The sequence below is a fragment of the Gayadomonas joobiniege G7 genome, from assembly GCF_000300815.1.
GTDB classification, from domain to species: Bacteria; Pseudomonadota; Gammaproteobacteria; order Enterobacterales; family Alteromonadaceae; genus Catenovulum; species Catenovulum joobiniege.
This window is the reverse complement of record NZ_AMRX01000007.1, coordinates 1-115343: the sequence shown is the minus strand read 5'-3', so window position 1 is coordinate 115343 and position 115343 is coordinate 1. Positions and strand designations below refer to the sequence as shown.

Here is a 115343-nt window from a genome sequence, read left to right as displayed (position 1 = left end):
ACGTTGAGCCTGAGTAAAGTAAATCAAATTGCGTTGGGTATTTATACTATGCCTATCTTATGGGGGGCTGCGGTTTATTGGTTGTGTGCAGAAAATAAATTGTGGCGTCCAGTTTGTATATTGTCTGTGCTCAGCGGATTGAGCTATTTGTTTATTTATAGTGTGTAGCATGAGTTTTTCTATTTCTCCAAGCGTTAATAAAAGTGCATTAAAAAGCCATGCCTGGATAGGTTTAGCGGTGAGTGTGCTTATGTATTGGGTGTGTTTTTCTGGCACGCTGTCGGTGTTTTCTCAGGAGCTTTTACGCTGGGAACAACCGCATATTATGGATGACTTAAGTTATACCCCCAGCAGTATTCAAACAGCTTATGAGCGTTTTTTCGCCATGAAAGATGGCACTACAGAGGGCAATATTGTACTGCGTTTACCGACCCAAGATTTACCGCGGGCGCGTATCAGTGCCGATGGTGAAGCCTGGAACATATCGCCAACTGGCGAACTGAGTGAGCCATCCAATGCGCCCATCACTGATCTCATCGTTGACTTGCATACAGCCCTTCATTTGCCGGAAGATATAGGCATGATCTTGGTCAGTATGTTGGGTGCAATCCTAAGTGCGTTGATTATTTCTGGCCTTATTGCCCATCGGCGAATTTTTAAAGATGCATTTCGGTTAAGAACAGGTAATAACGAACAACTTACGCAAGGCGATTTACATAATCGTATGAGTGTCTGGGGGTTGCCATTTCATTTAATGATAGCCTTAACGGGTGTGTATTTCGGGCTAGCCTCGTTTTTAACGTCTGTTTACGCCGATGCAATTTATGATGGTAAAAAGCTAGATTTATTTGCTGATATTTACGGCTCATCTATACAAGTTGAACATCAACCTAAAGTCGCTAATATGGCGCGTGCCTTATCTGAAATTAGGCGAATGGAGCCCAACACTCAGCCTGTGTTTATTACACTTGAAAATGCGACTAAAGATAATCAATATATTCTGCTTGGCTCGCAGCACCTTGATAAATTAATCTATTCAGAGCAATACCGCTTTGACTCTCACGGAAATTATATCGATAAAGTTGGTTATTCTGATGGTGAAGCAGGGCAGCAAGCTATTTTTTCTGTCTATCGAATTCATTTCGGTCATTTTGGTCCCGAAGCGATGAAAATATTTTTCGGCCTGATGGGGTTTGCATTAACCATTATCTCAGTAACGGGCATTAATTTATGGCTGGCGAAAAGACAAAAACAAGATGCACTTAATCAACTTTGGGTGGGCTTTGTGTGGGGAACGCCGATCGCTTTTATTTGTGCTGCTTTGTTCCAATTTATCTTAGCGATACCAACAAAAGCTGTTTTTTGGTTAGCTTTATTGGTTATATTAAGCGGCGTTTTGAGTCAAAAAAACTTGCTCAAAACCCATTTGTTTTTGCTTAATCTGTTAGCTGTGCTATTGATAGCATTACCAACAACCCATTTTGTCGTACATTATCCGGACGCTTTGGTACCGAATTCAATAGCTATTAATACCGCGTTTATCGTATTTGCGTTGTGTGTTTGGCGATATCGATATTCGCGGGTGCGTAAAGGGTGGGATAGACAGTAAACAATGCCTCAGATCAGCAACCTTATAAACTGCCCTCAGCATTTGCCACAACTTGCCCGTTGGCATCATGCAGAGTGGGGATATTTAAACCCAGAGCGAACATTCGCGCAGCGGATCGCAGAAATGCAAGCCGATCTTCAGCAAGCGTTTGTGCCTAGTACCTGGGTTTGTTTATTAAATGAGTTTCCAATAGGGTCGGCTTCTCTTATCGTCAATGACATGGATTCGCACCCAGAGTTATCACCTTGGTTGGCGAGCGTGTATGTACACCCTCAATATCGTAATCAAGGGATAGGATCAACGCTGGTTAAACACCTTATGGTGCAAGCAAAACGCAGGGGGTTAACAGACTTGTATTTGTTTACACCGGATGCCGAAGCTTTTTATTTAAAACTTGATTGGGTATTGCTTAGCCGCGAGTTGTACCGGGACGAACCTGTCAGTTTGATGAAAACGAGCTTATAGCTCGCTTGCATCTGTAGAGATTAATGGTTACGCAAAAGCAATGACAGTCTCTACCGCCTTTTGCCAGTATTTATATAAGTCTTCAGCCTCTTGCGCACCAAACTCTGGTGTAAATTGGTGCTCCGTTGGGTTTAATTGCGCTATTTCAGATAAATCTTTGTAGAGACCGCTTTCTAAACCTGCAAACATGGCTGCCCCTAACGCAGTTGATTCGATATTTTTGGGCCGCTCGACCGGCACTTGAATAATGCTGCTTAAAAACTGCATTGTCCAATCATTGTTTGACAAGCCACCATCAACCCTAAGCTTGTTTAAAGTTAAACCATCATTGGCGATGGCTGTGGTTAAATCCCGTGTTTGATAGCCTATGGATTGTAAGGCGGCGGCCATGATATCCGATTTATCCGTTTTGCGGCTCATGCCAAATAAAGCTGCACTGGTTTCAGGTTGCCAATAAGGAGCACCGAGGCCGGTAAAGGCAGGTACCATTAAAAGTTTTTTTAAATGCGGTTTGCCAGCCAATAAAATGTTCATGTCATCGACAGAAGCGATAAGACCTAAATTGTCTTTCAGCCATTTTACAATGGCACCGGCCATAAATAAGCTGCCTTCAATTGCATAACAGGTCTTAGTTGCAGTTTGATAAGCTATGGTTGTCAATAACCTATGACTTGACTGGACGACCTGTTGACCGGTATTTAACATTAAAAAACCACCCGTGCCAAAGGTGCATTTAGCGTCACCGGGTGTAAAACAACCTTGGCCAACCAAAGCGGCTTGTTGATCCCCTAAAATAGCGTGAACTGGGATCTTATACGGTAGAACATTAGCGCCAGTCAGACCATAATTGGCAGAGGACGGTTTAACTTCTGGCAGCATGTTCGCTGGGATATTAAACAAGTGTAGTAATTCGTCATCCCAGGCTAGATCAGATAAATTAAATAGTGCGGTACGTGATGCATTGGTCACATCAGTGGCATGAACGCCTTTTGTTAGGTGCCATAATAAATAACTGTCTATGGTGCCAAACAAAAGCTCGCCATTTTCTGCACGTTTTCGCGCGCCTACTACATTATCTAAAATCCAAACAATTTTACTGGCCGAAAAATAAGGATCTAAAATTAAACCACTTTTTTTGTGAAGCTCTTTTTCATATCCTTGCGTTTTAAGCTGTTCGCAGTGGGCTGCTGTGCGTCTGTCTTGCCAGACGATGGCATTGTATATAGGTTTGCCGCTTTTTTTATCCCATACGACTGTGGTTTCTCGTTGGTTAGTGATACCTATAGCAGTTACTTTATATGCAAAATCCTTTAGCACCTGTGTACAGGTTTTAATTACGCTAGATAAAATTTCTTCTGGGTCATGTTCAACCCAGCCATGGTCAGGAAACGTTTGCTTAAATTCGACCTGACTACTGGCTTCAATGCGCCCATGTTGATTAAAAATTATTGCACGAGTGCTTGTAGTGCCTTGGTCGATTGAGAGTAGGTATTCAGTCATATCGTTAACCATATTTAGCTTGTGTTGATAAAATATAACAAAAAACTTTAGAAAGTGACTGTACCTGTGCGGTGATAGATTTTTGGGGCCTAAGAATTTCCGTTAATTCAGCCTTGCAGAAATGATTATTAGGTTTCATAGTAAATCAGGGCTGATGTTTACATGTGAATAAACTGAGTTTTTATGAACATTGATGAGCAATTGTGGGACTTGATTGTAATAGGTGGCGGTATTAATGGTGCTGGCATAGCGGCAGATGCGGCCAGTCGAGGGTTAAAAGTTCTGCTGTGTGAAAAAAATGACTTGGCATCAGCCACATCATCAAACAGCAGCAAGTTGATCCATGGTGGTTTACGCTATCTTGAACATTATGAGTTCAAATTAGTCCGCAAAGCACTAAAAGAGCGTGAAGTACTGCTTGAAAATGCCCCTCATATTATGTGGCCATTGAGATTTTATTTGCCGCATCGACCCCACTTAAGACCGGCATGGATGATCCGAATTGGTTTATTTTTATACGACCATCTAAGCCAGCGTAAACGATTGGCTGGATCTAAATTTGTTCATTTTGGCGCTGATTCGCCACTAAAACCTTTTTTTAAAAAAGGTTTTGAATATTCAGATGGCTGGGTCGATGATTCTCGATTAGTGGTATTAAACGCACAGCAGGCGCATATTCATGGCGCAGAAATCCTGCCAAGGCATAAATGCATTAAAGCGCGTCATGATGGTCAACATTGGTTTGTAGAGCTAGAAAACCAGATAAAGCAAAGTCTGCGATGCGTAAAAAGTAAGGTGGTTGTCAATGCGGCCGGACCTTGGGTTGAAGATTTGTTTATAGAATCATTTGATAAAAAGCCGCCTCGTAAGATCCGTCTGGTTAAAGGCAGCCACATTGTAGTGCCTAAACTGCATGATCAAAGCCAAGCTTACATTTTACAAAACCAAGATAAACGTATTGTTTTTGTCCTGCCGTTTGAAGATGACTTTTCGTTGATAGGAACGACAGATGTTGATTATCAGGGTGATCCAGGAGATGTTGAAATTGAGCAGAGCGAAATTGATTATTTGATAAAAATAAGCAACGAGCATTTTATACATCAAATCAGCGAACAGGATATAGTGCATTGTTTTTCTGGTGTACGCCCGCTAATGGACGATGAGTCGGATGATGCCCAGAGTGTCACCCGGGACTATACCTTACACTTAGAAGACAGTGTAAATATGCCGCCGTTATTGTCTGTTTTTGGCGGTAAGATAACTACTTACCGTAAATTAGCGGAAGCTGCAGTTGACAAAATTGCTGGTTTTTTTGGTCAAATAAAACCCTGTCAAACTAGAGCATTACCATTACCTGGTGGTAACTTTTCTGATCCCAAAACATTATTAGAAACATTGCAAAGTGAGTACCCCTGGTTGCCAGCGGTGATCTTAAAACGTTATGTCCGCAGTTATGGTCAATTAAGTCGACAGATTTTGGCGGGTTGCCAATCGATAGATGACATGGGCATTGCGTTTAACCCTGTACTTTATCAGGTTGAAGTCGATTATTTAATTGAGCATGAGTGGGTTAGCTGTGCCGAGGATCTACTTTGGCGTCGTACTAAAACAGGCTTGTTATTAAATGCTGGAGAAGTGGTGTACTTACGAGGTTATGTTTTACAAAAATTAATAAACAAACAGTATTATTGATTAAATTTTTTGTGGCTATTTAACAAAGTTATTGCTCAATAATGTCCTCTAGTAAGCGAAACTAAAAGCGCCTGACTAAAGGCGCTTTTTTATTGTCAGTAAGATGACAAAAGACACTATGCCTGCACGGGCTTTTCACCGTTAAACGCTGATTTTGAATCGCTGCTGTGTGCCGTTTTTGTTTTGCCAACTGCGTCAACAGCGGCTCTCAGAGCGGCGACCCGACTTTCAAATAAAGTGATTTGTGACTGTTTGGCGTTGATACTGTTTAATACCTGTTGCACCGCTTGATTAGCACCACAAATATATACCTGACGGCCTGCACTCACAGCATCTGTTGTCACTGTTTCAACGGCCATGGCTGCTGACACGTCCATTGCTGGCACTCGTGAAAAGTCTAAAATGAGTATTTGCGAACCAGGTTTAACTCGCTCACGCACGTGGTGACCAACATCGGCCGCTGCACCAAAACTCAGGGGGCCAGCAAAGCTAAATAAATTGATATGTCCTTTACCTTGATTGAGCAAAGTGTTTTCTTCGTCATTTTCAAGTTGTTCCGGTAAGTTATTCAACTCAGCTAATTGAATTTGGGCAATTTGACGGACATAAGCAAGTGCAGCTAACACAACGCCAACGCCAACCGCGGTAATCAAATCAACAAATACGGTTAAACCGAGCACGGTTAACATTAAAGCAAAGTCCCATCTTGGGCCTGTATGTGCGCGTTTTAAATAGCTCCAATCAACAATATCTAAGCCGACTTTAACAAGGATCCCTGCCAATACAGCATGTGGGATTTGACTCGCTAATGGGCTTAAACCTAAAATGACCGCTAATAAAACCAAAGCATGGACCATACCTGAAAGGCGCTCTTTGCCGCCGCTACGAATATTTACAACGGTTCGCATGGTCGCACCTGCGCCAGCAATACCGCCAATAAAACCGGCGACCGTATTGCCGATACCTTGGCCGATTAACTCTTTATTACTGTTGTGACGCGTCCGGGTCATATTGTCAGCCACTAAAGACGTTAATAAGCTGTCTATTGCACCTAATATCGCTAAAATAACGGCCGCTTCAACCACGAGTAAAAAGTTTGCTGAATCATAAACAGGTAACTGTAAACTTGGCAGTCCGGTCGGAATATCACCTAAAATTGGGACGGCAAAAAACAAACTGATCAGGGTACCAATAATTAGCGCAGCAAGGGCACCTGGTACATATTTACCCAATTTGGCGGGCCATTTGTAAGCAATGATTAGCGTGCCTAAACCAAGCGCTAGGGTAGCAAAATTAATATCCGCTAAAGCGGTTGGAATGTAGGAAAGCGCACCTATAGTGCCACCTGGCGGCTCATGGCCTAATAAGCGACCTATTTGTAAAATGATAATAATAGCACCTATGCCTGTCATAAAGCCTGAAATAACAGGGTAGGGCACTAATCGAATGTATTGACCTATGCCTAAAAAGCCGAACGCGATCTGCAATAAACCGGCTAATATCACTGCAGTAAATATTAATTCTGCGTTGCCCGATAAACTGGCGAACAGACCGGCTAACACAACAACCATAGGACCAGTTGGACCCGATATCTGTGATGGGGTGCCACCAAAAAGGGCAGCAAAAAAACCTACTGCCATTGCACCATAAAGACCTGCCATAGGCCCTAAGCCAGAGGCTACACCTAGTGCCAATGCTAATGGCAGTGCTACGACACCGGCTGTAATGCCACCAGTAATATCGCCCCGAACGTTTGAAAATATGTTTTTCATGCCTCTGTCCTTACGTTTAACTTTAAGCTGTTAGCGTGTCCGCATAAGAATCTTCAACCGGTACGAATTGTCCACTCGTTTCATCGTATACGGTCACTTCCGCTGTTTCTATATTATAAAACCAGCCATGCAGTTTGACTTGGCCCGTGGCGAGCTTAGCTGCTACGGCTGGATGCGTTTTGATGTGCTGCAGCTGTTGAACAACATTTTCTTCGGTGACTAGATGAAGGTGATCCTCTTTGTTCAATTCACTGCAACCTGATTTTTCTTTAACAACTTCAGTGGCGACTCGGCTATGGCCTAACCATTCTTTAACATGTGGCAGGCTGGTTAATCCTTCTGGGCTAATTGCCCCCTTCATTGCACCACAGTCTGAATGGCCACAAATAATAATATGGCTGATGCCTAAACCTGCCACAGCAAATTCAATAGACGCTGTCATACCACCCGTTTGGTTGCTATGTGGTGGCACTATATTTCCTGCATTCCGGCAAATAAAAAGTTCACCTGGTTCTGTTTGGGTAACCAAGTTAGGATCGATGCGAGAATCGGCGCAGGTAATAAAAAGAACTTCCGGGTTTTGACCATTAGCAAGCTTTTGAAAGGCTTCTTTTTTAGCTGGGTATACTTCTTTTTGAAATTTAGCAACACCCGAAATAACGTGATCCATAAAAACTCCTAAGAATAAATTAATTTTAAATAACCGGATTTCATTTTTGCCTGATAAATTTATAGAAAAGTAGCCGTGTTCGTGATAGTTTTTTGCTATCAATTTGCTTTTGAGAACCATCCTAATGCCACAATATTCACCGCGTTCACCTTCGATTGCGCAATTAAAGTATTTTGTCAGTTTGGCTAAATCCTTAAGTTTCCGTCGTACTGCACAAAGCTTGCAAATTAGTCAACCAACGTTAAGTAATCAGATAGTAGCGTTGGAAAAATTACTTAATTTACAACTGTTTGAGCGCTCCCGCAGTGGCACCTTATTAACTCCTCAAGGACGCACTTTATTGCCTCAGGCCGAAACTGTATTACAAGCCAGCTTAAAACTAGACGAATTAGCTCGAGATTTAAGTGACGGTTCGCAAACAACTTATCGCTTGGGCGTGCCGCCTACCTTAGGGCCCTATCTGTTGCCACATATATTGCCTGATCTTCATAAAAAATATGCACAGCTCAAATTTTACGTGAGAGAAGATACCCCGGATGGCTTAATCCAAGGTTTGTATCAAGGCGAATACGATTTAGTTTTATCGCCGCGTGTTCAAGAATCTAGCCAACTTATTGTCGTGCCTTTGTTTGTTGAACCGCTAAAGTTGGTGATTCCAAGTGATCATAAATTGGCTGAACAAACTGAGATCTCGCCAAATGATGTGAAAGGTGAAGTGGTTTTAACGTTAGAAGGTTCGCATCATTTTCATGATCAAGTACAACAGGTTTGTCAGTCACTGGGCGCTGAGTTGCACAGAGACTATGAAGGCACTAGTTTAGATACTTTACGGCATATGGTGGTGATGGGGATGGGGGTTGCGTTTTTGCCGGCCCTTTATATCCATTCTGAATTACATCGGCCGGATGAGCTCAAAGTATGTCAATTGAACAATATGCCAATTAGCCGCACCCATCATTTAATTTGGCGAAATACCGCACCAGGTCGAGTGTTTTTTCGCGATTTAAGCCTTCACATTCAGGATATTTTAAAAAATAAATTGCTGAATGTGGTTAATTTTGAGCCCTAAAATGGGCGTTTAAATCGACTCGATAAAACAAAACTTTAGCGTTTTTTTTGCTAAAAAAAATAAATATTTTTCTAAAGACTCGTGACGCCTCTCCGATAACTAAATTGTCAGCGGATGACACCTATAAAAATCGGGAAATATATGAGTTTTAAATAAAAATTGCTGTAACTAATAGGAGAGAGTCACTATGTCTATGTTCGTAAATACTAATGTTTCATCGTTAACGGCACAACGTAATTTAATGAATTCTGGCAACTCACTGGATACCGCGTTTGAGCGTTTATCATCGGGTTTTAGAATCAATAGCGCGGCAGATGACGCCGCCGGTTTGCAAATTACTGACCGTATGACAACACAAATCGAAGGTTTAAACCAAGCTGTTCGCAACGCCAATGATGCTATTTCATTAACGCAAACGGCTGAAGGCGCAATGCAAGAAATCACTTCTTCATTACAGCGCATCCGTCAATTGGCGATTCAATCACAAAATGGTATTAACACCTCATCAGATCGTGCAGCACTACAAAAAGAAGTGTCCGCGTTAAAAACAGAAATAAGCCGAATCGGTACGACGACAGAATTTGCAGGTAGAAAGCTGCTAGACGGAGCCTTTTCATCGAACTTTTTAGTGGGTGCAAACGGTGGTGATGGGCAAACAATCAATGTTTCACTTCAAAATAGCGGTGGTTATGGTGCTTCTGGTTTGAATATAGGTTCAATATCGGTTGCAAGTGAAACCAATGCGGCCGATGCTTTGAGCGCTATTGATAGTGCGATTTCATCCATAGGTGCGGCGCGAGCAGATTTAGGTGCCCTCCAGAACCGTTTCCAGTCTACTATCCGAAACCTGAGCAATGTTTCTGAAAACCTTTCAGCGGCCCGTTCTCAGATTAAAGATACTGACTTTGCGACTGAGACAGCTGAATTAACGCGAAATCAGATTTTACAGCAAGCCAGTTCAACAATTTTGAGCCAGGCTAATCAGCGTCCGCAAGCCGCTCTATCGTTATTAGGTTAATTAAATAAAAATTAATTTTACGCAGTTAGTATCATGCTGACTGCTGCTTCATCGCTCACTCTCTCCTAATAAGGTGCTGCGATTTTTGACAGAGGCGATAGGCCTCTGTTTTTTTATCTGCGCCTCTTTCTGACAAGCATATTTATTTTTTAAATAATTCTAAAGTTGCCGATTTATTATCCGATACAGAGTTTAGAGAATGGGTTTGCCTGTTTTCGACAAGCTTTAAGTAGCCCCTTAAATTCAGAATACAATCGTTAATTAGGAGTAGATATCATGGGTATGTTCGTAAATACAAATGTGTCTTCATTAAATGCGCAGCGTCAATTATTTAACTCTGGCACAGCGTTAGATACCTCGTTTGAACGCCTTTCATCAGGTTTTAGAATTAATAGTGCGGCTGATGATGCGGCTGGTTTGCAAATATCAGATCGTATGACCTCGCAAATTGAAGGTTTAAACCAAGCGGTTCGAAATGCAAATGATGCCATTTCATTAACCCAAACGGCTGAAGGTGCAATGCAGGAAATCACTTCATCATTGCAACGTATCCGTCAGTTAGCCGTGCAGTCACAAAATGGTATCAACACTTCATCGGACCGTACTGCGCTGCAAAAAGAAGTCTCTGCGTTAAAAACAGAAATCAGTCGAATTGGTGCAACTACTCAATTTGCCGATGTTAACTTATTAGACGGTACTTTTTCATCTAACTTTTTAGTGGGTGCAAACGGTGGAGACGGACAAACCATTGCCGTGGCATTAAAAAACAGCGGCGGTTACGGTGCGTCAGGTTTGAATATTGGTTCATTATCGGTAGCAACTGAAACAGCTGCAGCTTCTGCCTTGGATGCCATTGATAATGCTATTTCATCAATTGGTGCGGCGCGTGCTGATTTAGGTGCCCTGCAAAACCGCTTCCAGTCAACCATTCGTAACTTAAGTAATATATCTGAAAACGTTTCAGCCGCTCGCTCGCAGATTAAAGATACAGATTTTGCGACCGAAACCGCTGAGCTTACTCGTAATCAGATTTTACAACAAGCGAGTTCGACTGTACTGAGTCAGGCAAATCAGCGTCCACAAGCTGCTTTATCTTTACTTGGTTAAAGAGAGCCTTTCCCCTTGGGTCAGCCCTCACTGGCCCTGAAATTTAATTTTTTGTCCCTTTTTGGCCTCCTTTTTGCTTAATCTATCTGGCAAGTGATATTTGCATCCAGAAATATAAAAAAGTGTCAAATTATCGGCGCCCTCACGCCTGATCTGACATTAAGCAGTTGGCTTAAAGATCGCTTCCTCCTGAATCTTTGGGTCAACTGCTTTGTTTCAGGATCCTGTCAAAAAAAAGGTCAGCAATGCTTGATTTTTAATCTCGTTTACTATTTAATGCGCGCCGTCTTAGACGGGACATAAACCCGACAAAGACCGGAAGAGGTGCGTTGTTCAGGTAGAATATCGGAAAAGAGTGTAGCTTTAGTGATGATATTTGAGGGGAATGAACGCCGAGGAACCAAGTATCTCAACTGTACTTGCTGTTCCGGTTAGCTCTGGTTGAATCCAGCTGACTGTCACCCGTAACAGGTGGAGAGCTTTCGGCCGATGCAGTGAATTTATTCATTTCCAAGCCTTGCTTTCCCTGAATTATTTTCTGGGAGATTATCATGAAACAACTTACCTTAGCTAAATTTGGTGGCACTAGTGTTGCCGATCACCAAGCAATTATGCGTTGCAGTAAAATTATTCAAGCGGATAACAATATTCGTATCGTTTGTGTCTCAGCGCAATCAGGAGTCACCAATAAGTTGGTGGCATTAAGTAAAGCGGACCTATCAACAAGCCAACGTCAGGTTTTGTTGCAAGAGATTAAAACAACTGAATACCAAATACTCACTGAGCTCGGTAAACCAGCCAGTTTGCAATCTGAATTAGATGCCTTGCTTGCTGACCTTGAACACTTGGTCTCTGGTTTAGATAGTCAGCCTAGTATGCAAATAAAAGATGAGTTACAGGCATTTGGCGAGCGTATGTCATCCTTGTTGGTGGCTGCAATCTTTCAGTCTCAAGGTATTGATGCGGTAAACTTTGACATTCGTACCGTGCTAAAAACCGATGATCATTATGGCCGAGCTGAACCTCAAATCGATCAAATAAAAACCTTAGCTGAAACCCAGTTATTGCCATTAATTCAAAATAAAGTGGTTGTTACACAAGGTTTTATTGGCAGCGATCAAAATGGTTTGACAACGACGTTAGGCCGTGGCGGGAGTGATTATAGCGCAGCGCTAATCGCAGAAGCTTGCGCCGCTGATGTACTGCAAATCTGGACCGATGTAAGCGGTATTTACACAACGGATCCAAGATTGACTCAGGATGCTAAACCAATCGCTGAATTAAGTTTTGATGAAGCTGCAGAAATGGCAACTTTTGGTGCAAAAATACTGCATCCCGCCACATTAATTCCAGCCATCCGCCAAGGTACAGCTGTTTTTGTTGGCAATAGCAGAGCGCCGCAAGAAGGCGGCACCTGGATCAGAAAAAAGGTTACCAATAAACCGGCTTATCGAGCAATTGCGTTACGCCGTGAACAAGTTTTAGTTACACTGAAAAGCCCTGGCATGCTACATGCCAGTGGTTTTTTAGCCCGGGTTTTTGCGATTTTGGCCGAGCACAAAATTAGTGTTGATTTAATTACTACATCCGAAATTTCTGTGGCTTTAACGATAGATAATCCAGCTAACTCAACTCAGCAAGGCATAGCACCTGTTGTTTTGCAAAAGCTAGCTGAGTTCTGTGAGGTTTCGGTTGAAGAAGGCTTGTCATTAATCGCTGTCATAGGTAATCATTTAAAAGATGATTCAAATGCGGGGGGGAATGTGTTTGCTGAGCTGAAAAATTGTAAGGTTCGAATGATTTGCCAAGGGGCTAGCCAACACAATGTCTGCTTATTGACTGCTGGTGATCAGGCAGAAGCTTTGGTTGCCCACCTACATTCAGCTTTAATTGAGTAATACAACCTAAGGGGCGTTATATTAACTGCCCCTTAACGGCTTGTGCAGTAAACATATTGGTTTCATCGTCTTCTTTCTGCCAAACGATTAACGGCTCATCCACCGCACTAGTGAAAGTGTAACTATGATCTTCTACCACTACTTTGTTGACTTGATCCTCATTTGCATCAAATAATAACCGATTATTGATACTCAGCGCATGAGCGTTTTCAAGAGGTGCTTCCAAGTTAAATACAACACTATCTCCTTCAACATTGGCAGACTTTATCGCCAAATTAATTGGCTCACCATCGTCTTTTGTTACAGGTAGATATTCTTGAAAGTAGTACTGCATGATAGGTTCAATTTCATTCACCGAATGCAGATCCAGCCGATCGACATGACGAGTGACTTTTAAATCTTCTTCAATTAACTTTTTGTTAACTTTTAGCGCCAATTTCACTGTATCATCATCTACGCTGAGTTCGCTCGACGTAGAGGTAACTTCTTCGCTATGGCTCCCGAAAGGCAATAAAAACATTAATGCAAGTCCACCTAAAATTGTATTATTATCCACGATTCACAACCACCAACATAGCATTAAAGATAACGTTATGTTAATTAAATGTACTATGTTAGGTGGGTGTTGTTGAAATTAGTTCACTTATTTTTGTAAAAATTAACGCTTAGCTGAAAATAACCAGCAACTCCTGTATGCTTACAGCACTTTAAGACAACTGATAAATACCATGTTAAGTTACCGACATGCTTTTCACGCTGGTAATCATGCCGATGTATTAAAACATCTCGTATTGGTTCAAGTGATTGAAAAGCTGAAGCAAAAAAATAAACCATTTTGTTATATAGACAGCCACAGCGGCGCCGGATTATATGATTTATTTTCGGAATACGCACGTAAAACGGGAGAGTCTGAGCAAGGAATCAGCAAACTGGTTAAAAATCCAACTGATTTACCAGCTGCTTTAACAAACTATATTAATTTAATCGACAGCCATAGTCGTTTTTACCCCGGCTCACCCGAAATAGCACGACAGTTATTAAGGCCACAAGATAAATTAATTTTAATGGAACTGCATAACAACGAAGTGCGCAATTTAAAAAACAATATGCAGAATGATGCTCGCTGTGCCATTCATCACAGAGATGGGTTTGAAGGTTTGAACGCGATAGTCCCCCCTGAACCGAGACGCGGTTTAGTACTGATTGACCCCTCTTACGAAACAAAAGACGACTATGAAAAAACGATTGTTGCGCTCACTCAAGCCATCAAAAAATGGGCAACGGGCATTTATTTAATTTGGTACCCAATGCTTGCGCGTCAGAGAGACCAAAGCAACTATATTGCCGAGGCATTAGTCTCATTGCCAGTGAAAAGTTTACTTAAAATTGAATTGGCGGTTAGCGAGCAACAAGAAGATTACGGTATGCATGGATCTGGCATGCTAATTGTTAACGCGCCATATCAAATAGATACTGAGTTGGCGGCGAGTTTGGCGTATATAAAAAATACCCTAGCGATGGATGATAAGGCTTATTGCCAGATGAACTGGTTGATTGAATCGGCCTAAGCCGTTTGGTTTAATAAGTAGTCAACCAGAGCAAAACAGGCTGGGCCGGCATGATTTTGTTCAGTTTTTATTATATACAAAGGTAAAATTCTATGTGCGTTATTCGCGAGTGGAATACGCTTTAGCTGACCAGAAGCGAGCAAAGGGGCGATATAGGTGTCTGGTAAAAATGCAAATCCTAGTTTTGCTCTAACGGCTGCAAGCGAAGAGCTTGCATGGGACAGAGTTAATCTTTGCTCTGAGTCCAACCAACCCGCATCTTGCTGGCGGCGTAACCCTGCATCACGGATGACAATTTGGCGAAAGCGGCGCAATTCATTTTCGGTAATATGCTCCCCGAGGTCAAAAATTTTATGCTCTGGGTGCGCAACAGGTAGCATTTTTACTTGTAACAATGGCGTGGCTAAAAAACCCGGAGGCACATGTGGGGTGATCACTAAATCGGCTTTTTTTTCTAAGATAGCTTCTTCAGTAGCAGACAAGACAGTTTCTAATATCTTTAATCGAGTTTGCGGGAATGCGTCAATAAACTTGGCGATCCGAGGAAAAACAGTTTCCAAATTTAACAATCCATCGATGGCAATCGTCAACTCAGTTTCAAATCCTTGTGCTAGGCGTTCAGCATTCTTCTCAATCGAATCTGCAAATCCTAATAATAACTTGGCTCGGCGGTACAGTACTTTGCCGTGCTCCGTCATTATAGCCCTGCGTCCTTGTTGTTTAATGACAGGCGCAGGTAAATTTTGATTGAGCATTTTTATCTGATAACTCACACTGGATTGGCTTTTATTTAATCTTTCTGCAGCCTGTGCAAAACTGCCGCTTTCGACCAAGGCGACAAATGCCTGCCACTGCTCCAAGGTTGTTTTGTGATTCATAATTAATCGAATAATTAGTTTAATTAATGCTAATTATTGCCTCATTAAACTAAATTTTAAAGCATATAATGGCATTTACTGAGATAAAGTTTAGTCATCGAGAGGTTGTAAAATGAAAACCAAGCTATTGCGCATAGATTCAAGTGTATTTGGAGAGCAGGGGGTATCGACTCAATTAATCGATCATTTAATTAAACAAAAACAAGCAGCTGGCCAACAATTGGCGGTGACGCACAGATCCTTTTCTGAGCAAGCCATTCCGCATTTAGATGCTAAATGGATACAAGCGCTCGCGACCGATCAGAAAGAGCGTAGTGAGCAACAAAAGCAACAAGTTGCTTTTTCGAATCGCTTGATTGATGAAGTCATGGCGGCCGATGAAATAGTCATCGCTTTGCCCATGTATAATTTTAGTTTGCCATCGATGCTCAAGGCTTGGTTTGATCATATTGCCCGAGCTGGGACCACCTTTAAATATACAGAGAAAGGACCAGTGGGTTTGGTTGAAGATAAACCTGTGTATCTGGTCACTACCCGAGGCGGCCAACATAAAGATACCGCAAGAGATACTCAAATTAGCTATGTTAAAACTTTTTTGGCTTTTATCGGTTTAACCCAAGTACATGTTATTTATGCTGAAGGGCTGAATATGCAAGCGACTCGGGATTCGGGATTGGCGGAAGCGAAAGCCACCATTGATGCTTTAGTATCTGCCTAAAAGAGCTTAAAGGGAGTGATGCCAAAATGTAACAGACTGGCTAAAAGCGGATGATTTCTGTATCATAGGCAACCAATTTTGTTTAAATAAGCGCATTGAGGAATCTTTTCATGAAGAAAGTAGGTCTGGTAGGTTGGCGTGGTATGGTCGGCTCTGTGCTGATGAACCGTATGCTTGAAGAAAATGATTTTAAGCTGATTGAACCAGTATTTTTCACCACTTCACAAGCTGGTAAACCAGCGCCTGATTTCGGGACAGACGCAGGCGTTTTAATTGACGCCAAAGATATCAACGAGCTGAAAAAAATGGATGTCATCATCACCTGTCAAGGCGGTGATTATACCAAAGCTGTTTACCCTGAATTACGAAAAGCCGGTTGGCAGGGTTATTGGATAGATGCTGCGTCTTCACTACGTATGGATGATGAAGCTATTATCGTTTTAGATCCAGTTAATGATGCTGTTATCCGTCAAGGTTTACACAACGGTGTTAAAACATATGTTGGTGGTAACTGTACAGTTTCATTAATGATGATGGGATTAGGCGGTTTATTTGCTAATAATGCCATCGACTGGGTGTCTAGCATGACATACCAAGCCGCTTCTGGTGGTGGGGCTAAGCACATGCGTGAATTGCTGCAAGGTATGGGCGTATTAAATTCCTCAGTTGCGGCTGAATTAGCCGATCCAGCGAGTGCGATTTTGGACATAGATCGCAAAGTTACCGCAACTTTAAACAGCGATGGTTTTCCAACCGATAACTTTGTAGTGCCGTTAGCGGGTAGTTTAATCCCTTGGATCGATAGTGATTTAGGCAATGGCCAGAGCCGCGAAGAATGGAAAGGCGGTGCTGAGACGAATAAAATTCTAGGTCATTCAGACATAGTTGTGCCTGTTGAAGGTTTATGTGTTCGTATTGGTACTATGCGTTGCCACAGCCAAGCATTTACCATTAAGCTAAAACAAGACATTCCATTAGACGAAGTGAATGACATGTTGGCCTCTCATAACCATTGGGCACAGGTTGTTGAAAATGAAAAAGAAGCGACGTTAAGCCAATTGACACCAGCCAAAGTGACTGGGACACTGAATGTACCAGTTGGCCGTATTCGTAAATTAGCCATGGGCGGCGAATATCTGTCTGCATTTTCGGTAGGTGACCAATTATTATGGGGTGCTGCCGAGCCATTGCGCCGTATGTTGCGTATTTTGCTTGAAGAAAACGTTTAACAGTTTATAAGTTGTTAAAAAGCCGCCAAGAGATGTCTTGGCGGCTTATTCACCACGTAAAAATTCAGATAGCTCATCTCTTCGTTCGATACCATCCTGGATACCGATATCAATGAGTTCACGACAAAACTCTGCTTCAAATAACAGATAGCTTAATAAACTAGAATTTGCAGCAGTGGCTTTATTTATTCCCAGTATTCTCAGCAGCGTTCTAACCGAAAATGGCAATTTGTTATAATAATGGGCCGCAATATCATTAAAAGCCTGGCTGGGGTGTATCTGAAGTGCATCGATTTTTCGATAACCTAAACTTGCTTGCGCTCCGCTAATTAATAGTGGGAGTGTCTGGTTAACCTGATGCATGCGTTCAATATCAAGGGTTAACGCCTCGCCAAATATACTGTCTAACAAATGACCTAAAATAGCCCCCCCAGTCGGAGCAAGTTGGTTTTGCACCATGGTCTGCGGGGGCGGTTGATCCATGCCAATAATCAGGATTTTTTGTGCACCTAAACGGATCGCTGGACTCAGCGGGCTGTATTGGTGAACCGATCCATCGGCATAATACTCATCATCAATTGCAACGGAAGGAAATAACATAGGAATTGCCGTTGAGGCTAATAAATGTTGTAACTTTATTTGGCATTGAATGCCACGTCTTTTTGCTCGATGCCAATTTTTAATAGTGTTATGCGACTGAAAAAAGCTGACTGAATCACCACTTGAGTAAGCAGATGCAGTGATGCTGATACCGTTCAAATGCCCTTTTTCGATGTGCTGCTTGATGCGGTTTAAGTCAAGCATTTTATCTAATAGCTCAATCAGAGGTTGATTGTTTAACAGACTGATAGACTGCTCATAGGTCATCTTATTTGTAGCTTGGCTTAGGTTTAATAAAACGGCGCGGTAAAAGTGTTTTAGATTACTGGTATAGACCTTATCAGTGGTGAAATTTTTCCAGACCCACTCTAACTTTTTAATTGCTAATGGGTAAGATGAGGCGTAACAGGCAAGGGCTGCGGCGTTCATTGCACCTGCTGAGGTACCCGATAGAATTTTAAACGGGAGGCTTTTATTATGCGGTTGGTGTAGCGATATTGCTTTTAATACACCGACTTGATAAGCAGCTCTGGCGCCACCGCCCAATAATAATAAAGCAGTTGTTGCAGCATTTGTCATAAAACGAGCTCGGTTCGATCCAAGGTACCTTAAAGATAGTGGATTTTGCCAAAGCTCGCTTTATTGAACGTAGGTTTTTGCCAATTGATGCTGATCAATGGCTAAAAATTTAGGCTAATTCAGACAGATACATTTCGCCATAAATTTGTTTACACCAAGCCTCGACGCGCTCGTCTGTAAGTTCAGGTTGGCGATCTTCGTCAATGCCGAGACCAACAAAATGATCATCGTCCGCTAAGCCTTTTGAAGCTTCAAAATCATAACCTTGGGTGGGCCACAAACCCACTAAAGTTGCGCCTTTAGCTTCTACGATATCTCGAATCATGCCCATGGCATCCAAAAAATACTCAGCATAATCTTCTTGGTCACCACAACCGAATATAGCAACGATTTTATCGTTAAAGTCAATTTCTTCTAAATCTGGGAAAAAGTCGTCCCAATCACACTGGGCTTCCCCATAATACCAAGTGGGAATACCAAAAATTAAAAAGTCATACTGGGCAATATCATCCTTGCTGGATTTTGCAATGTCATGTACGTCGACCAGGTTTTTACCCAATTGTTTTTGTATCATTTTGGCAACCGCTTCGGTGTTGCCTGTATCACTTCCAAAAAATAAACCTACCACAGCCATGAATGTCTCACTCTTCTCACGAACTAAAAAATACTTGAATTAAACCTTTTGCCAAAAATCCAGCACAGCCCAAGAATAATACACCCCAGACCATAATGCGTCCAAATAAGGGGACGTCGCCGGTTTTTAATACATCCCGAATGGCCAAGCCGATTAATAAAAACAGGCCAGACAGGGCAAAATAAAAGCTCAAGGTTTCGAATTGCTCAAAAGTCATATCGAATAACCCGATAAATTAAACCGCAGTTAAAATAAGTCGGCAACTTTAACATATTTTTGTTTATTCCGCCTGCTTTTGCAGAAAATCCAATACAATCTTATTCATAATATTGGGTTTTTCGGCGTGTGCCCAATGGCCCGCGCCCTGAATAATCTTAAATTTAGCTAAAGGAAAATAATTATCAATACTATTATAATTATTTTGTGTAATATAATCTGAAAGGCCCCCTTTGATAAAGAGGGTCGGGCGATTAAATTGTTTTGAGTGCCGGGGAAATGCACAAATATTGTGGTAATTTTGCTCTATCGCCGTCAAGTTAAATTGCCAATGCCACTGTTCGTGCGATTTTTTCAAACCTTTTAGCAAAAATTGACTGGTCGCGTCATCAATTGATTCGCTCAATTCATTCAATACGTGTTGGCGGTTTTTGATCGTATTGATATTAATGGCCTTAAGTGTTTTTATGATTTGGCTGTGCCGATCCGGGTAAGTGACGGGTGCAATGTCTTCAATGATCAGTGAGCGAACGAGAGTTGGCTGATTGAGCGCCAGTTGCATCGCTACTTTGCCGCCCATAGAGTGGCCGAACAAATGGCAGTGTTGAATATCAAGCGAGTTTAGGCTTGTTAAAACGTCATTGGCCATGCTAGCGTAATCAAGCACATCATGGTGTGGTGATTGGCCATGATTGCGCAGGTCAAACTGGATAACTTTATAATGCTGACTTGCAGCTTTTGCTAATACAGCTAAGTTATCGGCTTGACCGAACAAACCGTGCAGGATGACAAGTGGTTCACCAGAACCAGAGATTTTGGAAAATAGTTGCATGCTAAAAGTTACTTTTAATAGAAGCTAAAAATAGTGTTAAACTAAAGTGGATATGAACTCACTTAGTATTCAAAAAATAAAATAAAAAACAATTGTAAACTTAACTCTTGCTAAACTGAAATAAAAGGCGTTCAGTTTATTTATGTGCGAAGGGGTAATCTATGTATATTAAAGCGAATAGCCCAGCGGCATTTGCCGAAGCCTATCTAGTAGAATCGATTTGGAATGGGAAATATGCACCAGGCTCAGTATTGCCTGCTGAACGAGACCTCTCCGAAGAAATTGGTGTGACCAGAACAACCTTACGTGAAGTTTTGCAGCGTTTGGCGCGCGACGGTTGGCTGACCATCCAGCATGGCAAATCAACGGTCGTCAATGATATTTGGCAGACTTCAGGCCTGAATATTTTAGAAACCATCTTCCGCTTAGATGTACATAATAGTGACAATATCATTGATAATCTACTTTCAGCGCGCACGAATATATCTGCGATATATGCGACAGCAGCATTAAAAAATGATCCTGAGCGAGTTGCCGCAGTATTAAATAATCGGCGCCAAATTGAGCAAACAGGCGAAGCTTTTACCGCGTTTGATTATGAACTTCACCATGCACTCACTATGGCGTCAAACAACCTAATTTATGTATTAATTTTTAATGGTTTTAAATGTTTGCATACTAAATTGGGCAACTTTTATTTTTCTCACCAAGAAGCGCGTGATCGAGTCAGTATTTATTATGACGAATTGGCAAAATTAGCAGAAACCGGTAATGCAGATGCGGTGTCTGGGTTGATTCGCGAATATGGCTATGAAGCTGCGGTAATTTTCCAAAAGTTCAGATCCAATATGCCGCCGCTTGCAGAATCGATGCGAGCCCCCGCCGAACCTAATCTATGATAACTTTTTCTTGCATGGTTGGGCAGCGAGCTAGCAATTTCTCACTGCCGTCAGCAAGTTGTTGAACTAGCTTCACATCAAACTGCCACAATCTATACAGATGTTTCATGACTTCATTGTATTGCTGATCAAGAGGAATGTTTTGGTTGGCCCTATAAACCAGCGTCAGCGAACGATCACCGCTTATATCGACATCAGTCACTTGAATATCTGCTTCTTGTAAACTCAAATTATATTGTTTAGACAATTGGGATCGTATATTTAAGTAGCCTGATTCGTTATGAATTGCTGCAATTTCTACATAATCTTTGGTCGCGTCATCATGGACTTGGAATAATTTAAAATCACGCATTAATTTTGGTGATAAAAACTGGCTAATAAAACTTTCGTCTTTAAAATTTTGCATTGCAAAGTGGAGCGTTTGCAACCAATCCTGACCGGCAATATCGGGGAACCAATGTTTATCTTCCGCGGTTGGCTGCTGACAAATTCTTTTGATGTCCATATACATGTTGAAACCGAGCGCATAGGGATTAATGCCAGAATAAAATTTATGGTTATATGGTGGTTGGTAAATCACATTGGTATGATTATGCAAAAACTCTAACATAAACTTATCTGTTAACCAGCCTTCATCATACAAGTGGTTTAAAATGGTGTAATGCCAGAAAGTAGCCCAACCTTCATTCATCACTTGAGTTTGTTTTTGTGGATAAAAATACTGTGCTGTTTTACGCACGATCCGCACCAGTTCTCTTTGCCAAGATTCTAATAAGGGCGCATTTTTTTCTATAAAATATAGAAGGTTCTCTTCTGGTTCCTGGGGAAACCGTTGTTTAGATTGTTGTTGATTATAATTTTTGTTCGGAATGGTACGCCATAAGTCGTTAACTTGGCTTTGTAAATAAGTGGCGCGCTCTTTTTGTCGCCGCTGTTCTTCAACAATGGATATCTTTTGAGGGCGTTTGTAGCGATCAACACCATAGTTCATTAATGCATGGCATGAATCTATTATTTGTTCAACGGCTTCAATGCCATATTTTTGTTCACATTCAGCAATATAGTTTTTTGCAAATAATAAATAATCAATGATGGAGGCAGCATCAGTCCAACTGGTAAATAAATAGTTATTTTTAAAAAAGGAATTGTGGCCGTAGCTTGCGTGGGCCATCACTAACGCTTGCATTGTGATACTGTTTTCTTCCATTAAATAGGCAATGCAGGGATCTGAGTTAATGACAATTTCATAGGCCAAGCCCATCTGACCTCTTTGATAGTTTTGTTGGGTTTGTATAAATCGTTTTCCGTACGACCAATGGGCATAACCAATCGGCATTCCGATACTAGAATAGGCATCCATCATCTGCTCAGCGGTGATCACTTCGATTTGATTTGCATAAGTTGATAATTGATAGTGCTCTGCAACGCGTTTTATCTGCTCGTGGTAGGCTTCTAACAAAGCAAATGTCCAGTCAGGACCATCATTAAGAGGTTTGGGCTGGGTCGGCATAGACGGGTCCTCACTCAGACTTTTGTTTAAATAATTCACGAAAAACAGGGTAAATGTCGTCGGCCTGGCGAATATGTGCGAGCGCAAAATGTGGGTAGTCACAGGTTAGCCTTTGATATTCATGCCATAGAGATTGATGTGGTCTCTGTGTGATCTCAATATAGCTAAAGTATCGGCACAGTGGCAGTATTTGGGTTTTTAATAAGCGACTGCAATTGGGGGAATCATCCGCCCAATTATCGCCATCAGATGCTTGCGCGGCATAAATATTCCACTGTTCAGCTGGAAACCTTTGTTGCTGAATCTGACTCATTAAATCTAATGCGCTTGATACGATAGTGCCGCCGGTTTCTCTCGAGTAAAAAAAAGTTTCTTCGTCGACTTCTTTGGCTTGTGTGTGATGACGAATATAAACGACTTCAACATTTTTATAGCTTCGGGTCAAAAATAAATAAAGTAAAATATAAAAACGTTTGGCAATATCTTTAGTGTTTTGATCCATAGAACCAGATACATCCATCAAACAAAACATAACTGCTTTACTGGCTTTAATTGGTTGGTTTTGAAAGTTTTTATATCTTAAGTCGAGTTCATCAATAAAAGGTATTGCGGCTAATTTTTTCTTTAGATGCGTTATCTCACTATTAATTAACTGATATTTTTTTGTTTCACAGTTATGCTCCGTCAGTTCGGCTGTCAGTGCTTTGATTCGTTTTTTTAACTTATTGCCCAACGCAATCCGTCGTGCATGTGAATTTTTAAACGAGCGCACGACGTCTAAATTTGATGGAGTGCCCGTCGTTTTATAACCGGCACGGGACGTTTGATAATCAACTATTTGCTTTTCATCGGTTTGTTTTAAATTAGGTAAGGCCAAGTTATCAAATAATAGATCTAGATACTCGTCACGGCTCAATTGAAAAACAAACTCATCTTGGCCATCACTTTTGTTGTCAGCTTCTTGGCCTCGGCCTTGGCCGTTGCCAGATTGTTTCGGGCGGGCAATTTGGTCACCGGCATTATACTGGTCATTTCCTGGATGTACGTGATCCCTTTGACCTCCAGATCCCAGTCTAAATTCAGGTTCACTGATATCTTTCCGTGGTATGCTAATGTCACTACCCGAATCTAGATCAGTTACGCTACGCTGGTTCATAACATCAGATAACGATTTTTTTATTTGCTGTTGATAGCGGCGTAAAAACCTTCTGCGGTTCACCGTACTTTTATTTTTACCGTTTAAACGCCGATCGATAAAATGACTCATAATAAGTCCTCCAGACCTGCGTTAAGACGATTTTCTAACTCTTAAATACCATTCGGATAATAACCTAACTTGTTTACGGGTATAGCCTTTTTCCATCATTCGAATAACAAAATCTTCATGTTTTTTCTGATCATCGGACGAGGTTTTAGTATTAAATGAGATAACAGGAAGTAGATCTTCGGTATTCGAAAACATTTTTTTCTCGATCACAGTCCGCAACTTTTCATAACTAGTCCACAATGGGTTGCGCCCGTTATTGTTCGCACGCGCGCGTAATACAAAGTTCACGATTTCATTGCGAAAATCTTTAGGGTTACTGATGCCCGCTGATTTTTCAATTTTTTCTAATTCATTATTCAGCGCACTGCGATCAAATAATTGGCCTGTCTCTGGATCTCGGTATTCTTGATCTTGAATCCAAAAATCAGCATAAGTGACATATCGGTCAAAAATGTTTTGGCCATACTCAGAATAAGATTCTAAATAGGCGGTTTGAATTTCTTTCCCAACAAAATTCACGTATTCAGGGATCAGATATTCTTTTAAAAATTCTAGATAAGCTTCGCTTGTTTCTTTGTTAAACTGCTCACGTTCAATTTGCTGTTCTAAAACATAAAATAAGTGCACTGGGTTGGCTGCAACTTCAGCATGCTCAAAGTTAAATACACGAGATAATATCTTAAATGCAAAGCGGGTGGATAAACCCTGCATCCCTTCATCTACGCCGGCAAAGTCGCGATACTCTTGATATGATTTAGCTTTAGGATCTGTATCTTTTAACGTCTCACCATCATAGACCCTCATTTTTGAATAAATACTAGAGTTTTCAGGACGTATGATGCGTGACAATACCGAAAATTGGGCTAGGGCTTCTAATGTACCCGGTGCACAGTGAGCGTTTTTTAACTCGCTATTTTCGATTAACTTTTTATAAATGTTAATTTCTTCCGAAATACGTAAGCAGTAGGGGACTTTTACAATATAAACTCTGTCTAAAAAGGCTTCATTATTTTTGTTATTCCGAAAGCTTTGCCACTCAGACTCGTTTGAGTGGGCCAGAATAATGCCATCAAATGGCAGCGCTGACATACCCTCGGTCGGATTATAATTACCTTCTTGGGTTGCCGTGAGTAAGGGGTGGAGTACTTTTATCGGTGCTTTGAACATTTCAACAAATTCCATAATCCCCTGGTTGGCACGGCACAATGCCCCTGAATAGCTATAGGCATCTGGATCGTGTTGCGCATATTCGTCTAACCGACGAATATCTATTTTGCCGACCAAAGTGGAAATATCCTGATTATTATCATCACCGGGTTCTGTTTTTGCGATGGCTATTTGATCTAATATGTTAGGGAACACTTTGATAACTCTAAATTTGCTGATATCCCCTTTATACTCGTGTAGACGCTTGCGTGCCCAAGGTGACATTATCGTTTTTAAATAACGGGTTGGAATGCCATATTCTTGTTGTAAAATTTCACCGTCTTCAGCTTCATCAAATAAACAAAGTGGGTGATCATTTACCGGCGAGCCTTTAATAATATAAATAGGACAGGCCTGCATTAGGCTTTTTAATTTTTCCGCCAGTGAGCTTTTACCACCACCGACTGGACCCAATAAATAAAGAATTTGTTTTTTTTCTTCTAATCCCTGTGCGGCATGTTTTAAATAAGCAACGATTTGCTCAATTGATTCTTCCATACCAAAAAATTCTGCAAAGGCAGGATATTGTGCAATGATTCGGTTAGAAAACAAGCGGCTCAAACGAGGAACTTGGGAGGTATCTACCATAGTAGGCTCACCAATGGCTTGTAATAAACGTTCAGCGGCATTCGCATAAACAGATTTATCGGTTTTGCAGAGATTCAGAAATTCACTAATTGAATACTCTTCTGCTTGTTTTAACTCGTATCTATGCTGGTAATGTTCAAAAATACCCATACAGGCCTCCAAGGTAGAGCAGCGGCTAACCCAAACCGGATCAATAAGCTGCGGTTTTACAAACGGGTTGTGCAGGTGTTGTTATTTTTGACAGATGTTTAAATTAATATTAGTCAGGCAAGTTTGGATAAGGCAAGTTATTGGCAAATAAATAAGTACAAACATAAAAGGCGCCTAGAAGCGCCTTTTTTAGGTGGTGAATTTGATTATGCTAAGTTTTTAGCAACAAAATCCCAGTTTACTAATGCCCAGAAAGCTTCTAAATATTTAGGACGAGCATTACGGTAATCGATATAGTACGCATGTTCCCACAAGTCAACTGTTAATAACGGCTTGACTCCTTCGTCAGTTAACGGGGTGGCTGCGTTAGAAGTATTGACGATAGCTAATTTGCCATCAGGGTTTTTAACTAACCAAGTCCAGCTAGAACCAAAGTTATTAACTGCTTTTTCATTAAGCTCTGATTTGAACGCTTCAAAAGAACCAAAAGATTCGTTAATAGCTTCTGCAACTTGACCCGTCGGCTCGCCGCCACCATTTGGGCTTAAGCAGTTCCAATAGAAAGTGTGGTTCCAGATTTGCGCTGCATTATTGAATACACCACCAGTCGAAGTTTTGATAATTTCTTCTAATGATTTGTTGGCCAAATCTGTGCCTTCTACTAAACCATTTAATTTAGTGACATAGGTTTGGTGGTGTTTGCCATGGTGAAAATCAAGCGTTTCAGCTGAAATATGTGGCTCTAACGCATTTTTTTCATAAGGCAGTGCTGGTAATTCAAATGCCATAAGTCTTTCTCCGTTTTTGGCTAGCGTTTCATTGAAATAAAACACTCAATTTAATGAGTGGGCCGGGCATTGTTTGCCCGCTCTTATACTATCAACTTCATACTGGGGATCAATTAGCAGGATTCAAGGTTTGCTGTGAATTTTTAGTGAAAAAGATTTTTTTGGGTGTCATCGCCGAATGCTTTACAATACTGATCATTTGGTAAGCATAATAGGTGTTTTTATGGAAACTTTAGACAAAATTAAACAACAAATCAGTGAGAATCCAATAATTCTTTATATGAAAGGAAGCCCTAAACTACCCAGTTGTGGGTTTTCTGCACAAGCTGCACAAGCTATGATGAGCTGTGGACAGCCTTTTGCATACGTTGATATTTTGCAAAATCCCGATATCCGAACTGAGTTGCCAAAGTTTGCCAACTGGCCAACTTTTCCTCAGTTATGGATTGATGGTGAACTCATTGGTGGCTGCGATATTATTTTAGAAATGTTCCAAAAAGGTGAGTTAAAACCTTTAGTCGAAGAAACCGCTGCTAAGTATAAAAAAGACGACGCGGAAGAATCTTAATTGTTAAAAAGCCACCTTTAGGTGGCTTTTTGTTTTTACAAAGATTGAAAATCTACACAATTGTTGTAGTATTCATACTTTCGATGCCCTTTCGCTAATCTATTTATTTTATGAATATATCTAAAATCGATCTGAATTTACTTATTTACCTTGATGTGCTCCTTCGCGAGCAAAACGTTACCCGAGCTGCACAGCAATTAGGTATCACACAGCCGGCCATGAGCAATGGTCTTAAGCGTTTGCGCGAGTTGTTGAGCGATCCTGTTTTGGTACGCACCTCTGATGGCATGCTGCCGACAGAAAAAGCCCGTAAACTGCAGCCGACCGTTCGCCGTATTTTGTTAGATTTAGAAGAGGCGTTAAATCCATCGGGTGCCTTTCACGCAGGCAGTAGTGAAAGGGTATTTAGGATCATGGCGAGTGATTACGCTGCATCTACCCTTTTACCAAGATTGTTATCTCGTTTGCAAGAGCTAGCACCTAAGGTGACCTTAGATATAATGACCCCAAGTGACGTTACTTTTCATGACGTTGAAGAAGGCAAAATTGATATGGCGATTAACCGTTTTGATGATTTGCCTTTGTCTTTTCATCAAAAAGTAATCTGGTCCGATAGTTTTGTTTGTTTAACTCATAAAGACAACCCAGTGATCCATAATTGGGGTTTAGATGCTTACTGCCAGAGTCAGCATGTTTGGGTGAGCAAAACAGGCTTCGGGGTTGGTTTAGGGATGGATCCATCCGATGTCGCTAAACTCGGTTGGGTAGATGAGAAGCTGCAAAATATAGGTAAACAGCGTGAAATCCGAGTATTTACCCGTAATTATCATGTTGCTATTCAACTGGCTCTTGCTAAAAAAATGATGGTAACAGTGCCGCGCAGAGCGACCTTAAATTATCGGACTAACGACGACATAGTGATTTTAGAGCCTCCCTTTGAGCTACCAGAAATTAAATTGGATATGATATGGTCCCCTTTATTGCACCATGATGCGAGTCATATTTGGTTACGGCGTTTGATAAATGAAGTGTCGAATGAACCAGATAACCAACCGCTGTCTTAGCGGCTGGTTATCATTCAATTTATGAAACTTTAAATTTAGCGACAGAGTTGGCTAAATCGGCTAGGTTTTTATCGATAGTGGCTGCGATCTCTGAGTTATTGTTCGACATCTGATGAATATCAACAGCAATATCTCTAATTGTCGTTACGTTACGACTGACCTCACCTGTGACTGTATTCTGTTCTTCAATTGATGCTGCAATGCTGGTATTCATATCCGATATTGACTGGGTTTCCTGGCTAATTTGCGTTAGCATTTGATCGGCTTGATGCACTTCGCTGACCGAGTCATCACTGTCTTTTAAACAATGTTTGAGCATTTCAACAATATCGCTACAACGTTGCTGTAAACTATCGATATTGCCCTCAATTTGTTTAGTTGACTCCTGTGTGCGCATTGCTAAGTTTCTGACTTCATCTGCAACCACAGCAAAACCACGACCTTGCTCACCGGCCCGAGCTGATTCTATCGCTGCATTTAACGCCAATAAGTTGGTTTGCTCTGCAATGCCCCGAATCACTTCTAATACCGTCCCTATGGTGCGACTATCTTCTTCGAGACTCTTAATTTCACCGTTCGCAGAATTTAGTTTGTCGGCTAGCGAGCTGATCATACCAACTGTTAGTGCTACTTGTTTTTTGCCTTCATTTGCAAGGTTAGCCGTTGTATTGGCGTTATTGGCGGCAAGGTCCGTATTCCGAGCAATCTCTGCCACTGTAGATTGCAGTTGGTCGGTGGCGGTCGCAGCCTGATCTGCTTCGGCTTGTTGACTATCCGTTGAGTTTTGAGTTTGCTGAGTCATTTCATTTAATTGCTCCGCAGCTGTTCTCAGTTCATCTGTTGAGCCATGGATGCTGCGGATAGCCGTTAAAAAGTCGTTTTGCAACTCGTTAAATCTCTGTGCTAGATAGCTAATTTCGTTATTACCGTTTAGCTCAATCCTAAGTGTTAAATCGTTTTGGGCTTTGATGCGGCTAATAGTCTCACACAACTGATTGATGGGGCGCACAATGTGGCGAGAAAAATAAAAGCCGAGTAGCATGATCACCAAAGCCACCAATAAAGACATGCTAATTGCAGTTTTTAAGGTTGTTTGATGTTTTTCAGCAATAGCCGTTTCTGTTTTAGCAATGAGTTCATGTAAGCTTAGCTGGGTTTTTTGATAGACTTTGCTCATATCACCAAGTAGACCCGATTGCATCGAAAGTCCTAAGAGCGTTTGTGCTTTAACCAGATTTTCAAAGTTGTTTTGGTATACTTGCATCGATTGATCAATATCTTGTCGCTCAGAGGCATCAACGACCTGAACGGCTAAGGTATTACGAAATTCTTGCATGATATTGTAGAATCTATCGAGGTATTTTCTGTCTAACCGTAACATAAAGTCTTTTTCGGCACGTCTTAGCTGTAACATAAGACTGAGCAATTGGTATTCAGAAAGCGCTGTCACTTTATCCTCTGCGGTATGAACCGCTGCACGTAATTCGCCATAATGACCGGAAGTAGGATTCAGTCCTATTTGCTGCTGTTTAAGAACCACCTGATTAAAAAGTTGCTGGTACTCTGAAGTTTGCTGAGCAAAATAATCTAATGGTAATCTAGTGATCGAAAACTCAGCTAATGCGCTGTCAATTTCAGCTACACTTTGCTGCAATTGTGTCTGTTGATCAGCAAAGTGCTTGCTAGCAGCTAAATCTTTTTCCATCAAAAAAGTATTTTCGTAGTTTCTAAGCTGATTAACTTTGGCTTCGAGGCCAGCAATTTCAGTTAGCGTTTTATTTAATCTGAGCAGCGCGTTAAACTCAAATAACAGAACACTAATCAGTGACAATATGCCCAAAAAAGTCACCAGCATATTTAGATACGTTCGATTTTTTATCGATACATTTGCAAGAATATTCATATTTTTATTTTGTCCGACTACTACTTTTTGTTTTTACTCAATTAGATGACAAGAGAGAACCTAATGCGCAATAACAATACGTCAATGACTGAAATTTCAGTCGCTAAACAGCAAATGCTGGCGGCAATCTCAACGAAAGCTGCGACCCGAACACTGGCTGTTATTGATAGCCTTAACCAAATATTAGCTGAATCTGTTTATGCTAAAACGGATAACCCACCGTACGATAACTCAGCCATGGATGGCTATGCGTTGGCCAAAAAAGCCAATGCTGACGGAGGATACCACTGTATTGTTACAGTTTATGCAGGACAAAACACAAATATTCAATTACAGGCAGGGCAATGTGCCAGAATTATGACCGGCGCTCAAGTCCCGAGCGGAAGTTATGCAGTTGTGATGCAAGAGAAAGTCTCGGTCGATGGAGAAAACATTTATTTAAAAGAGGCTGTCCCTAGTGGCAATAACATTCGATGTCGCGGTGAAGACTTTCTTCAAGAACAAGTGTTATTTACTGGTGGACACAAAATTCAACCCCAAGATATCGCATTAATGGTCGCAGCGGGTGTTGAAACAGTCAAAGTATTTAAACCTTTAACTGTCGCTGTTGTGACCACGGGCAACGAATTAAAAGAGGTGGGCACTAAGCTGGAGCCTGGTCAAATATATGATAGCAATCGGCCTATGCTCACGGCTTACCTTAAGCAACAAGGGTTTGATGTAAGAGACTATGGCTGTATTGAGGATAACCCAGAACGATTAAGTGCAGTGTTGCAATTGGCCGCCGCCGAATGTGACGCTATCGTTAGCTCGGGTGGTGTCTCAGTCGGGGACGCTGACTATACTGGCCAAGTACTTGAGCAAATAGGGCAAGTGAACTTTTATAAAGTAGCCATCAAACCCGGCAAGCCTTTTACTTTTGGCCAGATTGGCGAGGCGTTATTTTTTGGTTTGCCTGGGAATCCCGTATCGGCTGCGGTGACTTTTCAGCAATTGGCTTTAGCTGGCTTGCTAAAAGCAGCGGGTCAGCAAGCCAGAAATGAAAACATTATTCAATTGCCATTAGCTGCAGATTTATCTGCTGGAAAAATACGCTTAGAGTATATTCGCGCACTATTTATTTACCAAAACAATCTTATTTCGGCGGTCAAACCTCTTAAACAACAAGGCTCTGGCGCCTTAACGTCCTTAACAGGTTATGATTGTTTCATTTTACGCTATCCTAAACAAGTGGCAAAAGCCAAAGGTGAACTGGTTGAGGTGTTATTAAAATGAACAATCACTGACATGAATGTTTAACCCAATTGCAACCTTGTTCAGTTAGCATGCATGACAAAGCTCACTCAGCTAACTTCGTTAGTTGTTATTAATTAGGTTATTAGGATATTTACAATGAAAGTAGCAAGTCAAATTAAAACAAGCCTACTCATGTGTTTAGCCACGGGGGCATTGTCTGCATGTAACTTTATTGGCTCAGATGATCCAAAATTTGTCGAGCCGACTCCGACTCCGACACCGACTCCAACACCGACACCTACGCCGACGCCAACGCCAACGCCAACGCCAGTGGCAACAGCTGAGATAAGTGGTACAGCGGTCAAAGGCATATTAAAAAATGCAGTGGTGAGTGTGTATAAACTATCCGCTGATGGAAACAAAGGTGAAGCATTACAAACCGAGCCTGTAACGGTTAAAACAAATGATGATGGCAGCTTTATGTTGCAAATCATGGAAGCTTACGAAGGTCCTATTTATATCCAAGTCTCGGCAGTTGATGGCACTCTAATGGCTTGTGATGTGGTTGCTGGGTGTGGCGGTGACAGTCAATTTGGGGATGAGGTTGCGGTACCATCTGGATTTAGTTTGGCGGCTATTAGTATGTTGACGCACGAAGACGGCGAAGACAAAGCGGTTTTAAGCAATAATGTGAATATTTTAACCAATATTGCTGCTAAATTAGCCGTTGAAACTATCGATGCAGCACCGAGTTTAGACGTCAGCCATGTTATTGCTGCTGTAAACTCTAAAGTTGCTGAGATTTTTGGTTTAGGTGAGGGGATAGATGCCACCCAGCTTCCGGTAATCGATTTAACGGATATTGAGTCGATCAAAACACTTGATGAAATAGAGTCATACCAAGCCGCTTTATTGGGTTCTGTTGTTGCGGCAAAAGCTTTTGCAAGTACAGATTTTAATTTATTTATGCAGTCGTCCAGTCAAGATATTGCGGATAATATGGGCACGATCAAAGTTCGAATCACAGGGAGTGATGATGAGCAGCGATTAACATTAAAAGAAACGGTTGACCTAATAAAAGAACTAAACGACAAACTGGCCCAGTTGTTGGTCAATATGGTGAACGAATCTGATTTATCAGATACAGAGAAACAGGCGGCAGTGGCTGAAATTAATCAAGTATTTCAAAATAAAATTGAGTTAAGCCAAGCTGTCAATAATATAGTTTCAGCGACCATCAGCGAAATCAATGAGCTGATTGAAGCGGGCCAAGCTGATGGACGCAGCGGTGAAGCATTAGATCCAAGTGAGATTGGTGTACCGGTCACAGGACCTGTATTAGTGGGCCGCCTTTTAGTGGATAATAAAACGGTAGAGGAAGACGGTGCTATTACTTTTGATCCAACTGCGAATGATACTTTAAGGATCAAAAATGCGGATACAGATACAGCTGCTGTTCAGTTAACTCAAGTATCTCAAGCTGGGCATGGTCAAGCTGTGATTGCCGATGGTAAAATCACCTATACGCCAAATCCAGACTTTAATGGCACTGATACTTTTACATATTCAGTGTCTGCGTTGGGTCAAACCCGTAGTGAAGTGGTTAATATTACCGTTACTCCTGTGCGTGATACGCTTGATGCAGATATCACCATTGATGAAGACGATTCAGATACTCGGAGTATTGGCAGCCATGCAGCCGATAGCATCGCGAGTGTTTCAATAACAAGCTTACCTCAGCACGGCCAAGCCACTGTGACCAGCGATAACCAAATTCGCTATCAACCGGCTGCAGATTATAATGGTACTGATACTTTGGTTTATACCGTGACCGTTGAAGGTACTGGCGAAACTGAAGCAGGGACATTTGCGTATACCATTAATCCAGTTACCGATGCGATAGACGATAGTTTAACGCTTAATCAATATGTTACTGCTGATATTAATCTTTTAGAAAACGATAAGTTTAGTGGTCCAGTTGGCTCGGTTACCTTGCTGGATGGTGACACCGAGGTGACCAGTTTAACCACCGAAAAGGGGCAGCTTAGTGTGACCTCAGCGGGTCTGCTCAGCTATCGCCCAATTGGTGATGCAAGTGGCAGTGACTCGGTTAAATACAGGGTCACTACAGATTCTGGCATTATCGAAGAAGCTTTGGTTACGGTGCAAATTGATAGTAATGATCAAACGAATGCAGCACGCGAAATGATTGAGGACGTGCGAACTTGGGGCGCTTATTTATTTCCGGATAAATTTGAATTGCCTCGAGATCTCGCAAATGATACCGAAGATTTATTTAACACTTTAGATGTTGCCGCGCCAGTGTTTGAAGAAGAGTTAACCAATCTTAAAATGATTGGTGATGTGGTTAATCTATTGAATCAAATTTTTACCGATATTGATGAAGGTAAAACCGACAAACGTCAGTTCAACAGTCAAGATATAGCTGTCTATGACGACTCTATTACTGGTGTCATAGAGATCAACGAACTAGCCAACGATGAAGCCAGCTTTATTGTCAACCTAGCACAAGATGGTGTCACTTTAATTGGTGAAACTGGCATTCAACTGCCAAAAGCGAGCGATACTGACGTCAGTCGTAAAGTCGAGGCACGGATAGCCGCCGAGTTGAATGCAGGGAGTACCAAAGTGACGATAGAGCAAGGACAATTTATCATAACGGTCGCAGGCGCCGCGCATAAAACTGAAGCCGAACATGAAGTACTGCAACATGACTTATCGGGTAAAATTGAGTTAATGCAAAACGCTGTTCCGGGTAAACTGAATGACAGTGTTCGTTTTAACGGCGCTTTAGACATTCGTTTACTTAAAGGCCGCCAGCTAACCTTGCAAGATAAAGATGGCGATCAGCAAATGTTCGATATGTATTTACCCAGCAGTATCACCGCTGAAGGGGAATTTACCGTCAATTCAAAAGATACCATTGCAGCAACCTTTGGTTTAACCATCGCAAATGCTGCAACTCATCGCCTACCTGAACCTATTGTGGTTAACGATTTAGATGAGTTAGACATAAATTTTGAATTAGAAGATGACAATAACTGGTTAAATTTAACCGCATCTCTTAGCTTTTTCGCAAACCCATCAGTACGATCACAGGGTGAAGTGACAGTGATGTTGACTAGAATTGGCAAAGATACAGTGACACTAAACGCTGAGCTAGATGATAACAATAGCCAGTTAGTGCTGTTTTTTGATACCGATGATGAAAGCCGCGTCACAATTCATAATTCAATCACAAATGGCAACGGGCTGGCATTGACCTATGATGAAAACGGTTTATACCCAGATACCATAGGCGATGATGATGCGAGTTATATTGTGGGTGAAATCCGAAATCAAAATGACGCTGACAAACTGGTTGCTACCTTAGAAAAACAAGGTGACTTAATCGTGGTTTATTACACAGATACAGAGTTCTTTGAAACCCTGTATTAGTCGCTAACCACATAATTCGCATGAAAAAAGGGGCTCAGGCCCCTTTTTTAGGTATTTAAGTTTTATGAACAAAAAGAATAAATGGGCAGTGGCCTGCCTTTTGATTAGCCTAAGCAAGCAAGTGATGGCAAACGAAAATAACTCGTCAAGCAATTGGCAGTTAAGTACTGAACTGTCATCTTTTAGTTATAGTGAAGTGATGCCGGTTGTAAATACTTTTGGTGGGGTGATACCAATTGGTCGTATAGCACAGGAGAGCAGCTATTCTGATGAACCCGAAAGAGGCCGAGAAGCCATTACTCATAACCGAATTAGTTTCAATCTGCAACATCAAAATTGGTTGATTAGTCTTGCTAGCCGCTATGACTATGATGTTAAATTTACCCCTGATGCCGCTCAGTTATTTTTTTTAGAAAAAGAACAAAGACCCGTTGATAAAGATATATACGAATTATTTTTTAAAGCTAAACACATTCGAGCCAATGGGATAGGTTTGGGTTATCAGTATCAGTTGCAGTCACTTAATATAAAGGTGATGGGCTACCTGTGGGATGTGCAATATATGGAAAGTGGCACTGTTGCCGGTGATTTTATCGTTTCAGATGTTGACGACAGTTATGATATTACCGGCGTAATCGATTATGCATATTTTGAAGATGCACTGTTAGAGCGCAAGAACTGTCCTGATAGCGACCCTCCTGTGGCTGGTTGCCATGGCGCTTGGGATACCCAAGGTCAGGGCTATAGTTTTGATGTCAGTCTGCAATACCGGTTGAATCAAAACTGGCAAATGCAGATACAGCTAACCGATCTATTCAATCAGTTTACTTTTGATAAATTAGGTCGAACTCAAGGTCAGTTAGATACCCGCAATCAGGTGTTCAATGCAGATGGTACTTTTTCTATTAAACCAAGTTTTAGTGGGACTTATCCTGATGGGCGTTATCAAATGCGCATGACAACCCAACTAAACTTCAGATTAGAAGGTAACTTAGGCTTGCCGGTATGGGCGGAAATGTATGCTGCAAATGACGCCTATTTTCCGGCTGTTGGTATTGCCGCCAACTGGGCAAATTGGCGTTTTGAAAGCGGCTATCAATGGCACTCTAACAGCTATTTGGCTGCCGTTCGGCATGATAACTTTTATTTAAAGCTTGCCGCCGATAATTTTAATTTATCAGCGGCTAAAGCCATTACGTTAAATAGTGGATTTAGTTTATCTTTTTAAATCCAGCCGTGGGCCGGCGGGTGCGTTTATATAGGTAATAAGCAACTAAAATAAACGCACAGAGGCCGGTCACACTGCCCATTTCTATCGGGCTTGCAAGCGGCATCACAAAGCTTGCGACAATTGCCAGCAAGACGCCCATTAGCGCCTCTCCGGTGACCAGACCTGAAGCTAATAAAATCCCAGCTTGCTCAGATTGTTGGCGCTGGTTGCGATGGCTTTTATACTTAACCAGCGAAGCAATGAGCGCACCGACCAAAAGCACAGTGGAAAGACCGAGCGGTAAATAAATACCGATAGCAATGGCCAAAACATGGAATCTTTGTTTTATGTTTAACAGTCGACAGATTTGGTCAACGATAATAAATACGACAGCAATAGCGGCGCCTAAATAAACAAAAGACCAAACCAAACTATCGTCAAATACACTGGTTGCTAAATCAGCCATTAGGGCGGCCTGAGGTGCGGGTAAATACTGCCCGCCGCTGGTAAGCGGCCGACCAATACCATAACTTGCGTCGAGTAAGTACAATATAAATGGCAATATTAAAGCGGCAATGGTGACACCAAATAATTGAAATATTTGCTGTTGCCATGGCAGTGCACCAATTAATGAACCACATTTTAAGTCTTGCATATTATCGCCGGAAATTGCAGCGGCCGAACAGATCACAGCAGCTAAAAATAATACCAAGGCTGGGCCTAACTGAGCGACGATCGGTAGATACAAGCTGGTTTGATATAAAAACAGTGCACTCAATACGACTGTGATAATAGTGACCCCAGAAATGGGGTTATGGGAACTGCCTACAATACCCGCCATATAGGCGGCAACACTGGCAAAAACAAATGCAAAAAGCACAAGTAGTAATAAACAAATGCCTGTTAACAGCAGGTTTTCCCAGCTCAAACCAAGTAGGTTTATAAACATATAACCCGGTGCTAACAATAACAGTGGTACAAGTGCTAATAACAATGGCAATGGCAAATCGAACGCTTCATTAGGGGCTAAGCGCTGCCAATTTTTAAAGGAGTTTAAGTTGGTTTTAACGCTAATCAGTACAGGTTTAATTATTTCGATTAATGACCAAATACCTCCAACTAATAAGGCACCAACCCCGATACGGCGGTTCTCTTGCCAAATAAACTGGTTAATTTCACTTAATTTTAACTGACTTAGTTGACTTAAATCGGTATTGGCGCTTAAGCCTGTGATTTGTGGTGCAATTTGTTCAGCTCGAAGTAGCCAGTTGATTGGGATCCCGAATAAACTACCAATAAGGCCGCCAATAAAAACTAAAATTGCAATTCGTATCCCTAAAATATACCCCACACCTAACATAGCAGGGCTTAATTGCATGCTGAAAAAAAATGGCAGTTTGCCTTGGCTCACACTGGTATTCCATGCAACCGATCCTGCTAACATGCCAAATCCAGATTGCAGCAACTTATATAAAGCACTGACTCCAGTAGCTTGTAATAAATGTCGTGCCCCTAAACTCTGGTAACCTGATTGAGTATCAAACTCACCCGCTTTTAAAATTTGTGCTGTGGCTACCCCTTCTGGATAAGGTAAAGCTCGTTCAACTATTAGTGCTTTACGCAGAGGTATAGTAAAAATAACGCCCAAAAAACCGCCGCTTAACGCCAATAAAAAAATAGCGGGGAAACTATAGCTTGCCCAATGTTGCGAAATCACAAGGGCCGGGATTGTAAAAATTACCCCAGCGGCCAGTGCTTCACCGGCACTCGCACTCGTTTGAATCATATTTGCCTGTTTAATTCCAGCACTTCTACTGCGGCTTAATATCGCCATGGCTAACGCAGCTGCAGGAATAGAGGCGGAAACAGTCAAGCCAACCATTAAACCAACATAAGCATTTGCCGCTGTCAAAAGGACACTTATTATTAGGGCGAGTAACAGAGTTCGTACGCTAAAAACTTGCCAATCTAAGGTGCCCAGCTGACGCTGGATCTGATGTAGTTTTTGGCTGACTGTTTGCATAAATTACTCGTCTTTTGCTGTTTGTTGTGCCGCTGAATATAGTGACTCACTTTGTTCAATAAAGTCTTCGCTATCAAGCGCGGGCCTAATTAAAAAGTGGCTAGGCAAAAATGCTGATGTATACTCAGGGGTTGGCGAAAAGTCGCGTATATTCACACCTTGGCTAATTTCACTTAAGGTGAAAAAGATTAAAGTAAACAGGGCACTACGAAATAGACGTTTTCTACTATCCGTCAAACCAAACAAATATAAACTTAGATATAAGGTGCAAGCAACCAAAGGAATACTGAATATATAATCTAGCCACCAGGCTGTTGTGAATAGTGCATTAAACTGCAATAAATAGGTGACAAAACTAATCACTTGAGTGGTAAAGATCGCTAATAGTAGGGTATTTAAATGTCCAAAAAACCTAGCCTCGTGTTTAAAAAACCGCGATAGTAAACTCCAAAAGACCGGCCACATAAAAACACTCAAGGTGAGTTGCACCGCTGGATTGAAGAGCTTTTTAAGCTCAAATTTCTCGAACTGATTAAAATAACCAAGCAATACAAAACCAACCAGAAATAGACTAAATAAAAAAACTGTTAATTTTTTACTCGTGAGACGTTCTGCAAGCGGTTCTAATGCTGAAAGTTTTATTGCTGGGGCGACCGTGTGGTTTAATGACAGCACCCTTATACGCGTATTGGCTAAATAAAAGTCGTCTCCACTTTTAATTATATTACGGCTAACTTGGCCACCAAAACAGTCTTTCGTTTTATTTAACGAGTTTAGATCTTGGATATATAGCTGTCCGTTTGCGTCTAGGTCAATTCTGGCATGTTCCGCAGAAATATGGGGATCGGTTAGCCTTAAATCATTATTAAATCCACGTCCAATTGTAACTGGTTTTTGGGTAAATTTATGCTCGGCGATAACGCGGTCAGAGCGATTAAATACTTGGATAACAAAGCTCATTTGACCACCTCAATAAATCGACGTAAAAAACGCTTTGCATTTGGTTGACTGACACCAGCTAGAGTGTAATGAGACAGTAGCGCATCCTGGTTGTTACTGCTATGACTGACAGCTAAATATAAAACGTCAAATAATTGTGGGTATTTTTTATAACTACGCACACAATATAGTGACTTTTGATAGCCCTCTGGTGGCGGGGTAATGATATCTTGCTGGCAATGATAATTGCTGACATCTGTTTTGCCAGCCGCATTGCCGGGCGCGACACCACTAAAAGAGGCTTTAAGTAACTGAGAAAATTGAAAGCTATTGAGTGAATCTTGTTTGATATAACTATATTCTATTTCTATATTGCCAGTGCGCAGCTTTGGGTTGATAAAAATTTGCTCTTGGCTTCTGCAATTGACTTCACTCGCCTCAAACAAAGCGTCTTTTTTGTCACTATTTGAATAACCCCAACAGCGTACATAAGGGGTTAATTCTGTCACTATTTGGTGTCGCCCAAGTTGAGAAGTTTGCCATTGTGTAGCCAAAATCTCACCAAAAAAACGGTTTTGACTAGCGAGCAATTGTTGTTCAATTTTACCTTTCAACGCTGAATGTTTTAAAGGTACAGATGTTGACTTTAATAGAGTCTGTAGGTGGGTTAATGGAACCAAAAAACCCATTTGATTACCGGCTGTGGCGACGTTTACCCCAATAATGTGGCCCGCTTCATTAATTGCCGGACCGCCCGACATTCCGGGATTGATAGAGCCAGTAAAATTCACTCTTTGGTAAAAACTATTTGCCGTGATGCCATTGTAAGTGCCAGGGATCACCATCATGCCATAGTCGTGAGGATTACCGATTGAAAATACTTTATCACCTTGATCTGGCAACACATCTGCAAGTGCGAAAGTTCTGCTAGAAAGGTTTTTATCGGCTGTCAAAACAGCAAGATCATTGATCACATCAAAATTTTGCAAACTTACTTTAATGATACCATGCTGCTGATGGATGATTTCTATATGATAGAGTTTAGGGTTATGCACCCAAGCGGATACGACATGAAAATTAGTCACAACCTGGTTGTCAGCTATTAAAAAAGCGGAACCAATCGCTGATTTTTTGCCACTTTGGGTTTCGATTAACTGAACTTGAAAAACCGAATTTTGATAAGTTTTTAGTAGCGAGTCAGCTGTATTTGAGAGGGTTTCTGCTTGGCCCCTGCTGCTGATACTAACTGCAAATAACATCAAAATAATAAAAAGCTTGTTCACTCGAGTCCTTTGTTTATTAAATATTTGACTTTCAGGACTATAGCAAAACATTGCCATATTAGCGATATCTAACAATGTGAACGCGTTAGGGCAAGTGAAGCCGCTCCAATAGGCATTTGAGCGGCGTTAACGAATTATTTTTTCAGTTCAGCAGGTAACAAAGGGTGTATGATTTTTAGACCTTGTGCGAGTAGTTTAGGGTTAGCTGCTATGATATTGCCTGAATGCAGATATTCATGGCCACCAGCAAAATCACAAACAACCCCGCCAGCTTCACGGATAATCAAATCACCCGCAGCAATATCCCAAGGCTTAAGACCCATTTCCCAAAACAAATCAAATCGGCCAGCAGCCAGATAGGCTAAATCAAGGGCTGCAGCGCCTGCTCGGCGAACATCACCACCAACTCTGAAAAAGGCTTCGAAGGTTTTGCTATAAGTTTCAAATTGATGTTTTTGTTTAAATGGAAAACCGGTTGCTAACAATGTTTCGTTAAAATCTTTTTTACTACCAACACGAATACGGTAGCCATTTAATTGGGCTCCTGAACCACGAACCGCAGAAAAGAGTTCGTCTCGAATTGGGTCATAAACCACGCCAACTTCAGTGCGGCCTTTAACGCGTAAGGCAATGGATACGGCAAAATGCGGCAAACCACGTGCAAAATTAGTAGTGCCATCAAGGGGATCTATCACCCAAATATAATCCTGGTTTTTACCATTTTGCTGGCCGCCTTCTTCACCGATAAAAGAATGGTCGGGATAAGATTGACGAATGGTTTCGATAATTGCAGTTTCGGCTTCTTTATCGATATTTGTGACAAAATCATTGTCGGCTTTATTATTTACTGTTACTCGGTCAAGTTCGGAAAATCCACGTGCGATCACGTGGCCGGCTTTGCGTGCTGCGCGCACGGCAATTGTCAGCATTGGTTGCATAGCTTACCCTGTCATGTAAAAGAACTGTATAGATTGGCGCAGATTATACGCAACTTCACATTTTAAAGAAAGTTGATCGTTTTTATTTGTCGCAACAAGCTTTATACTGAGTCACGAAAACTAAAATACCCTTGCAAGGAAAATTTGAGCAGAGATGAGATTTAAGTATAGTGACTTTTTTTGGTTGGTAATATTATGTTTATCGAGCACCCGCCTTGCGGCCGTAGAAATGCGAGATCTCTATAACAGTCAAATCAGTGTCGAAGGGCAAAGTTACCAGGATCGTCAAAGTGCTTATCAAAGTGCAATTAAAGAAGTGTTAGTCAAGGTGACGGGGGATCTGGGCATTGCGAGTAATCCAAGCGTTGCAGATATTATTAATCAGCCGACCCAATATCTGCATCAATATAGTTTTGTGACTAAAAATAACCAACTTTTATTAGAAGCCAGATTTAACGAAACACTGATAAACCAAACTTTACAAACTCGAGGTGTAAAACTTTGGGGGACTCGTCGACCTGAATCCTTATGGTGGATAGTATTAAATGATGACAAAAACCGACGTATTATTGCCTATGATGATAAAATTGCAGCAGCCCGTTTAACTCATCAAGCCGAATATAGAGGCATCCCTGTTATATTGCCGTTAATGGATCTTGATGATCAACTTGCGGTAGAAATGACAGATATTCGTGGCCGGTTCGTTTCCGCAGTTGCCAGCGCGAGTGAAAGGTACCAGCCAGAAGCTATCGTTTTAGCAAATGTATTTCAAGACTCGAATGCTCAGTCTGAGGCCTTGCCAACCGCCTGGATTGCACAAATGACTTTTAGCATTCAAGACACTACAATAGAAACAACCTTATCACGTGGTCAACTCAGCGATCTTTGGCCAGCTATGATAGACTGGGTGAGTGATGAAATAGCGCGGAAATTTAGTGTTCAGTCGTCTGTTGGCGAAAACGAATCTATTGTTATCCATCTTGAAAATTTAGCAAATGCCGCTGAAGTTGTGCGTGTGCAACAATTTTTTAAAACCCTCTCTGCGGTCAAACAGGTGAGTGTAAAAACATTAAGTGATCAGGGTGTTGCATTTGAGCTTAAACTTAGCAGTGCTAAAAGCACTTTATTAAATGCACTGTCACTTGATAATAAAATAGAAAAAGTTGAATATAGCTTTGGTCACCAAGGGCCGAAAGTTGAATACCTGTATCGCTGGAAAGGCCAATTTAATTGAAACAACAGCAATTAACGATAGATTTTAAATTTGAGATAGAAGCAAACTTTGACCTATTCTACGGAAAAGGCAATGAACTTTTATTGGCAAGCCTACAGGCATTTGTTGCATCTGATGCCCGCACTGCCAGCCAACAGATAATTTATTTATATGGCCCCAAAGGCAGCGGGAAATCACATCTATTGCAAGCGGCATGTCATCTAGCGGAACAAAAAAGTTTAACTTCTCAGTATTTACCGAGTCATTACCTCTTACAGATGCCACTTGAATTTACGTTTGGCCTTGAGCACAACCAATTAATTGTTGTTGATGATGTAGATACACTTAAAATCAACCATACTTGGCAAGCTGGCTTGTTTGATCTGATCAACCGTGTGATAGAGCAGGGGCATAAGATCATTTTTGCTGCCAGTGTACCAGCCAATGAATCAGGTATCGAACTGCCAGACTTAATATCACGGTTAAACTGGGGCCAAAAATGGCGAGTTAGACCTTTAGGTGATGAAGCGCGTATGCAAATGTTAAAAATGCGTGCACAAGCTAGAGGCATACCGATGCAAGAAGAAGTAGCGAGTTTCATTATCAACCGATGCCAACAGGATAACGCCAGTATTATGGCGTGTTTGAACAAACTAGACAAACAATCGTTAGCTAAAAAACGCAGATTTACCATTCCTTTTGTCAAAGAGGTCATGCAATGGTAGTCTTAGCGTCTAGCAAACAGAATATTAATAAAATTGTTAATTCAGTGTATCATAAAACCTGAATTTGCAGGTAGGTAGTTTAAAACTTTGAAAGAATCACTCTCTATCCACGAATTTTTAGTTGATCCTCAGGATTTAGCTGAGCAACATGAAGATTTTGAACTAGCGGCCGATAATTATAATCAGATAGTTCATCTGTTATATCAAACGGCAGATGATGAAATTGCCGCGGCTGAATTAAATGCTTGGCTCGAGTCGCTTTGGTTCAGCCTAGCAGCAGACGAATATTTAACCGAATTTGAAGATGAAAACGAAATGATGCTTTGGGTTGAAAACTTTATAGCGCTTCAAACCAACTCATAATATGGTAAAAATTTAATGCAAGACTCAACTCAAAACACAACAGATAACACAGTAGAAAGTAACGCACACATGGATACAAATACAGAGCGTTCAGCATCGGCTGAACCAGAAAAATTGACTAAAAACGAAGATATTATTGCTTATCTTGCGAAAGAATACCCGAACTGTTTTTCATTAAAGGGGCCAGCAAAACCTTTAAAAATTGGCATTTTTAAAGACATGGTTGCGCGCTTAGATGATCAGGCTCCTGTCTCCAGAACCGGACTGAGAGCGGCACTACGCCGATATACTTCGAGTTGGCGTTATCTACAAAGTATCAAAACAGATGCAATCCGAGTTGATTTAGAAGGCAACGAAGCTGGTAAAATCGAAAAAGAGCACGCTGATTATGCCGCTGAGCAGTTGAAACAAAGTAAACAAAAATTTGCAGAGCGCCGTAAACAAAAAACACAGACGGACAAAAAAAGTGGCCGTGCAAAAGTAGCAGGGCGTGTTAAAACATCTAACCCTGCAAACCCAAGCGCTAATAAAACAAAACCTCAGGCTAAAAAGAGACCGCCAATTGAAGGGAACTTAAGCCCAGGTATGCAGGCCTATATTCGTCTCGGTCAATCACCAGTTAAATGTACTATACGTGAAGTCAATGGTGACGATGTGGTGGTAGAGACACCAACCGGTATGACGGTGAAAACCGAGCGCAAAAATTTATCCTAATATTTCGGTGACTTACGCAATAATAGTGGTAAGTACCAAAATCTGATTTCGGAGTGATTCGTATGAGAATGCTTAAGCGCAGCCTATTGCTGACGTTTTTATTATCTTTTAGTTTAACCGGTCTGGCAGAAACCAGCTCAGATGATAAAACGCTAGAGTTACCTGAACTGCATCAGGAAGCTCAACATGCATTGGCAAGCAAAAGGATTTATCAATTGTTTACGCGTCAGCATTACAAACGTTTTGCCGTTGATAACAGTTTTTCGCAAAAAGTGTTTCAGCGGTATATTGATCAGTTAGATTATAATAAACAGTTCTTTTTGCAGTCTGATATCGATCAAATGTCCGAACATCAAAATGATTTTGACGAAGCTTTTTATCGCGGCGAGTTAGGTTTTGTTTACGACATGTACGAATTAAATCTGCAACGCCGCAAGCAGATGTACGAGTATGCGTTAAGCGTTTTAAATACAGAACTTAAATTCGACACTGATGACAAGTATTATTATGACAGAGAAGAGGCCGACTGGGCTAAAAGTGTTGATGAGTTAAAAGACTATTGGGCGCATAGAGTTAAATACGACGCATTAAACCTAAAACTAGCAGATAAAGAATGGCCTAAGATTAAAGAGCTTTTACAAAAGCGTTATACAACGGCGATTAAACGTCTAGCTCAATCTCAAAGTGAAGATGTTTTTCAGGCTGTTATGAATGCTTTTGCGCGTTCGATTGAAGCGCATACCAGCTATTTGTCACCACGACGCGCTGACCGATTCGAAATGGAGATGAATCTTTCACTTGAAGGTATTGGCGCTGTGCTTTATGCCGAAGATGACTACACTGTGATTAAAAGTTTAGTACCAGGTGGTCCGGCCGACAAGTCTCAGCAGATTAAGCCGGAAGATAAAATTATTGGCGTCGCGCAAAAAGATGAAGAGTTTGTAGATGTCATCGGTTGGCGCTTAGATGATGTTGTTGAATTGATTAAAGGACCTAAAGGCACCCAGGTTCGTTTGCAGCTGCTGAAAGGCGACTCGGCAGATAAAAAACCAGAAGTCGTTGTATTAACTCGGGACAAAATCAAGCTCGAAGATAGGGCTGCGACTTACGAGGTATTCACTCCAGAACAAGGGCCATATCAAGGACGCAAAGTTGGTGTGATTGAAATCCCGAGTTTTTATGCCGGCATGAGTCAAGATGTGGCTAAACACCTCGCTGAACTTAAAACTGAACAGGTCGAAGGTATTATTATCGACTTACGGGGCAATGGTGGGGGATCGTTACCTGAGTCTATTGCGTTAACCGGTTTATTCATTGACCATGGGCCTGTAGTGCAAGTACGCAGTGTCGGTAATCGAATCAATGTTCAGGATGATAGAGATACTGGAGTAGCCTATTCAGGACCGCTTTTGGTGATGGTTGATCGATACAGCGCTTCCGCATCTGAAATTTTTTCGGCAGCAATTCAAGATTACCAACGCGGTTTGATCGTTGGTGAGCAAACTTTCGGTAAGGGCACAGTGCAGCAACACAGAGCATTGGAAAAACGTTTTGATTTATTAGATAAACCTTTAGGCCATATTCAATATACGTTTGCTAAATTTTACCGTATCAATGGTGGAAGTACGCAGAATAAAGGCGTTGTACCTGATATTTTAATGCCAACAGCTATCGATCCTGCCGAGTGGGGCGAAGCAAAAGAAGAAAACGCCTTGCCATGGGATAAAATCCCAAGCGCACGCTACGACTCGGTAGACTTAGTGGATGAGCGTGTTATTCAGACACTCACTGAAAGGCACCAAGCTCGTATTAAACAGAGCCCTGAATTTAAATATATTTTTGAAGACATTGAAGAATACAAAAAGAATAAAGACAAAAAATATGAATCATTGAACGAAAAAGTTCGTTTGGCCGAACGTGATGAAGCTAAACTAAAACGTCTACAACGGGCGAATGAGAGACTTTTAAGAGCAGGTAAAGAAAAAGTCGAATCGGTAGAAGACATCCCTGAAGATATTGAAGGCAAAGATGTATTTTTACAAGAAACAGCTAACATTATGTTTGACTACCTTAAACTGGATACGCGTATCGTAAAAAAATAACTCAATACAGGAGCCTCATATGTCTTGCAAACCTTCACAGGTTGTTCATGGGCAATGGTCTAATCGTCTGACCTACGTCCTAGCTGCAACTGGGGCAGCCGTGGGCCTTGGAAATATTTGGAAGTTTCCTTACATTATGGGGGAAAATGGTGGCGGTGCTTTTGTATTAGTCTATTTAGCTTGTATTGCGATAATTGGTGTACCCGTTATGATCGCTGAAGTTTATTTGGGCAAACAAGGACGACAAAGTCCAATGCGCTCAGTGGCCCGAGTTGTGCAAGAAAATAAATCTGCGCCTGCTTGGCGGTTTGTCGGTGCTATGGGAGTAATAGCGGGTTACCTGATACTGTCTTTTTATGCTGTGGTTGCAGGTTGGGCCTTGGCGTATGTATTTAAAGCTGCCGGGGGAGGGTTTGCCGGTGCCAGCCCAGCATATTTGCAAGATACGTTTGAACTTTTTGTCAGCTCACCAGTTCAATTACTTTCGTGGACCAGTATTGTTTTAATAGTGACAGTGGTTGTTGTTGCAAAAGGGGTTCAAAACGGGCTCGAAAAAGCGACCCGTTTTATGATGCCTGGCATGTTAGTATTATTACTATTTATTGTCGGTTATTCAGCGGTTTACGGAGATTTTACAGCGGCTTTTAATTTTATGTTTGCCGCCGACTTTGATAAATTGACAACGGAAAGTGTGCTAACGGCACTTGGCCATTCTTTCTTCAGCTTAAGTTTGGCATCTGGCATTATGATCATGTATGGTGCGTATTTACCTAAAAATACCTCAATTATTAAATCCTCAATTTGGATCGCTATTGCTGACACTTGTGTTGCATTATTGGCGGGTTTAGCCATTTTCCCGATTGTATTTGCTTTTCAATTAGAGCCCGGGGCAGGACCAGGTTTGATTTTTCAGACCTTGCCGTTAGCGTTTGGACAAATGCCTGGCGGGCGTCTTCTAGGCAGTCTATTTTTTATTATGTTGGTATTTGCCGCTTTCACCTCAGCGATAGCTTTGATTGAATCTAGTGTTGCCTGGCTTATAGAGTCAAAAGGCTTTAGCCGAGTGCAAGCTGCGATAGCAGCGGGTTTTGGCCTATGGCTGTTGAGTTTATTGAGTATTTTTTCGTTTGTTGGTCACGATTGGACCCGACTCGCCTTATTCGGAACCAGCCATAGTCTCTTTGAATGGATAGATTCATTGACTGCAAATGTGATGTTGCCACTCGGAGGTTTTTTCATCTCTTTATTTGTCGGTTGGAAAGTCGCAGCAGATAGGCTGAATGGTGAATTGAATATCAATACTAAACAACTGACTGTCCTGCGTGTATTATTGCAATTTATTTGCCCGCTAATCATCTTATTGGTATTTCTAAATTTAATCGGTGTGCTCTAACTTCAACTGGGCACATCTGGTCTTGTCTTATTTGAGGTTTTTATGAAAACAGAGCACGCATCCGCACAATATTTAAAAGATTACAAAAAACCTGAGTTTTTAGTGCAAAACGTAGTGTTAACTTTTTATCTTGATGGAGAAAATACAAAGGTAATAAATACCACTGAGTATTACCGCGCAGAAGCAGGTGCAAACAAATTGGTGTTGAATGGCGAACACCAACAACTTGAAAGAGTTGAGCTGGATGGCCGCCAATTAACAGCATCTGAATACCAAATTACTAACGAAACACTAACGTTAACTGATTTACCCGAGCAATTTGTATTAACGACCGAAAGTTTAATCGATCCTGTAAATAATACGGCATTAGAAGGTCTTTATTTGTCAGGCGGAGCCTACTGCACTCAATGCGAAGCACAAGGTTTTCGCCGCATTACCTACTTTCAAGACCGTCCTGATGTTTTAGGCGCTTTTACAACGCATATTATTGCGGATAAAAGTATGTATCCGCATTTGTTATCGAATGGAAATAAAGTCGCTGAAGAAACTTTGCCATCAGGGTTAACAAAAGTGACCTGGGTTGATCCTTTTAAAAAACCTTGTTATTTATTTGCGCTAGTTGCAGGTGATTTTGATGTTTTACAAGATAGTTTTAATAGCCGCAGTGGCCGAAATATTCAATTAGAACTATTTGTTGATAAAGGCAATTTAGGGCGCGCCGAACATGCGATGGCTTCGTTAAAAGCTGCAATGGCTTGGGACGAGCAACGTTTTTCACTAGAGTATGATCTTGATATTTACATGATAGTTGCCGTTGACTTTTTTAATATGGGGGCGATGGAAAATAAAGGTTTAAATGTCTTTAACTCAAAATGTGTTTTAGCCGATCGCGAGAGTGCAACAGACGCTGATTATCTGAGTATCGAATCTATCGTTGGTCATGAATATTTTCATAATTGGACAGGCAATAGGGTCACCTGCCGAGATTGGTTTCAACTTAGTTTGAAAGAGGGATTAACGGTATTCCGTGATCAAGAGTTCAGCATGGATTTGGGGTCACGTGCAGTTAACCGAATTCAACAAGTACGGATAATGCGAGAGCACCAATTTGCCGAAGATGCGAGTCCTATGTCACATCCGATCCGACCTGACGCTGTAATAGAAATGAATAACTTTTATACAGTGACTGTGTATGACAAAGGTGCCGAAGTGATCCGTATGCTGCATTCAATTTTGGGTGAAGACAAATTTCAACAAGGTATGGCGTTGTATTTTGAACGTTTTGATGGTCAAGCCGTTACTTGTGATGACTTTGTTGACGCAATGCAAGACGCTTCTGGCCTTGATCTCAGTCAGTTTAGATTGTGGTATAGCCAAAGTGGAACCCCGGTGGTCAGCGTATCCAGTGAATATAATCAAGTCGCTCAAACATTAACGCTGACGTTGCAGCAAATGACTCACGCAACTTTTGATCAAGTGGATAAAGCGCCACTTCATATACCGGTTAAAATTGCCTTTTATTATCAAGATGGGCAGCCTGCCGAGCTAACGGGTGGGGCCGAACAGGTACTTAATTTAACTCAAGCCGAACAGAGTTTTACTTTTGCATGCAAGCAACCTGTTTATTTTAGTTTGTTAAGAGACTTCAGTGCGCCAGTGAAGCTGAATTATCAGTACTCTGATGCTGAGCTCAGTTGCTTGATCCCCGCAGAGACGAGTGATTATGCAAAATGGGAGCTAATGCAAAACCTATATATTAAGTATCTATGTCAAGATGTCAAAGGTGAGTTGACTGAATACCCAGTAGAAATCGCACAAGTACTCCGTGCACTGTTGGCTGATGAGTCGTTAGACAAGGCTTTGTTAGCTGAAATTTTAACCGTGCCGAGTTTTTCTTCGTTGCTTGAGTATTTTGAGCAAGTAAATCCCCAAAAAATAATTCGTGCTCGCCAGTCGCTGCAAGTTTATTTGGTTGATCAAATTGGAGATAGCCTCTATCGAGTGTGGCAACAAGCAACCCCAACTGACTATCAGTATAATGCAAGTGAGATCGCACGAAGATCTCTTTGGGGTGCATCTTTAAAACTATTGGCAATGGCTAATTATGCTGATATTGGGGAGCAGCTAGGCGAATTTTATCAAGGCGCTGACAATATGACCGACCGCTTGTCTATTTTGCAAGCAGCAGGCGTTAGCGATAAAAATGTCTTCAAGCAGTTGATGGACGACTTTGATCAATCGTGGCGCGGAGACTCTTTAGTGATGGATAAATGGTTTGCACTGCAAGCCAAACAAGATACAGATGAGATTTTTACGAACATCGAAAAATTGCAATCACACCCTGATTTTAATTGGAATAATCCAAATAAGGTCCGTGCACTGTTCGGGCAGTTTGCAATGTTTAACCATGCACAATTTCATCGGTCGGACGGTCGAGGTTATCAATTAGTCTCACGCGCTATTGAAAAACTTAATGCAATTAACCCACAAGTAGCGGCTCGTATGATCACACCGCTCATTCAGTATCACAAACTTGATCTTGGTCGACAAACGCTAATTAAAAGTGAATTACAAAGACTGTCTGCATTAGATGGGCTGAGTTCAGACTTGTACGAAAAGATTTCAAAGTCGCTGGCATCTTAATTAAGGCGAATATGAAAGAATATTATTTTAGCTTAAGGATGAGCTACAGTGATTGCCTTGCAATCTATTATGGTCAGGTTCAGCATGCTGTATTAATAAGTGAAGAAGGGGTAAGAGTTCAGCTTCCTGTTAGTCGAATTCGCAACCACATTGATGCGCTGGGAATACGCGGAAGGTTTCGTTTATTAATTGATGAAAATAATAAAATAGTTGAGTTTGTACGCGTAAGCCATTAATAACTAAAAGCTGGGATCAAAAAAAGCAGCTAAGCTGCTTTTTTTGTTGTAAGTAAGATTAAAAAATTTTACTTAACCATATTGGGTACTTTGATATTAGTCGCATGTAATCCTTTTGGGCCCTCTTCAAGCTCAAACTCAACCTCTTGACCCGCTTTTAAAGTCCGGTAACCATCCATGTTAATTGTTGAATAATGCGCAAAAACATCTTCTTCTCTATCTTCAGGTACGATAAAACCAAAACCTTTAGCATTATTGAACCATTTAACTTTACCAGTAGCCATACTGCAACTTCCTTCTATACTTTGAAAAATCGAAAAATGAAAAAACGAAAAATGAGTCATCAAACATGTACTACTTGAAATCATCCATAATGACTACATGTTAAACTGTAGATAATTTAGCCGAATAGTCAAGTGTTATTATAAAAAATCTTGCATTGGTCATGAAAAGTGTGCGTTTTTACCCTTTTTTATCGGAATTAACATATTGCTAAGGTATAGTAGTTTAAAATAATTTAGTGCACAGAATTAATTCGCGAGCTATATTGAATTATGAGTAAAGAAGACTCAGATCTGTTTAATGATTACGAAGCCGTTAAAGATATTGAAGCTAAAAAGCTCAAATCCCCGCCGCTGTACAAAGTGGTATTAAATAATGATGACTATACACCGATGGATTTTGTGATCGACGTTTTAATGAAGTTTTTTAATAAAGACAGTGAAGCTGCAACACAAATCATGTTGACAGTTCATTATGAAGGAAAAGGGATCTGTGGTGTGTATCCGTATGGCATTGCAGAGACTAAAGTTGCTCAGGTGAACCGTTACGCGAGAGATAATCAACATCCGCTAATGTGTACCATGGAGCAAGCCTGAATATTCCGTTTTAACTAGCCTGTGGAGTTCCTATGCTGAATAAAGATTTAGAAACGACTTTAAATGATGCGTTCAGGGACGCTCGTCAGCGACGTCATGAGTTTATGACTGTTGAACACCTGTTGTTAGCATTGCTGCGTAACCCAGCAGCAATTGAAGCTTTACAGGCCTGTGGTGCTGAATTGCAATCAATTGAGCAAGAGTTGAGCAATTTTATCAACGAAACCACACCTGTGATCCCGCAAGAAGATGATGAGAGAGAAACACAACCAACGCTTGGCTTTCAGCGGGTTTTACAGCGTGCCGTTTTTCATGTGCAGTCTTCGGGTAAAACCGAAGTTACTGGGGCGAATGTATTAGTTGCCATATTTAGTGAACAAGAGTCGCAAGCCGTTTATCTGCTTAAAAAGATGGATATATCAAGGTTAGATATTGTTAACTTTATTTCGCATGGCATCAAAAAACACGAATCTGAACAATCAGACGGCTCTGAAGAGTCGAGCTTTGAGCAAGATGAAGGTGAAACAAACGAAAAAGGCAACATGCTTGCGTCCTTTGCGCTTAATCTGAATCGTGAAGCTGAATTGGGTAAAATAGACCCTCTGATCGGTCGCGAAAAAGAAGTGGAACGCACCATTCAAGTATTGTGTCGTCGTCGTAAAAATAACCCTTTACTAGTTGGTGAAGCAGGCGTTGGTAAGACGGCTATTGCCGAAGGGTTAGCCTATAGAATAATTAAAAAAGAAGTGCCCGAAGTGATTGCCGAAGCGACAATTTATTCGTTGGATATGGGGGCTTTATTAGCAGGGACTAAGTACCGAGGCGATTTTGAAAAGCGTTTTAAAGCCTTGTTAAAAGAGCTTGAAAAAGACCCTCACTCAATTTTATTTATTGATGAAATACATACTATTATAGGTGCAGGTGCTGCGTCTGGCGGTGTGATGGATGCATCTAATTTATTAAAACCTTTGTTATCGGGCGGTAAACTCAAGTGTATTGGCTCAACCACCTATCAGGAGTTTCAAGGTATCTTTGAAAAAGATAGAGCGCTCGTGCGTCGATTCCAAAAAGTAGATGTGAGTGAGCCATCGGTTGAGGACACGACCCGAATTTTAATGGGGTTAAAAACGCGATACGAAACACACCACAGCGTGCGTTATACGCAAAAAGCCATTCGTGCGGCAGCTGAATTATCTGCCCGTTATATTAACGAGCGCAGGTTACCAGATAAGGCGATTGATGTTATCGACGAGGCGGGGGCTAACCAGAGATTGCAGCCAGTCAGCCGACGTAAAAAGACGATTAACGTTGCGGATGTTGAGCAAATTATTGCCAAAATGGCTCGTATCCCAGAAAAGTCTGTTTCTAGCTCGGATAAAGAAGTGCTGAAAAATTTAGAGCGTAATCTTAAAATGGTGGTGTTTGGCCAAAACCCAGCTATAGACACCCTGACTGCGGCGATCCGCCTAGCGCGCTCAGGTTTAAAAGATGAACAAAAGCCGATTGGTAGTTTTTTATTTGCGGGCCCAACTGGGGTCGGCAAAACGGAAGTGACGCAGCAATTAGCGAAAGTATTAGACATAGAACTTATTCGAATTGATATGTCTGAATATATGGAACGTCATGCTGTATCTCGTTTGATTGGTGCACCTCCAGGTTATGTCGGTTTTGATCAAGGGGGATTATTAACTGATCAAGTGATCAAACACCCTCATTCAGTGGTGTTATTAGATGAGATAGAAAAAGCACATCCAGATGTTTTTAATATTTTATTACAGGTGATGGATCACGGCACCCTAACCGATAATAACGGTCGTAAAGCGGATTTTAGAAATGTCGTTTTTGTGATGACGACAAATGCTGGTGTACAGGAAACAACTAAGCAGTCGATTGGTTTTCAACAGCAGGATCATAGTTCAGATGCGATGGCAGAAATTAAGCGTACTTTTACGCCTGAATTTAGAAACCGTTTGGACAACATTATTTGGTTTAATCATTTAACACCTGACATCATTGTTCAAGTTGTTGATAAGTTTATAGCCGAGCTAGAGTCTATGTTAGACAAAAAAGGCGTTTCGCTTAACTTACAAAGTGATGCAAGAGAGTGGTTGGCTGAAAAAGGTTATGACAAAGCGATGGGGGCCAGGCCGATGGCACGTGTCATTCAAGAGCATCTCAAAAAGCCACTTGCAAATGAGCTATTATTTGGTGCGTTAAGTGATGGCGGCAGTGTGACAGTCACTGTGAATGGTGACAAATTAGATTTTGCGTTTGCAGGCTCCAAAAAAGCTGAAAAAGCAAATTAATCTAAAAAACAATGTGTGTTACCCAATGGGTAACACACAATGTTAGGACTCAGCGTTGGCGGAAAACAATACGGCCTTTTGATAAATCATAAGGAGTCATTTCTACTGTAACAGTATCCCCAGTTAATATGCGGATGTAGTTTTTACGCATTTTACCAGAAATATGAGCTGTTACGACGTGACCATTTTCTAATTCCACGCGGAACATTGTATTTGGCAGGGTATCTAAAACTGTGCCCTGCATTTCAATGCAATCTTCTTTCGCCATTCAGTTAATAACCTCAGTTAATTTTGTTTGCTAAAAAATTCGGGCCGATCATGCCCTAAGCCAACCCGCTTGTAAAGGTTCAGGTGGTTTTTTCTACATCCCACCAATGATTTTGGATCAGCCTTTGGTGTGGTAGGAAGCGTGTTTTATAGTTCATCTTTCGGCATTCATCAACTTGATAACCAAGATATAAATAACTTAATCTACGGACATTTGCGAGTCTGATCAATTCTAAGATAGCGAAAGTACCAAGTGACAAATGGGCTGCGTCAGGTTCAAAAAAGGTATAAACGGCTGAGATGCTGTCACTCATACAGTCGACAATAGCAACCGCCACTAGCTTTTCGTTTTGGTAAACTTCTAAAAAGCCGGTTAACATCCAGTCCGTCTGTAATAGAGAGTTAAACTGCTCAACATCAGGTGGGTACATAGTGCCGTCGGTATGCCTTTGCTCAATATAGCGGCTGAACATCTGATAATACTGCTGCCATTTCATATCAGACAGAGGTGCTTGAATAAAATTGACCATCAAATTTTGGTTTTTTTTAAGCAAGCGTTTTTGACTCCGCGAGGGTTTAAAACGCGTTACTGGGATCCGGATTGATTGACAAGCCTGACAACGCTCACAATGTGGCCGGTAAATATGATCTTTGCTGCGCCTAAAGCCAAGTTGCATGAGTGTTTCATAATGTGCAACATCTTTTAAGGCATCATCCACTGCAACTAATAAACGCTCTTTTTGATCGTTTAAGTAGGCGCAAGGAAAGCTCTCTGTGACGCCAAATTGATATTGGGTTTTATTCATAGTTTAATTTTTGTGGTAACCACCAACTGGATGATACTTGGACATCACGCAACTGTTTTAGCTGTTGTAAGAAAGTTTTTCTGGGCAGTTCATAAACACCTAAGCTGGCTAAATGATCATTTTGCATCTGGCAATCAATTAGCTGAATGTTTGCGGCTAAACAATGCTGGCCAAGTTGATGAAAGGCTGCTTTAGACGCATTATCAGCATAATGAAACATAGATTCACCACAAAATACTTGGCCGATTTGCACCCCATATAAACCACCAACCAGCTTTTTGTCTTGCCATACTTCAATTGAGTGAGCATAACCCGCCTGGTGTAAGCGGATATAAGCCTGCATCATGGTCTGACTAATCCAGGTTCCTTCTTGGGCACTACGGGCATTTGCACAAGCCTTTATGACATCAGAAAAATTATAATTTAAAGTGAATTGGTAAGCGTTACGTTTACATGTTTTACGCGTGGAACGGGATGGCGAGATTTGTTTAGGTTCAATCACACCGCGTGGATCTGGGCTCCACCATAAAATAGGTTCGTTTGGGTTAAACCAAGGAAATATACCGTTTCGATAGGCGCAAACTAAGCGTTCAACGGTTAAATCGCCACCGACCGCCAATAATCCATTGGGAGAAGCAAGCGCGAGCTCAGCGGGTGGAAAGATGACTTCATCTTTATCGAGTTGAAACAGGGCTATGACGAACTCCTAAAAGGGGCTGCCGGAAACCCGACAGCCTGGGCATTATTTTAAATTGTCTAAATAACGCTCGGCATCAAGCGCAGCCATACAACCGGTTCCTGCAGACGTGATTGCTTGACGGTAGGTGTGATCCATAACGTCACCAGCGGCAAATACACCTTCGACACTGGTTGCGGTCGCATTTCCATTAAGACCGGATTGCACGATAATGTAACCGTCTTTCATCTCAAGTTGACCGGCAAAAATGTCTGTGTTGGGTTTATGACCAATCGCAATAAAAACACCAGCTAGTTCAAGCTCTTCTGTGTTATTACTCTCCGTATCTTTGATGCGGATACCAGTAACGCCTGAATCATCGCCTAACACCTCATCTAATGTTTTATTTAGATGTAAAGTAATATTGCCGCTTTTTGCTTTTTCCATTAATCGATCACTCAAGATCTTTTCAGAACGGAAGCTGTCACGGCGGTGAATAACATGCACTTCAGACGCAATGTTTGATAGGTAAAGTGCTTCTTCAACCGCTGTGTTGCCACCACCCACGACGGCGACTTTTTGGTTTTTATAGAAAAAACCATCACAAGTTGCGCAGGCAGAAACGCCGCGGCCCTGGAAAGCTTCTTCTGACGGTAAACCTAAATATTTAGCGGATGCGCCTGTACAGATAATCAAAGCATCACAGGTATACTGACCAGCATCACCAGTTAAGGTATAGGGTTTAGACGAAAAATCGACCGTGTGGATGTGGTCAAATAAAATTTCAGTATCGAATTTTTCCGCATGTGCTTGCATACGCTGCATTAAGCCCGGACCGGTTAAATCATCCGCATCACCTGGCCAATTTTCTACCTCAGTTGTGGTTGTTAATTGACCACCTTGTTGCATGCCAGTAATTAATACAGGTTTTAAGTTTGCACGTGCTGCATAAACAGCGGCTGTGTATCCGGCTGGACCAGAACCCAATATCAGAAGCGGGCAATGTCTGGCTTCACTCATTCTTATTCTCCAAGTTTCTTAATTGGTTTATTAATAGGGTCGCATTAGAATAACTCAAGCCAATTCATCTGGCTAATTAAACTATTCGTTTGGGCTAATCGATTATTTGAATTACCCACAGCGTTTTTGCATTCGTTCGCGGGTTTCTCGTTTTTGCTCATCTGATTTTTTTAACAACACTAAACACGACGCATAACCGCCTAAATGTTTAGGGGCACTATGTACAGCAAGCACAGATTCCAGCTGAGGTAACCAAGTATTTACATAGCTTTTTAGAAAAAGATCTGGGCTGCCTTTAACATGTTTTAAACCATGCTTGATTAATACACAGCGGTGATTTTTTTCTCTGCTTTGATTGATATATTTAAAGACCGCCAAGCGTGCTTGTTCGATTGACATATGACTGATATTTAAGTGCGCAGCGACAGGGTATTTGCCTGCACGTAATTTTTTAAAAACTTCGTTCTGTACACCATCTTTTTTGTACATCAACATATCTAGTGGGTCAATTGCCGGTACGTACCCTGTTGTTAATTGGTTATGCTCTAACTGACTGGTTAGAGTAAGGGCTTCTTTGCGGAGTCTAGCGGCTTCATCAATTTGGTGTTTAGGTGTTGCTATCGTATCTTGTTTGATGGGTTTTACGTCAGCGAACGCTGCCATAAATAATGCATCTTTATCGTCATCATTCATCATATTCAGCCCCTAATAAATTTAAAAGTTTCTAAAGTTCACTAAAACCCAGTCGATAGCCTATATGTCAGACGGTTTTAATGTCAATAGAATCAAACTCGGCGTATCCCTCATGCGGAATTTGATTTTTGCGGTCCCCTCCGCCATTAAAGCCTCTGATTATTTACAAACATACCTCTAGTTGGTTGGCTTACCGCGCTTGAAATCCCTCAGCGCAAAACGCATCGGATGAATGGCGTTTAAAGCATAGCGCGGTAATGCCAGACTCTCTGAACACATACTTGCGACTAAGGTCTCAGCCATTAATGGTGCCGTTGTCAATCCTCTTGAACCTAAACCCGACAAAATATAAAGACCTGCTGGGGAATTATCAGTATATGGCCAACTGGCATTAAACACTGGGCCCATAACGGGGAGGTGATCATTGGCACAAGCACGAACCGAAGCTCTACGGTAGGTTACCTTTGCGAGCGTCAAATCATTTTCAAGTACAGGTAAATGTTTTTTCTGTAAATCAAGATTTTTTTCATCATCCGATATATTGTTCGTATTGTCTGCACAATTGCGAACAAAACTAGCACCCAAACAATGAATTTGCCCATCGGACGGTGTTAAATAGCCTTTATGGCACAATACAGTTTTTAACTGGCCGAGCGTTTGGCTGCTGGATACCCCAGTAATTTGTCCACGCACTGCTTGCAACGGTAAATGTTGGCAACTGCTAAATTCAGTCGCCGCCACACCATTGGCCATGATCACAGCACTGGCGCTATATTGACGCATGCCAGATTGAGTTTGGCACTCAAGCAACCAGTTTTGATGAGTACCTTTGGTTAGCGATTTTAATCTACTAAAACTTTGGATGCAGCCAGGGTTTTGATGATTCAGCATTTGGCATGCGGAGGTGACAAATTGAGACGGGTTTAGCCAGCCGCCATTTTTAAAATAGAGCGCAGAACAGGGTAATTCTATCCCTGCTATTTGACTCGCTTTTGAAGCAGTTATCCATTGAATTAAACTCTCGGGCCATAAGCCTTTATTTTGCATCGCTAACATTCGCCGAATGACCTCTTCAGAAAAGCCTAACTGCAATAAGCCTTTAAATTCGGCTTTAAACTCAAATTGCTGTTGCCAGTGACGATAAAATGCCAGTGCATATTCAAATGATTTGATTTGTAGTTCACTACTCGCGTTGTGGTTGTTTTGTAAAAGTGGGTAAACGGCACCTTGGCGATTGCCAGACGCACCATCAGCTGGCTGTTTCTGGCAATGCAAAATAAAGGGGATATCGCGTTGGTAGAGCGCCAAGGCCGCACACACCGCTGCAACACCACCGCCAATAATATGAATTTTTTGTGAATTTGCCCTTGTATACGCTAATTCAGGCAGTCGAGATTTTTTTTTTATCGTTTGTTCAGGTTTCTCATTGAGTTTACCTTGCAAGCGCTCTCGTTTGTGGCCAAAACCTGGTACTTTTTCTACATTGAAGCCTGCTGCAATTAAGCCGCGGCGAACAAAACCAGCGGCAGTAAAAGTCGAAAAAGTACAGCCTTCTTTGCCAATTTGTGCCATCGCATCAAATAAATTTTGTTGCCACATTTGAGGGTTTTTTTGCGGTGCGAAGCCGTCTAAAAACCAAGCATCGATCAATCCACGCGAGTCAGACTGAAGTTGTGTAAGTGAGTCGTTGACATCGCCTAACCAGAGATCAAGAATAATATTTTCAGGAAAGCGTATCCGGTGTGGGCCAGCCACTAAATTTGGATAATGGTCGATTAAATGCTGCCACCACTGATTGAGTTCAGGCCAAACACTCAATGCTTGTTTGAATTTTTCCAAGCTTAACGGATACTTTTCAAACGAAATAAATTGTAATTGTTGTACTTTGCAGTCTGGATAACGCTGCTTAAAATCAACAAACCGTTTGCAGAGGGCAAAAAAGTTTAAACCTGTACCAAAGCCGGTTTCGGCGACCGTGAAGTGTCTTTCATGACTTTTTAACCAGCGTGATTCGAGCTGGTTACCGTCTTGAAAAACCTGATAGGATTCCTGCAGGCCATCTTGTCTGGAAAAATAAATATCGTCGAATTCGGCTGAAATAGGATTACCGTCTTCGTTAAAATTAATTTTAGCGGTTTCTAATGAGGTCAACTTTATTGGTCCAATCAGATTTCAAGCATCGCATTTTACTTGAAATTGATTGATAATACGAAGTTTAATGAAAGATCGAATTTTCTGGTAATTGTTACCAGAGCGTAATTTTGAGAGGAATTTTATGAAAAGAGCTGTGATCACGGGCCTGGGCATTGTTTCCAGTATTGGCAATAACTCGCAAGAAGTATTGGCTTCCTTAAAAGCAGGGCAATCCGGCATTACACACTCTCAACAGTTTGCAGACGTTAATATGCGTAGTCAGGTTTGGGGAAATGTTGATTTAAACTTGGCCGACCATATTGACAGAAAACAACTCAGATTCATGGGCGACGCTGCTGGATATGCATATATAGCAATGCAACAAGCCATTGCTGATTCCGGGCTAGCCGAAGATCAAGTGTCCAACCCAAGAACTGGGCTGATTGTTGGCTCGGGTGGTGCCTCATCAGCTAATCAAGTTGCAGCGGCTGATACTATGCGTAACAAAGGCGTCCGCCGTGTTGGTCCTTATATGGTCACCAAAACTATGGGGTCTACCGCATCTGCCTGTTTAGCAACCCCATTTAAAATTAAAGGGGTTAACTATTCAATCAGCTCAGCATGTGCAACATCAGCACATTGTATCGGACATGCTTGGGAACAGATTCAGTTAGGTAAACAGGATATAGTGTTTGCGGGTGGTAGCGAAGAGCTGGACTGGACGTTAGCTTGTTTGTTCGATGGCATGGGGGCTTTGTCTACTAAATACAACGATACCCCGGATAAAGCATCACGAACCTATGATGCAGACCGGGATGGTTTTGTTATCGCAGGTGGCGGCGGTATCTTGGTCGTTGAAGAGTTGGAACATGCGTTAGCTCGTGGCGCGAAAATTTATGCAGAAATTGTGGGTTATGGTGCAACGTCTGATGGTTATGACATGGTTGCTCCTTCAGGTGAAGGAGCCATCCGTTGTATGCAGCAAGCTATGTCTACAGTCAATAAGCCCATTGAATATGTTAATACGCACGGTACATCAACGCCGGTTGGTGATGTAAAAGAGTTAGAAGCGATTCAAAAAGTTTTTGCCGGCCAGCAACCTGCTATCAGCGCAACCAAAGCGATGACGGGGCACTCGTTAGGGGCAGCCGGTGTCCACGAAGCAATATACTCCTTGTTAATGCTTGAAAATGATTTTATTGCACCGTCAATTAATATCGAAAAGTTGGATGAAAAAGCTGAAGGTTTAGACGTAGTAACAGAAACTCGGGCGCAAACACTGAGCACAGTTATGTCAAATAGCTTTGGTTTCGGCGGCACTAATGCAACCTTAGTGTTTGAACGTTTTAATAAATAATATGAAAGAGTGAAACCAATTTAGTTTGGTTTCACCGCTGTAGAGATAAAAATGACAGATAGGTTCAAGTTTTATATTGAGGATTCGCTCTTATATGCAGAGGAGTTTTTTCAATCACTTGGTGAGATAGTGCGTTTTAAAGGCCGTACAGTGACTGCCGAACAAATAAAAGATGCTGATTTTTTATTAACCCGGTCCACGACTCAGGTCAATGCTGACTTGCTTGCAGATAACAATAAACTAAGATTTGTGGGGACCGCCACCGCAGGTTATAACCATATTGATGCTGACTATTTAACAGAAAAGGGTATCCCATGGGCACCGGCTGCCGGCTGCAATGCAGACGCAGTTTGTGACTATGTGCTGAGCAGTTGTCTAAACATTGCCAATAAATACCGTTTTGAATTAGCGGGTAAAAAGGTCGCAGTTGTTGGTGTTGGTCAGATTGGGCAGCGATTATTAACCCGATTAGCTGCATTAGGCTGTGAAGTTTTGGCCTATGATCCAGTTCGGGCTGATTTAGATAAAAATTTTGAATCAGCCGCTTTTGATGAAGTTCTGACCTGCGACATCATTACTTGTCATGTGCCGTTCACCGAAGGTGGGCGTCATCCAACCAAACATATGTTTAATAAAGATACCCTGGGTCATTTAAAACCTGGGGCCATCTTGATTAATGCTTGTCGTGGTGAAGTCATAGATAATCAGGCATTATTAAACGTGTTCATGTCTGGGCAAGACTTAAAAGTCGTTTTAGACGTTTTTGAAAATGAACCAAACATCGAAGCACAGCTACTACCCTGGTTAGAGTTTGCAACCCCGCATATTGCAGGACATAGCCTAGAAGGGAAAGCTCGGGGGACAGAAATACTGTATCAAAAAGTATGTAAAATGTTAGGTCTAGAAGCCAATATCCGGCTTGCTGATTTATTGCCGGGCATGGCTATCGATTCGATCAATATGACCGACAATTATCAGTTAAGCCAGCGCCAGTATCGCGCTATGATTAACCTAGTTTATGACATTCGCAACGACGACATAGATTTTAAAACCGGGATGCAGCAGTCTAAAAATAGTTTTGAATATTTACGTAAAAATTATGCCATTAGACGCGAATTAACGTCGTTGAAGTTATATTGTGATCAAATGTCATATACTATTTTTAAAGACTTAGGGTTTAATGCACAGTTAAAAGATTAAACTCAGCTCAGCAGAAGTATATAAAGGATAATAATAATGCGTAATTGTTTTAAGATTGTTTGGCTGTTTGTCTGTTTAACAGTTATAGCACCCGCTTCTGCTGAAGTTCAAATTCGGGGTGATAGAGATACAGATATTGGCTTATCTGGGAAAACCTATGGCCCCATTTCCCGCCAAGACACCCTATGGCAAATTGCCAGCGAATACAAACCGGATAATAGTGTTTCAACTTATCAGGTGATGTTGGCAATTTATCAGGCCAATAAAAATGCTTTTAACGAGAATAATCTAAATAGTTTGCGTAATGGGGCTGTGTTACAACTGCCAACCCTTGCCGCTATTCGCAAGGTGAATCATCAAGCCGCGATGAATAAATCGGATTTAGATGATGAAGTTTGGCAAAAAAAATTGGAACAAAACCGCTTAGCTGCTCAGAGTCCAGCTGAAAAAAAACGGCAAACGACGGCGCGGCAAGCGGATTTAGAAACGGCTGAAAAAAACCTGCAAACAAAACTCAATCAGTTACAAACTAGCCAAGCTGAAGCTTATAGCGGTTTGCAACAACAATTTAAAAATTCAATCAGTGATATTCGGGCATTATTAGAAGAAAACGAAAAGCTTAAAAATCGTTTAGTAAAAGTGAACGAGCAAGTCGACCAGCTACGACAAGACCTTGGTCAGGGCAGTAAACTGCAACAGCAGGTTGAGCAAGTATTAAGCCAGCAAAAAGAAATCTTGGCAAACATGAATAAACAAAAAGCACAACAAGAGGCTGGTTTGCTAAATAGTTTTGCCGACACAGTAGCAAATAATCTTTTTTATTTAGTGCTGCTGGCCAGTTTACCAGCAATGCTTGTGGCTAGTTTATTATTTTTTTGGTTACGCAAAAGAAGTCATGATGCATCAGATAAAAACGGGCCAGCGGTTGAGTCAATCAATGCAAACAAACCCGACACTCGTTCATCTGAACCGTCCGGTGCCTCTGAAACGGCTGTCGAGGTATCAAATGAAGTGCCTAAATCTAAACCAAACGTGCCTGAAGATGATGATACGGCCATTCAATTAGACGACGATTTATTACCTCCGTTAGAGGATGATTTTGCTTTATTAAACGCCAACGAAACATCACCATCACAACAAACTGAAAAAACGAATCAGGCCGGCGAACCTTCGATATTAGACGAAGAGTTAACGGATGATGTATTGGATTTGTCATTAAGCGACTTAGTAGATGATGATACAAATGACGAAATTTCAGATGAAGATATAAACGCATTATTGCAACAAAGCAGTGAAGAAAATGAAGCTGAATTAGCAGCTCAAGTATTATCCAAAGAGCGCTTAGATGAACTAGCTAAAGCAGATACCGCTCAGGCCGGAGTCACTGACGAAGAGGGTGGTAGTATTGTGTCCGAGGGTACAAACCCAGCCTCAGAACAAGCGCTAGACGACTCAGATGAAGAGTTAGATGCTTTACTCGATGAAGATATGGAAAAATCAGCAGCAATGGGGGAGCCGTCAAATAATCAAGAGCTTGATCTGAATGAATTACTTGCTGATGAGCAAACCGAAAAACCAGATTTACAAGCTAACTTGAGGGAATTAGAGCAAGATCCTGAACTTGATTTAGCCGCGGATGTTGACGAGCTAGACGCTGGTGACCTAGACACAGACGATCTAGAGACTCATGAGCAAGCGATTGAAAAGTTTGAAGCAGAACCCAGTCAGCTAATTGAAGAAGATGATGAAGAAGATGCAAATGCACAAGTGAAAGACTCGCCAGACGACGTAAAGCAAGCCGATAAACAGGAATCCGACAGTAAATTAGAGCAAGATCCTGAACTTAATTTAGCGGCAGATGTTGACGAGCTAGATGCTGGTGACCTAGACACAGATGATCTAGAGACTCATGATCAAGCGATTGAAAAGTTTGAAGTAGAACCCAGTCAGCTAATTGAAGAAGATGCAAATGCACAAGTGAAAGACTCGCCAGACGACGTAAATCTAGCCGATAAACAGGAATCCGATAGCAAATTAGAGCAAGATCCTGAACTTGATTTAGCGGCCGATCTAAATGAGTCTGCTGCTGATACTCAAGCTTCACAAGCTCTGGCATCGAAAGATATATTTGATGGCGGCATAAAAGACGAATTGGGTTTAAACGATAAAAATAATGATCTTGATGAGAGTTTTGATTTTGATGAATTAGATTTTAAAAATGATGATTCTTTGTCATTTATACAACCCAGCGCAAAAAACAATAATAATGACGTGTCGCAATGGGATGATTTGCTGGCAGAACAAGCCGACGATGAAACACATTTTGCAACCAGCAATAGTCACCAAGAGCGGCCTAAAGCGGAAATGCAAGTTGGGGCTGAGACGGATCTGGATTTGGATAGTTTGTTAACGGATGCTGGAGAAACCAAGACGCATCGAGATATAGACGATATCTTAACCAGTTTAGATGAATCGCCGGAAGAAGAAGATCCCTATAGTCGAGCGATTGATGAAAAAGGCACGCCAAAAGCTTTTGACGGAAAATCTACTAACGGGTATGACGTTGATGCTGATGATTCAAATGGATTGCAGGCACAACTTGATCTAGCCTATGCCTACGTTGAAATCGAAGATATAGATTCAGCAGAAGCTGCACTTAAGCGTGTGATCGCCGACGGTAATGACGAGCAAAAAAGCGAAGCTCAGCGCTTGCTTGCCAGGATTCAAAGCGAATAATGGCGTTGTGGCATTTTATCAGTATAATGCGACAATTTTTTGCAGGTGGCTAAATGAAAATTGCGTTAGGTGTTGAATACGAAGGCGCCAATTATTCGGGTTGGCAACGTCAATCACATGTCAAGTCTGTGCAGCAAACACTAGAACAAGCGTTGAGTCAAATTGCGCAAAGCGAGATTAGTGTTGTTTGTGCGGGACGCACAGACGCGGGTGTTCATGCAACTGGGCAAGTCGTACATTTTGAATGTCCTGTCCCACGAAAACTTTCTGCCTGGACTTTGGGGGCAAATACGCTTTTGCCGGATGATATTGCTATTCGTTGGTCTCATTTAGTTGATAGGCATTTTGATGCGCGTTTTTCTGCAACGGCTAGGCGCTACCGTTACATTATTTTTAATAACCGATTTCGACCAGGCATACTACGCCACGGGGTCACGCAAATATATGAGCCGTTAGATGCAACTAAAATGCATCAAGCAGCACAGGCGTTAGTGGGTGAACAAGACTTTACAGCATTTAGAGCATCACATTGCCAATCAAATACACCATACCGAAATGTTCATAAAGTCAGTGTTGTGCGTATGGGCGCTTATTTAGTGGTTGATATCAGTGCGAATGCCTTTTTACACCATATGGTGAGAAACATTGTCGGTTCGCTTGTTGAAGTCGGAAAAGGAGTGCAACCGATTGACTGGCTGAAAACCTTGCTGATGCAAAAAGACCGAACTTTAGCAGCAGCGACCGCAAAAGCGAATGGATTATATCTGGTAGATGTAACTTATCCGGATAAATTTGAACTACCTAAAGTCCCTGTGGGTCCATTGTTTTTACCTGACCAAGATTTGTTTGAGAGGTAAAAACCCGCAGGTTTTTGTTAAAAATTAATTCATATTATGATTTAATGTGCCGAATGACGGGTCTGAATAGAGTCAGACGATATACTTAAGCATTTAATTCAATAAACTTTCCCGAGATTATAATGAATAGCTGGATAGAAAAAATACTGCCAAAAACAAACTCGACTAAAAAAAGTAATGTGCCTGAGGGTGTGTGGGACAAGTGTAAAGCTTGCGAATCCATTCTTTATCGCGCAGATATAGAGCAACAACTGAATGTTTGCCCTAAATGTAATCACCATATGCGCATCAGTGCGCGCCGTCGCTTGGAAGCATTTTTAGATTCTGATAACCGTCAAGAACTGGGCAGTGATCTTGAGCCGCAAGATGCCCTGAAGTTTAAAGATTCAAAACGCTATAAAGACCGTATTAGCGCTGCCCAAAAACAAACCAACGAAAAAGATGCATTAGTAGTAATGCGTGGAACCGTTAAAGGCGTGCCTGTTGTTGCGGCGGCCTTCGAATTCTCTTTTATGGGCGGATCTATGGGATCGGTTGTTGGTGCGCGTTTTATTAAAGCCGCAGAGGAATGTTTAGAGCACGGATTGCCTCTGATATGTTTTTCGGCATCTGGTGGCGCTCGTATGCAAGAGGCGTTAATGTCATTAATGCAAATGGCTAAAACCAGTGCTGCTTTGGCAAAAATGAGTGAACGTGGTTTACCTTACATTTCAGTGTTAACTGATCCAACTATGGGTGGTGTCTCGGCGAGTTTTGCTATGTTAGGTGACATTCATATTGCAGAGCCCAAAGCGTTAATCGGTTTTGCGGGTCCTCGAGTTATCGAACAAACTGTGCGTGAAAAATTACCAGAAGGTTTTCAGCGCAGTGAATTTTTATTAGAAAAAGGCGCTATTGATATGATTGTTGATCGTCGTCAGATGCGCAATGTTATCGCTCGTCAATTAGCTAAGCTGATGCAGTTACCGTCACCTGAGCAAGAATGTTTAGATGAGCAATAAGCAACGAGCACTGAATTAATGCAGAAAACGCGTGATTTAAACCAGTGGCTTGAATATCTGTTGCAGCTACATCTTAAAGAAATAGATATGGGACTGCAGCGGGTGCAGGCTGTGTTTGAAAGACTAGCGCTGAATTTAAAACCCGCTCGCATCGTCTTAATCGGTGGCACTAACGGGAAAGGAACCAGCTGCCGGTTGATGCAGCAGTTATTGACAGCCCATGGTTATTCCGTTGGATGTTATAACTCGCCACATATAAAAGACTATCGAGAGAGAGTCACGGTAGACGGTGAATGGTTAAGTGAGTCGCGGCACTGCCAAGCTTTTGCTATTGTGGAAGAAGCACGCGGTGAGACCCCACTGACATTTTTTGAGTTTTCAACTTTGGCTGCATTAGTATTATTAGCGCAGGCAAAACTTGATTTCATATTGTTAGAAGTTGGTTTGGGTGGTCGGTTAGACGCGACCAACATCGTTGACCCTGAACTTTCTGTGATAACGACAATTGCACTGGATCATCAAGAGTGGTTGGGCCATTCAAGGGAACTTATCGGCGCTGAAAAAGCGGGTATATTCCGTCACCGTGGCAAAGCGGTTTGTGGTGATTATAATCCGCCGATAAGCTTGAGCAATATTGCTGCGGATTTAGAGACTGATATTCGTTACCAAAACAAAGACTTTAAAATATCATATGAGCCGCAAACGGACGGTGATGAATGTTGGTCGTGGCAGGGGCATTCTTTTTGGCCAGATTTACCTGTGCCTAATATGCCGTTGCAAAATGCCAGCACAGTGATGGCAGCGTTCGAACAATTGAATGTCAAATTAGATCCTACTTTGTTAAAAGAAACATTGCACCAGTTTACAATGCCAGGCCGTTGGCAAAAAATAGCTTCAGCGCCTGATCTTTATTTAGATGTGGCTCATAACCCCGAAGCGATAGAATATTTGGCAAAAAAATTAGCTGCGGTAAATATCAGCGGTCAAAAAATTGCTGTCGTTGGTATGTTGCACGATAAAGATTTTAAAAAGTGTTTATCGTTACTAAATAAAGTTTTTGACGTTTTTTATTTAGCCGATATTCAACAGCCAAGGGGAGCAAAAGCAAAAGAATTAGCACAAGCTCTGCCTGAAAACAAAATTATGGGTCAATATCAAAACCTTACCCAAGCATGCCAAGCTGCTAAATTATCGGCTCAAAGCCAAGATGTTATTGTCGCTTTGGGATCCTTTTGGGTTGTTAGCGAATTAATGAGTTAAATCATGAGCAATGCGTTTCAAAACCGATTAGTTGGTAGTATTATTTTTATCGCTTTATGTATCATCTTTTTACCCGATTTTTTAGACGGGAAAAAAGTGGTTTATCAAGATAATTTTGAACAAATACCGAGTCAAAGTGAAACCATTAAAATCCCACCTCAACCTGAAATCCCAGTGACCGAAATAGAGCAATCCCTCACCGAAAAAAAACAATCAGAGCAAATAATAGCGGCGGGGCAACTGGATGACGAAAGTTATGAAAATACGTTTAAGGATGACTCGGTAGAGCCAAGCGACACAGATAAAACTGGGATGCAGGCTGTTCGTAAACAAACAGAAAACGAGCAAAAAAAACAAGCAACCAACTCGTCTGATGAAGCTGCAGAGCGCGATTCAGAGCAGAACAGCGTTAAACAAATACCGGTGAAAGTGCAGCCCGAACAAAGTTCAGCTGATAGCCAGCTAGTTAAAACCCAAGCCATTGGCGACCAACAAGCTTGGACTATTCAGTTGGGTAGTTTTAGCAAACGTAGCAATGCCGATAGTTTATTAAAAAAATTAAAACAAGCGGGTTATGTTGCTTATAGTCGCCAAGTGGAAACTTCCAGCGGGGTGTTGAGCAAAGTTTATGTCGGACCTGAACTTGAAAAAGCCAAATTAGAACAGCAGTTACCAGAACTACAAAAACTTACTCGATTGAAAGGTCGTATCTATACTTACTCAACAGTGGAATAAAATTGGTAATTAGGGGGTCATATCTGTTAAAATCCGCGCGCAGATTCATTATCTAAAATATTTATATGGCCTGGTTCGATTATATTATCCTGTCCGTGATCGGCATTTCAACGCTTGTGAGCTTGATCAGGGGCTTCGTAAGAGAAGCTTTATCGCTTGTAGTTTGGTTTAGTGCTTTTTTTATTGCTAGCCAATTCTATCTAGATTTAGCCACCTACTTAACTGAAATTGAAGACGAAGTTTTACGAAATGCTGCAGCAATTGCGATATTGTTGATTGCATCTTTGATTCTAGGTGCTTTAGTTTCGTATTTAATTGCTCAACTGGTGCAAAAAACTGGCCTGAGCGGAACTGACAGAGTATTGGGTGTTGTGTTTGGTGCCTTACGTGGTGTTTTGCTGGTGGCTGCGTTGTTGTTTTTTGCCGATGCGTTTACACCGGTTGCCGATTCCCAATGGTGGCAAGACTCAGTCCTTATTCCTGAATTTAAGATCATCGTTGAGTGGTTTTTCGAATATTTCGAAAAAAGCTCAGCCTTTTTAAAAGATGTACAACCTGTTTAAGAGGTATTAATCCATGTGTGGAGTCGTTGGCATTGTTGCTCATTCTCCTGTCAATCAGTCTTTGTATGATGCGCTGACTGTTCTTCAACACCGCGGACAAGATGCCGCTGGTATTATGACAATCGATAATGATATGTTTAAACTCAGAAAGGCCAATGGATTGGTGCGTGATGTGTTTGAGCAAAAACACATGGAGCGTTTGTCTGGAAATTGGGGGATTGGCCATGTGCGTTATCCAACTGCAGGTTCGTCAACTTCTGCCGAAGCTCAGCCTTTTTATACCAATTCGCCTTACGGGATTGCTTTTGCACATAATGGTAATTTAACCAATGCTGAAGAATTAAAGCAAAACCTGATTAGTGAAGCGCGTCGTCACGTGAATACCTCATCTGATTCAGAGTTATTAATGAATACATTTGCACATGAATTGTGTGAAAGTGGCGGTGATTGGAATTTAAAACCCGATGACGTGTTTGCGGCTGTGACTGCCTTACACCAAAAAGCTCGAGGGGCCTACGCTGTGGTTGCTTCGATTATCGGTTTTGGGGTTGTGGCTTTTAGAGATGTGTATGGTATCCGCCCACTTGTATTAGGAAAACGCGAAACGCCAGCTGGCACTGAATATATGGTCGCTTCTGAAAGTGTTGCCATTGATGCTGTGGGTTTTGACGTGGTTCGTGATGTGGCACCGGGTGAGGCAGTTTATTTAACTAAAGAAGGTGAGTTATTTAGTCAGCAATGTGCCAGTCATTCTGAGTTAGTGCCTTGTTTATTTGAGTATGTCTATTTTGCTCGTCCAGATTCAACGTTAGATAACATCTCAGTTTATGCTAGCCGGGTTCGCATGGGGCAAAAACTTGGCGAAAAAATCAAACGACAATGGCAAGATTTGGATATAGATGTTGTGATACCTATTCCAGAAACTAGCTGTGATATTGCGTTAGAGATTGCGAATACATTAGAGCTACCTTATCGCCAAGGTTATGTAAAAAATCGCTATATTGGGCGAACTTTTATTATGCCGGGTCAACAGCAGCGACGTCGCAGTGTCCGACGCAAATTAAATGCAATTTCGTCAGAATTTAAAGGCAAAAACGTTTTATTGGTGGACGACTCAGTTGTTCGGGGGACGACCTCCGAACAAATTATAGAAATGGCGCGCGAGGCAGGTGCTAAAAAAGTTTATTTTGCCTCGGCTGCACCAGAAATTCGTTTTCCGAACGTTTACGGTATCGACATGCCAAGTGCAAACGAGTTGATTGCTTATGGTCGTGATGTGGATGAGATCTGCCAACTGATTAAAGCCGATGGTTTAATTTTTCAATCGCTGGAAGATTTAATCGCAGCCGTTGGTGAAGAAAGCCCTGAAATCAAACGTTTTGAAACGTCAGTTTTTGATGGTGCTTATGTGACCAACGATGTCAGCCAAGCCTATTTGGATCATTTAGACCAACTGCGTCGCGATTCAGCCAAACATAAGTCCAATAATCAAAGTTCCAGTCTAGAGATACATAACTTTAGCTAAAATAGATGCTGGCGGTTCACTGCCAGCTGACTTTTCTAAGAGCGGGATTGCCAGATGCTTGAGCAATTATTTTTATTTTTGGTCAGTCTGTTGGCAAACACGTTATCGTCACTCGCAGGCGGTGGTGCTGGTTTACTGCAATTGCCTGCAATTATTTTTTTAGGTTTACCTTTTTCAGTTGCTTTGGCGACACATAAGGTGGCGTCTGTCGCCTTGGGTGTGGGTGCGTCAATAAAACATCTTAAACAAGGCCAATTTGAAGCCCCATTGATTCTGGTACTCATCATTGCTGCGATCCCAGGCGTGATCTTGGGTGCGAATGTTATTTTAAAAATTCCAACCCAGATCGCACTTTTTTTATTAGGTGCTTTAACTTTACTGTTGGGTTTATACTCTATTTGTAAACCCCAGCTAGGCTTGCAGGAAACAACTAAAAATCGAAACTTAAGAGGATATATCACAGGCTCGGCTGGGATTTTTGTGATTGCTTTTTTAAATGGCTCATTAACCTCAGGGACCGGCTTGTTTGTGACCATTTGGCTGATCCAATGGTTTGGTTTGGCCTATGGCCGGGCTGTTTCTTATACACTTGTTATGGTCGGTATCTTATGGAATGGTACAGGTGCGGTCACTTTAGGGTATATTGCCCATGTTCAGTGGGACTGGCTGCCCGCGTTATTGTTAGGCTCTTTGTTAGGAGGTTATATTGGCGCATGGTTAGTGATCGCAAAGGGCAATACACTGGTAAAAAGAGCGTTTGAGAGTTTAACCGTCATTGCTGGATTATCACTTTGGTTTAAAGCCTTTAACTGGACTTAACGGATATATAAAGATGTTTGCGCCTAACATTTGGATTGAATTTTTATCGCTTTTGCTTTTTGTCATTATTTGGGTGTCGTATGCTGTGTTTGCGCGGCGTGCTGCTAAACATAGGCAATCTTTGTCGAGTGTGATGGTGATTTATCGGATAGATTGGATGAAACATCTATTGCAGCGTGAAAACCGAATCCTCGATGCCTCTTTGATGGGGAACATTGAAAAAAGCATTAGTTTTTTTGCCTCGACGACGCTATTTGTGATCGCTGGTGCATTAACTGCGTTAACATCAGCACGCTCTATTTATGAAATTATTCAGCTAGTCCCTTGGGTGTGGCCACAAACAATGGATATTATCCAATTAAAAGTGGTGACTATCATTGTGATATTGATTTATGCCTTTTTTAAATTTACTTGGGCGCTGCGCCAGTTCAGCTTTGCGTCTGTGATGATAGGGGCTGCACCTAATCATAATGATACACGTGCGACTGAAGAAATGAAGCGAGTGTTTGCGGTAAATGCCGGTAAATTAATCGATCAAGCAGGGCATAATTTAAATGCAGGTATGCGATCTTATTATTTTGCGTTAGCTGTAGTGGGTTGGTTTATTCATCCATTGTTATTTATCGCCGTGACCTTAATTGTGGTCGCTATTTTATATCGACGAGAATTCAAATCCCGTTCGTTGCGTTCGCTGGCTGACGGTTTAGAGATGAGCCAGTATTATCTTGACAATCAGGAACTCAAGTTTAATAAATATGGCCGGAAATGATTTATCTAAACAAATACTCTGTGGGCCGATTCTTCGCCATTTGAATAATAGCGAGGTGACTTTTTGGTTAGTCACGCGCCAAGCGTATCAATTTAGCGTTTATTTTTTGTTACCTACAGGTCGGTTCACTGAGCAGCCAGTCAAAACTGAACAAGTGCAAATTGGTGAAAGGGCTTATGTATATCTGTTGCAAGTGCAGCCTCAAAACGAATTACCATCACAGCAAAAAATCGAATATCAGATTCAGCTAACCGACGGAGGGGAAAATTACAATCTAGCGGACGGATTGGGCGATATCTATTATCCAGGTGAAAAAAACTTAAGTTTTTATGTTCCGCATAACATTCGCCGTCTTGCTCATGGCTCCTGTCGTAAACCGCATCACCCCTCGGATGATGCACTTGCTTGTTTAGATCAGTCGATAGCCAATGGTGAACAAGCGCGTCCGGACCTACTCGTGCTTAGTGGCGATCAGGTGTACTTAGACGATGTCTGTGGCCCTATGGTGCATGCGATTAGCCAAGTGATTGAACAGTTAGGTTTATACCATGAAACGCTTCCTGGCAGCCGAATTACCAACAGTCAAGCGTTGGCGGAACTGCCTGAATCTTATTATCAAAGGGTTCAGTTGTTGCCTCATACCGAAGCGAACCAAGACCTCTATAAACGTTTTTTTCAAGCTAAACGCAAACCCGTGTTTACGTCAGTGCATGCGCAAAATCATCTTATCTCGCTCAATGAGATGTTGGCGATGTATTTACTTGTATGGTCCCCCAGTCTTTGGCAAGCGATTCACTGGTCTCATCCTGACGTTTTATTGCCTGAGTTCAAGTCAGTTTATGACAATGAAAAACAAATATTGCAGGCCTTTACTCGGGGGCTAGCTGGCGTTAGACGCTTATTTGCCCACATCCCTGTCTATATGATCTTCGATGATCATGATGTGACAGACGACTGGAACTTAACACGTAATTGGGAAGAAAGCGCGTATGGCAATCCTTACTCAAAACGTATTATCGGCAATGCGTTATCAGCCTATTGGTTATGCCAAGGGTGGGGCAACACACCCGCTCGTTTCAAGCCTATGCTCGAACCTGCCAGAAAGGCCTTTGGACCCGAACAGGGTAATGCGCAGGATAAATTTATAGAGCAATTATTTGCATTTGAAGGCTGGCATTATCAATTAGATACTAAGCCCTATCTTATGGTGCTTGATACTCGCACCCGTCGCTGGCGATCAGAATCTAACGGTAACAAACCGTCGGGGTTAATGGACTGGGAAGCTCTATGTGATATGCAGCAAAAGATGTTGGGGCATGATTCGGTTATTTTGATCTCTGCGGCCCCTGTGTTTGGCAATAAAATGATTGAGGCGGTGCAAAAAATATTCACCTTTTTTGGCCAAGCTTTGGTGGTCGATGCTGAAAACTGGATGGCGCACCGCGGAACAGCGAATGTGTTGATGAATATCTTTAGGCATTTAAACACGCCAGGACACTTTATTATTCTATCCGGCGATGTGCATTATTCTTTTGTTTATGATGTATCTCTTCGCCATAAACAAAATGCGAATAAAATTATACAGTTCACTTGCAGTGGTTTTAAAAACGAGTTTCCGGCGCGTTTATTGAAGTGCTTTGATAAACTAGATCAAATTTTCTTTAGTGAAAATTCGCCGCTTAATATTTTTACTAAACGGCGGCATTTAAAAATTGCCAGTAGACATCCAGCCGACTACCCGAAGCAGAGTGTATTTAACGGTAGTGGGGTTGGCCTGTTAGAATTAGATAAAAACGGCCAGGCAACACGTTGTCAAATTTTTACCATTCGTGGTAAATGCATCGACTTCATTGAGTAACGTTTGCAACCGCCAGTTCAAAATACTTACGCACACTGGTATTTACATCCACTTGAAGTTTTTGATAACAAATACCGGGAAATGCAAATGTTCGGCCTGAAAACGCTAACAAAACAGCAGGCGCATTGCTATCACTGTCGTCATAAAGCCATTCGCCCCCAATATGCTTGCGGTAGGTCTCACCCAAATATGCACCCAACATATTGCAGATAACAAAAATAAAATCCTGTTTGCGATCTTTTTCTTCGTTTAATTTGGCCAAGCTCCAGAGCAACATTTTATCTACGTCTGCAATGCTATCAATACTAAAATCTAAAGTCAGTTGATACTCTTGTTTTGCATAGCGAACCGCGTCTTGTGCGGATTCTTCCATCAGCTGGCTAATTTCTTCTTGTGTCATAAAGTCCCCTAAATTAACGATTGGCCAAGATCACGGCGCGGCGCGGTGCCGGGTAACCTTCTATAGTTTTACTTTGATCTTCCGGATCTAAAAAATCAGCAAGCGACTCATTTTCCATCCAATGGGTTTTACGCTGCTCATTCAGGCTTGTCAGCCCCTCATCAACGACACGGATATTTTTAAAACCTGTGCGTTGTAACCAATGGCACAAAGCGGCGCTGCTGGGAATAAACCAAACATTGCGCATTTTTGCATAACGTTCGCCGGGTACCAGCACTTGGTTTTGATCCCCTTCGATTACTATCGTCTCTAATACCAGTTCACCGCCTACCCTGAGCTGGGCTTTTAACTGTTGTAAAAAATCCAGTGGGCTTTTTCGGTGGTATAACACCCCCATAGAAAAGACGGTATCAAAAGCGTGCGAGGCTGGCAATTGCTCGATCCCTAATGGCAGTAAATAGATATCGTCACTTTTGCAATATTCTTTAATAGCGGTAAACTGCATCACAAAAAGTTCGGTTGGATCGGCGCCGATGACCAAATCAGCTTGCTCACCTAACATACGCCACATGTGGTAACCATTCCCACAGCCTACATCTAAGACAGTGCGGCCCTTTAACGGGCTAATATGAGATATCAAACGGTCCCATTTCCAGTCACTGCGCCATTCGGTATCTATCTCCAAACCAAATAACTCATAAGGACCTTTACGCCACGGCATAAATTGTTTTAATAACACCTCAAGGCGTTTTAATTGACCCGGAGCAATGTCATTGGCTTGACCTAAACGCACTTTGCCTGACAACTCAATGTCTGAGGGCTTTATTTTGGGTAGGTGACTGAGTGTTTTTTGCCATTGTTTAAATTCACCATGGCGTTGGTTAGCTTGCCAATCTGCTAATAAACCAGGAATCTGATGAATCCAAACGGCGACTTTAGAGGTTAATATACGTTGATAAAAATCGTTAAACATTACTCTTTTACTGCCATGATTGAGGTAAAATTAAAACATTGATACCACTGGTTATAGGCATTAAAACCGGCCGCGCTTATTCGAGTAAAATGTTGTTCTAAGGTATCCGTACGCATAACATTTTCAATAGCACTGCGTTTTTGGCTAATTTCTAATTCGCTGTAACCATGCGCACGTTTAAAGTCTAAATGCAATTCGTCTATTTTGTCATGGATCAAAGCATTCTCAAATCTAAGTTTTTCTGACAGGATCAAAATGCCACCTGGTTTTAACCCTTGATAAATTTTTTTAATTAGCTGTGCTCTTTTTTCAGGGGCAATAAATTGCAGAGTAAAGTTTAAAACGACAACCGAGGCATTTATGATTTCTGTTTGCAAAATATCGTCGCAAATCACTTCGGTTTTAATTTTGCTTTTATAACCAGATAAGTTTTGCCGGCATTTTTCGACCATAGGTTGTGAATAATCAACCGCCAAAATTTCGCAATTGGGTGTTTTAATGGTGCGTCGCATGGCTAAAGTCGCCGCACCTAGTGAACACCCTAAATCATAAACTCGTGTATTAGGTTGAGCGAACTCAGCCGCCAAATGTCCAATTGTAGAAATAATGGTTTGATAGCCGGGCACAGAGCGGTTAATCATGTCTGAAAATACATGAACCACTTGTTGGTCAAATACAAAGTCTTTAACTTCGTGCTGTGGGTTGGCGTAGATATTGTCTTTTTCTGGCATCTTATTGTGAATACAAGCGTTTAAAACAAGCATTATACAATAAATGTTGCGATTTAGGGGCTCCTTTAACACTCGCTGAGTATTTTGTCATCAAATTGCATAGCTCTGGGGTAAAGGTATATAATCTTGCGCGATTTTACCTTTATATTTACAGAATTTGATTGGGAAGCGGATAATTATGCGAAGCCATTATTGTGGGCAGATCAACGAAACACACGTTGGTCAGGAAGTGACATTATGCGGTTGGGTGAACCGGCGGCGTGATCTCGGTGGATTAATTTTTATCGATTTGCGCGATGTAAAAGGCCTTATTCAGGTGGTGGTAGATCCAGATTTTGAGAGCTTATTCGCGACAGCTAATAAATTAAAGAGCGAATTTTGCATCCGTCTAACCGGCAAAGTCAGAGCGCGACCAGACAGTCAGATAAATGCAAACATGGCCACTGGTAAAGTTGAATTGTTGGCCAGTGAAATTGAAATTTTAAATGGCTCAGATGTTTTACCGCTGAGCTTAGATGGCCATCAAAATAACTCTGAAGAGCAGCGATTAAAATATCGATATTTGGATTTACGCCGAGTTGAAATGACAGAAAGACTGAAATTTCGTGCCAAGGTGACCAGTGAAATCCGTAACTTTTTAGACAGCCACGACTTTTTAGACGTAGAGACCCCCATTCTTACTAAAGCGACGCCAGAAGGCGCTCGTGATTATTTAGTGCCAAGTCGTACCCACAAAGGGCAATTTTTTGCTTTGCCTCAGTCACCCCAGTTGTTTAAACAACTGTTGATGATGTCGGGGTTAGACAGATATTACCAAGTCGTAAAATGTTTTCGAGATGAAGATTTACGCGCCGATCGCCAGCCGGAGTTTACTCAGGTTGATATCGAAACTTCGTTTATGAGTGCCGATCAGGTGATGGATGTCACAGAAAAAATGGTTCGCCAGTTATTTAGCCGTTTGTTGGATGTTGATTTAGGTGAATTTCCTAAAATGACATACACGGATGCGATGACCTTATATGGTAGCGATAAACCCGATTTGAGAAACCCGCTATTTATGGTCGATGTGGCTGACTTATTAAAAGACGTTGAATTTAAAGTTTTTTCAGGGCCTGCAAACGATGCGAAAGGACGTGTTGCAGCTTTGCGTGTGCCACAAGGGGCGGATAAGTTTTCACGTAAAGACATTGATGAGTTGACTAAATTCGTTGGTATATATGGCGCTAAAGGGTTAGCTTGGATTAAAGTGAAAGATCTCAGTCAAGGTCGAGATGGCTTACAATCACCCGTGCTCAAGTTTTTACCAGACGATGCCCTAAATGCCATTTTAAAGCGGACTGAAGTTGAGAATGGTGATATTTTATTTTTTGGTTCAGATAAATATACAGTGGTGAGCGAAGCGATAGGTGCTCTGCGTTTAAAAATCGGTCAACAACTGAATATTTGCAGTAACGAGTGGAAACCATTATGGGTTGTTGACTTCCCTATGTTTGAAGAATACGACGGCGGTTTAACGCCGCTTCATCACCCATTTACCGCACCTGTCGGGGTAACTGCAAAAGAGCTGATTGAAAAACCAGAAACGGCATTATCTAATGCTTATGATATGGTATTAAATGGCTGTGAAGTTGGTGGAGGTTCTGTTCGTATTCATCAGCAAGACATGCAACAAGCCGTGTTTGAAGTGTTGGGTATCAGTAAAGAAGAAGCAGACGAAAAGTTTGGCTTTTTATTGGATGCGTTAAAATTTGGTGCGCCGCCGCATGCTGGTTTAGCTTTTGGTTTAGATAGGCTGGTTATGTTAATGACAGGGGCTACCTCTATTCGAGACGTGATGGCGTTTCCTAAAACAACGACCGCTGCGTGCCCATTGACAGACGCACCTGGTTTTGCAAATCCAGAGCAATTAAAAGAGCTGGCAATTGATTTAATCAAAGATAAAGCCGAATAAATGGTGACTTCTTTGCAAAAAACCGGCTTTTATGCCGGTTTTTTATTAACCGATAGGAGAGAGAGATGGCAGGTCACAGTAAATGGGCCAATATAAAACACAGAAAAGCAGCACAAGATGCAAAAAGAGGAAAAATCTTCACTAAATTGATCCGCGAACTCACTGTTGCTGCACGAGCCGGTGGTTCTGATGTTACGACGAATCCTAGATTAAGAGCCGCAGTTGATAAAGCTTTATCGAATAATATGACACGCGATACTATTGACCGTGCCATAAAACGTGGAGCCGGTGAGTTAGATGGTCAAGTTTTAGAGGAGATCACCTATGAAGGTTATAGCGCTGGTGGTGCCGCAGTCCTTGTTGAATGCATGTCAGACAATCGCAACCGGACGGTTTCGGAAGTGCGCCATGCTTTTAGTAAGTGCGGTGGCAATTTAGGGACAGACGGTTCAGTTGCGTACTTGTTTAACAAACTAGGTGTTATAAGTTACGCTGCGGGTGAATATCAGGAAGGGGATATTCTGGAACCAGCGCTGGAAGCCGGAGCAGAAGATATCCAAATGAGTGACGATGTTATTGAGGTACTGACCGACCCAGACGACTTTGGCCAAGTTAAAGATGCTTTAGATAGTCAAAACTTGTGCGCTGAGCGTGCTGAAGTCACTCTGGTGCCGATGACAAAAGCCGAATTAGATGAAAAATCAGCCGCTCAATTGATCCGCTTAGTAGATATGTTAGAAGATCTGGATGATGTACAAAATGTTTATACTAACGCTGAGATCGCGGATGAAATTCTGCAAAATATATAAGATGTAAATCATTGAATATTATTCTAGGCATAGATCCGGGCTCGCGCATTACCGGCTATGGCATAATCAAGCAGCGCGGAAATAAACTTGAGTATATCGCAAGTGGTTGTATTCGTATGCCGGCAGGCGATTTAGCCGATCGTCTCAACATTATTTATAATGGGGTCAGCCAGTTAAGCCAACAATATAAACCAACCGAATTTGCGATTGAACAGGTTTTTGTTGCCCATAATGCTGGGTCTGCGTTAAAGCTGGGTCAAGCGCGTGGTGCTGCAATTGTTGCGGCCACACAAGCCAACTTGCCAGTTGCTGAATATTCTGCACGCCAGATAAAGCAGGCCGTGGTTGGCAAAGGTGCAGCCGATAAATCACAAGTTCAACATATGGTCACCAGCCTGCTTGAACTAAGTGGGCGACCTCAGGCCGATGCAGCAGATGCTTTAGCTGTGGCGGTTTGCCACGCGCATACTAGGCAAAGTCTACTTAGCATGGCCGGACACGCCAGTCGGAGTGCTTACGGGCGCTTACATAAATAAAAGGGTTATCCATGATCTCCAGATTATCGGGGCAAGTGATCGAAAAACAACCACCAGAATGCATTCTTGACGTCAATGGTGTGGGATATGAAATTCAATTGCCGATGAGTAGTTTTTATAAATTACCTGAACTTGAACAAACCGCTGTGGTCTATACGCATCAGGTGATCCGCGAAGACGCCCATAGTTTGTATGGCTTTCACGATAGATACCACAGAGATCTATTTCGTGAGCTACTAAAAGCTAATGGTGTGGGCCCTAAATTGGCGTTAGCAATTTTATCAGCAATGGATGCAAGCGAGTTTATTTCGTTAGTTCGCAGTGATGCCGTGACTCAACTCGTTAAAATTCCTGGTGTTGGTAAAAAAACTGCCGAACGCTTGTTATTAGAGATGAAAGACAGGTTAGCTAAATGGCAGCAGACTGCCACCGGGGTAGAGCCAGTCAATGCGGATGCGTTTGATCCAGTAGATGATGTAAGTCGTGCCGATAATGAGGCAATTGAGGCATTACAAGCATTAGGGTACACTCAAATGCAAGCAAACAAAGCGGTTAAAAAGGTTGCTCAACCAGGTATGAGCAATGAACAGATCATAAGATTAGCGCTAAAGAGCATGTTATAAATGATAGAAGCAGATCGCATCATTAGTCCGCAAGTGACAGAACAAGAAGAATCGATCGACCGCGCAATGCGCCCTGAGCGCTTGGCAGATTATACCGGCCAGCAAAAAGTTGTGGCACAAATGTCTATTGCAATTGAAGCGGCCAAACTTAGAGCTGACGCGCTGGATCACGTACTGATATTTGGCCCACCTGGTCTGGGTAAAACGACGTTAGCACGCATCATCGCCAACGAAATGCAGGTAAATATCAAAACTACGTCGGGGCCCGTATTAGAAAAAGCCGGCGATTTAGCAGCGATGCTAACGAATTTAGAACCCAACGATGTTTTATTTATCGACGAAATACATAGGTTAAGCCCTGTGGTTGAAGAAGTATTGTACCCAGCGATGGAAGATTATGAGTTGGATATTATGATCGGAGAGGGACCGGCAGCACGCTCAATTAAACTGGATTTACCGCCATTTACACTGGTTGGCGCGACCACGCGAGCTGGAGCGCTGACTTCGCCGCTGCGTGATCGTTTTGGGATCGTTCAAAGGCTGGATTTTTATAGCGTTGAAGAATTGCAAAAAATTGTTAGCCGTTCGGCGGTGCAAATGCAATTAACATTGGTACCAGACGCAGCACTGGAAATTGCCAGACGGGCGCGCGGTACACCTAGAATTGCTAATCGTTTGTTGCGCCGAGTAAGGGATTTTGCCGACGTTAAAGGTGATGGTGAGGCAGATCAGGCGCTAGCAGCGGCTGCATTAGACATGCTTGAGGTAGATGTGCAAGGGTTTGATTATATGGATCGTAAATTGCTGGAAGCAATTATCGAAAAATTTGATGGGGGCCCAGTTGGTTTAGATAATCTGGCCGCAGCCATCGGTGAAGAAAAAGACACCATAGAAGACGTCATTGAACCTTTTTTGATCCAGCAAGGATTTATTCAACGTACTCAGCGAGGACGGATTGCTACCCAAACAGCCTATCTACATTTTGGTTTAGGGGGCAAAAATGACTGAATTTGTGTTCAGTTTTCCGGTCAGAGTGTATTACGAAGATACCGACGCAGGAGGCATCGTTTATCATGCAAACTACTTGAAATTTTATGAACGGGCCCGAACCGAGTTTTTATCGCACTTTGCTGTTGAGCAAGATAGTTTGCTGGCTGCAAATATCGGGTTTGTTGTGAGAAAAATGACCATTGAAAATAAACTCGCGGCAAGGTTTAATGATAGGTTAGAAGTTAAAACTCAAATTGCATATTTAAAAAAAGCAAGCTTGATGTTTAAGCAATGGATAGAGAAAGACCAACAGGTGATTAACCGAGCAGAGGTTGAAATTGCCACGGTCGATTTACAAAAACTAAAACCAGTCCGGATACCGGACGCTATATTTGGGGTGTTACAAAGTGTCATCTGATATCACATTTTTAGGACTTTTTATGCAGGCCAGCCTATTAGTTAAGGCGGTTATGCTGTTATTACTCGCACTTTCAGTGATTTCTTGGAGCATGATCATTCAGCGCGCAAGTGCGCTTAAAAAAGCCCAGCAGCAGGCGCAAAAGTTTGAAGATAAATTTTGGTCAGGGGTTGATCTTTCTGCATTGTATACAGATGTTAGCCATAAGGTGGGTCCAAGTAGTCCAAGCGAAAATGTTTTTAAAGCTGGTTTTAAAGAGTTTGCTCGTGGTCGTAAACAAGGCATGCCAACGGGGGACATGATCATGGATTCTACTTATCGTGCTATGCGTGTAAGCCTGTCGCGCGAAGTAGATCAATTAGAAACTAACCTGCCTTTTTTGGCCACTGTTGGATCTATTAGCCCTTATATTGGCCTGTTTGGAACGGTCTGGGGGATTATGAATGCATTTATCGCATTAGGTGAAGTGCAACAAGCCACCTTAGCTATGGTCGCACCTGGTATTGCCGAGGCCTTGATCGCAACAGCAATGGGGTTATTTGCCGCGATCCCGGCAGTTATCGCGTACAACCGTTTTTCGCACAAGGTTGAAAAATTAGAAAATAATACAGTGAACTTCATGGAAGAGTTTTCTTCGATTTTACATCGTCAAGCGGCGATTAAAAAAGAGCAAACAGGAGCCTAGTTGACTATGTATCAACGTAAACGACGTCGGCCTGTTTCAGACATCAATGTAGTCCCCTACATTGATGTCATGCTGGTTTTATTAATTATTTTTATGGTGACAGCACCTTTGATTACCGCTGGGGTTAACGTTGACTTACCTAAAGCTAAAGCTAATCCTTTGGCTGAAGATAGTAAACCGCCAGTCATTGTTTCTGTGACTAAAGACTATGAATACTTTGTAACCGACGGTAATCAGAAAGAAGGGCCTATATCACCGCAAGAATTAGCAGTTATTGTTGGTGCGCATATAGAAGTTGAACCAGAGCGGCCAGTGATGGTTGAAGGTGATCGAACGGTTGATTATGACGCGGTTGTCAGCTTGATGGTATTGCTTCAAGCTCAGGGAGTCGGATCAGTTGGGTTAATGACGGATCCAGTGGAGGAATAAAATGATTCAATATCCAGTGGCTGTGATTTGTTCGGTTGTGCTGCATCTTGTACTGGGTTTTGTGCTTTTATTTAGCATGGAATTTACCCCGCATCAAAAAACACCTCAAGCGAGTGCTCAGCCAAAAGAAGTGGTGCGTGCGGTGTCAGTTGATAAAAATGCACTGAATGAACAAATACAAAAACTCGAATCACAAAAAGCTGCGCGGGAAGCGGCTGAAGAAAAACGAGTTGCAGAACTTGAACGGCGCGCAAAACAAGCCGCTGAGCTAGAAAAACAAACACAACAAAATTTATCTGACTTAGCGCAACAAAAGAAAAAAGCCGAGCAAGAAGCCAAAGCAGCAAAAGAGCAGCAAATTCGAGAAGCAGCGCGGGCTAAACAATTAAAAGAAGAAGCAAAAAAACAAGAAGAAGCTAAACGTAGAGCTGAAGCAGAAGCTAAAAAAGCAGCTGAAGAAGCCAAACGTAAAGCTGAAGCTGCGAAAAAAGCTGAAGAAGAACGTAAACGCCGCGAGGCTGAGCGTAAACGTAAAGAGCAAGAAGCAAAAGAGAAAGCTGAACAGCAAAAGTTATTAGAAGAACAGTTAAAAGCAGAGATGGCAGCACGTTCTAAACAGCGTCAACAATACATATTGTCAGAAAAAGACAAATATGTTGCGCTAATCCGATCAGCCATCCAAAACAATTTATTTACCGATCCCTCGTTGAATGGCACTAGTTGTAAATTAAACATTCGGATCGCAAATAATGGTTTTGTCACCTCAGTTAAAACATTATCCGGGCACCCACAAACCTGCCAAATGGCAGAACGTGCAGTGTACAAAACAGCTCAGCTGCCTGTCTCGGATGACCCTGAAGTGACTGCAACTTTACGTGATATCAACTTAACTGTGGCACCTGAAAATTAGGAAACCAGAAAACCATGTTAAAAAAACTATTAATAATGACCTTAACATTGAGTTTATTCGCGCCGGTTCATGGCGCAATAGACATCTTGATCACTGAAGGTTTAGACAGCGCGAGGCCAATTGCAGTCGTACCATTTTCCTATCAAGGCAGTCAGCCGCTGCCGGATAAAGTGTCATCAATTGTTGCAGCAGACTTAGCGCGTAGCGGTAAATTTAATCCAACACAAGTGCCACAAATGCCACAGCAGCCGACGTCAGCAGAGAATGTTGATTTTGCAGCCTGGGCCGAGCAAGGCGTTGATACGATCGTCATTGGCCAGCTAGAAGATGTTCGTCCAGGGGTTCTAAGTGTGTCATATCAGATCATTGACGTGGTACGTGGTCAGATGACAGGTGGTGGTTCACAAATGTTAGAAGAAGGGCGTTTAGTTTCATCAAATGACCATATTATGTTTGAAAGCCGACCGTTACAGTTTGAAACACAAGATTCACGCCGCATCAGCCATGCTATTAGTGATAAAGTGTTTGAAAAGTTGACGGGGATAAAAGGCGCATTTCAAACTAAAATTGCTTATGTGTTAGTTAAAGATTCTGGCGAACGGCCTTATCAGTTAGTAGTGGCTGATTATGATGGTTATAACGAACAAATCATAGTGCGCAGCAATGAGCCATTGATGTCACCTGTATGGTCCCCAGATGCGACTAAACTTGCTTATGTGACGTTCGAGAACCGACAGGCACAGATATTTATTCACGATCTCTATTCTGGTAGCCGCGAAATGGTTGCATCCTACCCAGGTATTAATGGTGCACCCGCGTGGTCACCAGACGGCTCGCGTCTGGCCATGGTGTTATCAAAGGATGGTAACCCAGAGATTTATGTGATGGATTTATTGACTCGAAAATTGACCCGTTTAACAAATAACCGTACGATAGACACAGAGCCTTCTTGGGCACCGGATGGACAATCATTGGTGATTTCATCGGAACGTGGGGGACGTGCTCAATTGTACCGTTTAGATATTAATACAGGAAAAGCGAAACGGCTGACTTACACCGGAGAAATGAATTTAGGTGGAGCCATTACACCAGATGGTAAAAGCATGGTGATGGTTAACCGGACACGCGGTAATTACCATATTGGTCGTCAAGATTTAAAAACAGGCACGTTACAAGTATTAACTAAAACCTATTTAGATGAATCTCCTAGTATTTCCCCAAACGGAAATATGATTATCTATAGTACGTTACATAATCAAGACCAGGTGCTGGCTTTGGTTTCTATAGACGGCCGTTTTAAGGCTAGGTTACCATCCGGTTCAGGGCAGGTTAAATCGCCCTCGTGGTCACCTTATATGTAACAAAAAAACAAATTATTAACATAACAAATAAGGAAAAACTAATGAAGCCTAATCAAGTGATGAAATATCTAGCTATTGTATTGCCACTATTAACCGCGGCTTGTACTACCACAACCGATGAAGAGACGATGGCTGGCCAAAGCAACCAGAACAGTAATGCTCAAACGTCAGGCATGAATAAAAATGAAGCGGTTGAAGTAACTGCGCTTGAACGTGAGCGCCAGATGAAAATCGAAGAAGAAAAACGCAAACAAGCGGCATTGCGCCAAACCAACACCCTGTATTTTGACTTTGACGACTCTAAAATTATGGGCAAATATTTTGATATTTTAGAAGCTCATGCCTCTTATTTGCGCGCTAATCCTTCTGCTCGTTTAATTATTGAAGGTCATGCCGATGAACGTGGTACGCCTGAATACAATATTGCATTAGGCGAGCGCCGTGCTAAAGCAGTCGCTCGTTATCTTCAGAACTTAGGGGTTAGCAATACGCAAATCTCTACGGTTAGTTATGGTGAAGAAAAACCATTAAATAAATCACGCACAGAGGCTGCTTTTGCAGAAAACCGACGTGCTGTTTTAGTGTATTAATAAGAGATTAAATATGCGCAAACATTCTTTTGCTTATAGCCTGCTGATATGCAGTGGGCTTTTTTCGGCTTGGATGTCACCTGCTTATTCTGCCGATCGTAATTTGTCTCTAGGTGAGCGCATAGATCAGCTTGAAAGAGCAGCTGAGGCGCGTGGGCGCTCTCAGGTTGCTTTAGTTCAGCAGGTTGATGAGTTACAGTCAGAGTTGCGCGAGATGCGTGGCGTTACCGAAGAGCATGACTATAAGTTATCACAAATTTTGCAGCGTCAGCGTGAGCTTTACCAAGAGTTAGACAGATTATCTCAATTGATTAAATCTGGCCAAAACATGGTGAATAACCAAGTTGGCTCGCAGCAACCGCAAGGTTCTGGCTTTCAAATCAATACGAATCCATCTCAAAGTAACGATTATGCAGCAAACCTTGACGAAAATCAGGCGTACGACAGAGCTGTTAACTTGGTATTAAAAGATAAACGTTATGACCAAGCAATCCCAGAATTTGAAAACTTTTTGCGCCAATATCCAAATTCTTCGTATCAACCGAACGCCCGCTATTGGTTAGGTCAGTTATTATTTACTAAAGGTGAATTAGCTCAAGCACAAACCCACTTTAGTGTTGTGGCAGACCAGTATCCTGACTCAACTAAAAGAGCGGATGCGTTATTAAAACTTGGTATGATAGCCTCCAAACAAGGCAACACGGCGGTGGCTAAACAAAAATACCAAGTTTTGCTTGCCGAATATCCTGATTCGACACCAGCCCGGTTAGCACGAACACGTTTGGCTGAAATTGAGTAAATTATTAGCAAAATCTGTATGTTTTAGCGGCAATTTTAGCTGAACGTAATTTTTTCAAAAAAAAACTGAAATAATAGTTGCGTTCAGCTGTCATATCAGTATCATACGCCCCCGTCAGCAAGCAGGGGTAATCAGTTAAAACTGTAAGCTGAACAATTAATTAGAGTGGGTCATTAGCTCAGCTGGTAGAGCAGTGGACTTTTAATCCATTGGTCGCAAGTTCGAATCTTGCATGACCCACCACTCAATTAAACAGAACGGGTCATTAGCTCAGCTGGTAGAGCAGTGGACTTTTAATCCATTGGTCGCAAGTTCGAATCTTGCATGACCCACCACGTTCTGAATTGTTACACGCCTTAGTCGGGGTCATTAGCTCAGCTGGTAGAGCAGTGGACTTTTAATCCATTGGTCGCAAGTTCGAATCTTGCATGACCCACCACTTTTTATTCCGACATCATAAAATATCCCAAAGCAATTTTTCAATACCTTATTGGATAAAGAGTTTAGCTCATTTTTAGTTTAGACGAGCAACGAATAATTCATTTGCGTTTTATGCTTGATGGAATTGAGCATCCTTGCTGATCATCATTTGGTTTGCGCTAATTAGCGCTCTTATTAAGATGGTTTTCTCGCGGCAGTAAAACCTGCATTCTAAGGCCGCTGTCAGGGATGTTTTTTGCGTAAATATGGCCATTGTGGCGGGTGATCGCCTTATGACTAATGGTAAGCCCTAGACCTGTACCTCGCGAGCTGTATTGGTTGTTCTCAGCGCGATAGAAAGGCTGAAATATCTTTTCGATATCTGATTCATTAACCCCAGGTCCTTGATCTTGTACCGCAAACACTAGATGTTCATCGGTTTGTGTTAACTCAACCTTTACTGCTTTGCCTGCTGGTGTGAATTTAATAGCATTACGTAAAATGTTCTCAAATGCCCGCACTAATAAGAGCTCATCACCAGCATAATAAATGGACTGTGTGATATGACAGTCTAATTGAATATCCTTTTCTTCACATTCAAGTTTCGCCGATTGACAAATATCTGCGACCAGTTGCGACAAGTTGATTCTATTCCGTTCAAGCGGTAGGTCATCGTTTTCTAATCGGCTTAACTTAAGAACATTTGCAATTAAAGCATCAAGTTTATGAAGCTCTTGTTCAATTCGATGTAGTTTAGCTGAATTTTTGTGAGGATCTTTTAACGCCATTGCGAGTGATAACTCAATGCGCGTTAGCGGTGTTCTCAACTCGTGGGAGACATTTGCCAACAAGCCTTTGTGCAGTTTTAGGTTATTTTCGATTTTTTCAGCCATTTGGTTAAAGCTAACGGCCAATTGGCCAATTTCATCAGGCCTGTTGATTACGCTGGCCCCGACTCGGTGCGATAGTTGACCTGCGGCTAATAATTGGGTTGATTGGTTTAAACGAGAGATGGGAATACTTAAGTTGCGTGCGACCAACCAGCAAGGCAACAGGGTTACCAAAAAGGCAAATAGGATCTTGCTCCAGAGCGGTGAAAAATATAGGTTACGAATGAGTTCATTGCCAGGTGAAGCTTTACGTACAATCAAAGTTTGATATTGCTGACCTGCCACTGTAATCAGTTTAGGTCCGTACACTAGGTGACGGGGTATTTTTCTTTCTGCCGCGCGTTTAGGTGGGTTCACTAGGTCTAGTAGGTATTTATCGATTAGGGCAGGAGGAATGCGATCAGTTATTATGGTTTGGCTGTCAGCTTCATACAAAAATACCCAATGCGGATACTTTTTATGCAAAAAACGAATACGCCGGCTTAGATCCCCTTTTTTGGGCAGGTTGAGTTGGTGCTCGACAAACTCAAACTTTTTTAAATCATATTTGTTTAGCGGTTCGACTTTATCTAATTCATTTAATTTATGACTGATAAAAACCGTACCGCCAACCAGTATTAAAATAGTCCCCCAAAATACTAAAAATAAACGCATAAATAGCGTTTTAAAGGGGTTGAATTTAATCGATTTCATGTTTATTACAACTCACTAATTAAACGGTAACCCGCACCTCGAATGGTTTTTATTTGAATGCTGGGATCTTCTTTAAGTTTTTTGCGCAAATTACTAACGTGCATGTCAATGCTGCGATCATATTGCATCAATCGACGACCTAAGATTTTTTCGCTAAGGGTTTCTTTACTAACGAGTTGGCCAAGATGTTCAATTAAATACTGTAAAAATTGGTACTCGGTGCCAGTAAGCTCTATCGGCTCGCCGTTTAAATGGACCGTATGGGAGTTGTGGTCTAATACCAAATTACCGGCGCGACAGTTATTGTTTTCAGTTGGCGCATTATCATTAGAGCGCCGTAAAATGGCTTTGATTCGAGCGAGTAACTCTCTGTGATTAAACGGTTTGGGCAAATAATCATCGGCACCCATTTCTAAACCTAAAATTTTATCATAGTCATCGCCGCGGGCAGTTAACATGATCACAGGCAGGTTATGATTTTTTCGCAATCGTTGCAGGGTTTCAAAACCGTCTATGCCTGGCATCATGACATCTAATAAAACTAGATCAAAAGGGTGCTGTGTCAGTTGTTCAATACCAGCTAAACCATTCTCAGAATGAATACAGTGATAGTTTTCACTTTCTAGGTATTCGGTTAGCAATTCTGCCAATTCTAAATCGTCATCAATAATTAATAAGTTCGCGTTCATAATAGTTAACATATATCTATTGTTAAGGTCACTATAAACTAAGCAAATCAAGGTTCAATGACTTTACTCAACCTTTACACTGGGCTTGCGTTTCTTTGCTTTCAATTTTTTATTATGTAGATGTTGCCAATTGCAATTGTGAATGTAACTAACAAATGAGGATTGAATTAATGAAATTATTAAATGCAAAAATTTTAGCACCTGTATTTTTAACAGCCGCTCTACTCAGTGCGCCTGCTATTTCAGGGCAAGACAAAGGTTCAGATCGTATGCAGGGCAAAGCGCCGATGCATTTTAAAATTTTTAAACGTCTAGGTTTGACTGACGAACAAAAGACTGAGATTAAAGCCATTTTTAAAGATAGCCGAGTGCAAGGTAAAAGTATTCGTGAAGACCGCAAAGCGTTTCATCAGGAGATGAAAGCTTTGGTAAAAAGCGGAAATTACAGCGAAGCTGAAGCAAAAGCCTTAGTGGCTCAATATCAGGATTCGTTAAACCAAAGCTTGATTCATGCGGCGAGTATCAAAGCAAAAATTCGTGCTGTATTAACTGCAGATCAACAAGAAAAATTAGATAAATTTGAACAACGCAAAGGTAAAAAAGGCAAGGGCGATGGCAAGCGTGACCACCACCGTAAAGATCGCCCAGCCGCTGAATAATTAATTGTTTTGACACACCCACATTGTTTCGGAATGTACTCAAAGTACATTCCGTTTTTTATTGATTTCTTAGAGCATTTCTTTAAGCTAAACGCTTTGTCCTAGCGCTTAATGTAAATCTATGCATAAACTGCCAAGTATTCGTAACTTACAGTACCTAATTAAACTCCACGAACTTAAAAATTTTAACCGCGCTGCGCAAGCCTGTTTTGTTAGCCAGTCGACCCTAAGTGCCGGCATTCAAAACCTTGAAGAGCAGCTTGGCGGCCAATTAATAGAGCGAGAACATAAAGCTTTTGTTTTTACCGACATGGGCACTGCTATGGTGGCAATGGCTAAAGATATAGTGCAGCGCGCAAGCGAACTAGAAGAATATGCCCAGTTCTGCCAAAACCCTATGTCTGGTCGGCTCAAAGTGGGTTGCATACCGACAATTGCCCCTTTCATTATTAAACCTTTTTTTAACCGCTGTAACGCTAAATATCCAGAGTTAATGCTCCAGCTTAAAGAAGATACAACCGATAATTTATTATTGTCACTTGAAAATGGAGAGCTGGACTGTTTAATTTTGGCGTTGCCGGTTGATGTCGGCCATTTTCGCCGAAAAGTTTTAGGCGAGGATAGATTTTGGTTAGTTGCCCATAAAGAGTTTCCACTTGAAAGTGGCACCTTGTACAGCTATGAAGATTTGCCTGACGAAAGTATTTTTTTGCTCCAGCGTGAACATTGTTTAACAGAACATGCCTTATCAGCCTGCCGGCTAATCGAGTCGAATAAAATTAATCCTTTATCTGCCAGCAGTTTGCATACCTTAATTGCCATGGTTGAATGTCAGCTTGGGGCGACTTTTATTCCGCAAATGGCAATTGATGCGGGTCTTTTAGCTAACTCTGAATTAAAACAGCTCAATCCAGTAGCTGAAAACGCAAGTCGTCAAATTGGCCTAGTGTGGCGTTCGAGCAGCCGTCGTTTAATTACGTATAATAAAGTTGGTGAGGTGATTGCAGATATCTTGTCGCAATCATGAGTATTGTAAAAGCACTGCGATCTTGCGGTGCTTTTAAATATACAACAAAAATAAATGGCTAGGTATCAAGCTTATTCAGCGTCAACCCAGCTGATTTGCCAAACGGCAACGCTGCCTGAAATTTCGTTGCCTATTATTAACAAAGGCTTGCCTGATGGACTGTCTTCTGCATTGACAAACTTCATGCCTTCTGGTGCAAGATCCCCAGTAATATCAGCACCTTCGTTTAAACCACGATTGAAAAAATAATCAACATACGTGGCTTCGCTTGGTTCACTAATATCGTATACGAAGATGCCTCCCATACGCTCTAAACCGATAAAGGCATAGGTTTTGCCATCAATTTCTCCAATTGCTAACGCTTCTGGTTCAGGTCCTTTGGCGTCTGAGCGGGTATCTCCTTCATTTTCGTCTTCATTGTTATTAAAAGCTTCGCCATGAATACTGGCAGTAATGCTTTCAAAGTCGTCTCCTGAATCAAAAACTAAATTGCCTGCTTCGTCAAAAATTGAAAATGAGCGTGCACCGTAGGTATATAGGGCTTGGTATTCAGTCTTTGCATCGTTTTGCCCTAACGCAGTGGTGACGATTAACCGACCCAAACCGTCCTTTCCGCCGTTGTTGTCAACGTAATTTTCTAGGTCAGCGTTCAGCGGTAAAATATCTTCCAGGTCTTTGACCCGAGATTCTTCAAGATAGGAAAAACAAATTTCTTCATCATCGTAGTCATATAAACCATTAGGATGTTTTTGTTCACAAGCCGCTTTGTTTTCATCTTCGACTGAACCACCAGATAAGGCATCATCAATATACTCTCTTGCATCACCCTCATTGGCTGTAACGACATACGCTTGCCCGTTCACTGAGTAACTGGCAATAGTGTCTGGCTGATACATACCGTAAAGATATTGGTATTTGGCTAAATTGATCCCTCCATCATCATCAGACACATCAATTTTATATTGGCTCCAGTCTTTAAAGCCTAAGCCAAAAATTTTCTTTAAGGTGAGTTGTTCAAGATCAACAACGGCAATCGCATTGTTTTCTTGCAAACTAACAAATGCAGTTGCATCATCCGGCGAAACTGCAACATATTCAGGTTCTAAATCTTCGGCAACACTGCTATTGCCCGGGTTAGCAAACTTTACACCCTGTGCCATCAGCTCAGCTTGTTTGTCATTGTAACTAGTAAAACCGATTTCAGTGGCAGTGTCAGCTGGTGTTCCACTATCTACTTGGATAACAGAAATAGAACCAATCGGATCTAGTGTATAATCACCCGACGGCTCACCTTCGTTTGCAACAATCACCTGGCTACCACTGTGATTAAAAGTTACCATGTCCGGCAGAAAACCAACTTCGACTGCTTTAACAAAGTTTGCTTGTGCACCTGAGATATCATAAAACGCAATTTTACCTCTAGTGCCAGTTTCGCCAGCCATAGCGACGGCTAATAAGTCATGATTGTCGTCAATTGCTATGCTATTTGCATCTCCAGCAACGTCTTTAAATACTTCAATGGTATCTAATACAGTTAGATTGGTGTTATTGATTACACCTTCTGCATCTTCAGTTAATGCCCCTGCGTCGAAGTTTAGCGCATCAATTATTTCAACGGTAGCATTATCACCTGAGCTGTTGATCGCGTAAATATGGTTGTGACGTTTATGAAAGGCAACTATTTCTGCTGCACCTTCAGGAGATGATGGGTTTAAAATAGCTCGGCCAGTGAGTTCAAAATGAAGTTTTTGCTCTGCTTGTGGTTGCTCATCTTGTTTATCTGTATTAATTTCTAATGAGCATGCAGACAGAGCAGCTGCAATTGATGTACAGATTATGGTTTTTTTTAACATATCCAACCTTCGTAAAATTATGATTTCCTAAAACTTCATATTTTAAGGAGGCTGAATTAAGGTTAAGTTAACCCTTAATGACATTTAGGTTACTTTGATCTAAATAGCTAAATTTCCCAGGTTAATTTTTGATCAACCGATTTTTTTATCTGCTGATAGTTGCTTTGGGCGGGTAACACATATAATACATCGGCCGTTTTATAATGGGCGTTTTTTACCTGAAACCTGTCATCTTTAATGCTGCGCAAGCTTGCCTCTTTGTTTTGTTTTGGGATAAACAACAAACTAGCGGGGCCCTCAGTTGTTTCATAAACAATATGCAGTGCGCGCGTATTGTCTATTTGGCAGTAGTTAACTGAAAAGATTTTTCCTAATTCGGTTGTTAATTTAGCACCATAAGCAGCCAGTTTATAATTCACTTCATTTAATGATACGCTGTGTTCTCCGTGAATATGGTGGTCCATGTCAACATAATGATGGACCAGCGCTTGGCTGGCCAGATCGGGTCTTTGCTCGAGTGACGGCATTAGATGCGAGGTTAAGACCCCAAATGCAAACGCCAACGATGCAACCAAAGCAAGATGGATCCGGCGTTGAGACTTATTCGGCTGTTCCGCTAATTGTCGGCTACTTTGCTGAAAAATGATTTTACTAGAGAGGTTTTCTGGCACTTCAACCTGCATTGCTTGCGCTAGTTTTTTTTCAAACTGATTTAACTCATCATAAAAACGCTTTTTAGTTGGATCTTTAGTAATAGCATCATGGATCTCACTGCTTTGACTAGCAGGATCGGCATAAAGGCGTCTTCTAAACTCTAAATCATCCATTAATGGACCTCGATTTAACTTCACCCTCAAACGCTTCTTTAAGCATGTTTCTTGCTCTAAATAGACGCGTCATCACGGTATTTTTGTTCAGATTTAATGAATCAGCGATTTCGTCGCCGCTCATACCCATAATTATTTGCAGTACGAGCGGATCACGATACTCATCGGGTAATTTAGCGATCTGCTTTTTCAACATATATTGTTCAGCAGTCGCATCCGAATGATTATTGTGGTCGATAATGTTTTGCTCTTCGTACTCGCCCATAACAAACTGTTTACGTTCAAAGCGCCTAGCATTTTCGCGTCGCAAAATGGTGATCAACCAGCTTTTTGCGGCTTTTAAATCTTTTAAGCTGTCGAGGCTTTTCCAAGCTCGCAAAAAAGTCTCTTGCACAACGTCTTCAGCAGTGTGGGCATCATGCGTTAGCCAATAAGCGTAGCGATACATATCCTTATGATAGGCGTTAACCAGAGCTTCGTATTTAGTTTGTTTTTCTTTCATGCCAGATAAGACCTTATTCTGGTCACTTTTCTTTCGAAAAATTTTGCTCAGCATGGGCATTCCTATTGATCTTAAGGGTTTAGTGGATTTAGCCCTTTTAGATCTTTTTGTTGTCTAGCAATTAATATCTTATCTCTGCACTGGGTTAAGGCTGATTCCAGTGCACTGAGATCAGTGGTTGTTTTTGAATGACCGTATAAGTTGCGCTGCAGACGTGCCACTTCTTGCTTGACATTTTGGTCATTCAGAAGAGCGACTGCGGTAGAAAAATCTTTAACCTTAGTTTCATTATAGATGCTAGCCACCCAGAGCGGTAACCCCTGGTAAATTAAATGCACATCTTGTGCCTTAATCGCTCTGTTAAGCGCTAACCAATATTTTTTTTCTTCGTCTGTTGCCACCAACTTGTTGCTTTTAGGTGCTTGTTGCTGTCTGGCATAAACCAGATATAAATAACCTGCAACGAGCAGACTGACGAGCCAAAGAATTAAAAATAACACAGAAAGTTTAGTGAACGCCCAACTTGAGGGAGCTTCATTTGGTTGAGTTTGCCCGGGCTTCGCTTGTGGCTGAAATTGCTCAGCGCATTTGCAGTTGCCGTTATGAGTCGCCTCAGTTGATAGTGGGTTATGTTGACTGTTAGGACCAGTCACCAGAGCGGAACCTTCAACTTTTATCGTTTGGGCTGGTATAACAGCAAAACTTTGTTGACTTGTTTTGGTATTAAACCAGCTTATTTTAATTTCAGGCAAAACATATTCCCCAGCTTGGGTGGGAACTAACGCCGCTGATTGAATACGCTGAGCGATTGTTTGGCCGTCTCTTTGGTTGCTATTTGATTCGGATTGATCTGGATAAACTTTAATCGCATCTGGATAATTAGGTTTTATCTCAGGTAATTGCTCTGGGTTTACACCGAACGCTGATAAGGTTATTTTTCGTGTGATTGGCTCACCTACCTGATACACCCCTTGATGTGGTTGAATTTCATCATTTAACATCACCATTTCTGATGGTAGCCAAGTGCCTTGGTAGTCTTGTGGGACAGGCTTAACTGTAAGCGTTTGTGATGGTCCTGTGCGAGAAACGACTTTGCTTTGGTTAAAAAACTGACTACGTCGGCTGTCGATAACCTCGGCTTGAAAAACTGGGCTGTCGATAGTAAAAGTCCCACTGCGCTGCGGGGTAATAAGATAGGTTCTTTCAATCACACGGTAGCGCATGCCATTTTTAATTTCGCTACCTTCTTTGTCTTTGCCAGCGACCTCAACAAGCGCACCGGGCACCTTAGGTTCACTTAAACTGCCACTCGAGATTTGCCTCCGAATATACAGTTTGCAATGGTATGTGACTTGTTGCTGCAACCAGACTTCCTGGTGGCTGATTGATGTTTCAACAAATAAGTCATCATTTTGCGTATTGGCGCCCGATTTAGTTGCTTCGACAGTTAACTTTATTGGCTCTGACTGAGCGTTTTTATAGGTAAAAGCAGGAATTGTGAATTCACCTGCTTGTATCGGTAACAAACGGGTTGTAAAACGGGTAACTCGGGTGGTTTCAAAGTTAATCATTCGGGTTTCTGAGCTAACAGAAGTTCCTAACACCCGGAAGTCATCCTCCAGTACGCTAAAATCAAAAGTGTTTTGGCTTACCGAATCATCAACAGTAACGATTAAGTCAAGTGATTCACCGAGTTGTGCGGGGTTATCACTGACACTGGCGTTAACTTCTAGCGCTTGACTATAGAAACAAGTGAATAAAAAGCTTAGGCCGATAGCCCATTTGTAATTATTTACCAAGGCTGATTTACTCCCTCTGGCGTATTTCTGCGATTTCGTTTTTGATATTCGAGTTGCATTTTTCGGCGTAATAAAAAGGCCGGATCATCTTCGACTTTGTTTAACAATTGACGCATTATTTCTTGCTCTTCACGATTTTCGGCATTTTCTGACGCGCTGTCAGAAGTTTGCAGCGCTTGACTCTGCTCACTCACGTCTGTTTCTTCTCCTGGCTCTGCTTGCGCTTGTTGAGCTTGCTGCTGAGCTTGTTTGTCTGCCTCTGAGCGCTCAGGCGTTTCTTGCCGTGACTGGGGTGAACTGGTGTTTGGTTCGCCGCTTTGCTCCCCGTTTTGGTTTTGCTCACCGTTTTGGTTTTGCTCGCTGTTTTGGTTTTGCTCGCTGTTTTGGTTTTGCTCGCCGTTTTGGTTTTGCTGTTCTAACAAGCTTTCTGCAAGGGCTTTATTTTTAGCCGCTTGTTCTAAATCAGGGGCTTTGGCTAAGGCACTTTGATAGGCTTGAATCGCTTCTTTCAACCGACCTAAATTAGCCAGTGCATTACCGCGATTGTAGTCAGCTTGCGCACTGTCGATCTGACTGTAAGCTTGAATTGCTTTTTCGTAGTTGCCTTGTTTAAACTCAGCAGCACCGATAACCGCCGGATCTTTGCTCAGTTGCAGCGCGCGCTCGTAGTTTTTTTCCTGTAACGCCTGTTGAGCTTTTTGTTCACTGGTTTGCCAAGGATGCTCATACCAAGCTGCAAAAGCCTCTTGCGGAGGTAAAAACAAGAGTAGTGAAGTACATACACCAGTTATAAACAACTGGCCACGGCGAAACAGAAGGGAGGTGAATGGTAACATAACCAGAACTAACCAAGGGCCAAACTCTAACCACTGATCGCCTTCAATCTGGTTATTTTTTTCGCTTTTTATTTGGTCGCTTTGGCTTAAGTTTTGCACTATGCTGTTCACATCATTGTCAGTTAATGTAAAGTTTGCGAGATATCCATTATATTTATTAGCCAGATTTTCGAGCCGCGCAAAGTTAACTTTTGGAATAACAATTTTACCACTGTGGTCTTTTAATAAACTATTGTCAGGGAGCCGTATTGGGGCGCCTTCTTTTGTTCCTATCGCTAAAATAATCAATCTATGCTGAGAGCCTGTCATGTAGCGATTAATATCATTCACATCTAACTGACTCACGCCATCGGTAAGCCAAATGATATCACCTTGGTGATAGCCGGCGTTTTCTAATAGCTGGATGGCTTGGTCAAATCCAAGCGCCGCATTACTGCCTTTTATTGGCATAATATCGGGTGATAAGCTTGGTATCAGAGAATATAAATTTTTACTGTCTGGCGTTAATGGGCTTATAGTGAACGCATCACCCGCGTAAGCGATTAGGCCCAAGTCTCCTTGGTCAATTTTACGACTTAGCTCAATGGCTTTAAATCTCGCCTGCGTCATCCTGTTTGGCTTGATGTCTTCAGCATACATAGATTGACTTAAGTCCATTAAAATGACGCGTCCTACCGCGGTTTCATATACTGGTTGTGGCCTTTTTTCAAATGTCGGTCCCATTAATGCTAATATCGCCAACAGCCAAATGACGAGCCATAAATATTGTTTATACTGGCGTTCGGTTGATGCTGCTTGTAATAAATGAGGTTGTAAGTGCGGTGCTATGTATTGGCGCCAGCCTGAACGTGCGACGGCAAATTTATGCAAATTTAAAAATAGCAACAGAGCAGGGATGCTAGCCAATGCCCACCAAGGACGTAAAAAATGAAAATCAGCAAATTCGGTCATGACTTTAACCTCGTGCTCAGACTAGCGGCAACCGGGCTGCCAATTAGAACAAAGCTTAATAAAAGTGCTATGCTTAACGGCCAATAAAATAGCGCATTCAGCGGACGCATTTTTAGCGATTCTTCACTAATAGGTTCTAACTGATCTAATGTTAAATATATTTGTTCTAACTCGGCAGCATCTCTTGCTCTAAAGTAGCGACCGCCAGTTTCTTCAGCAATTTTTGTTAGCATTTTTTCATCTAAATCGGCTGACGGATTGATCCGTGACATGCCGAAAAATCCTCGCCGCATCATTTCATCAGCGCCTACACCGATTGAATAAATTTTTATATTTGATTCTTTAGCCAATTTTAGTGCTTGTTCAGGCGTTAGGTTACCTGAGGTATTTTGCCCATCGGTTAACAAAATTAAGATACGATTGCTGCTTTCTTTGTTCGCAAATCGTTTGGCGGCTAACGCTATTGCGTCACCAATGGCCGTTTTATCCCCGACCAAACCAATCAAACTCTCGTTCAACATTTGTGAAACCGTATTTAGATCTCGCGTCAATGGCGTTTGCAGATAGGCTGTGTCGGCAAACAAAATAAGCCCAAGACGATCTCCATCACGGCGTGGAATGAAGTCTTGCATTACATACTTAACCATTTGCAAACGATCAACACTTTGATCAGCAACTTGCATATCCTGCATTTCCATCGAACGAGATAAGTCGATAGCTAGCATGATGTCACGACCTTTCGCTGGCAAGTCAAGTGGCTCACCGAGCCATTGAGGGCGGGCAGCGGCACTGATCAATAGTAGCCAAATTAGGGTTAAAAGAGATAATTTTGCGATTGATGCTTGACCAACTTGCTGTTCCTCCATGAGCTGTTCACTACTGAGGAAAGGAGCGCGCAAAGCGCCTGCTGAATGCTTTTCCTGGCGTGTCGGCAGGAGAAAATAGCTTAACAGCGGCAGCGGTAATAATAAAAAAACCCAAGCGGAAGCAAACTCAAACATGTTTTGCCTCCTTATATAAACGACAACTTCTGATCAATTTTACAGCCATTTCGATATCGTGGGCGGTTAAGTTCTGAGGTTTCTGGTACTGTTGCTGATAAAAGTTATTTAGCCAATCATGCAGAGCTTGATCTTGGGGCGTATATCGTTGCCAAATATCTATTAAATGCGCACTTGATGCTGCAGCGATCTGTGTGCGTCCCAAATAAGTTATTAGGGTTTGTTTTAATAACTTGCTTAATGCACTTTGGGGCGCATCTTGGGGTAGGGCTTTTATTGTTTTAATAGCCTTTTTTTGAGCGCTGACCGACTTTTGGTACTTGCACCAGTAATAAATTGCGGTCACCAAGGCCATGAGTAGAAAAGCCACCAAAATCCACCAACCATAAGCTGGCGGCCACCAAGGTACCGTTTGCGGTAAAATAATGTCAGAAAACTCCGGGTTCATTATATCTGTGTCTCCAGAGGTTGTGCTGAGCTGATGTCTATGACGCTAATGCCAGCTCGCTTAAAAATCTCGTTTTGCTGATGATATTTTTGTTGTGCGTACTGTTGGTATTCAGTGTGTTGGCGGCGATTGCCTAATGCAATATACCCTGAGTGATGCCCGCTAACGACTGGGAGTGCCTGAGTCACCATACTGGCCGGTAGTTGATGTTCAAGTGGGTCTGTAATTCGATAGGCGACAACTTGGCAATGCCGGGTGAGTTTAGCTAACGCCTTTTCTGCCTCTACGGTTAGCTGATTAAAGTCACTCAGTAGTGTAATTAAGCTGCCGGGTTTGGCCAAACGTGTCAGGCGTATTAAACTGTCTTGAATCGGGATATTATTAACTTCATCTTGCTGCTCGCTGTTAGCGAATGTCTCAAGGGCATGAATATAAGCGAGTGCTGCGCTTGCTCTCGCTTTGGGTTTGAGCTCTAAATGTTGGCCATTTTGGTAGACTAAACCGCCCAAGCGGTCACCCTGTTTGACCACTCGCCAAGCGATTAACGCCGCCAAATGGCAAGCTTGCACTGATTTATATAAAAGTTGGCTGCCAAAGTGCATACTGCTGCTTAGATCCGTTAATATAAAAACGGGGCGCTCTTTTTCTTCTCGGAAGAGTTTTGTGTGCGGCGTGCCAGCCCGTGCAGTTACACGCCAATCTATCATACGCACATCATCACCGGGTTGATAATGTCGTACTTCATCAAACTCCATACCCCGGCCTTTAACGCGGGACAGGTAACGCCCCGCCATATGTGAACGAATTAAATGTCCAGCCGACAAATCTAAAAGTGCGGTTTTGCTGCGATAATACAAAAGTTCAGGTTTGCCCACATGGATGCCACTGATAGCATAATGGTCTAACCAATGTTTGATATCTTGTTTTGATAGCATAGTTAGTTTAGGCAACGGCTACGAGAGAACGAATTTTATCGAGTACCTGATTGGCGCTAATGCCGTCAGCCTCAGCTTCATATGAAAGTATAAGTCTGTGCCTTAGGACGTTATGCAGTACACTTTGCACATTTTCTGGACTGACAAAATCCTGTCCCTTTAACCAAGCATCCGCTCGGGCACAGCGGTCTAATGCTATGGTGGCTCTTGGTGAAGCCCCGCAAGCAATCCATTGGGCCAACTGGGGATCATATTTTGCTGGATCGCGCGTTGCGATAATTAGATCAACAATATAATTTTCAATTGCGTCATCCATATAGATGTTTAAAACAGACTCACGTGCGGCAAAAATAACATCTTGGCTGAGTGCTTGGATCTCGTTTTGTTGGTGGTTTAAGGCTTCGCCGCGAGTTAAACGTAAAATTTCTCGCTCGCTGCTAGCGCTAGGATAGTCAATTTCTAAATGTAATAAAAATCTGTCAAGTTGAGCTTCAGGCAGTGGGTAGGTCCCTTCTTGTTCAAGCGGGTTTTGGGTTGCCATGACCATAAATAGGTCAGGTAAAGCATAGGTTTTTTTACCAACAGTCACTTGTCTTTCGGCCATGGCTTCAAGCAAAGCAGATTGCACTTTAGCCGGTGCTCGATTGATCTCATCGGCTAAAATTAGATTATGAAAGATGGGGCCTGGTTGAAAATTAAAGCTGCCATCTTCGGGACGGTAAATGTCGGTGCCCGTTAAATCTGCGGGTAGTAAGTCAGGCGTAAATTGAACCCGGTGAAAATCACCATGTACGGCTTTAGCAAGCGCGTTAATCGCGCGGGTTTTAGCCAACCCCGGTGGCCCTTCAACTAATATATGGCCGCCCGCTAAGAGGGCTACTAACATATTTGAGGTCAATTCTGATTGACCAATAATCTGACTATCTAAATAGTTGCGTATTTGAGTAAAAGCCTGAGTTGTCATAGTGCTGCTCTGTTAGTTATTTTTGCCTGTCTGTGACACAAATTTTATTATAGAGTTCATAATTATTGGGTTTATCGATTTAAATTCAACCTTTTTGGTAATTAAAAGTATGCAAAGTCAATCGTTTAATGCAATTTGTCAAAATAATGTCAAAGCGGTAATTTTGGGCAGCATGCCAGGAATGCGCTCTTTACAGACACAACAATATTATGCTCATCCAAGAAATGCATTTTGGCCGATAATGAGTGCCTATTTTAATTGGCCAGATGATTTGACTTATGAGCAGAGATTAAAAAGATTACAAGCTGGTAAATTAGGGCTTTGGGACGTTATTGCTAATTGTTATCGTGAAGGGAGTTTAGATAAAAATATTAAATCAGAATCTATCGAAATAAACGATTTTAAAAGTCTGTTAAGGAGGTACCCTAATTTACAGACTTTTATCTTAAACGGTGGCACGGCTAAACGGCTTTTTATTCAGCATGTGATAAAAAAACAAACATTTAACCGAGCATTCAACTATTATGCGCTGCCGTCAACCAGCCCAGCAAACGCATCCATGAGTTTAGCGCAAAAACAATCGGCTTGGTTTAGCGTGCTTGAGCTTGCGTTAACCCAATCATAGCGTACCGCTGAGCAAAGATTAAGCGGCTTGGTTGTCCGCCTCAGAGCTGCCAATATTAACCAACCGCTGAATGAGCTCATCAAAGGTTGTTAAACCTTCTTTGGGCTGTGATTTTTGCCAACAAATTTTGAGCATAGCTAAAAATTGATTAGCACTAGGTTCGCTTTTACCAACGACCCAGTTGTGATAGGTTGCGCGTGATACGTCAACAGCCTTATACAGATCTTTCTGCGCGAGACCGGCTTGTTTACGTGCGACTTCGATTTGTCTGCCACTTATAAATTTGTCCATACTGATAAACCAACTACTACTCAATGCTGTTATTCAGAACACAATGGAAAAGAATATTTCGGGTAGACTTCTTATAGCATGTAATCATTTAATTCGCAAAGAAATATTCTAAATATTCTCAATTTTTTAAGGACTTAACAGGCCGCTAAAGCTTGATTTAATTTGGTGTATTTAAAGGTAAAACCTTCGGCTTTTAATCGCGCAGGATAAACCGCTTGACCATAAACCAAAAGGTCTGCTAGGTCGGCAAATACCAGCCGAAGCAGCCATTCTGGTGTCGCTAAAAATGTTTTTCTGTGATGGCGCTTAGCAAGGACTTGGCTGAAAGTTTTATTATTAACAGCCTCTGGCGCAGTTAAGTTATAAACGCCATGGCAACGCTCGTTTTTTAATAAAAATAATATTGCATTGACTTCGTCATCAAGATGAATCCATGACATCATTTGTTGACCGCTTGCGATTGCGCCGCCTAACCCTAATTTAAACACTGGATTCATTTTTTTTAGCAAACCGCCTTGGCGGGCCAAAACTAGGCCTGTTCTGATCAGGCAGACCCGAGTTTGGTTAGCGGCAGTTAGGGCTAGTTCTTCCCATTTTTTGCAAAGTCGATGACTAAATTCTGGATAAGGCGCGGCATAATCTTCGTCAATTATTTTGTCATTAGGCTGACGACCATAATAACCAACAGCTGAGCCACTGATAAAAACAGCTGGTGGTTCTGGACATTGAATGATACGTTCGGCAAGTGTTTGGGTTAGCTGCCAACGACTTTGGCATATTTTATTTTTTTGTCTCTCGGTCCATCGTTTATCAGCAATAGGTTCACCAGCCAAATTGAGGACAGCGTCAAAATTAAATTCGTCAGCAGTTGGCAATTCAGTGAGAATGTTGACATGTTCGGGTAGTTTCTGCCGTGCCGTTTCTACTTGCCGGGTGAGCGCAAATATTTGGTGGTCGTTAGGTAACTGTTGGACTACCGTTTGGCCGATTAAGCCCGTTGCGCCTGTGATTAAAATTTTCATCTTTGTACCTGTTTAATGTACTTGTAAATTTAACTGGTATGACCGGCTGCTTTGCTTTATTTTGTTATTCCTATTTAAACGAAAATAAAAAGTTGACGGATCATCACAATGTCGATTAGTAATCATCCAGCGTTTAGACTCTTTGTTGTATTGGCGGCCATAGTGATTATTTTGGCTGGTTTGAAATCGTCGCAGCAAATTGTTGTTCCATTTTTAATGTCAGTGTTCATAGCGATTATCTGCCATCCAGCCATTGTATTTTTAGCCAAATTCAGGGTACCAAAAGTGCTTGCAGTGAGTATAGTGATTGCGTTGATCATTATTGTTGGTTTTTCGCTCGCTGGACTGGTGGGTACTTCAATTAATAACTTCACTGAAAATTTACCTGAGTACAAAGAAAAACTTCAAGGAGAAATCACATGGTTAACCAACAAGTTAGCCGAGTTTAATATTTTTTTAGACCGTAAACAGTTGATGGAATATTTAGATCCAGGTTCATTAATGTCGGTGGCATCTAACATGTTAACAGGCCTTGGCAATGCGCTTGCGAATATTTTTTTAATATTATTAACGACAGTTTTCATGCTGTTAGAGGCTGGCACACTACGTAAAAAGATTTATCTTGCGTGGGAAGACGCCGAAGCACACGATGAACGCATTAAAATTTTTTTAAATTCAGTCAATAATTATTTAGCGATTAAAACATTAGTGAGTATAGGCACAGGTTTATTAGCGGCTGCCTTGTGTTGGGCTGTAGGCGTTGATTATGCAGTTTTGTGGGGCGTCGTTGCGTTTTTATTTAATTATATTCCAAATATAGGTTCAATTTTTGCGGCTATCCCTGTGGTTTTGTTAACTATGATACAAATTAACCCCTATATGGCTTTGGTTGTGGCGATTGGCTATTTATTAATAAATACCATTATGGGCAACATGGTTGAACCCAGATACATGGGAAAAGGTTTAGGGCTGTCCACTCTGGTTGTTTTTTTAAGTTTAGTTTTCTGGGGGTGGCTGTTAGGGACCGTTGGTATGTTATTGTCAGTGCCCTTAACCATGATTGTAAAAATTGCCGCTGAAAGCAGTCGATCAACTAATTGGTTCGCTGTGTTATTGGCCAATCAAAAAGACGTTAAACAACACTACCAAGATTAGAGCAAGATTAATGTTTAAAGATAAGCTTAAAGGGTTTTAATTTTTATCCGGATATAAAAGGCCCCTGCCATAGTGTTAGGGGCTTAAATCTAGTTAAGTTGAATACTGACTGGCGCTATGGCTAATATTGTTTAATTTACCAGAGCATTTTCAGGGTAGTTTAATTTTAAAACTTGGTAAGTATTTTCATATAAATCAGTCAATTCTAACTCTCGATAGCTGACCAGCATCATTTCTAATGCGCGCTCAACCTGCCCTGTGTCACCCAAATGCTCCAATACGTATTTGGCTCGGTTGGCCGCCGCAACGTAGGCGCCACGGCGCATATAATATTCAGCTACGGCAAGCTCACTGTGAGCGATAAAGTCTTTAATGTAGACCATGCGTTGGCGAGCATCTTTGGCATACTTACTTTGCGGATACTGATTAATAATGGTGTTAAAGTCATTAAAAGCATTTCTGTGCTCGGTAATATCTCGATCGAATCGATCAATACCAGCCATTTCTTGCAAAGCATTACGGGCGGCTTTCATATTTGTTAAACCGCGCATGTAATAAACATAATCTATATCGGGATGAGTGGGATTGAGTTTTAAAAATCTATCGATTGAGGCCAAGGCTTGACTGGTATTATCTGTTTTATAATAAGAATAAATTAAATCAAGCTGAATCTGATGCGAATAGGGACCAAATGGAAAACTCGCATCCAGTGCAGACAAAATTTCAGCAGCTCGAACATAATTACCTTGTGCTAATAGGTCTTTGGCTTCTAAATATCTGGCTTCGACTTCACTCTGCTCTGCAACGACGATTTCATCCGGGGTGTTGGAGCAGCCGGAAAGAATAGTAAAGGCCAGTGATGTTGCCAGCAGGGTAGGCTTTAGCTTCAATTTGACTCCCTCTTTATTAAAATAATATGAATTCAACCGCAATACGCGGTACAATTTGTTAATTAACGCATTTTAACTCAGCGCGAGCTAACTTGCACTGCTTTATCACAAAACGAGTATTATGACACAAACCATCTTACTGACAGGTACTTTGCCAGAAAGTGCCATAGGTCGTCGACTAGATCAGGCGATTTCTGAACTTTTTCCTGAATATTCCCGCTCTCGTTTAAAAGAGTGGCTATTAGCCGGACAAATTACGGTCAATGGCGAAATCATCACTAAACCTAGAGAAAAGGTTATAGGTGGTGAGCTAATTGAAATTAAAGCCGAGCAAAAAGTTGAAGTCAAAGCACCGGCACAAAATATAGAGCTAAACATTGTTTACGAAGATGACGATATTTTAGTGGTGAATAAACCAGCTGGTTTAATTGTCCACCCAGGGGCGGGTAATCCTAAAGGGACCTTGATGAATGCTTTATTGCATCATTATCCGGAAATTGAAGCGGTGCCGCGTGCGGGTATTGTACACCGTTTAGATAAAGATACCACTGGCTTGATGGTGGTTGCTAAAAATCTAACGGCACAAACTTCGTTAGTTAATCAGCTCCAAGATAAAACTGTGACGCGCGAATATGAAGCAATTGTAAATGGCAATTTAACCGCTGGTGGCATTGCTGATTTTCCAATCGCCCGTCATCCTGATAAAAGAACCATAATGGCCGTTGTGATGGACGGTAAACCAGCAGTTACCCATTATCGGGTCGCCGAAAAGTATCGCTCCCATACCCGGTTAAGATTGCGCCTTGAAACAGGGAGAACTCACCAGATCCGGGTGCATATGAGTCACCTAAAACATCCATTGGTAGGTGACTTTAGTTATGGTGGACGGGTTCGCCCGCCGAAAGGGGCCAGCGATGAATTAATAGAAACTTTGCGCGGTTTTAAACGTCAAGCACTGCATGCCGCTATATTGGAACTTGAACATCCCGCAACTGGGGAGTGGATGCAGTTTAAAAGCGAAGTACCAGATGATATGCAAATAGTTGCTGATGTGTTGCGCGCAGATAGGTTAGCGCATCCGGATGAGTATGTATAATTATTCGTCATTTGTACCCGACTGGCCAGTCCCTGCGAATGTAAAATCGATCCAGACGACAAGAAAGGGCGGGTGCAGTGCTGGGCCTTATCGGGGGTTCAACCTTGCTTTGCATGTGGGGGATGAGCCGGAGATTGTTGCAAAAAACCGGCAGCAATTACCTCATTTTCAACATATCCATTGGTTAGAACAGGTCCATGGTGTAAAGACTTTGCTGGTAGAAGCTGCCCCTTTATCGCTAACGCAGGCCGATGGCTCATACACTTTTGCACCCACTCAAGTGTGTGCGGTGATGACAGCCGATTGTTTGCCAATTTTATTAAGCAACCGCAATGGTGATTTTGTCGCTGCGTTGCACTGCGGGTGGCGTGGGTTAGCTGCAGGTATTATAAAACATCAATTACAGCAATTGGCTTTGCCGAATGAAGGTATGCTTGCTTGGTTAGGACCTGCAATCGGTCCGGCTGCATTTGAAGTTGGCAGTGAGGTTAAACAAGCCTTTTTGCAAAAATCTACTCAATTTGAAACTGCGTTCAACGTCAAGTCAGGTGAAAAGTTCAATGCAGATTTATACAAAATAGCCAAAATCCAACTCAATCAACTTGGCGTTATGGACATTTTTAGCCAACATGAATGTACATATCAACAAGCAGATAAATATTTTTCATACCGAAGAGACGGGCAGACAGGCCGTCAAGCCAGTTTAATATGGTTAGATAAAAAGGCTTAATTTAAAGCTTGATATTTGCTTGATGTCCCCCCATTTGAGTAATAAACACACCAAGAGTGAGGTTTATTATGAGACTAGATAAATTTACCAGCCAATTTCAAATTGCACTTTCCGACGCTCAGTCTTTAGCACTAGGGCGCGACCATCAGTATATAGAAGCGATTCATTTGATGCACGCCTTGCTCAACCAAGAAAATAGCAGCGTGCGTAATCTCTTAACGCAAGCCGGCGTCAATGTTGCAGGTTTACGATCTCAACTGTCTAAAGCGCTGGATGCATTACCTAAAGTAGAAGGTAGCAGTGCTGAAGTTCAACTCGGTCGGGAAATGGTCAATTTATTGAATCAGACCGATAAACTTGCGCAAAAACGTAAGGACAAATTCATCTCATCCGAGTTGTTTGTATTGGCCGTGTTAGATAGCAGTGGTGAGTTAGCCAGGTTATTAAAAGAAGCCGGGGCTAATAAAAGTGCAGTTGAGCAGGCGATTGACAAAATGCGTGGGGGACAAAATGTTGACGACCCGAATGCTGAAGATACCCGCCAAGCACTAGAAAAATATACACTTGACCTTACTGCGCGGGCTGAGCAAGGCAAACTTGATCCAGTAATTGGGCGGGATGAAGAAATAAGACGAACAGTGCAAGTGTTGCAACGTCGTACCAAAAACAACCCTGTTTTAATCGGTGAACCTGGGGTAGGTAAAACAGCCATCGCCGAGGGGTTAGCCCAGCGTATCATTAATGGTGAAGTACCTGAAGGTATTAAAAATAAAAGAGTTTTATCTCTTGATTTAGGCGCGTTAGTGGCTGGTGCTAAATACAGGGGTGAATTTGAAGAGCGGCTAAAAGCAGTCTTGAATGAATTAGCCAAAGAAGAAGGCCAAGTCATTTTATTTATTGATGAATTACATACTATGGTTGGTGCAGGTAAAAGCGAAGGGGCAATGGATGCAGGCAATATGTTAAAACCCGCGCTTGCCCGTGGCGAATTGCATTGTGTTGGAGCGACTACGTTAGATGAATACCGTCAATATATTGAAAAAGACGCTGCATTAGAAAGGCGTTTTCAAAAGGTTTTTGTTGACCAACCAAGTGTGAATGACACTATCGCTATCTTACGCGGGTTGAAAGAGCGTTACGAGTTGCATCATTCGGTTGAAATTACTGATCCTGCGATAGTGGCCGCAGCCTCTTTATCTAACCGTTATATTTCTGACCGTCAATTGCCAGACAAAGCAATTGATTTAATCGACGAAGCTGCTTCTAGTATTCGAATGCAAATAGACTCAAAACCAGAAGATTTGGATCGGCTAGAACGCCGTTTAATACAATTAAAGCTAGAACAACAAGCGTTATCAAAAGAGAAAGACGAAGCGAGTAAAAAACGTTTGCAGCTTTTAGAAAACGAAATTGCAGAGAATGAAACTAAATACAAAGAACTTGAAGAGATTTGGAATACGGAAAAAGCAGCTTTGCAAGGTGCGCAAAATATAAAAACTGAATTAGAACAAGCGCGTCAAGATATGGAGGTGGCGCGCCGCGCCGGAGATTTAAGCCGTATGTCTGAACTCCAGTATGGCAAAATTCCAGCGTTAGAACGTCAGCTGGATCTAGCCTCACAAGCCGAGATGCAAGATATGAGTTTGTTAAAACACAGAGTGACAGAAACCGAGATTGCAGATGTTTTGTCACGCTGGACAGGCATTCCGGTTGCTAAAATGTTAGAAGGTGAACGCGAAAAATTATTGCAAATGGAAACCGTTTTACACGAAAGAGTGGTGGGCCAAAATGAAGCGGTTGACGCTGTTGCAAACGCGATTCGTCGTTCACGTGCAGGGTTATCTGATCCTAATAGGCCGATAGGTTCTTTTTTATTTTTAGGTCCAACAGGGGTTGGTAAAACGGAATTGTGTAAATCTTTGGCAAACTTTATGTTTGATTCTGAGCAAGCTATGGTTCGGATAGATATGTCCGAATTTATGGAAAAACATTCAGTTGCCAGATTATTAGGTGCGCCTCCTGGTTACGTTGGTTACGAAGAAGGGGGCTATCTGACTGAGGCAGTACGACGCCGACCCTATTCGGTTATTCTATTAGATGAAGTGGAAAAAGCGCATCCCGATGTGTTTAATATTTTACTGCAGCTTTTGGATGATGGCCGCTTAACAGATGGGCAGGGTAGAACCGTTGATTTTAAAAACACTGTGGTTATTATGACGTCTAACCTTGGCTCAGATTTGATTCAAGAACATTTTAACCGCGAACCGAATAATTATCAGGGGATGAAAGCAGCTGTGATGGAGGTGGTCGGTCAACACTTTAGGCCAGAATTTATCAATAGAATTGATGAAACCGTCGTATTCCATCCGTTGGCGTCAGAGCAAATAAAACAGATAGCCAAGATCCAAATTTCAGGTTTAACAGCTCGATTGGCAGATAAAGGATATCAATTGGAAATCGCTGAGAGTGCATTAGACAAATTATCTGAAGCTGGCTTTGATCCTGTATTTGGTGCTAGGCCGTTAAAAAGAGCAATTCAACAGCAATTGGAAAACCCGCTTGCTCAGGATTTGCTCGCTGGTCGCCTGCAGACTGAAAAAACCATTGTTGTTGAAGCAAAAGATGGTAAATTAGTCTTTAATTAAAAGGCACTTAAACATAAAGGAGCCAACATTAATGGCTCCTTTTTAAATTTAGAGATATTATGACTGAGCAACAAGACACGATTAAAAGCCGAAAAAAAGGAATCTACCTACTTCCTAATTTACTCACCACCGCAGGCCTGTTTTCAGGTTTTTATGCTGTCATAGCCTCAATGAACGATCAATTTATTAGTGCGTCGGTCGCAATATTTATTGCCATGATATTTGATGCGCTGGATGGGCGTGTCGCGCGAATGACTAATACCCAAAGTGCGTTTGGTGCAGAGTACGATAGCATGTCAGACATGGTTTCATTTGGTATTGCGCCTGCATTGGTTGTTTATAATTGGGCACTATCTGATTTAGGTAAAATTGGCTGGTTAGCCGCGTTTATATTCACGGCCGGTGCAGCACTGAGGTTAGCGCGTTTTAATACAACCTTAGACACCGCAGATAAAAACTATTTCACAGGACTTGCGAGTCCTGCTGCGGCGGCTATTGTTGCGGGTATGGTCTGGCTAGGGGCTGATTATCAAATTGACTTAGAAACTTTTTCTTTTTTAGCAGTGATCATCACTATTCTGAGTGGTTTATTGATGGTGAGTAATTTCCGGTATTCCTCTTTTAAAGAAGTTGATTGGAAATCTAGAGTTCCTTTTATCGCTGTTTTACTCATGGTCTTCGTATTTGTCGTAGTGGCGACTGAACCCGCTTTAATTTTATTTAGCCTATTTTCGATTTATGCGTTGTCCGGTCCTATTTTAACGTTTCGCAGCGTACGTGAGCTTAAAAACAAAGAACAAAACAGTGTCAAAACGCATGTGACTGATAAAGACTGAATATCATTTATTATTTAGCGTGGACAAAAGGGGCAATAGCCCCTTTTGTCGTTTAAGAGACTGGATTGGTCTGGTGAAAAGTGTGAAAAGTAAACAAATTGATGCTTATCTGAGCAAACAAACCTAAATTTAAAATAATCGAATAAAAAGCATTGACGGCACTTAATATCTCTCTATAATGCGCCCCCACAACGCAGCGACACGGCAACAAACGCCGGGAAGCAAAGCGACGCAAGTTAAGCCCAATCGGCTCAAACTAAAAAGTTTTAAACGATTGAAAATAAAGGCTTGACAAGCAACTTGAGAAGCGTAAAATGCGCGCCTCACTTGAGCAGTTTAAAACAAACGCTCAAGCAAAATGTTCTTTAAAAATTTGGTAACCTTATTTATCTGTGTGGGCACTCGCATCATTTGAATAGACAAAAAATTATTCAGTTGATTGAGTGACTAAACAGTCAATTCAGTACGATTGAAGCAAAGATTAAAACTTTTTTTGAAGAGTTTGATCATGGCTCAGATTGAACGCTGGCGGCAGGCCTAACACATGCAAGTCGAGCGGAAACGAGAATAGCTTGCTATTCGGCGTCGAGCGGCGGACGGGTGAGTAATGCTTGGGGATCTGCCTCGTTGTGGGGGATAACCATTGGAAACGATGGCTAATACCGCATAATACCTACGGGTTAAAGAGGGCTTAGGCTCTTGCGACGAGATGAACCCAAGTGAGATTAGCTAGTTGGTGAGGTAATGGCTCACCAAGGCGACGATCTCTAGCTGGTTTGAGAGGATGATCAGCCACACTGGAACTGAGACACGGTCCAGACTCCTACGGGAGGCAGCAGTGGGGAATATTGCACAATGGGCGCAAGCCTGATGCAGCCATGCCGCGTGTGTGAAGAAGGCCTTCGGGTTGTAAAGCACTTTCAGCAGTGAGGAAAGGGTGTTGGTTAATACCCATCATCTGTGACGTTAACTGCAGAAGAAGCACCGGCTAACTCCGTGCCAGCAGCCGCGGTAATACGGAGGGTGCGAGCGTTAATCGGAATTACTGGGCGTAAAGCGCACGTAGGTGGATAGATAAGCTGGTTGTGAAAAACCGGAGCTCAACTCCGGCCGTGCATCCAGAACTGTCTGTCTAGAGTAAGGGAGAGGGGGGTAGAATTTCAGGTGTAGCGGTGAAATGCGTAGAGATCTGAAGGAATACCGGTGGCGAAGGCGGCCCCCTGGCCCATTACTGACACTGAGGTGCGAAAGCGTGGGTAGCGAACAGGATTAGATACCCTGGTAGTCCACGCCGTAAACGATGTCTACTTGCTGTGTGTGTCTTTAAGACGTGCGTAGCGCAGCTAACGCGATAAGTAGACCGCCTGGGGAGTACGGCCGCAAGGTTAAAACTCAAATGAATTGACGGGGGCCCGCACAAGCGGTGGAGCATGTGGTTTAATTCGATGCAACGCGAAGAACCTTACCATCCCTTGACATCCACAGGAGAGCGTAGAGATATGCTTGTGCCTTCGGGAACTGTGAGACAGGTGCTGCATGGCTGTCGTCAGCTCGTGTTGTGAAATGTTGGGTTAAGTCCCGCAACGAGCGCAACCCTTATCCTTAGTTGCCAGCATTTAGTTGGGGACTCTAAGGAGACTGCCGGTGATAAACCGGAGGAAGGTGGGGACGACGTCAAGTCATCATGGCCCTTACGGGATGGGCTACACACGTGCTACAATGGACAGTACAGAGGGAAGCGAACTTGCGAGAGTAAGCGGATCCCTTAAAGCTGTTCGTAGTCCGGATTGGAGTCTGCAACTCGACTCCATGAAGTCGGAATCGCTAGTAATCGCAGATCAGAATGCTGCGGTGAATACGTTCCCGGGCCTTGTACACACCGCCCGTCACACCATGGGAGTGGGCTGCAAAAGAAGTAGGTAGCTTAACATTGGGCGCTTACCACTTTGTGGTTCATGACTGGGGTGAAGTCGTAACAAGGTAGCCCTAGGGGAACCTGGGGCTGGATCACCTCCTTAACGATGCTATTTAAAGTGCTGAGTGTTCACACAGATAAATAATGGGTTACTAAATATAAAGCTATTGATATCAGCGCAAAGTGAATGTTAATCATTTTGCAGTGATATCAATCACCTGCTCTTTAACAATCTGGATTGTAGTAAATATCTCTAATAGAGAATTAAATTTGTTCAATTTAAAACTGAAACGAGTTTGATCAAGCAAGACCAAGTATTCAATAAACGATGGTGCTTATTGTATAACCTGATAAACATTCGGGTTGTATGGTTAAGTGACTAAGCGTGCACGGTGGATGCCTTGGCAATTGGAGGCGATGAAGGACGTGTTAATCTGCGATAAGCTATGACGAGTCGATAAAAGACGCATGAGTTATAGATTTCCGAATGGGGCAACCCACCCTTTTAGGGTATCTTAATGTGAATATATAGCATTAAGAAGCGAACCGGGAGAACTGAAACATCTAAGTACCCCGAGGAAAAGAAATCAACCGAGATACCGAAAGTAGCGGCGAGCGAAATCGGTGCAGCCGATAAGATTAAGTCCAGCAGAACATTCTGGAAAGTTTGGCCATAGCAGGTGACAGCCCTGTATGCGAAAGACTTAAGCTTACATATTAAGTAGGTCGGGACACGTGATATCCTGACTGAAGATGGGGGGACCATCCTCCAAGGCTAAATACTCCCAATTGACCGATAGTGAACCAGTACCGTGAGGGAAAGGCGAAAAGAACCCCTGTGAGGGGAGTGAAATAGAACCTGAAACCGTGTACGTACAAGCAGTGGGAGCTCTTCGGAGTGACTGCGTACCTTTTGTATAATGGGTCAGCGACTTATATTTTGTAGCGAGGTTAACCGAATAGGGAAGCCGTAGCGAAAGCGAGTCTTAACTGGGCGCTTAGTTGCAAGGTATAGACCCGAAACCCGGCGATCTACCCATGGGCAGGTTGAAGGTTGAGTAACATCAACTGGAGGACCGAACTCACTAACGTTGAAAAGTTAGGAGATGACTTGTGGGTCGGAGTGAAAGGCTAATCAAGCCGGGAGATAGCTGGTTCTCCCCGAAAGCTATTTAGGTAGCGCCTCGGACGAATACCACTGGGGGTAGAGCACTGTTAAGGCTAGGGGGTCATCCCGACTTACCAACCCTTTGCAAACTCCGAATACCAGTGAGTACTATCCGGGAGACACACGGCGGGTGCTAACGTCCGTCGTGAAGAGGGCAACAACCCAGACCGCCAGCTAAGGTCCCAAATACCAATTAAGTGGGAAACGATGTGGGAAGGCTTAGACAGCTAGGAGGTTGGCTTAGAAGCAGCCACCCTTTAAAGAAAGCGTAATAGCTCACTAGTCGAGTCGGCCTGCGCGGAAGATGTAACGGGGCTAAATTGGTAACCGAAGCTGCGGATTTAATCTTAGATTAAGTGGTAGGGGAGCGTTCTGTAAGTGGATGAAGGTGTGTTGTAAAGCATGCTGGACATATCAGAAGTGCGAATGCTGACATGAGTAACGATAAAGCGGGTGAAAAACCCGCTCGCCGAAAGACCAAGGTTTCCTGTCCCATGCTAATCAGGGCAGGGTAAGTCGGCCCCTAAGGTGAGGGCGAAAGCCGTAATCGATGGGAAACGGGTTAATATTCCCGTACTTTTATTGACTGCGATGGAGAGACGGAGAAGGCTAAACTGGCTTGGCGATGGTTGTCCAAGTGAAAAGTTGTAGGTTGAGGGCTTAGGCAAATCCGGGCCCTTAAGACTGAGAACTGAGACGAGTATCTACGGATACGAAGCAGTTGATGCCCGGCTTCCAGGAAAATCTTCTAAGCTTCAGGTCAATAAAAACCGTACCCCAAACCGACACAGGTGGTCAGGTAGAGAATACTAAGGCGCTTGAGAGAACCCGGGTGAAGGAACTAGGCAAAATAGTACCGTAACTTCGGGAGAAGGTACGCCACGTTATTGTGAAAGGCTTAACGTCTGGAGCGAGAGGTGGTCGAAGTAACCAGGTGGCTGGAACTGTTTATTAAAAACACAGCACTCTGCTAATTCGAAAGAAGACGTATAGGGTGTGACACCTGCCCGGTGCCGGAAGGTTAATTGATGGGGTTATCCATATGGAGAAGCTCTTGATCGAAGCCCCGGTAAACGGCGGCCGTAACTATAACGGTCCTAAGGTAGCGAAATTCCTTGTCGGGTAAGTTCCGACCTGCACGAATGGTGTAATCATGGCCACGCTGTCTCCACCCGGGACTCAGTGAAATTGAACTTGCTGTGAAGATGCAGTGTACCCGCGGCTAGACGGAAAGACCCCGTGAACCTTTACTACAGCTTGGCAGTGAACATTGAACCTACATGTGTAGGATAGGTGGGAGGCTATGAATCAGCGTCGCTAGATGTTGTGGAGCCATCCTTGAAATACCACCCTTGTATGTTTGATGTTCTAACCTCGGCCCATCATCTGGGTCAGGGACACTGCCTGGTGGGTAGTTTGACTGGGGCGGTCTCCTCCCAAATAGTAACGGAGGAGCACGAAGGTTGGCTAAGTACGGTCGGACATCGTACGGTTAGTGCAATGGCATAAGCCAGCTTAACTGCGAGACAGACACGTCGAGCAGGTGCGAAAGCAGGTCATAGTGATCCGGTGGTTCTGAATGGAAGGGCCATCGCTCAACGGATAAAAGGTACTCCGGGGATAACAGGCTGATACCGCCCAAGAGTTCATATCGACGGCGGTGTTTGGCACCTCGATGTCGGCTCATCACATCCTGGGGCTGAAGTCGGTCCCAAGGGTATGGCTGTTCGCCATTTAAAGTGGTACGCGAGCTGGGTTTAGAACGTCGTGAGACAGTTCGGTCCCTATCTGCCGTGGGCGTTTGAGAATTGAGGGGGGCTTCTCCTAGTACGAGAGGACCGGAGTGGACGAACCTCTGGTGTTCCGGTTGTTCTGCCAAGAGCATTGCCGGGTAGCTAAGTTCGGAATCGATAACCGCTGAAAGCATCTAAGCGGGAAGCGAGCCCCAAGATGAGTTTTCACAGACCCTAGAGGTCCTGTAGGGCCCTTGTAGACTACAAGGTTGATAGGTTGGGTGTGTAAGTGCTGTGAGGCATTGAGCTAACCAATACTAATTGCCCGTGCGGCTTAACCATACAACGCCAAATGTTTATTGGGTTAAACTCGAAGCGAAAGCGAAAAACAGAATAAAGCGAACAAATTTAAAACTACAATCAAGATTGTGACCAGTTTATGCCTGACGGCGATAGCATTGTGGAACCACCTGATCCATTTCGAACTCAGAAGTGAAACACAATAGCGGCGATGGTAGTGTGGGGTTTCCCATGTGAGAGTAGCACACCGTCAGGCTTCTCCTTCGAAGCCCTGAGTGAATACTCAGGGCTTTTTTTATACCTGC

General features: G+C 42.1%; 101 protein-coding genes, 3 tRNA genes, 3 rRNA genes and 1 riboswitch (1 of these 108 running past the window's edge). Of the genes, 65 read left to right on the top strand and 42 right to left on the bottom strand.

The window, feature by feature from the left end; genetic code table 11:
• The 3 genes in view from C727_RS0112700 to C727_RS0112690 are tightly spaced (at most 3 nt apart) and all read left to right on the top strand, a layout consistent with a single transcriptional unit that may run on beyond the window.
• A protein-coding gene (locus tag C727_RS0112700; RefSeq protein WP_017446025.1) for a hypothetical protein crosses the window boundary here: on the top strand, positions 1 to 168 show its final stretch. The gene continues 390 nt to the left of window position 1, outside the view; only the last 168 of its 558 coding nucleotides appear in the window; the start codon falls outside the window, past its left edge; the stop codon is at positions 166 to 168.
• Between the two features lies 1 nt (position 169).
• Positions 170 to 1609 carry a PepSY-associated TM helix domain-containing protein gene (locus C727_RS0112695; RefSeq protein WP_017446024.1) on the top strand — a complete coding sequence of 480 codons (1440 nt, stop codon included), beginning with the start codon at positions 170 to 172 and terminating at the stop codon, positions 1607 to 1609.
• Positions 1610 to 1612: 3 nt separating this feature from the next.
• A complete protein-coding gene (locus C727_RS0112690; protein WP_017446023.1) occupies positions 1613 to 2074 on the top strand; it encodes a GNAT family N-acetyltransferase in 462 nt (153 codons plus the stop codon).
• 27 nt (positions 2075 to 2101) lie between these two features.
• Here C727_RS0112690 and glpK read toward each other — a convergent pair whose 3' ends face one another.
• Positions 2102 to 3574, bottom strand: coding sequence for a glycerol kinase GlpK (gene glpK, locus C727_RS0112685; RefSeq protein WP_017446022.1), 1473 nt, complete (start codon positions 3572 to 3574; stop codon positions 2102 to 2104).
• Between the two features lie 183 nt (positions 3575 to 3757).
• Here glpK and glpD point away from each other — a divergent pair, with 183 nt between their 5' ends.
• Positions 3758 to 5266 carry a glycerol-3-phosphate dehydrogenase gene (gene glpD / locus C727_RS0112680; protein ID WP_017446021.1) on the top strand — a complete coding sequence of 503 codons (1509 nt, stop codon included), beginning with the start codon at positions 3758 to 3760 and terminating at the stop codon, positions 5264 to 5266.
• Between the two features lie 116 nt (positions 5267 to 5382).
• Here the strand turns inward: glpD and C727_RS0112675 are convergent, their stop codons facing one another.
• Positions 5383 to 7038 carry a SulP family inorganic anion transporter gene (locus tag C727_RS0112675; RefSeq protein ID WP_017446020.1) on the bottom strand — a complete coding sequence of 552 codons (1656 nt, stop codon included), beginning with the start codon at positions 7036 to 7038 and terminating at the stop codon, positions 5383 to 5385.
• Positions 7039 to 7060: 22 nt separating this feature from the next.
• Positions 7061 to 7708 carry a carbonic anhydrase gene (locus tag C727_RS0112670; protein WP_026052706.1) on the bottom strand — a complete coding sequence of 216 codons (648 nt, stop codon included), beginning with the start codon at positions 7706 to 7708 and terminating at the stop codon, positions 7061 to 7063.
• 124 nt (positions 7709 to 7832) lie between these two features.
• On the opposite strand from C727_RS0112670, the gene C727_RS0112665 reads away from it, so the two are divergent.
• The 4 genes from C727_RS0112665 (at position 7833) to lysC (ending at position 12800) form a co-directional block, all read left to right on the top strand.
• Positions 7833 to 8777 carry a hydrogen peroxide-inducible genes activator gene (locus C727_RS0112665; protein ID WP_017446018.1) on the top strand — a complete coding sequence of 315 codons (945 nt, stop codon included), beginning with the start codon at positions 7833 to 7835 and terminating at the stop codon, positions 8775 to 8777.
• Between the two features lie 187 nt (positions 8778 to 8964).
• Entirely contained in the window at positions 8965 to 9795 is an 831-nt protein-coding gene (locus C727_RS0112660; protein WP_017446017.1) for a flagellin N-terminal helical domain-containing protein, read from the top strand.
• Positions 9796 to 10071: 276 nt separating this feature from the next.
• Positions 10072 to 10902, top strand: coding sequence for a flagellin N-terminal helical domain-containing protein (locus C727_RS0112655; RefSeq protein WP_017446016.1), 831 nt, complete (start codon positions 10072 to 10074; stop codon positions 10900 to 10902).
• A gap of 311 nt (positions 10903 to 11213) precedes the next feature.
• Positions 11214 to 11392, top strand: a riboswitch (Lysine riboswitch).
• Positions 11393 to 11453: 61 nt separating this feature from the next.
• The gene (gene lysC, locus C727_RS0112645; protein WP_017446014.1) at positions 11454 to 12800 is read left to right on the top strand and encodes a lysine-sensitive aspartokinase 3; all 1347 of its coding nucleotides are present in this window, start codon (positions 11454 to 11456) and stop codon (positions 12798 to 12800) included.
• Between the two features lie 16 nt (positions 12801 to 12816).
• On the opposite strand, the gene C727_RS0112640 is transcribed toward lysC, so the two are convergent.
• Positions 12817 to 13356, bottom strand: a complete 540-nt coding sequence (locus C727_RS0112640; RefSeq protein WP_017446013.1) for a DUF6702 family protein — start codon at positions 13354 to 13356, stop codon at positions 12817 to 12819.
• A gap of 172 nt (positions 13357 to 13528) precedes the next feature.
• Here C727_RS0112640 and C727_RS0112635 point away from each other — a divergent pair, with 172 nt between their 5' ends.
• On the top strand, positions 13529 to 14368 hold the full coding sequence (locus C727_RS0112635; protein ID WP_017446012.1) for a 23S rRNA (adenine(2030)-N(6))-methyltransferase RlmJ: 840 nt from the start codon (positions 13529 to 13531) through the stop codon (positions 14366 to 14368).
• Here the strand turns inward: C727_RS0112635 and C727_RS0112630 are convergent.
• On the bottom strand, positions 14365 to 15246 hold the full coding sequence (locus C727_RS0112630; protein WP_017446011.1) for a LysR family transcriptional regulator: 882 nt from the start codon (positions 15244 to 15246) through the stop codon (positions 14365 to 14367). The genes C727_RS0112635 and C727_RS0112630 overlap by 4 nt on opposite strands.
• Before the next feature lie 112 nt (positions 15247 to 15358).
• Between C727_RS0112630 and C727_RS0112625 the strand changes: the two genes are divergently transcribed.
• Entirely contained in the window at positions 15359 to 15964 is a 606-nt protein-coding gene (locus C727_RS0112625) for an FMN-dependent NADH-azoreductase (protein WP_017446010.1), read from the top strand.
• Positions 15965 to 16074: 110 nt separating this feature from the next.
• Entirely contained in the window at positions 16075 to 17193 is a 1119-nt protein-coding gene (gene asd / locus C727_RS0112620; protein ID WP_017446009.1) for an aspartate-semialdehyde dehydrogenase, read from the top strand.
• A 45-nt stretch (positions 17194 to 17238) separates the two neighbouring features.
• Here asd and C727_RS0112615 read toward each other — a convergent pair whose 3' ends face one another.
• From C727_RS0112615 to C727_RS0112600, 4 genes are all read right to left on the bottom strand, one after another.
• Positions 17239 to 18372: a patatin-like phospholipase family protein gene (locus C727_RS0112615; RefSeq protein WP_017446008.1), complete on the bottom strand. Its 1134-nt coding sequence runs from the start codon at positions 18370 to 18372 to the stop codon at positions 17239 to 17241.
• Between the two features lie 109 nt (positions 18373 to 18481).
• Positions 18482 to 19006: a flavodoxin FldA gene (gene fldA / locus C727_RS0112610; RefSeq protein WP_017446007.1), complete on the bottom strand. Its 525-nt coding sequence runs from the start codon at positions 19004 to 19006 to the stop codon at positions 18482 to 18484.
• A 16-nt stretch (positions 19007 to 19022) separates the two neighbouring features.
• The gene (locus tag C727_RS0112605; RefSeq protein ID WP_017446006.1) at positions 19023 to 19223 is read right to left on the bottom strand and encodes a DUF2788 domain-containing protein; all 201 of its coding nucleotides are present in this window, start codon (positions 19221 to 19223) and stop codon (positions 19023 to 19025) included.
• Between the two features lie 63 nt (positions 19224 to 19286).
• The gene (locus C727_RS0112600; protein ID WP_017446005.1) at positions 19287 to 20054 is read right to left on the bottom strand and encodes an alpha/beta fold hydrolase; all 768 of its coding nucleotides are present in this window, start codon (positions 20052 to 20054) and stop codon (positions 19287 to 19289) included.
• Between the two features lie 161 nt (positions 20055 to 20215).
• Here C727_RS0112600 and fadR point away from each other — a divergent pair, with 161 nt between their 5' ends.
• A complete protein-coding gene (fadR, locus tag C727_RS0112595; RefSeq protein ID WP_017446004.1) occupies positions 20216 to 20953 on the top strand; it encodes a fatty acid metabolism transcriptional regulator FadR in 738 nt (245 codons plus the stop codon).
• Here the strand turns inward: fadR and C727_RS0112590 are convergent.
• From C727_RS0112590 to sodB, 4 genes are all read right to left on the bottom strand, one after another.
• Positions 20943 to 22463: a SpoVR family protein gene (locus tag C727_RS0112590; RefSeq protein ID WP_017446003.1), complete on the bottom strand. Its 1521-nt coding sequence runs from the start codon at positions 22461 to 22463 to the stop codon at positions 20943 to 20945. The two genes, fadR and C727_RS0112590, sit on opposite strands and share 11 nt — an antisense overlap.
• A 10-nt stretch (positions 22464 to 22473) precedes the next feature.
• Positions 22474 to 23730, bottom strand: a complete 1257-nt coding sequence (locus C727_RS0112585; protein ID WP_017446002.1) for a YeaH/YhbH family protein — start codon at positions 23728 to 23730, stop codon at positions 22474 to 22476.
• Between the two features lie 21 nt (positions 23731 to 23751).
• Positions 23752 to 25674, bottom strand: a complete 1923-nt coding sequence (locus C727_RS0112580; RefSeq protein ID WP_017446001.1) for a PrkA family serine protein kinase — start codon at positions 25672 to 25674, stop codon at positions 23752 to 23754.
• Between the two features lie 206 nt (positions 25675 to 25880).
• Positions 25881 to 26462: a superoxide dismutase [Fe] gene (gene sodB / locus C727_RS0112575; protein WP_017446000.1), complete on the bottom strand. Its 582-nt coding sequence runs from the start codon at positions 26460 to 26462 to the stop codon at positions 25881 to 25883.
• A gap of 223 nt (positions 26463 to 26685) precedes the next feature.
• On the opposite strand from sodB, the gene C727_RS0112570 reads away from it, so the two are divergent.
• The gene (locus C727_RS0112570) at positions 26686 to 27030 is read left to right on the top strand and encodes a Grx4 family monothiol glutaredoxin (protein WP_017445999.1); all 345 of its coding nucleotides are present in this window, start codon (positions 26686 to 26688) and stop codon (positions 27028 to 27030) included.
• A 110-nt stretch (positions 27031 to 27140) separates the two neighbouring features.
• Positions 27141 to 28094 (top strand): LysR family transcriptional regulator, encoded by a 954-nt coding sequence (locus C727_RS0112565; RefSeq protein ID WP_017445998.1) that lies wholly within the window; start codon positions 27141 to 27143, stop codon positions 28092 to 28094.
• A 19-nt stretch (positions 28095 to 28113) separates the two neighbouring features.
• Here C727_RS0112565 and C727_RS0112560 read toward each other — a convergent pair whose 3' ends face one another.
• Positions 28114 to 29997 carry a methyl-accepting chemotaxis protein gene (locus C727_RS0112560; protein WP_026052705.1) on the bottom strand — a complete coding sequence of 628 codons (1884 nt, stop codon included), beginning with the start codon at positions 29995 to 29997 and terminating at the stop codon, positions 28114 to 28116.
• A 63-nt stretch (positions 29998 to 30060) separates the two neighbouring features.
• Between C727_RS0112560 and C727_RS0112555 the strand changes: the two genes are divergently transcribed.
• The 3 genes from C727_RS0112555 (at position 30061) to C727_RS0112545 (ending at position 35920) form a co-directional block, all read left to right on the top strand.
• Positions 30061 to 31272 carry a molybdopterin molybdotransferase MoeA gene (locus tag C727_RS0112555; protein ID WP_017445996.1) on the top strand — a complete coding sequence of 404 codons (1212 nt, stop codon included), beginning with the start codon at positions 30061 to 30063 and terminating at the stop codon, positions 31270 to 31272.
• Positions 31273 to 31389: 117 nt separating this feature from the next.
• Positions 31390 to 34692, top strand: a complete 3303-nt coding sequence (locus C727_RS0112550; RefSeq protein ID WP_017445995.1) for a cadherin-like domain-containing protein — start codon at positions 31390 to 31392, stop codon at positions 34690 to 34692.
• A gap of 64 nt (positions 34693 to 34756) precedes the next feature.
• A complete protein-coding gene (locus C727_RS0112545; protein ID WP_017445994.1) occupies positions 34757 to 35920 on the top strand; it encodes a hypothetical protein in 1164 nt (387 codons plus the stop codon).
• Here the strand turns inward: C727_RS0112545 and C727_RS0112540 are convergent.
• From C727_RS0112540 to suhB, 4 genes are all read right to left on the bottom strand, one after another.
• Positions 35904 to 37925, bottom strand: a complete 2022-nt coding sequence (locus C727_RS0112540; RefSeq protein WP_017445993.1) for an OPT family oligopeptide transporter — start codon at positions 37923 to 37925, stop codon at positions 35904 to 35906. The two genes, C727_RS0112545 and C727_RS0112540, sit on opposite strands and share 17 nt — an antisense overlap.
• A gap of 3 nt (positions 37926 to 37928) precedes the next feature.
• Positions 37929 to 38885, bottom strand: a complete 957-nt coding sequence (locus C727_RS19665) for an FHA domain-containing protein (protein WP_017445992.1) — start codon at positions 38883 to 38885, stop codon at positions 37929 to 37931.
• A complete protein-coding gene (locus C727_RS0112530; RefSeq protein ID WP_162131401.1) occupies positions 38882 to 40147 on the bottom strand; it encodes a S1 family peptidase in 1266 nt (421 codons plus the stop codon). The genes C727_RS19665 and C727_RS0112530 overlap by 4 nt, the downstream gene beginning before the upstream one ends.
• A 134-nt stretch (positions 40148 to 40281) precedes the next feature.
• Positions 40282 to 41085, bottom strand: a complete 804-nt coding sequence (suhB, locus tag C727_RS0112525) for an inositol-1-monophosphatase (protein ID WP_017445990.1) — start codon at positions 41083 to 41085, stop codon at positions 40282 to 40284.
• A gap of 154 nt (positions 41086 to 41239) precedes the next feature.
• Here suhB and C727_RS0112520 point away from each other — a divergent pair, with 154 nt between their 5' ends.
• The 8 genes from C727_RS0112520 (at position 41240) to C727_RS0112485 (ending at position 50474) form a co-directional block, all read left to right on the top strand.
• Positions 41240 to 42319 carry a DUF2066 domain-containing protein gene (locus C727_RS0112520; RefSeq protein WP_017445989.1) on the top strand — a complete coding sequence of 360 codons (1080 nt, stop codon included), beginning with the start codon at positions 41240 to 41242 and terminating at the stop codon, positions 42317 to 42319.
• Positions 42316 to 43023 (top strand): DnaA regulatory inactivator Hda, encoded by a 708-nt coding sequence (hda, locus tag C727_RS0112515; RefSeq protein ID WP_017445988.1) that lies wholly within the window; start codon positions 42316 to 42318, stop codon positions 43021 to 43023. The genes C727_RS0112520 and hda overlap by 4 nt, the downstream gene beginning before the upstream one ends.
• Positions 43024 to 43110: 87 nt before the next feature.
• Positions 43111 to 43386: a hypothetical protein gene (locus tag C727_RS0112510; protein ID WP_017445987.1), complete on the top strand. Its 276-nt coding sequence runs from the start codon at positions 43111 to 43113 to the stop codon at positions 43384 to 43386.
• A gap of 15 nt (positions 43387 to 43401) precedes the next feature.
• Positions 43402 to 44100 (top strand): RNA chaperone ProQ, encoded by a 699-nt coding sequence (gene proQ, locus C727_RS0112505; RefSeq protein ID WP_017445986.1) that lies wholly within the window; start codon positions 43402 to 43404, stop codon positions 44098 to 44100.
• 62 nt (positions 44101 to 44162) lie between these two features.
• Positions 44163 to 46202, top strand: coding sequence for a carboxy terminal-processing peptidase (gene prc, locus C727_RS0112500; protein WP_017445985.1), 2040 nt, complete (start codon positions 44163 to 44165; stop codon positions 46200 to 46202).
• Positions 46203 to 46221: 19 nt separating this feature from the next.
• A complete protein-coding gene (locus C727_RS0112495; RefSeq protein ID WP_017445984.1) occupies positions 46222 to 47595 on the top strand; it encodes a sodium-dependent transporter in 1374 nt (457 codons plus the stop codon).
• Between the two features lie 42 nt (positions 47596 to 47637).
• Complete coding sequence (gene pepN, locus C727_RS0112490) at positions 47638 to 50238, top strand: aminopeptidase N (protein WP_017445983.1); 2601 nt, start codon at positions 47638 to 47640, stop codon at positions 50236 to 50238.
• An 11-nt stretch (positions 50239 to 50249) separates the two neighbouring features.
• Complete coding sequence (locus C727_RS0112485; RefSeq protein WP_017445982.1) at positions 50250 to 50474, top strand: DUF2835 family protein; 225 nt, start codon at positions 50250 to 50252, stop codon at positions 50472 to 50474.
• A 68-nt stretch (positions 50475 to 50542) separates the two neighbouring features.
• Here the strand turns inward: C727_RS0112485 and cspD are convergent, their stop codons facing one another.
• Positions 50543 to 50758: a cold shock domain-containing protein CspD gene (cspD, locus tag C727_RS0112480; protein WP_017445981.1), complete on the bottom strand. Its 216-nt coding sequence runs from the start codon at positions 50756 to 50758 to the stop codon at positions 50543 to 50545.
• A gap of 270 nt (positions 50759 to 51028) precedes the next feature.
• Here cspD and clpS point away from each other — a divergent pair, with 270 nt between their 5' ends.
• Both clpS and clpA read left to right on the top strand, forming a co-directional pair.
• Positions 51029 to 51352 (top strand): ATP-dependent Clp protease adapter ClpS, encoded by a 324-nt coding sequence (gene clpS / locus C727_RS0112475; RefSeq protein WP_017445980.1) that lies wholly within the window; start codon positions 51029 to 51031, stop codon positions 51350 to 51352.
• Between the two features lie 32 nt (positions 51353 to 51384).
• Positions 51385 to 53658 (top strand): ATP-dependent Clp protease ATP-binding subunit ClpA, encoded by a 2274-nt coding sequence (gene clpA / locus C727_RS0112470; protein ID WP_017445979.1) that lies wholly within the window; start codon positions 51385 to 51387, stop codon positions 53656 to 53658.
• Between the two features lie 49 nt (positions 53659 to 53707).
• On the opposite strand, the gene infA is transcribed toward clpA, so the two are convergent.
• From infA to mnmC, 6 genes are all read right to left on the bottom strand, one after another.
• A complete protein-coding gene (gene infA / locus C727_RS0112465) occupies positions 53708 to 53926 on the bottom strand; it encodes a translation initiation factor IF-1 (protein ID WP_017445978.1) in 219 nt (72 codons plus the stop codon).
• A gap of 79 nt (positions 53927 to 54005) precedes the next feature.
• Complete coding sequence (locus C727_RS0112460) at positions 54006 to 54731, bottom strand: arginyltransferase (protein ID WP_017445977.1); 726 nt, start codon at positions 54729 to 54731, stop codon at positions 54006 to 54008.
• The gene (gene aat / locus C727_RS0112455) at positions 54724 to 55350 is read right to left on the bottom strand and encodes a leucyl/phenylalanyl-tRNA--protein transferase (RefSeq protein WP_017445976.1); all 627 of its coding nucleotides are present in this window, start codon (positions 55348 to 55350) and stop codon (positions 54724 to 54726) included. The genes C727_RS0112460 and aat overlap by 8 nt, the downstream gene beginning before the upstream one ends.
• A 123-nt stretch (positions 55351 to 55473) precedes the next feature.
• The gene (gene trxB / locus C727_RS0112450; protein ID WP_017445975.1) at positions 55474 to 56427 is read right to left on the bottom strand and encodes a thioredoxin-disulfide reductase; all 954 of its coding nucleotides are present in this window, start codon (positions 56425 to 56427) and stop codon (positions 55474 to 55476) included.
• Between the two features lie 111 nt (positions 56428 to 56538).
• On the bottom strand, positions 56539 to 57123 hold the full coding sequence (gene smrA, locus C727_RS0112445; RefSeq protein WP_017445974.1) for a DNA endonuclease SmrA: 585 nt from the start codon (positions 57121 to 57123) through the stop codon (positions 56539 to 56541).
• A gap of 174 nt (positions 57124 to 57297) precedes the next feature.
• The gene (gene mnmC / locus C727_RS0112440) at positions 57298 to 59271 is read right to left on the bottom strand and encodes a bifunctional tRNA (5-methylaminomethyl-2-thiouridine)(34)-methyltransferase MnmC2/FAD-dependent 5-carboxymethylaminomethyl-2-thiouridine(34) oxidoreductase MnmC1 (protein WP_017445973.1); all 1974 of its coding nucleotides are present in this window, start codon (positions 59269 to 59271) and stop codon (positions 57298 to 57300) included.
• A 124-nt stretch (positions 59272 to 59395) separates the two neighbouring features.
• Here mnmC and fabB point away from each other — a divergent pair, with 124 nt between their 5' ends.
• From fabB to C727_RS0112380, 12 genes are all read left to right on the top strand, one after another.
• A complete protein-coding gene (gene fabB, locus C727_RS0112435) occupies positions 59396 to 60610 on the top strand; it encodes a beta-ketoacyl-ACP synthase I (RefSeq protein ID WP_017445972.1) in 1215 nt (404 codons plus the stop codon).
• A 51-nt stretch (positions 60611 to 60661) separates the two neighbouring features.
• Entirely contained in the window at positions 60662 to 61810 is a 1149-nt protein-coding gene (locus C727_RS0112430; RefSeq protein ID WP_017445971.1) for a 4-phosphoerythronate dehydrogenase, read from the top strand.
• Positions 61811 to 61846: 36 nt separating this feature from the next.
• Entirely contained in the window at positions 61847 to 64546 is a 2700-nt protein-coding gene (locus C727_RS0112425; protein ID WP_017445970.1) for a FimV/HubP family polar landmark protein, read from the top strand.
• A 53-nt stretch (positions 64547 to 64599) separates the two neighbouring features.
• Positions 64600 to 65403, top strand: coding sequence for a tRNA pseudouridine(38-40) synthase TruA (gene truA, locus C727_RS0112420; protein ID WP_017445969.1), 804 nt, complete (start codon positions 64600 to 64602; stop codon positions 65401 to 65403).
• A gap of 122 nt (positions 65404 to 65525) precedes the next feature.
• Positions 65526 to 66404, top strand: coding sequence for an acetyl-CoA carboxylase, carboxyltransferase subunit beta (accD, locus tag C727_RS0112415; protein WP_017445968.1), 879 nt, complete (start codon positions 65526 to 65528; stop codon positions 66402 to 66404).
• An 18-nt stretch (positions 66405 to 66422) separates the two neighbouring features.
• Positions 66423 to 67664, top strand: coding sequence for a bifunctional tetrahydrofolate synthase/dihydrofolate synthase (gene folC / locus C727_RS0112410; protein ID WP_017445967.1), 1242 nt, complete (start codon positions 66423 to 66425; stop codon positions 67662 to 67664).
• A gap of 3 nt (positions 67665 to 67667) precedes the next feature.
• The gene (locus C727_RS19100) at positions 67668 to 68399 is read left to right on the top strand and encodes an SPOR domain-containing protein (RefSeq protein ID WP_017445966.1); all 732 of its coding nucleotides are present in this window, start codon (positions 67668 to 67670) and stop codon (positions 68397 to 68399) included.
• 65 nt (positions 68400 to 68464) lie between these two features.
• Positions 68465 to 68962 (top strand): CvpA family protein, encoded by a 498-nt coding sequence (locus C727_RS0112400; RefSeq protein ID WP_017445965.1) that lies wholly within the window; start codon positions 68465 to 68467, stop codon positions 68960 to 68962.
• Between the two features lie 13 nt (positions 68963 to 68975).
• Positions 68976 to 70487, top strand: coding sequence for an amidophosphoribosyltransferase (gene purF / locus C727_RS0112395; protein ID WP_017445964.1), 1512 nt, complete (start codon positions 68976 to 68978; stop codon positions 70485 to 70487).
• A 54-nt stretch (positions 70488 to 70541) separates the two neighbouring features.
• Complete coding sequence (locus tag C727_RS0112390) at positions 70542 to 71306, top strand: sulfite exporter TauE/SafE family protein (protein ID WP_017445963.1); 765 nt, start codon at positions 70542 to 70544, stop codon at positions 71304 to 71306.
• 13 nt (positions 71307 to 71319) lie between these two features.
• Entirely contained in the window at positions 71320 to 72075 is a 756-nt protein-coding gene (locus tag C727_RS0112385) for a DUF599 domain-containing protein (RefSeq protein ID WP_017445962.1), read from the top strand.
• On the top strand, positions 72062 to 73933 hold the full coding sequence (locus C727_RS0112380) for a metallophosphoesterase family protein (protein ID WP_017445961.1): 1872 nt from the start codon (positions 72062 to 72064) through the stop codon (positions 73931 to 73933). Before C727_RS0112385 ends, C727_RS0112380 begins: the two co-directional genes overlap by 14 nt.
• Here C727_RS0112380 and C727_RS0112375 read toward each other — a convergent pair.
• From C727_RS0112375 to cmoA, 3 genes are read right to left on the bottom strand one after another with little or no spacing between them, the layout of a single operon-like run.
• Positions 73923 to 74333, bottom strand: a complete 411-nt coding sequence (locus C727_RS0112375) for a hypothetical protein (protein WP_017445960.1) — start codon at positions 74331 to 74333, stop codon at positions 73923 to 73925. The two genes, C727_RS0112380 and C727_RS0112375, sit on opposite strands and share 11 nt — an antisense overlap.
• Positions 74334 to 74346: 13 nt before the next feature.
• A complete protein-coding gene (gene cmoB / locus C727_RS0112370; protein WP_017445959.1) occupies positions 74347 to 75306 on the bottom strand; it encodes a tRNA 5-methoxyuridine(34)/uridine 5-oxyacetic acid(34) synthase CmoB in 960 nt (319 codons plus the stop codon).
• Positions 75306 to 76037: a carboxy-S-adenosyl-L-methionine synthase CmoA gene (gene cmoA / locus C727_RS0112365; protein WP_026052700.1), complete on the bottom strand. Its 732-nt coding sequence runs from the start codon at positions 76035 to 76037 to the stop codon at positions 75306 to 75308. The genes cmoB and cmoA overlap by 1 nt, the downstream gene beginning before the upstream one ends.
• A gap of 178 nt (positions 76038 to 76215) precedes the next feature.
• Here cmoA and aspS point away from each other — a divergent pair, with 178 nt between their 5' ends.
• The 15 genes from aspS (at position 76216) to C727_RS0112290 (ending at position 86577) form a co-directional block, all read left to right on the top strand.
• Positions 76216 to 77988 (top strand): aspartate--tRNA ligase, encoded by a 1773-nt coding sequence (gene aspS, locus C727_RS0112360; protein WP_017445957.1) that lies wholly within the window; start codon positions 76216 to 76218, stop codon positions 77986 to 77988.
• 65 nt (positions 77989 to 78053) lie between these two features.
• A complete protein-coding gene (locus tag C727_RS0112355; RefSeq protein ID WP_017445956.1) occupies positions 78054 to 78797 on the top strand; it encodes a YebC/PmpR family DNA-binding transcriptional regulator in 744 nt (247 codons plus the stop codon).
• Between the two features lie 11 nt (positions 78798 to 78808).
• Positions 78809 to 79333: a crossover junction endodeoxyribonuclease RuvC gene (gene ruvC / locus C727_RS0112350; RefSeq protein ID WP_017445955.1), complete on the top strand. Its 525-nt coding sequence runs from the start codon at positions 78809 to 78811 to the stop codon at positions 79331 to 79333.
• A gap of 11 nt (positions 79334 to 79344) precedes the next feature.
• Complete coding sequence (ruvA, locus tag C727_RS0112345) at positions 79345 to 79956, top strand: Holliday junction branch migration protein RuvA (protein ID WP_017445954.1); 612 nt, start codon at positions 79345 to 79347, stop codon at positions 79954 to 79956.
• On the top strand, positions 79957 to 80964 hold the full coding sequence (gene ruvB, locus C727_RS0112340; protein WP_017445953.1) for a Holliday junction branch migration DNA helicase RuvB: 1008 nt from the start codon (positions 79957 to 79959) through the stop codon (positions 80962 to 80964). It abuts the gene before it with no gap.
• Complete coding sequence (ybgC, locus tag C727_RS0112335) at positions 80957 to 81364, top strand: tol-pal system-associated acyl-CoA thioesterase (RefSeq protein ID WP_017445952.1); 408 nt, start codon at positions 80957 to 80959, stop codon at positions 81362 to 81364. Before ruvB ends, ybgC begins: the two co-directional genes overlap by 8 nt.
• The gene (tolQ, locus tag C727_RS0112330; RefSeq protein WP_026052699.1) at positions 81354 to 82049 is read left to right on the top strand and encodes a protein TolQ; all 696 of its coding nucleotides are present in this window, start codon (positions 81354 to 81356) and stop codon (positions 82047 to 82049) included. The genes ybgC and tolQ overlap by 11 nt, the downstream gene beginning before the upstream one ends.
• A 6-nt stretch (positions 82050 to 82055) precedes the next feature.
• A complete protein-coding gene (gene tolR / locus C727_RS0112325) occupies positions 82056 to 82478 on the top strand; it encodes a protein TolR (RefSeq protein ID WP_017445950.1) in 423 nt (140 codons plus the stop codon).
• A 1-nt stretch (position 82479) separates the two neighbouring features.
• On the top strand, positions 82480 to 83388 hold the full coding sequence (gene tolA / locus C727_RS0112320; RefSeq protein WP_017445949.1) for a cell envelope integrity protein TolA: 909 nt from the start codon (positions 82480 to 82482) through the stop codon (positions 83386 to 83388).
• 14 nt (positions 83389 to 83402) lie between these two features.
• Positions 83403 to 84749, top strand: a complete 1347-nt coding sequence (gene tolB / locus C727_RS0112315) for a Tol-Pal system beta propeller repeat protein TolB (RefSeq protein WP_017445948.1) — start codon at positions 83403 to 83405, stop codon at positions 84747 to 84749.
• A gap of 41 nt (positions 84750 to 84790) precedes the next feature.
• Positions 84791 to 85339: a peptidoglycan-associated lipoprotein Pal gene (gene pal, locus C727_RS0112310; RefSeq protein WP_017445947.1), complete on the top strand. Its 549-nt coding sequence runs from the start codon at positions 84791 to 84793 to the stop codon at positions 85337 to 85339.
• Positions 85340 to 85352: 13 nt separating this feature from the next.
• The gene (gene ybgF, locus C727_RS0112305) at positions 85353 to 86138 is read left to right on the top strand and encodes a tol-pal system protein YbgF (protein ID WP_017445946.1); all 786 of its coding nucleotides are present in this window, start codon (positions 85353 to 85355) and stop codon (positions 86136 to 86138) included.
• A 167-nt stretch (positions 86139 to 86305) separates the two neighbouring features.
• Positions 86306 to 86381 (top strand) — tRNA-Lys (locus tag C727_RS0112300).
• A 16-nt stretch (positions 86382 to 86397) separates the two neighbouring features.
• Positions 86398 to 86473 (top strand) — tRNA-Lys (locus C727_RS0112295).
• Positions 86474 to 86501: 28 nt separating this feature from the next.
• Positions 86502 to 86577 (top strand) — tRNA-Lys (locus C727_RS0112290).
• A 160-nt stretch (positions 86578 to 86737) separates the two neighbouring features.
• On the opposite strand, the gene C727_RS0112285 is transcribed toward C727_RS0112290, so the two are convergent.
• Positions 86738 to 88141, bottom strand: coding sequence for a HAMP domain-containing sensor histidine kinase (locus tag C727_RS0112285; RefSeq protein ID WP_017445945.1), 1404 nt, complete (start codon positions 88139 to 88141; stop codon positions 86738 to 86740).
• Positions 88142 to 88146: 5 nt separating this feature from the next.
• Positions 88147 to 88830 (bottom strand): response regulator transcription factor, encoded by a 684-nt coding sequence (locus tag C727_RS0112280; protein WP_040459337.1) that lies wholly within the window; start codon positions 88828 to 88830, stop codon positions 88147 to 88149.
• A 170-nt stretch (positions 88831 to 89000) separates the two neighbouring features.
• Here C727_RS0112280 and C727_RS0112275 point away from each other — a divergent pair, with 170 nt between their 5' ends.
• A complete protein-coding gene (locus C727_RS0112275; protein WP_017445943.1) occupies positions 89001 to 89489 on the top strand; it encodes a Spy/CpxP family protein refolding chaperone in 489 nt (162 codons plus the stop codon).
• A gap of 121 nt (positions 89490 to 89610) precedes the next feature.
• Positions 89611 to 90516: a hydrogen peroxide-inducible genes activator gene (locus C727_RS0112270; RefSeq protein ID WP_017445942.1), complete on the top strand. Its 906-nt coding sequence runs from the start codon at positions 89611 to 89613 to the stop codon at positions 90514 to 90516.
• A 71-nt stretch (positions 90517 to 90587) separates the two neighbouring features.
• On the opposite strand, the gene C727_RS0112265 is transcribed toward C727_RS0112270, so the two are convergent.
• From C727_RS0112265 to C727_RS0112225, 9 genes are all read right to left on the bottom strand, one after another.
• Complete coding sequence (locus tag C727_RS0112265; protein WP_017445941.1) at positions 90588 to 92369, bottom strand: choice-of-anchor I family protein; 1782 nt, start codon at positions 92367 to 92369, stop codon at positions 90588 to 90590.
• A gap of 107 nt (positions 92370 to 92476) precedes the next feature.
• Positions 92477 to 93220 (bottom strand): DUF3379 family protein, encoded by a 744-nt coding sequence (locus tag C727_RS0112260; protein ID WP_155949258.1) that lies wholly within the window; start codon positions 93218 to 93220, stop codon positions 92477 to 92479.
• A complete protein-coding gene (locus C727_RS0112255; RefSeq protein ID WP_017445939.1) occupies positions 93189 to 93752 on the bottom strand; it encodes a sigma-70 family RNA polymerase sigma factor in 564 nt (187 codons plus the stop codon). The genes C727_RS0112260 and C727_RS0112255 overlap by 32 nt, the downstream gene beginning before the upstream one ends.
• Before the next feature lie 17 nt (positions 93753 to 93769).
• On the bottom strand, positions 93770 to 95497 hold the full coding sequence (locus C727_RS18525; RefSeq protein ID WP_017445938.1) for a BatD family protein: 1728 nt from the start codon (positions 95495 to 95497) through the stop codon (positions 93770 to 93772).
• A complete protein-coding gene (locus C727_RS0112245) occupies positions 95491 to 97284 on the bottom strand; it encodes a vWA domain-containing protein (protein WP_017445937.1) in 1794 nt (597 codons plus the stop codon). The genes C727_RS18525 and C727_RS0112245 overlap by 7 nt, the downstream gene beginning before the upstream one ends.
• A complete protein-coding gene (locus C727_RS0112240) occupies positions 97281 to 98285 on the bottom strand; it encodes a vWA domain-containing protein (RefSeq protein WP_017445936.1) in 1005 nt (334 codons plus the stop codon). Before C727_RS0112240 ends, C727_RS0112245 begins: the two co-directional genes overlap by 4 nt.
• Positions 98278 to 98733, bottom strand: a complete 456-nt coding sequence (locus C727_RS0112235; protein WP_017445935.1) for a DUF4381 domain-containing protein — start codon at positions 98731 to 98733, stop codon at positions 98278 to 98280. Before C727_RS0112235 ends, C727_RS0112240 begins: the two co-directional genes overlap by 8 nt.
• Positions 98733 to 99668 (bottom strand): DUF58 domain-containing protein, encoded by a 936-nt coding sequence (locus C727_RS0112230; protein WP_017445934.1) that lies wholly within the window; start codon positions 99666 to 99668, stop codon positions 98733 to 98735. Before C727_RS0112230 ends, C727_RS0112235 begins: the two co-directional genes overlap by 1 nt.
• Before the next feature lie 7 nt (positions 99669 to 99675).
• Entirely contained in the window at positions 99676 to 100632 is a 957-nt protein-coding gene (locus tag C727_RS0112225; RefSeq protein ID WP_017445933.1) for an AAA family ATPase, read from the bottom strand.
• Positions 100633 to 100741: 109 nt separating this feature from the next.
• On the opposite strand from C727_RS0112225, the gene C727_RS18520 reads away from it, so the two are divergent.
• The gene (locus C727_RS18520; protein ID WP_017445932.1) at positions 100742 to 101257 is read left to right on the top strand and encodes a DNA-deoxyinosine glycosylase; all 516 of its coding nucleotides are present in this window, start codon (positions 100742 to 100744) and stop codon (positions 101255 to 101257) included.
• Positions 101258 to 101275: 18 nt separating this feature from the next.
• Here the strand turns inward: C727_RS18520 and C727_RS0112215 are convergent, their stop codons facing one another.
• Together C727_RS0112215 and C727_RS0112210 are read right to left on the bottom strand one after the other, a co-directional pair.
• Positions 101276 to 101548, bottom strand: coding sequence for a helix-turn-helix transcriptional regulator (locus C727_RS0112215; RefSeq protein ID WP_017445931.1), 273 nt, complete (start codon positions 101546 to 101548; stop codon positions 101276 to 101278).
• 134 nt (positions 101549 to 101682) lie between these two features.
• Positions 101683 to 102570, bottom strand: coding sequence for a TIGR01777 family oxidoreductase (locus C727_RS0112210; protein ID WP_017445930.1), 888 nt, complete (start codon positions 102568 to 102570; stop codon positions 101683 to 101685).
• 108 nt (positions 102571 to 102678) lie between these two features.
• On the opposite strand from C727_RS0112210, the gene C727_RS0112205 reads away from it, so the two are divergent.
• Positions 102679 to 103725 carry an AI-2E family transporter gene (locus C727_RS0112205; RefSeq protein ID WP_017445929.1) on the top strand — a complete coding sequence of 349 codons (1047 nt, stop codon included), beginning with the start codon at positions 102679 to 102681 and terminating at the stop codon, positions 103723 to 103725.
• A 131-nt stretch (positions 103726 to 103856) separates the two neighbouring features.
• On the opposite strand, the gene C727_RS0112200 is transcribed toward C727_RS0112205, so the two are convergent.
• Entirely contained in the window at positions 103857 to 104615 is a 759-nt protein-coding gene (locus C727_RS0112200; RefSeq protein ID WP_017445928.1) for an outer membrane protein assembly factor BamD, read from the bottom strand.
• A 121-nt stretch (positions 104616 to 104736) separates the two neighbouring features.
• Here C727_RS0112200 and rluD point away from each other — a divergent pair, with 121 nt between their 5' ends.
• The 7 genes from rluD (at position 104737) to rrf (ending at position 115294) form a co-directional block, all read left to right on the top strand.
• Positions 104737 to 105711 carry a 23S rRNA pseudouridine(1911/1915/1917) synthase RluD gene (rluD, locus tag C727_RS0112195; protein WP_017445927.1) on the top strand — a complete coding sequence of 325 codons (975 nt, stop codon included), beginning with the start codon at positions 104737 to 104739 and terminating at the stop codon, positions 105709 to 105711.
• Positions 105704 to 106441 (top strand): peptidoglycan editing factor PgeF, encoded by a 738-nt coding sequence (gene pgeF, locus C727_RS0112190; protein WP_017445926.1) that lies wholly within the window; start codon positions 105704 to 105706, stop codon positions 106439 to 106441. Before rluD ends, pgeF begins: the two co-directional genes overlap by 8 nt.
• 68 nt (positions 106442 to 106509) lie before the next feature.
• A complete protein-coding gene (clpB, locus tag C727_RS0112185) occupies positions 106510 to 109086 on the top strand; it encodes an ATP-dependent chaperone ClpB (RefSeq protein WP_017445925.1) in 2577 nt (858 codons plus the stop codon).
• Positions 109087 to 109145: 59 nt separating this feature from the next.
• Positions 109146 to 109922: a CDP-diacylglycerol--serine O-phosphatidyltransferase gene (pssA, locus tag C727_RS18515; RefSeq protein WP_017445924.1), complete on the top strand. Its 777-nt coding sequence runs from the start codon at positions 109146 to 109148 to the stop codon at positions 109920 to 109922.
• 490 nt (positions 109923 to 110412) lie between these two features.
• Positions 110413 to 111940 (top strand): 16S ribosomal RNA (locus tag C727_RS0112175).
• Between the two features lie 266 nt (positions 111941 to 112206).
• Positions 112207 to 115080, top strand: a 23S ribosomal RNA gene (locus tag C727_RS0112170).
• A gap of 100 nt (positions 115081 to 115180) precedes the next feature.
• Positions 115181 to 115294 (top strand): 5S ribosomal RNA (gene rrf, locus C727_RS0112165).
• Together the 16S, 23S and 5S rRNA genes form the textbook arrangement of a ribosomal RNA operon.
• The last annotated feature ends 49 nt before the right edge of the window (positions 115295 to 115343 follow it).

Excerpts from the sequence above, each read along its gene's own strand:
- C727_RS0112695 (WP_017446024.1), top strand. The coding sequence starts at position 170 with ATGAGTTTTTCTATTTCTCCAAGCGTTAATAAAAGTGCATTAAAAAGC.
- C727_RS0112690 (WP_017446023.1), top strand. The coding sequence starts at position 1,613 with ATGCCTCAGATCAGCAACCTTATAAACTGCCCTCAGCATTTGCCACAA.
- glpK (WP_017446022.1), bottom strand. The coding sequence starts at position 3,574 with ATGACTGAATACCTACTCTCAATCGACCAAGGCACTACAAGCACTCGT.
- glpD (WP_017446021.1), top strand. The coding sequence starts at position 3,758 with ATGAACATTGATGAGCAATTGTGGGACTTGATTGTAATAGGTGGCGGT.
- C727_RS0112675 (WP_017446020.1), bottom strand. The coding sequence starts at position 7,038 with ATGAAAAACATATTTTCAAACGTTCGGGGCGATATTACTGGTGGCATT.
- C727_RS0112670 (WP_026052706.1), bottom strand. The coding sequence starts at position 7,708 with ATGGATCACGTTATTTCGGGTGTTGCTAAATTTCAAAAAGAAGTATAC.
- C727_RS0112665 (WP_017446018.1), top strand. The coding sequence starts at position 7,833 with ATGCCACAATATTCACCGCGTTCACCTTCGATTGCGCAATTAAAGTAT.
- C727_RS0112660 (WP_017446017.1), top strand. The coding sequence starts at position 8,965 with ATGTCTATGTTCGTAAATACTAATGTTTCATCGTTAACGGCACAACGT.
- C727_RS0112655 (WP_017446016.1), top strand. The coding sequence starts at position 10,072 with ATGGGTATGTTCGTAAATACAAATGTGTCTTCATTAAATGCGCAGCGT.
- lysC (WP_017446014.1), top strand. The coding sequence starts at position 11,454 with ATGAAACAACTTACCTTAGCTAAATTTGGTGGCACTAGTGTTGCCGAT.
- C727_RS0112635 (WP_017446012.1), top strand. The coding sequence starts at position 13,529 with ATGTTAAGTTACCGACATGCTTTTCACGCTGGTAATCATGCCGATGTA.
- C727_RS0112630 (WP_017446011.1), bottom strand. The coding sequence starts at position 15,246 with ATGAATCACAAAACAACCTTGGAGCAGTGGCAGGCATTTGTCGCCTTG.
- C727_RS0112625 (WP_017446010.1), top strand. The coding sequence starts at position 15,359 with ATGAAAACCAAGCTATTGCGCATAGATTCAAGTGTATTTGGAGAGCAG.
- asd (WP_017446009.1), top strand. The coding sequence starts at position 16,075 with ATGAAGAAAGTAGGTCTGGTAGGTTGGCGTGGTATGGTCGGCTCTGTG.
- C727_RS0112615 (WP_017446008.1), bottom strand. The coding sequence starts at position 18,372 with ATGACAAATGCTGCAACAACTGCTTTATTATTATTGGGCGGTGGCGCC.
- fldA (WP_017446007.1), bottom strand. The coding sequence starts at position 19,006 with ATGGCTGTGGTAGGTTTATTTTTTGGAAGTGATACAGGCAACACCGAA.
- C727_RS0112605 (WP_017446006.1), bottom strand. The coding sequence starts at position 19,223 with ATGACTTTTGAGCAATTCGAAACCTTGAGCTTTTATTTTGCCCTGTCT.
- C727_RS0112600 (WP_017446005.1), bottom strand. The coding sequence starts at position 20,054 with ATGCAACTATTTTCCAAAATCTCTGGTTCTGGTGAACCACTTGTCATC.
- fadR (WP_017446004.1), top strand. The coding sequence starts at position 20,216 with ATGTATATTAAAGCGAATAGCCCAGCGGCATTTGCCGAAGCCTATCTA.
- C727_RS0112590 (WP_017446003.1), bottom strand. The coding sequence starts at position 22,463 with ATGCCGACCCAGCCCAAACCTCTTAATGATGGTCCTGACTGGACATTT.
- C727_RS0112585 (WP_017446002.1), bottom strand. The coding sequence starts at position 23,730 with ATGAGTCATTTTATCGATCGGCGTTTAAACGGTAAAAATAAAAGTACG.
- C727_RS0112580 (WP_017446001.1), bottom strand. The coding sequence starts at position 25,674 with ATGGGTATTTTTGAACATTACCAGCATAGATACGAGTTAAAACAAGCA.
- sodB (WP_017446000.1), bottom strand. The coding sequence starts at position 26,462 with ATGGCATTTGAATTACCAGCACTGCCTTATGAAAAAAATGCGTTAGAG.
- C727_RS0112570 (WP_017445999.1), top strand. The coding sequence starts at position 26,686 with ATGGAAACTTTAGACAAAATTAAACAACAAATCAGTGAGAATCCAATA.
- C727_RS0112565 (WP_017445998.1), top strand. The coding sequence starts at position 27,141 with ATGAATATATCTAAAATCGATCTGAATTTACTTATTTACCTTGATGTG.
- C727_RS0112560 (WP_026052705.1), bottom strand. The coding sequence starts at position 29,997 with ATGAATATTCTTGCAAATGTATCGATAAAAAATCGAACGTATCTAAAT.
- C727_RS0112555 (WP_017445996.1), top strand. The coding sequence starts at position 30,061 with ATGCGCAATAACAATACGTCAATGACTGAAATTTCAGTCGCTAAACAG.
- C727_RS0112550 (WP_017445995.1), top strand. The coding sequence starts at position 31,390 with ATGAAAGTAGCAAGTCAAATTAAAACAAGCCTACTCATGTGTTTAGCC.
- C727_RS0112545 (WP_017445994.1), top strand. The coding sequence starts at position 34,757 with ATGAACAAAAAGAATAAATGGGCAGTGGCCTGCCTTTTGATTAGCCTA.
- C727_RS0112540 (WP_017445993.1), bottom strand. The coding sequence starts at position 37,925 with ATGCAAACAGTCAGCCAAAAACTACATCAGATCCAGCGTCAGCTGGGC.
- C727_RS19665 (WP_017445992.1), bottom strand. The coding sequence starts at position 38,885 with ATGAGCTTTGTTATCCAAGTATTTAATCGCTCTGACCGCGTTATCGCC.
- suhB (WP_017445990.1), bottom strand. The coding sequence starts at position 41,085 with ATGCAACCAATGCTGACAATTGCCGTGCGCGCAGCACGCAAAGCCGGC.
- C727_RS0112520 (WP_017445989.1), top strand. The coding sequence starts at position 41,240 with ATGAGATTTAAGTATAGTGACTTTTTTTGGTTGGTAATATTATGTTTA.
- proQ (WP_017445986.1), top strand. The coding sequence starts at position 43,402 with ATGCAAGACTCAACTCAAAACACAACAGATAACACAGTAGAAAGTAAC.
- prc (WP_017445985.1), top strand. The coding sequence starts at position 44,163 with ATGAGAATGCTTAAGCGCAGCCTATTGCTGACGTTTTTATTATCTTTT.
- C727_RS0112495 (WP_017445984.1), top strand. The coding sequence starts at position 46,222 with ATGTCTTGCAAACCTTCACAGGTTGTTCATGGGCAATGGTCTAATCGT.
- pepN (WP_017445983.1), top strand. The coding sequence starts at position 47,638 with ATGAAAACAGAGCACGCATCCGCACAATATTTAAAAGATTACAAAAAA.
- C727_RS0112485 (WP_017445982.1), top strand. The coding sequence starts at position 50,250 with ATGAAAGAATATTATTTTAGCTTAAGGATGAGCTACAGTGATTGCCTT.
- cspD (WP_017445981.1), bottom strand. The coding sequence starts at position 50,758 with ATGGCTACTGGTAAAGTTAAATGGTTCAATAATGCTAAAGGTTTTGGT.
- clpS (WP_017445980.1), top strand. The coding sequence starts at position 51,029 with ATGAGTAAAGAAGACTCAGATCTGTTTAATGATTACGAAGCCGTTAAA.
- clpA (WP_017445979.1), top strand. The coding sequence starts at position 51,385 with ATGCTGAATAAAGATTTAGAAACGACTTTAAATGATGCGTTCAGGGAC.
- infA (WP_017445978.1), bottom strand. The coding sequence starts at position 53,926 with ATGGCGAAAGAAGATTGCATTGAAATGCAGGGCACAGTTTTAGATACC.
- C727_RS0112460 (WP_017445977.1), bottom strand. The coding sequence starts at position 54,731 with ATGAATAAAACCCAATATCAATTTGGCGTCACAGAGAGCTTTCCTTGC.
- trxB (WP_017445975.1), bottom strand. The coding sequence starts at position 56,427 with ATGAGTGAAGCCAGACATTGCCCGCTTCTGATATTGGGTTCTGGTCCA.
- smrA (WP_017445974.1), bottom strand. The coding sequence starts at position 57,123 with ATGATGAATGATGACGATAAAGATGCATTATTTATGGCAGCGTTCGCT.
- fabB (WP_017445972.1), top strand. The coding sequence starts at position 59,396 with ATGAAAAGAGCTGTGATCACGGGCCTGGGCATTGTTTCCAGTATTGGC.
- C727_RS0112430 (WP_017445971.1), top strand. The coding sequence starts at position 60,662 with ATGACAGATAGGTTCAAGTTTTATATTGAGGATTCGCTCTTATATGCA.
- C727_RS0112425 (WP_017445970.1), top strand. The coding sequence starts at position 61,847 with ATGCGTAATTGTTTTAAGATTGTTTGGCTGTTTGTCTGTTTAACAGTT.
- truA (WP_017445969.1), top strand. The coding sequence starts at position 64,600 with ATGAAAATTGCGTTAGGTGTTGAATACGAAGGCGCCAATTATTCGGGT.
- accD (WP_017445968.1), top strand. The coding sequence starts at position 65,526 with ATGAATAGCTGGATAGAAAAAATACTGCCAAAAACAAACTCGACTAAA.
- folC (WP_017445967.1), top strand. The coding sequence starts at position 66,423 with ATGCAGAAAACGCGTGATTTAAACCAGTGGCTTGAATATCTGTTGCAG.
- C727_RS19100 (WP_017445966.1), top strand. The coding sequence starts at position 67,668 with ATGAGCAATGCGTTTCAAAACCGATTAGTTGGTAGTATTATTTTTATC.
- C727_RS0112400 (WP_017445965.1), top strand. The coding sequence starts at position 68,465 with ATGGCCTGGTTCGATTATATTATCCTGTCCGTGATCGGCATTTCAACG.
- purF (WP_017445964.1), top strand. The coding sequence starts at position 68,976 with ATGTGTGGAGTCGTTGGCATTGTTGCTCATTCTCCTGTCAATCAGTCT.
- C727_RS0112390 (WP_017445963.1), top strand. The coding sequence starts at position 70,542 with ATGCTTGAGCAATTATTTTTATTTTTGGTCAGTCTGTTGGCAAACACG.
- C727_RS0112385 (WP_017445962.1), top strand. The coding sequence starts at position 71,320 with ATGTTTGCGCCTAACATTTGGATTGAATTTTTATCGCTTTTGCTTTTT.
- C727_RS0112380 (WP_017445961.1), top strand. The coding sequence starts at position 72,062 with ATGGCCGGAAATGATTTATCTAAACAAATACTCTGTGGGCCGATTCTT.
- C727_RS0112375 (WP_017445960.1), bottom strand. The coding sequence starts at position 74,333 with ATGACACAAGAAGAAATTAGCCAGCTGATGGAAGAATCCGCACAAGAC.
- cmoB (WP_017445959.1), bottom strand. The coding sequence starts at position 75,306 with ATGTTTAACGATTTTTATCAACGTATATTAACCTCTAAAGTCGCCGTT.
- cmoA (WP_026052700.1), bottom strand. The coding sequence starts at position 76,037 with ATGCCAGAAAAAGACAATATCTACGCCAACCCACAGCACGAAGTTAAA.
- aspS (WP_017445957.1), top strand. The coding sequence starts at position 76,216 with ATGCGAAGCCATTATTGTGGGCAGATCAACGAAACACACGTTGGTCAG.
- C727_RS0112355 (WP_017445956.1), top strand. The coding sequence starts at position 78,054 with ATGGCAGGTCACAGTAAATGGGCCAATATAAAACACAGAAAAGCAGCA.
- ruvA (WP_017445954.1), top strand. The coding sequence starts at position 79,345 with ATGATCTCCAGATTATCGGGGCAAGTGATCGAAAAACAACCACCAGAA.
- ruvB (WP_017445953.1), top strand. The coding sequence starts at position 79,957 with ATGATAGAAGCAGATCGCATCATTAGTCCGCAAGTGACAGAACAAGAA.
- ybgC (WP_017445952.1), top strand. The coding sequence starts at position 80,957 with ATGACTGAATTTGTGTTCAGTTTTCCGGTCAGAGTGTATTACGAAGAT.
- tolR (WP_017445950.1), top strand. The coding sequence starts at position 82,056 with ATGTATCAACGTAAACGACGTCGGCCTGTTTCAGACATCAATGTAGTC.
- tolA (WP_017445949.1), top strand. The coding sequence starts at position 82,480 with ATGATTCAATATCCAGTGGCTGTGATTTGTTCGGTTGTGCTGCATCTT.
- tolB (WP_017445948.1), top strand. The coding sequence starts at position 83,403 with ATGTTAAAAAAACTATTAATAATGACCTTAACATTGAGTTTATTCGCG.
- pal (WP_017445947.1), top strand. The coding sequence starts at position 84,791 with ATGAAGCCTAATCAAGTGATGAAATATCTAGCTATTGTATTGCCACTA.
- ybgF (WP_017445946.1), top strand. The coding sequence starts at position 85,353 with ATGCGCAAACATTCTTTTGCTTATAGCCTGCTGATATGCAGTGGGCTT.
- C727_RS0112285 (WP_017445945.1), bottom strand. The coding sequence starts at position 88,141 with ATGAAATCGATTAAATTCAACCCCTTTAAAACGCTATTTATGCGTTTA.
- C727_RS0112280 (WP_040459337.1), bottom strand. The coding sequence starts at position 88,830 with ATGAACGCGAACTTATTAATTATTGATGACGATTTAGAATTGGCAGAA.
- C727_RS0112275 (WP_017445943.1), top strand. The coding sequence starts at position 89,001 with ATGAAATTATTAAATGCAAAAATTTTAGCACCTGTATTTTTAACAGCC.
- C727_RS0112270 (WP_017445942.1), top strand. The coding sequence starts at position 89,611 with ATGCATAAACTGCCAAGTATTCGTAACTTACAGTACCTAATTAAACTC.
- C727_RS0112265 (WP_017445941.1), bottom strand. The coding sequence starts at position 92,369 with ATGTTAAAAAAAACCATAATCTGTACATCAATTGCAGCTGCTCTGTCT.
- C727_RS0112255 (WP_017445939.1), bottom strand. The coding sequence starts at position 93,752 with ATGCTGAGCAAAATTTTTCGAAAGAAAAGTGACCAGAATAAGGTCTTA.
- C727_RS0112245 (WP_017445937.1), bottom strand. The coding sequence starts at position 97,284 with ATGACCGAATTTGCTGATTTTCATTTTTTACGTCCTTGGTGGGCATTG.
- C727_RS0112240 (WP_017445936.1), bottom strand. The coding sequence starts at position 98,285 with ATGTTTGAGTTTGCTTCCGCTTGGGTTTTTTTATTATTACCGCTGCCG.
- C727_RS0112235 (WP_017445935.1), bottom strand. The coding sequence starts at position 98,733 with ATGAACCCGGAGTTTTCTGACATTATTTTACCGCAAACGGTACCTTGG.
- C727_RS0112230 (WP_017445934.1), bottom strand. The coding sequence starts at position 99,668 with ATGCTATCAAAACAAGATATCAAACATTGGTTAGACCATTATGCTATC.
- C727_RS0112225 (WP_017445933.1), bottom strand. The coding sequence starts at position 100,632 with ATGACAACTCAGGCTTTTACTCAAATACGCAACTATTTAGATAGTCAG.
- C727_RS18520 (WP_017445932.1), top strand. The coding sequence starts at position 100,742 with ATGCAAAGTCAATCGTTTAATGCAATTTGTCAAAATAATGTCAAAGCG.
- C727_RS0112215 (WP_017445931.1), bottom strand. The coding sequence starts at position 101,548 with ATGGACAAATTTATAAGTGGCAGACAAATCGAAGTCGCACGTAAACAA.
- C727_RS0112210 (WP_017445930.1), bottom strand. The coding sequence starts at position 102,570 with ATGAAAATTTTAATCACAGGCGCAACGGGCTTAATCGGCCAAACGGTA.
- C727_RS0112205 (WP_017445929.1), top strand. The coding sequence starts at position 102,679 with ATGTCGATTAGTAATCATCCAGCGTTTAGACTCTTTGTTGTATTGGCG.
- rluD (WP_017445927.1), top strand. The coding sequence starts at position 104,737 with ATGACACAAACCATCTTACTGACAGGTACTTTGCCAGAAAGTGCCATA.
- pgeF (WP_017445926.1), top strand. The coding sequence starts at position 105,704 with ATGTATAATTATTCGTCATTTGTACCCGACTGGCCAGTCCCTGCGAAT.
- clpB (WP_017445925.1), top strand. The coding sequence starts at position 106,510 with ATGAGACTAGATAAATTTACCAGCCAATTTCAAATTGCACTTTCCGAC.
- pssA (WP_017445924.1), top strand. The coding sequence starts at position 109,146 with ATGACTGAGCAACAAGACACGATTAAAAGCCGAAAAAAAGGAATCTAC.